Genomic DNA, 106,706 nt, shown 5'->3' on the forward strand with positions numbered 1-106,706 from the left:
CATCTTCAACAATTACCCAACCGCCTACCTGGTGGGCAACCTGGCACTGGCCGTCATCCTGCTTGACGGTGGCCTGCGTACGCGGGTGGCAAGCTTCCGCGTGGCGCTGTGGCCGGCGCTGTCGCTGGCCACGGTCGGGGTGATGATCACCACCGCCCTCACCGGCCTGATCGCCGCCTGGCTGTTCAACCTGAGCCTGATTCAGGGCTTGCTGATCGGTGCTATTGTCGGCTCCACCGACGCCGCTGCAGTGTTCTCGCTGCTCGGCGGCAAAGGCCTGAACGAGCGGGTTTCCGCTACCCTCGAGATCGAGTCGGGCAGCAACGACCCGATGGCGGTGTTCCTCACTGTCACCTTGATCGACATGATCGCCAGCGGCGAGACCGGCCTGCACTGGAGCCTGCTGGGCCACTTGCTGCGTGAGTTCGGTATCGGCACGCTGCTGGGCCTGGGCGGCGGCTGGCTGATGTTGCAACTGGTAAACCGTATCAATCTGGCCGGCGGCCTGTACCCCATTCTGGTAGTGGCCGGCGGCCTGGTAATGTTCTCGCTGACCAACGCCCTGCATGGTAGCGGCTTCCTCGCTGTTTACCTGTGCGGCCTGGTGCTGGGCAACAAGCCTATCCGCAGCCGCCACGGCATCCTGCACATGCTCGACGGCATGGCCTGGCTGGCGCAGATCGGCATGTTCCTGGTGCTGGGGTTGCTGGTCACGCCGCACGACCTGCTGCCTATCGCCCTGCCGGCACTGGGCCTGGCGCTGTGGATGATCCTGGTGGCGCGGCCACTGTCGGTGGTCGCGGCCCTGCTGCCGTTCAAGGCTTTCCATGGCCGCGAAAAGGGCTTCATTTCGTGGGTCGGCCTGCGCGGCGCGGTACCGATCATTCTGGCGGTGTTCCCGCTGATGGCGGGCCTGCCAGACGCCCAGCTGTTCTTCAACCTGGCCTTCTTCATCGTGCTGGTGTCACTGCTGGTGCAGGGCACCAGCCTGCCGTGGGTGGCCAAGCTGCTGAAAGTGACGGTTCCGCCAGACCCGGCGCCGATCTCCCGCTCCGCCCTGGAAGTGCACATCACCAGCGAGTGGGAAATGTTCGTCTACCGCCTGGGCGCCGAAAAGTGGTGCATCGGTGCCGCCCTGCGCGAACTGAAAATGCCCGAAGGCACACGGATTGCCGCGCTGTTCCGTGGCGAGCAACTGCTGCACCCGTCGGGCAGCACCGTGCTGGAAGTGGGCGACATGCTCTGCGTGATCGGCCACGAGCACAACCTGCCGGCCCTCGGCAAATTGTTCAGCCAGGCGCCACAGCGTGGCCTGGACCTGCGTTTCTTCGGCGACTTCGTGCTTGAAGGCGATGCCGAACTGGGGGCGGTGGCAGCGTTGTATGGCCTGAAGCTCGATGGCCTCGACGCAAAAATGCCGTTGGCGCAGTTCATCCGACAGAAGGTCGGAGGCGCTCCAGTAGTAGGGGACCAGGTCGAATGGCATGGCACGATCTGGACCGTGGCAACCATGGACGGGAACAAGATCCAGAAAGTAGGCGTCAGATTCCCCGAAGGAACGCGACCCGGACCAGGATTGTTCCTCTAAACTTCGTTTCAGCCGGATCCACAAGTAGTCTGCCTATGTCCCTGCGCGTGTACCTTCGCACAGCCCTGCTCGGGTTGTGCCTGTCCCTTTCTTTTGCGGCTAGCGCGGCAGAAGCCCCGACCACCGCCAGTGTCCAGAACAGCCTCGACAAGATCGCCGAGCGCAAGCTGCCCGAGGCAGACCAGAAGGCGCTGCAGCAGGTGCTTGAACAAACGTTGAGCCTGCTTGCTGCCAAGGAAGACAACGAAAAGAAACTGGCTGCACTCAAGCAGCAGCTGAGCAGCGCCCCCAAGGAGACCAGCGACAGCCAGAAGGAATTGGCCAGGCTCAAGGAAACCAAGGCACAACCGGTGGCACAGCGCTACGCCAACCTCACCGTGCCACAGCTTGAACAGATGCTCAGCGAACGCAACACGCTGCAGGGCGAGCTGCAAAAGGCGTTGTCTGAAGCCAATAGCCTGATCATCAACTCGCAAACCCGCCCCGAGCGCGCCCAGGCCGAGATCAGCAGCAGCCAGACCCGCACCCAGCAGATCAACAACATCCTCAAAACCGGCAAGGACGGTGGCAAAGCCATCAATGCCGACCAGCGCAACCAGCTCAACGCCGAGTTGGCCTCGCTCAACGCGCTGACCCTGCTGCGCCGCCAGGAACTGGCCGGCAACAGCCTGCTGCAAGACCTCGGCAATGCGCGTCACGACCTGCTGGTCGAGCGCGCTGCGCGCCTGGAGCAGGAAATCCAGGACCTGCAGACGCTGATCAACGCCAAACGCCTGGCCCAGTCCCAGGAAGCCGTCACCCAGCAGTCGATTGAGGCTCAGAAGGCCGGCGGCAGCAGCCTGCTGGCCACTGAAAGCGCGATCAACCTCAAGCTTTCCGACTACCTGCTCAAGAGCACCGACCGCCTTAACGAACTGACCCAGCAGAACCTGCGCACCAAGCAGCAACTCGACAGCCTGACCCAGGCCGACCAGGCGCTTGACGAGCAGATCAACGTGCTCAAGGGAAGCCTGCTGCTGTCGAAGATTCTCTACAAGCAGAAACAGACCCTGCCGCACCTGAAGGTCGACCGCGACCTGGCCGACCAGATCGCCGACACCCGCCTGTACCAGTTCGAAGTCAACCAGCAGCGCGAGCAGATGAGCAGCCCGGTCACCTACGTCGACAAGCTGCTGGCGGCGCAACCGCAGGAAGATGTGACCCCGCAGCTGCGCAAGGCCCTGCTGGAAGTGGCCATCACCCGCAGCGACCTGTTGGAGCGGCTGAACCGCGAGCTGTCGGCGCTGCTCAACGAATCGATCACCCTGCAGCTCAACCAGAAGCAGCTGCTGGGCACCGCGCAGAGCCTGCGCACCACCCTCGACGAACAAATGTTCTGGATCCCCAGCAACAAGCCGCTGGACTGGGACTGGCTGCAATACGTGCCGGAGCGCCTGGCCGACCAGGTCGCCAACCTGCCGTGGGGCTCCAGCCTGAAAGAGCTGGCCGATGGCCTGAGCCAGCGCCCGTTGCTGTTCCTGCCGCTGCTGTTGGTGATCGGCGCGCTGTTGTGGCGGCGCAAATACCTTTACCAACGGTTAGGCAAAGTGCACCAGGATATCGGCCACTTCCGCCGTGACAGCCAATGGCACACGCCCCAGGCAATCCTAATCAACATTCTGCTGGCGATGCCGGTCAGCCTTGGTCTGGCGCTATGCAGCTACGCCCTGCAGATCGACGCCCGCGGGCAGAATGCCAACCTGGGCGCCGCACTCTGGCAGCTGGCCCAGGCCTGGCTGGTGTTCTATACCGCCTACCGTATCCTCGCACCCGGTGGCGTGGCGGAAGTCCACTTCCGCTGGCACAAACCGCAGGTCGAGTTCCTGCGCGGCTGGGTTCGCCGCCTGGGCACCGTGGTGCTGGCACTGGTCGGCGTGGTGGCGGTGGCCGAGCACCAGCCTTCGGCATTGGCAGACGACGTGTTGGGCATCGGCGTGGTGCTGACCTGCTATGCGCTGATGGCCTGGCTGCTCAGCCGCCTGCTGCTCAGCAGCCCGGCACACCGTGACACCTCGCTGTTCCGCAGGGCGGTGGGGGTAGCGTTCACCGCCCTGCCCATCGCCCTGTTCGTCGCCGTGTGCTTCGGCTACTACTACACGGCACTGAAGCTTACCGACCGACTCATCTACACCCTGTACCTGCTGCTGTTCTGGCTGGTGATCGAGGCTGCCTTCGTGCGCGGCCTGTCGGTGGCTGCACGACGCCTGGCCTACCAGCGTGCGTTGACCAAACGTGCGGCAGCCAAGGAAGGGCTGGATGGCGAAGTCATCACCGAAGAGCCAACGCTGGATATCGAACAGGTCAACCAGCAGTCGCTGCGCCTGATCCGCCTGGCCCTGCTCGGCGGCTTCATCGCCGGCCTGTACTGGGTATGGGCCGACCTGATCTCGGTGTTCGCCTACCTCAACAATTTCGTCCTCTACGAATACACCAGCGGCACCGGCGCCGCCGCCAGCATGGTACCGATCAGCCTCGGCGACCTGCTCGGCGCGCTGGTGATCGTCGGCATCACCTTCGCCCTGGCCGGCAACTTGCCAGGCTTGCTGGAAGTACTGGTGCTGTCTCGCCTGAACCTGGCCCAGGGCAGTGCCTACGCCACCACCACGCTGTTGTCGTACACCATCGTCGGCATCGGCATCGTCAGCACCCTGTCGACCCTGGGGGTGAGCTGGGACAAGCTGCAATGGCTGGTGGCTGCGCTGTCAGTAGGGCTGGGCTTCGGCATGCAGGAAATCTTCGCCAACTTCATCTCCGGCATCATGATCCTGTTCGAGCGCCCGGTACGGATTGGCGACACCATCACCATCGGCAACCTATCGGGCACGGTAAGCAAGATCCGCATCCGTGCCACCACCATCACCGACTTCGACCGCAAGGACATCATCGTCCCCAACAAGACCTTCATCACTGGCCAACTGATCAACTGGTCGCTGACCGATACGGTCACCCGGGTGACGCTGAAGCTGGGCATCGACTATGGCTCAGACCTCGACCTGGTGCGCGACCTGCTGCTCAAGGGCGCGCATGAGAACCCACGCGTGCTCAAGGATCCGGAACCGATCGTGTACTTCCTCAACTTCGGCGAGAGCTCGCTGGACCACGAACTGCGCATGCACGTGCGCGACCTGGGCGACCGCAACCCGACGCTGGACGAGATCAACCGCTACATCAACCGCGAGTTCAAGGCCCACAACATCAAGATCTCGGTACGCCAGGTAGAGGTATTCCTGATGGACGCCAAGGGCAGCAAACAGCAATTGATTCCGATGGAACAGCCGAAATTGGATGGCACTGCTTCGGCCTGAATGGGCTCGAATGCTTTATTCTGTGCAAGATGGCTGCGAGGGCTTTGCCCTCGTTCGCGGGTAAACCCGCTCCTACATCGGGCGCTGGCCGCTGTGGGGGCGGGTTCACCCGCGAGGGGCCGCCAAGCGGCCCCATTGGCACCGATTCCAAGGAGCAGTCCCGTGAAAGCCCTCGACCAACTCACCTTCGACAACCGCTTCGCCCGCCTGGGCGATGCGTTCTCCACCCAGGTGCTGCCCGAGCCCATTGCAGACCCGCGCCTGGTGGTAGCGAGCGAGTCGGCCATGGCCTTGCTCGACCTCGACCCCGCCCAGGCCGAGCTGCCGGTGTTCGCCGAACTGTTCAGCGGCCACAAACTGTGGGAAGAGGCCGACCCTCGGGCGATGGTTTATTCCGGCCACCAGTTCGGCTCGTACAACCCACGTCTGGGCGACGGCCGTGGCTTGCTACTGGCCGAAGTGCTCAACGACGTAGGCGAACACTGGGACCTGCACCTCAAGGGCGCCGGCCAGACACCCTACTCCCGCATGGGTGACGGCCGCGCCGTGCTGCGCTCGTCGATTCGCGAGTTCCTCGCCTCCGAAGCCCTGCACGCCCTGGGTATCGCTACCAGCCGGGCACTGTGCGTGATCGGTTCCAGCACCCCGGTGTGGCGCGAAACCCGTGAAAGCGCGGCCATGCTGACGCGCCTGGCGCAGAGCCACGTGCGTTTCGGTCATTTCGAGTACTTCTACTACACCAAGCAACCCGAGCAGCAGCGCGTGTTGATCGACCACGTGCTGGAACAGCACTATCCCGAATGCCGTGACGCCGAGCAGCCTTACCTGGCCATGTTCCGCACCATCGTCGAGCGCAATGCCGAACTGATCGCCCGCTGGCAGGCGTATGGCTTCTGCCACGGCGTGATGAACACCGATAACATGTCGATCCTCGGCATCACCTTCGATTTTGGCCCCTATGCGTTCCTGGATGACTTCGACGCCAACTTCATCTGCAACCACTCCGACGATCGAGGCCGCTACAGCTACGCCAACCAAGTGCCCATCGCCCACTGGAACCTCAGCGCGCTGGCCCAGGCACTGACCACCGTGATCGAAGTTGAGCCACTGAAGGAAGCGTTGGGCCTGTTCCTGCCGCTGTACCAGGCCCATTACCTGGACCTGATGCGCCGGCGCCTGGGGCTGACCACCGCCGAAGATGATGACATGGCGCTGGTCGAGCGCCTGCTGCAGTGCATGCAACGCGGTGGCGTGGATTACAGCCTGTTCTTCCGCAAACTGGGTGAGCAGCCGGTGGCTGAGGCGCTGAAGGTGGCGCGCGATGACTTTATCGACCTGGCCGGTTTCGATGCCTGGGGCGCAGACTACCTGGCCCGCTGTAGGCGTGAACCCGGCAATGCCGAAGGCCGCCGTGAGCGGATGCATGCGGTGAACCCGCTGTACGTGCTGCGCAACTACCTGGCGCAGAAAGCCATCGAAGCGGCCGAGGCGGGTGATTACAGTGAAGTTCGACGGCTGCACCAAGTCCTGACCAGGCCGTTCGAGGAACAGCCCGGGATGCAGGCCTACGCCGAGCGACCGCCGGAGTGGGGCAAGCACCTGGAAATCAGCTGCTCTTCCTGATTAGCGCCGAATCCTGTGGGAGCGGGCTTGCCCGCGAAGCAGGCAACGTGATGGATTGCACCGGCTTCGCCGGTGTTCGCGGGCACGCCCGCTCCCACAAGGAAACCGTGAACCCAACACCGGAGATGAAATGACCGACCCACTGGTAATCCCCTGCCCCCACTGCAACGGCCTCAACCGCCTGCCCGCCGAGCGCCTGGGCGATGCGCCGAAATGCGGTCGCTGCAAACAGGACGTGCTGTTGAGCACCCCTTTCGAGCTCACCGAAGCCAGCTATGCCAGCCAGATCAAAGGCGACCTGCCGCTGCTGGTCGACATCTGGGCCGACTGGTGCGGCCCGTGCAAGTCATTCGCCCCCACCTTCGAAGAGGCCTCCCGCAAGCTTGCTGGCCGCTGCCGCCTGGCCAAGCTCGACAGCGAAGCCAACCGTAACCTCGCAGGGCAACTGGGCATACGCTCGATCCCCAGCCTGCTGCTGTTCAAGAACGGCCGCGAAATCAGCCGCCAGGCCGGGGCGTTTCCACTCCAGTCCCTGCTGGAGTGGCTGCGTAACCACGGGGTTTAAGCATTCTCCTCAAGCAGCGAATGCAACTCGACAAACTGCAGAGTCAGCTTGTGCCGCGGCTCCAGGTGAATCAGCGGCAGGCTGGCGTGGTGCGATTCGCGCATTTTCACCGAACTGCCCAAGTACACCGGCAGCACCGGTAACCCTTCGGCCAGCAGCTCGTCGAGCATCTGCTGCGGCAGGCTGGCACGTGACTGGAACTGGTTGACCACAATGCCTTCGACCACCAGGTCTTCGTTGTGGTCTTCCTTGAGGTCTTCGATCTCGGCCAGCAGGCCATACAGGGCCTGGCGCGAAAAGCTGTCGCAGTCGAAGGGGATCAGCACGCGATCGGCAGCGATCAGCGCAGAAACCGCATAGAAATTAAGCGCCGGCGGGGTATCGATGTAGATACGCTCGTAATCCTGGTCCAGCTCGTCGAGCAACTTGCGCAGCTTGTTGATCTTGTGTTTTGCCTCCAGCTTTGGCTGCAGGTCGGCCAGCTCGGCAGTGGCGGTGACCACATGCAGGTTGTCGAATGGGGTTTCGTAGATATCGACCTTGTTCTTCTTACTGAACGGCCCGCTGGAAAGGCTTTGCTTGAAGAAGTCGGCGATGCCCATGGGGATGTCCTCGCCGGTCAGGCCGGTGAGGTATTGGGTCGAGTTCGCCTGGGCATCCAGGTCGATCAACAAGGTCCGGTAGCCTTCATTGGCACTGACCGCCGCCAGGTTGCAGGCAATGCTCGACTTGCCCACGCCACCTTTCTGATTGAACACCACGCGCCGCATGATTGACCTCCGTGTATCAACGAATGCCCGAGTATGTGGCGGCAGTGGGGCAATGACCAGTGCCATTTGACCGGCATCACGCCTGACCGACCACCTGCCCTGTCAACAACTCGGCAAATGCCTTGGCCATGACCGAATGGCCGCGCTCACGCTGCACCAGCCACACCGCCGACATCGCCTCTTCATCGAGCAAGGTGCGGTACACCACACCTTCTATACGCATGCGCTGGAACGACGCCGGCAGCACCGACACCCCCAGCCCCGCCGAGACCAGGCCGATGATGGTCATCGCTTCCCCTGCCTCTTGCGCAAAATGGGGGCTGAAACCCGCATGCCGTGCCAGGCTCAGCAATTGTGCATGCAAGCCGCTGCCATAACTGCGCGGGAAGAACACGAAGGGCTCAGGGGCCAACGCCGCCATGTAGACGCCTTGCTCAGTGCCCTCAGCCAGCGGATGCGAAGCATTGATCACCGCCACCAACGGTTCTCGGAACAACTCGGTGGCCACCAACCCCTCCGGCAGCGGCATCGGCCGCATCAACCCCACCTCGATGGTCTCGTCGAATACCCCTTCGGCAACATCACGGCTGCTCATTTCCTTGAGGTTCAGGTGCACCGCCGGAAAGCGCTGACGGAAGGCATGAATGGCCTTGGGGATTTTCGAGGTGAATGGGGCCGAGGAGGTGAAACCGATTTTCATCTCGCCCAGCTCGCCCAACTGCGCACGCCGGGCTACATCCGCGGCCTTCTCCACCTGTGCCAATACCTGGCGCGCTTCCTCGAGGAACAATCGCCCGGCCTCGCTCAGTTCGACACGACGATTGGTACGGTCGAACAACCGGGCCCCCAACTCCTGCTCCAGAGCCTGGATCTGCTGACTCAAGGGCGGCTGGGAAATACCCAGCTGCTGGGCGGCGCGGCCAAAGTGCAGCTCTTCGGCCACAGCAATGAAGTAACGCAGATGACGCAATTCCATGATCTGCTCCAAACAAGTCGCCAAACATCTCAAATAGGTCGAACAATATATTGGATCTAATCGTTAGCCAGCTATATGCTTTTTTCATTGCGCCAGAGGTACCGCCCGTGAAAACTGCAGTAGCCCCCCTCCTCCTTGAGCCACAACCTGCCATCCTGACCGAAATGTGGATCGAAAAAGGCACACCCGCTTTCATGAAAACCGTGCTGGCCTTGTTCAGCGGCGGTTTCGCCACCTTCGCCTTGCTGTACTGCGTACAGCCAATGATGCCTCTGCTATCCAACGAGTTTTCCATCAACGCGGCGCAGAGCAGCCTGGTACTGTCTGTGTCCACCGCCATGCTGGCGTTCGGCCTGCTGATCACCGGCCCCATTTCTGACCGCATCGGGCGCAAACCCGTGATGGTGTTCGCGCTGGTCTGCGCCGCCCTGTCCACCTTGGCCAGCGCAGTGATGCCCAGCTGGGAGCTGGTACTGGCCACCCGCGCCTTGGTCGGCCTGTCGCTGAGCGGCCTGGCGGCAGTGGCGATGACCTACCTGAGCGAAGAGATTCACCCGCAACACATTGGCCTGGCCATGGGCCTGTACATCGGCGGCAACGCGATTGGCGGCATGAGCGGGCGGCTCATCACTGGCGTACTGATCGACTTCGTCAGCTGGCACACGGCGATGCTGACCATTGGCGGCCTGGCCCTGGTGGCCGCGCTGGTGTTCTGGAAGGTGCTGCCGGAATCACGCAATTTCCGCGCACAGACGATGAACCCACGCAGCCTGCTGGACGGTTTTGTCATGCACTTCAAAGATGCAGGCCTGCCCTGGCTGTTTCTTGAAGCCTTCTTGCTGATGGGCGCCTTCGTCACCCTGTTCAACTACATCGGCTACCGCCTGCTGGCCGAGCCCTACCACATGAACCAGGCGCTGGTCGGCTTGCTGTCGGTGGTTTACCTGTCGGGTATCTACAGTTCGGCACAGGTCGGCGCGCTGGCGGACAAACTGGGCCGGCGCAAGGTGTTCTGGGCCAGTATCGTGGTAATGGCGGGTGGCTTGCTGATGACATTGGCCAGTCCGCTGGTGATGGTGATCGTGGGCATGCTGGTGTTCACCTTCGGCTTCTTTGGTGCGCACTCGGTGGCCAGCAGCTGGATCGGCCGCCGGGCGCTGAAGGCCAAGGGGCAGGCGTCGTCGCTGTACCTGTTCTGCTACTACGCTGGCTCCAGCGTGGCCGGTACGGCGGGCGGGGTGTTCTGGCACCAGTGGGGCTGGAACGGGATTGGGCTGTTCATTGGCAGCTTGCTGGCGGTGGCATTGCTGGTGGCATTGCACCTGAGCAAGTTACCACCCAAAACGGTGTGAGGCATTCGTGGGCACGCCTGCACCCACAACCTGTGGGAGCGGGCGTGCCCATGAAGAGGCCATCAGATCAGTTGATGATCTCGACAATATCCACATCCACTTCCCGGCTCATCAGGTGCTTTTCCACCTCACCGGTCAGCTTCACCTTGGTCTTGTCGTTGAACGGCGTCGGCGGCAGGTCCTCATCGTCGATCTCGACAGTGATGGTGCCAGTGTTGTCCTTGAACTCGTACTTGTCGTCGTTGTTGATCTTCTTGGTCACGAAGCCCTGCAGCACGACGGGGGTGTCATCGGCGGCGTCGTTCGCGGCGGCAACCGTGGTTACCGACTGGGCGCCAGGGCCGGTGTAGCCAGCGGCAAATGCGCCAGCGCTGAACAAGGGGGCGAGGATGAGGGCAAGATAACGGATTTTCATGAGGATCGGGTCCTGTTTCGGTTTCGATGGGACCAGATTAACGACGATCGCTGAATTAAAACTTAATGCAAAATAAAAGCCCGGCACATGACCGGGCTTATGGTTTCCGCGTGTCACCTCACTGGTGATACTGCGCCGACAGCTCGTGCACGGCATTGATGAATACGCCGGCATGCTCCGGGTCGACTTCCGGGGTAATGCCGTGGCCAAGGTTGAACACATGACCGGTGCCATGGCCGTAGCTGGCCAGGATGCGCGCCACTTCCTTGCGAATGGCCTCGGGCTTGGCGTAAAGCACGGTCGGATCCATGTTGCCTTGCAAGGCTACTTTGTCACCCACGCGGCGGCGGGCGTCGCCAATCTCGCAGGTCCAGTCCAGGCCCAGTGCGTCGGCACCTGCGTCGGCGATGCTTTCCAGCCACAAACCACCATTCTTGGTGAACAGGATCACCGGCACCTTGCGCCCCTCGTGCTCGCGGATCAGGCCGCTGACGATCTTGCGCATGTAGGCCAGTGAGAACTCCTGGTAGGCCGCCGCCGACAGGTTGCCGCCCCAGGTGTCGAAGATCTGCACGGCCTGGGCGCCGGCCAGGATCTGGCCGTTAAGGTAGCTGGTGACCGACTGGGCCAGCTTGTCCAGCAGCAGGTGCAGGGCTTGCGGGTTGTCGTAGGCCATGGCCTTGGTCTTGCGGAAGTCCTTCGACGAGCCGCCTTCGACCATGTAGGTGGCCAGGGTCCACGGGCTGCCGGAGAAGCCGATCAACGGCACACGGCCATTGAGCTCACGGCGAATGGTGCTGACCGCGTCCATCACGTAGCCGAGGTCTTTCTGTGGGTCCGGGACTGGCAGCGCTTCGATGTCAGCGGGGGTGCTGATGACCTTCTTGAAACGCGGGCCTTCGCCGGTTTCGAAGTACAGGCCCAGGCCCATGGCATCGGGAATGGTAAGGATGTCCGAGAACAGGATCGCTGCGTCCAGCGGGTAGCGGTCCAGCGGCTGCAGGGTGACCTCGCAGGCGAACTGCGGGTTCATGCACAGGCTCATGAAGTCACCGGCCTTGGCGCGGCTGGCGCGGTACTCCGGCAGGTAGCGGCCGGCCTGGCGCATCATCCACACCGGGGTGACGTCTACGGGTTGCTTGAGCAGTGCACGCAGGAAACGATCGTTCTTCAGGGCAGTCATGTCGGCATCCGGAAAAATAGTGCGGGCATTTTCTCAGACACCAGCGCAAAAGGCACGGCCATGACCATGTGTTTTGTCTATTGGATGCCACAGATCAAGCGTTTTTGTATACAAAAGCTTCGCGGGCATGCCCGCTACCACGGGTTCTACGCTTAACCCTGTGGGAGCGGGCATGCCCGCGAACAGGCCGAAAATCAGACTTCGAGGTAGTCCAGGATACCCTCGGCGGCCGTACGCCCTTCGAAGATCGCAGTCACCACCAAGTCCGAACCGCGCACCATGTCGCCACCGGCAAACACTTTCGGGTTGCTGGTCTGGTGCTTGAACTTGCCCTTCTCCGGGGCAACCACACGGCCCTGGCTGTCCAGCTGAATGCCATGCTGCTCAAACCACGGCGCCGGGCTCGGGCGGAAGCCGAAGGCGATTACCACGGCGTCTGCCGGCAGGATCTCTTCGGAGCCCGGGATTGGCTCAGGGCTGCGGCGCCCACGGGCATCAGGCTCGCCCAGGCGAGTCTCGACCACTTTGACGCCTTCGACCTTGTCCTCACCCACAATGGCGATGGGCTGGCGGTTGTAGAGGAACTTCACACCCTCTTCCTTGGCGTTCTTCACCTCTTTGCGCGAACCCGGCATGTTGGCTTCGTCACGACGATAAGCACAGGTCACTGCCTTGGCACCCTGACGGATCGAGGTACGGTTGCAGTCCATCGCGGTGTCACCACCACCCAGCACCACCACTTTCTTGCCCTGCATGTCGACGAAGTCTTCCGGCGACTTCTCGAAGCCCAGGTTGCGGTTGACGTTGGCGATCAGGAAGTCCAGTGCGTCATGCACGCCCGGCAGGTCTTCACCCGGGAAGCCGCCCTTCATGTAGGTGTAGGTACCCATGCCCATGAACACCGCGTCGTACTCGGCGAGCAGCTGTTCCATGGTCACGTCCTTGCCCACCTCGGTGTTCAGGCGGAACTCGATGCCCATGCCGGTGAACACTTCACGGCGGTTGCTGAGCACGGTCTTTTCCAGCTTGAACTCGGGGATACCGAAAGTCAGCAGGCCACCGATCTCAGGGTTTTTGTCGAACACCACCGGGGTTACCCCGGCGCGCACCAGCACATCGGCGCAGCCCAGGCCAGCCGGGCCTGCGCCGATGATGGCGACGCGCTTGCCGGTGGGCTTGACCTTGGACATGTCCGGGCGCCAGCCCATGGCGAAGGCGGTGTCGGTGATGTACTTCTCCACCGAGCCGATGGTCACCGCGCCGAAACCGTCGTTCAGGGTGCAGGCACCCTCGCACAGGCGGTCTTGCGGGCAAACACGGCCGCATACTTCCGGCAGGGTGTTGGTCTGGTGCGACAGTTCCGCCGCGGCCAGGATGTTGCCTTCGGAGACCAGCTTCAACCAGTTGGGGATGAAGTTGTGTACCGGGCACTTCCACTCGCAATACGGGTTACCGCAGCCCAGGCAGCGGTGCGCCTGCTCCACGGACTGCTGCGGCTTGAACGGTTCGTAGATTTCCACGAACTCCTTCTTGCGCTGGCGCAGCAGCTTTTTTTTCGGGTCCTTTCGGCCCACTTCGATGAACTGGAAGTCGTTGTTCAGACGTTCAGCCATTTTTCAAAACCTCTTTACAGCAGCTGCAAGCTACACGCTGCAAGCCGCAAGACGATCACTTAAGCCGGGCAAACCTCTCACTGCCATTACGTGCAGCTTGAGGCTTGCCACTTGCAGCTGTTTTTACTGCGGGTTGGCACGGGTGCTGGACAGCAGCTGCTTCAGGTTGGCTGCCTTCGGCTTGACCAGCCAGAAGCGCCGCACGTAGTCGTCCAGGTTCTCCGAGAGCTCACGCCCCCACTCGCTGCCGGTCTCATCCACATACTCGGCAAGGACACGCGCCAGGTGGCTACGGTAGGCCTCCATCGCTTCGCCACTGATACGCTGGATTTCCACCAGCTCGTGGTTGAGCTTGTCGACGAAGCTATTGTCCATGTCGAGCACGTAGGCAAAGCCGCCAGTCATGCCAGAACCGAAGTTGTAACCGGTCTTGCCCAGAACGCAGACAAAGCCGCCGGTCATGTATTCACAGCAGTGATCGCCAGTGCCCTCGACAACAGCATGGGCGCCGGAGTTACGTACAGCGAAGCGCTCGCCCGCAGTACCTGCGGCAAACAGCTTGCCGCCAGTGGCACCGTACAGGCAGGTGTTGCCGACGATGGCGCTGTGCTGGGTTTCGAACGGGCTGCCGGCTGGCGGCACGATGGTGACCTTGCCACCGGTCATGCCTTTGCCGACGTAATCGTTGGCGTCGCCTTCCAAGTGCAGGTTCAGGCCACCAGCGTTCCACACGCCAAAGCTCTGGCCCGCAGTGCCCTTGAAGCGGAAGGTGATCGGCGCCGCGGCCATGCCCTGGTTGCCGTGCAGACGGGCGATTTCGCCCGACACACGCGCACCAATGGAGCGGTCGCAGTTGCAGATGTCGAGGCTGAACTCGCCACCCGCCTGGTCGCGGATGGCCGGCATGGCCATATCAACCATCTTCTCGGCCAACTCGCCCAGGTCGAACGGCGGGTTCTTGTCGACTTCGCAGAACTGCGGTTTGTCCGCCGGAATGTGCGAGCTGCCCAGCAGCGGCGACAGGTCCAGGTACTGCTGGCGTTCGGTGTCACCTGGCAGCACTTCGAGCAGGTCGGTACGGCCGATCAGCTCGCCAAGGCTGCGCACGCCCAGCTTGGCCAACCACTCGCGGGTTTCTTCGGCGACAAAGGTGAAGAAGTTGATCACCATGTCGACGGTGCCGATGTAGTGGTCCTTGCGCAGCTTGTCGTTCTGGGTGGCCACGCCGGTGGCGCAGTTGTTCAGGTGGCAGATGCGCAGGTACTTGCAGCCCAGGGCAATCATTGGCGCGGTACCAAAGCCGAAGCTTTCGGCGCCGAGGATGGCCGCCTTGATCACGTCCAGGCCGGTTTTCAGGCCGCCGTCGGTCTGCACCCGCACCTTGCCACGCAGGTCGTTGCCACGCAGGGTCTGGTGGGTTTCCGCAAGGCCCAGTTCCCAAGGGGCGCCGGCGTATTTGATCGAGGTCAGCGGCGAAGCACCGGTACCACCGTCGTAACCGGAGATGGTGATCAGGTCGGCATAGGCCTTGGCCACACCCGCGGCGATGGTGCCCACGCCCGCTTCGGCTACCAACTTGACCGATACCAGCGCCTGTGGGTTGACCTGCTTGAGGTCGTAGATCAGCTGCGCCAGATCTTCGATCGAGTAGATGTCATGGTGGGGCGGTGGCGAGATCAAGGTCACGCCCGGTACCGCATAACGCAGCTTGGCGATCAGGCCGTTGACCTTTCCGCCCGGCAACTGGCCGCCCTCACCCGGCTTGGCGCCCTGGGCAACCTTGATCTGCAGCACTTCGGCGTTGACCAGATACTCCGGGGTCACACCAAAACGGCCGGTGGCCACCTGCTTGATCTTCGAGCTCTTGATGGTGCCATAGCGCGACGGGTCTTCGCCGCCTTCACCAGAGTTGGAGCGTGCGCCCAGGCGGTTCATGGCCTCGGCCAGCGCTTCGTGGGCTTCCGGCGACAGTGCACCCAGCGAGATACCCGCCGAGTCGAAACGCTTGAGAATCGCCTCCAGCGGCTCGATCTGCTCCAGCGCCAGCGGCTGGTCGGCCACTTTCACCTTGAGCAAGTCACGAATCATCGACACCGGGCGCTGGTCCACCAGCGTGGTGTATTCCTTGAACTTGGCGTAGTCGCCCTGCTGCACGGCGGCTTGCAGGGTGTTGACCACGTCCGGGTTGTAGGCGTGGTATTCGCCACCGTGGACGAACTTCAGCAAGCCACCTTGCTGGATCGGCTTGCGCGCGCTCCAGGCTTCGGCCGCCAGCAGCTTCTGGTCGTTTTCCAGGTCTTCGAAGCGCGCACCCTTGATGCGGCTGGACACGCCCTTGAAGCTCAGGCCTACCACTTCCTCGGCCAGGCCAATGGCTTCGAACAGCTGTGCACCGCGGTATGAGGCGATGGTGGAGATACCCATCTTGGACAGTATCTTCAGCAGGCCCTTGGAGATACCTTTGCGGTAGTACTTGAACACTTCGTCCAGGTCGCCCAGCACTTCGCCGGTACGGATCAGGTCAGCCAGTACTTCATACGCCAGGTACGGGTAAACGGCCGAGGCACCGAAGCCCAGCAGCACGGCGAAGTGATGCGGATCACGGGCGGTAGCGGTTTCCACCAGGATGTTGCTGTCGCAACGCAGGCCCTGTTCGGTCAGGCGGTGGTGCACTGCACCAACGGCCAGCGAAGCGTGCACCGGCAGCTTGCCCGGGGCGATATAACGGTCGCTCAGCACCAGCTGGGTCTTGCCGCCACGCACAGCTTCTTCGGCCTGGTCGGCAATGTTGCGGATGGCCGCTTCCAGGCCGACGCCCTGCTCATAGTTGAGGTCGATCAGCTGGCGGTCGAAGCCTTCGCGCTCCAGGTTCATCAGCGAACGCCACTTGGCGGGCGAGATGACCGGCGAGCTGAGGATGACCCGCGAAGCGTGCTCCGGGGACTCCTGGAAGATGTTGCGCTCTGCACCCAGGCAGATTTCCAGCGACATCACGATCGCTTCGCGCAGCGGGTCGATCGGCGGGTTGGTTACCTGAGCGAACTGCTGGCGGAAGAAGTCGTACGGCGAGCGCACGCGCTGCGACAGCACGGCCATCGGCGTGTCGTCACCCATCGAGCCAACGGCTTCCTGGCCCTGCTCACCCAATGGGCGCAGTACCTGGTCACGCTCTTCGAAGGTGACCTGGAACATCTTCATGTATTGCTTGAGCTGGTCAGCGTCGTAGCTGGCCACACCCTGGTCGTCGGTCAGCGTCGCCTGGATGCGGGTGGCGTGCTGACGCAGCCAGCGCTTGTACGGGTGGCGCGACTTCAGGCGGTTGTCGATGGCGTCGGTGTCGAGGATCTGGCCGGTTTCGGTGTCCACGGCAAGGATCTGGCCCGGGCCGACACGGCCCTTGGCCAGCACTTCCTCAGGCTGATAGCCCCATACGCCGATTTCCGAGGCGATGGTGATGTAACCATTGGTGGTGGTCACCCAGCGCGCCGGGCGCAGACCGTTACGGTCGAGCAGGCACACCGCGTGGCGGCCTTCGGTCATGACGATACCGGCCGGGCCATCCCACGGCTCCATGTGCATGGAGTTGTATTCGTAGAAGGCGCGCAGGTCGGCGTCCATGGTCTCGACGTTCTGCCACGCTGGCGGTACCAGCATGCGCACGCCGCGGAACAGGTCGATGCCACCGGTGACCATCAGTTCCAGCATGTTGTCCATGCTGGACGAGTCGGAACCGACGCGGTTGACCAGCGGGCCGAGCTCTTCGAGGTCCGGGATCTGGTCATTGGCGAACTTGGTGCGACGAGCAACGGCCCAGTTGCGGTTGCCGGTGATGGTGTTGATCTCGCCGTTATGGGCGAGGAAGCGGAACGGCTGCGCCAGCGGCCATTTCGGCAGGGTGTTGGTGGAGAAGCGCTGGTGGAACACGCAGATCGCGGTTTGCAGGCGCTCGTCACCCAGGTCTGGATAAAACGCCGCGAGATCGCGCGGCATCATCAGGCCTTTGTAGATGATGGTCTTGTGCGAGAAGCTGCAGATGTAGTGGTCGGCGTCGTGGGCGTTGGCCACCGACGAACGACGACGGGCACTGAACAGCTTGATGGCGAATTCCTGGTCGCTCAGGCCTTCACCGCCAATGAACACCTGCTCGATCTGCGGCAGGCGCTCCAGGGCCAGGCGGCCGAGGACGCTGGTGTCGATCGGCACCTTGCGCCAGCCGACCAGTTTCAGGCCAGCGGCGAGGATCTCGCGGTCCATGTTGGCGCGGGCAGCTTCGGCTTTGACCGGGTCCTGGTTGAAGAACACCATGCCGACGGCGTACTGCTTGGGCAGCTCGACAGCGAAGTGCTCCTGGGCCATGGCACGCAGGAATTGATCGGGCTTCTGCATGAGCAGACCGCAACCGTCACCGGTCTTGCCGTCGGCATTGATGCCGCCGCGGTGGGTCATGCATGTCAGCGCCTGCATGGCAGTTTGCAGAAGGTGGTGGCTCGGCTCACCCGTCATATGGGCGATCAGGCCAAAACCACAGTTGTCCTTGAATTCTTCGGGATGGTACAGACCTGTTTTCATAGACACATTCTCACCAGGTTCACCTCTCAACGGAGGTAAATCTCTTTTTTAACAACCACTTACCATCCACGCCGATCAAACGCCAGCTTTTTTGCGGTGGTCATGGAAAACCATTGTTGCACAGCGACAGCGACGCCCACAAATTTTCATGTCTCGTCATTGAAAATTTATGTCGCAATTTTGAATGTTTTTGCGCCATGCGCCGTGATAGCAGCTTGGCTCGAGTCTGAAGCGTTTCAGCCATGACTGCAACTAAGGGCTTGTGGCCGGCAGTCCGGGACAGAAAAGCCTGCCGCGCTCGGGCGCAGCAGGCTAGTCGAAAGCTAGAATTCGCTTAGCTACTGGGCGGCGGGGTGATGCCGCCCGGAAGGTATCAGCGGGCCGTGGCCAGCTCTTGTTGGACGCTGCCGACGGTACGTGGCCAAGGTTTACCAGCCTGGACCTTCGCTGGCAAGTTCTTGATTGCCGCAACCGCTGCGTCGCGGTTGGCGAAACTGCCGTAAGTCACGACGTACAGAGGCTTGCCCTGTAGGTTTTTCTTGAAGTAGCGATAGTCGCCACCCTGGGCCTTGACGTAAGCCTGGGCCGACGCCTCGGAGCTGGTACCAAGGATCTGCACCACATAATTGCCCGGCTTCTGTCCGGCATACCAGCCACTGTTGCCAGCGCCAGCGGCGGCTGGTTTTTCCGCAGCTTTGGCAGCCGGCTTGGCCACGGCGACCTGGGTCGGCGCCGGTGCTGGCTTGGCCGGCGCAACCGGCTTGGCGGGCTGGGTTGCAACAGGCTTGGGCGCAGGCGCAACCGACTGCACGGGCTGGGCAGGCGCAGGCGCCGGGCCAGCCGGCACACCTTGTGGCGGAGCGATGGTGGTCACGGTAGGTGGCGGGTTGCCAGGCTGCAGCGCGGTGTCGACAGCCGGGCCTCCCTCTTCACCCTCGCCCATGCCTGCGGCTTGGGCCAGCGGCTCGCGCATCACCGGCTGCGACTGGCCAACCAGTGGCAGCGGCATTGGCTGGGACGAGCCAGAGAACTCGATGGCAGCACCCTGCTTGCCGTCGCCCAGTGGCAACTGGGCCTGGGCAGCCGGCGCTTCGGCAGGGGCCTTGTCGCCTTTCTTGGGCATCAATACCGCGGCCGCAACGGCAACCACGACCACAGCGGACAGTGCGAGCACATGTTTTTTAGGCATCTTGAACCCCATGGTTGGTCGCTTGGCCGTCGAGCGGCTGGCGATCATGGCTTCGATCAAAGTGTCACGGGCGACCTGATTGATGTTGCCAGGCCAGCCGTCGGAGTTTTCATGGATATCGGCGATCTGTTCACGGCTGAACACCTCGATGCCCCGACCAGCCCCTTCCAGGCGCTGTTCCAGGTACTCGCGGGTTTCTTCTTCACTGTAGGGCGCAAGCTCGATGATGTGAAAACGTTCTTCCTCGACATTGAGCTCATCCAGCCCGGCAATCAGCGATGGCTCACCGAACAGAAACACGTGCGGACGCCCTTCAGGAACCCCCGCCGCCAACTCCAGCAACGCTTGGAGTGCCGACTCGTCGAGTTGTTCCGCATCGTCCACCAGCAAATACACTTCCTGCCCGGTCAGTGCCAGCTGCACCACCTTCGACAGGATCGCCTGCACCTCGGGCTGGGCCACACCCAGCTCCTGCGCGACCTGCGCGAGCATACTGGAGGCGTCGCTGGCGCTGCGGGCCGACACCACCACACTTTGCACAGTCTGCTTGTTGGTGCTGGCCACCAGGGCCTGGCGAAGTAGCGACTTGCCGCTGCCCAACGGGCCGCTGACCACCAGCATCAACTGGCTATAGCGCGCCAGGTGGTGCAGTTGGCCGAGCACCGGTTTGCGCTGGGCCGGGAAGAACTTGAAGCCAGGTACGCGGGGCGCGAACGGATCATGGCTCAACTGGTAATGGTCGAGAAAGGCCTCATCGGCATGCAAACTTGTCATTGCGCTGTCACAACCTCAAAGCTGGGCCACGATCGCGCGGTAATCCGCCGACAGCGTGGCCTGAAGAATCTCTTTCGAATAGTCGTCAGTCACCACGGCCTCGCCCATTTGGCGCAGCAGCACCAAACGCAAACGACCGTCGAGCACCTTCTTGTCGACCGCCATGTGCTCCATGAAATGCGCCGGGGTCATTTCCTGTGGTGGCACCACCGGCAAACCTGCGTCCTGCAACAGGCGGATTCCACGATCGCGCTCAGCCTGGTCGATCCAGCCAAGGCGCATGGACATTTCCAGGGCCATCACTGTGCCCGCCGCGACAGCCTCGCCGTGCAGCCACACGCCATAGCCCATGTGGGTTTCGATAGCATGCCCGAAGGTATGCCCCAGGTTCAGCGTGGCCCGTACGCCCGACTCGCGCTCGTCAGCACCCACCACTGCGGCCTTGGCCGCGCAAGAGCGGCGGATGGCCTCGGTCAGGGCTGCCGAATCGAGGGCACGCAGTGCCTGCATATTGTCTTCGAGCCAGGCGAGGAACGGCTTGTCGCAAATCAGGCCGTACTTGATCACCTCGGCCAGACCTGCGGACAGCTCGCGCGCTGGCAGGGTCTTGAGGCTGGTGGTATCGATCAGCACCGCGTTGGGCTGATAGAACGCACCGACCATGTTCTTGCCCAGCGGATGATTGATGCCGGTCTTGCCACCCACGGAAGAGTCGACCTGGGACAACAGGGTAGTCGGCACCTGGATGAAGTCGACGCCGCGCTGGTAGCAGGCGGCTGCGAAACCAGCCATGTCACCAATCACGCCACCACCAAGCGCGACCACAGTAGTACGGCGATCATGCCGAGCTGTCAGCAGGCCATCGAAGATCAGCTGCAATGTTTCCCAGTTCTTGTGGGCTTCCCCATCGGGCAACACCACTGGCAGTACCGAGTAGGCTCCAAGGGCCTTGCTCAGGCGTTCGAGATACAGCGGCGCGACGGTCTCGTTGGAAACGATGGCTACCTGCCGACCCGCAATGTGCGGCGCCAGCAGCTCAGGCTGGTCCAGCAGGCCTTCGCCAATGTAGATCGGGTAGCTACGCTCGCCCAGGTCGACCTTTAGTGTCTGCATGTATCCCCACAATGTACTTGGGCGCGGCGCCATCCGGCGACCTGCGCGGTAACGTTGAGCCTCGCCTCGGCGCTGGAGGCCGAGAATAGTCCCGGGTTAACGGGGCGGCAACTGCTGCAAGCGCTCGAGAATATCGATCACCACCATGCGTGGGGGCCGCTCGTCGGTTTCAACCACCAGGTCGGCGATCTCGCGGTAGAGCGGGTCGCGGGTTTCCAGCAAGGTGCGCAAGGTCGCCTCCGGATTGGCCGTGCGCAGCAGCGGGCGATTGCGGTCGCGCGCGGTGCGACCGACTTGCTGCTCGACCGAAGCATGCAGGTAGATCACCCGGCCACCCTGATGCAGCGCCTGCCGGTTGGCTTCGCGCATCACCGCGCCACCGCCGGTGGCCAGCACCACACCGTCGAGCGCGCACAACTCGGCAATCATCGCTTGCTCGCGATCACGGAAACCCGGTTCGCCTTCCTTGTCGAATATCCACGGGATGTTTGCGCCGCATCGCAGTTCGATTTCCTTGTCGGAATCCTTGAACAGCAGGCGCAGCTCTTTGGCCAACAGGCGTCCGATGGTGCTTTTACCAGCGCCCATGGGCCCCACAAGTATCAAATTTCGCACAGAATCAACGACTCACAGCAATCGCCTGGTCACTCATGATACGCGGAGTCAGGAAGACCAGCAGCTCGGATTTTTTCTCTTGTAATGCATCGCGTCGAAACAGCCGCCCAACATACGGCAGATCGCCGAAAAATGGCACCTTGTCGACCACATTGTTTTGCGAAGTCGAGTAGACGCCACCGATCACGATCGTTTCGCCGTCAGCCACACGAACCTTGGCATTGACCTCGTTCTTGCGGATCGGCGGTACGTTGTTCAACGCATTGACGTAATCCGGCTCGTCCTTGGTCACCCTGACGGTCATGATCACCCTGTTGTCCGGAGTGATCTGTGGTGTTACTTCGAGCGACAGCGAGGCTTCGCGAAACGATACCGAGGTAGCGCCGCTTTGGCTCGTTTCCTGGTAAGGCACCTCGGTACCCTTGAGGATCCTCGCCGTTTCCTTGTCAGCCGTGACCACCTTGGGCTGCGAAATGATCTCGCCGTTGCCGCTTTTTTCCATGGCACTGAGCTCCAGGTCCAGCAGCACGTCACCGCGCAACAGACCCAGGCCGATACTGCTGCCGGCTCGTTCCAGACCGAGGTCGACGAACAGCTCCTTGCCGGGCCGCAGTTTCTCGCCGTACAGCGGCCCACCCCAGCGTACCCCCAGGCTTTTCTCATAATCGACGTTGGCCTCGACGATACGCGCCTCGATCGCTACCTGACGCACCGGCACGTCCAACTGCGCCACCAACTGGCGCATCTCGGCCAGGCGGTCAGCGGGCAGGTACACCACCAGCGTATTGGTGCGCTCATCGACACTCAGGCTACCCGTGGAGATACCGCCACCCTCCAGACTTGCCAGCAGCAACTGCGCCAAATCGGCGGCCTTGGCGTGGTGAATGGTCAGCAGCTCCCGACGCAATGGCTGCAGCTGCGCGTCCAGCACTTGGCTCACCCGGGCGTCTGCCGATTGCGCGGCAAACTCGGCCGCAGGCGCCACCAAGAGCACATTGCCCTCCTGGCGCCGGGACAGGCCCTTGCTGCGCAACACCAGGTCGAGCGCCTGATCCCACGGCACGTCCTGCAAACGCAAAGTGACGCTGCCTTGTACCGCATCACTGGCAACCAGGTTGACGCCGGCGTAGTCAGCCAGCACCTGCAGCACCGCACGCACCTCTACATCCTGGAAGTTCAGCGACAGGGGTTCACCCTGGTAAGGCGTCGCCGAAGCCAGCGGGATCGACAGCAGGGTTGCCAGCAGGTATTTCATCCACGTTTTCATTCGGGTCCGAGGCCTCCTTGCCCTGGCGCTTGGCGAGGGTGATGAACGCCGTGCGCTCGTGCCACACCCCCGCCATGAACAGCCGCTCACGCACTTCGACCTGACGTTGGTCTATATGCATCACTACCCCCTGATCACGCCCTACCCGGTCGCCCGGGCGTACGCGATAGAGCTTGCCAGCCGCCTTCAGCAGTGCCTCGCGTGCCGCCCCGCGCGCCAGGCTGCCGACCATTTCCAGCTGCGCCAACGGCACGCCGACCAGCCCGGCACTGGCCACTCGCGCAGCAGCCGGCGCAAACGGGTCCACTTCAGGTGCAGCCATTGCGGCCCTTGCCGGCAGGTCCGCCAGCATTGCAGGTGCCTTCAGGGGCGTAGCCGCGTGATAGGCATCAACCCGCAACTGCAGGCGCAACAGTCCAGGCTGGCGATCAACGGTTGCCAGGCTCATGTCACCGCTGCGCAGAATCCGTGCCTGCCCTAACCAGTCGCCCAGCCACAGCCGCAAGGCCGAGTAACGCCCTACCACTTGCACCACCAGCGGTACCTTACTGAATCCGGCCTGTTGCTCGCCCTCACCTACATCGAGTCGCTCGACAAGCAAGCCGTGTGCATGCCCCGACACTGCCAGACGCTCAAGCAGGTCGCTCATGCTCTCCCCGGCCGCCAGGTACCAGTGCGCCGCTTGCAACCGCTGTTCGGCAATCACCGTTAGAGCCTTCAGCCGCTCCAGTTCGGCCAACTGCGATGCACTGGCTACCTGCAGCTGGCTCAACTCGACATGCCTGGCATCCTCCCGCGCCTGCTGCTGCAACAGGGCGGGCAGGCGCATCGCGCAGCCCAGGCTGAACAACACAACAGCCACCAGCACTGGCGCCAGCCGTCGGAAGCGGCCTGAGCCCTCGACCACTGCCAGCCAAGCGAGCATCTGCGCGGTACTCACGACCAGAACGCCGCAACGCGAGCGGTCAGCAGAAACTCATCGCCGTCCGGCAGGCTCTTGATGCGTTTGAGTTCCAGATCGAGCAAAACGCTCGAGCGGTTCAAGTCGCGCATGAACTGAGCAACCACAGCACCGGACGCAGCCACCCCTGTCATCTGCAAGCGGCCACTATCAAGGCTCAGGTCAAGTAGCTGCACACCTTCAGGCAACGCCCCTTCAAGGTCGGCGAAGACACCGGCCAATACACCCTGATGGGCGCGCAGGCCTTCCAGGGCCACCGCACGGGCAAGTAGCGCTTCATGCTGTGCACGCACGTCGGCCAGCGACTGCAACTGCTCATCCTGTGCATCAAGGGTCGCTTGGCGCTGGGTATTGGCCAGCACCTGCTGATGCCCGCGTTGGCGGGCCAGCTGATCGACCAGCATCACGGCGCACAAAGCCAAAAGTGCACCACCCACCAGCTGGCCTCGAAAGCGACGCAGCGCCGCCTGACGCTGCCGTTCGCGCCAGGGCAGAAGGTTCAGCCGCATCATGGCCGCAAACCTCCCAAGGCCAAGGCGCAGGCCAGGAGCATCGCCCCATCAACATGCTCAAGCCCTGCCAGCCCAGGCAGGTACGTGCACCGCACATTCAGCCGGCTGCCAAGGCCCTGCAGCCAGCCCGGATTGATCGATGAGCTGCTGGCAACCCACAACCCCGCAGGCAGGCTCTGCCTGGCAAGTAAAGCCTGCAGGCGCTCTGGCCATTGCCCGTTCATATCCGGGCCAGTCGTTTGCAGTTCACAGCGCTGGTACACCCTGCCCGGCTGCCAGTCATGAAGCGTTACGCTGCGGGTTTCGACACGCAGCAGCGCTGCTCCCTCAAGGCCACCCTGTGGCAACATGCGGCACAAGGCAATGGTGTCGACCTCGACGGCTTCCAACTGCAAGCCCGCCTCCTCGACGACGGATTCGAGTGACGCCAGCGCACTCTGTCGACAGGCAGCAACCATTACCTCTGAGCAACCTGGCTGGTCATGGGAAGCCCCCATGACCTGAAAATCCAAGGCCAGGTCTTCCAGCGGAAACGGAAACAGCCGCTCTGCATCGGCAAGCAGTTGTGCCTCCAACTGCGCCCCGCTCTGCTCCACCGGCAGATGGCACAACTTGCAGATAACCTGACTGGCCGGCAGTGCCAGCGCTACCCGGCGTTGCCTGAGGCCGCTGCGCCGGTAAGCGCGCTGCAGCGCAGCCACCACCTCCCCAGGCGCCTCAGCCCAGTCATCGGCCAGCGGCGCCTGAAACAGCTCTTGTGCCGATCCCATCACACGCCAGCGTCGATTGCGCTGCTGCAGTTGCATTATCCGAACGGCGTCGGGCGTGATTTCCACCCCCACCAGTGAACCGGCATCCTTGCCGAAGCGTCCAAACATCGCGACTCCTTTGCTGTCTGTTGCAGCTGCCAAGCGCAGCCACCTGTCGCAACCCCGCGGCAACACTGAGCCGGGGCTACTCATCGAGTCGACGGGTAGCCTGGCCGGTCACCCGGAGAGGCGAAAAATGCTTATAATGCCCAGCGTTTTTTGGTCCACCGGACCTGCGTGCAATCCACTCCCAACCTGGACACCGAAAAGCCTTGATACGTCTGCTGAAGTTCTTCTGGTGGTCTTCCGTCGCAGTCATCTGCGCGCTCGTACTCGGTGTGAGCGGTGCGTTTCTGTATCTTAGTCCCAGCCTGCCCTCGGTCGAGTCCCTCAGAAGCATCCAGTTGCAGATCCCCCTCAGGGTGTACAGCAGCGATGGCAAGCTGATTGCCGAATTCGGCGAAATGCGCCGCTCGCCGATCCGCTTCGCGGAAATTCCCCCACAATTCATTCAGGCGTTGCTGTCAGCCGAGGACGACAATTTCCTCAACCACTACGGTGTCGACCCCAGCAGCCTGATGCGCGCCGCGACCCAGCTGGTGAAAACCGGGCATATCCAGACCGGCGGCAGCACCATTACCATGCAGGTGGCGAAGAACTTCTTCCTCACCAGCGAACGCAGCTTCTCACGCAAGACCAACGAAATCCTGCTGGCCCTGCAGATCGAGCGTGAGCTGACCAAGGACGAAATCCTTGAGCTGTACGTGAACAAGATCTACCTGGGCAACCGCGCCTACGGTATCGATGCAGCAGCACAGGTGTATTACGGCAAGTCCATCCGTGACGTGAGCCTGGCGCAGATGGCGATGATCGCCGGCCTGCCCAAGGCACCGTCGCGCTTCAACCCGCTGGCCAACCCGGTGCGCGCCAAAGAGCGCCGCGACTGGATCCTTGGGCGCATGTACAAGCTGGGTAAAATCGACCAGGCCAGCTACGAGGCCGCCCTGGCCGAGCCGCTCAACGCCAGCTATCACGTGCCGACGCCTGAGGTGAATGCCCCGTACATCGCCGAAATGGCCCGCGCGGAAATGGTCGGCCGCTACGGCAGCGACGCCTACACCGAAGGCTTCCGCGTCACGACCACCGTGCCTAGCGACATGCAGGAAATGGCCAACAAGGCCGTCCTCAAGGGCCTCTCCGATTACGATGAGCGCCACGGCTACCGTGGCCCTGAAGCACGCTTCCCGGGCCGCACCCAGGCAGCGTGGCTGCAGGAACTGGGCAAGCAACGCACCCTTGGCGGCCTGGAGCCAGCCATTGTCACCCAGGTGGAACACACCGGCCTCAAGGTGCTGACCCGTGACGGCCAAGAGGCGCAGGTTGCCTGGGACACCATGAAATGGGCGCGCCCGTTCATCAACAACAACGCCCAGGGCCGCTCACCGCAATCGCCGGCCGACGTGGCCCAGGTCGGTGACCTGGTGCGCCTGCAACGCCTTGACGATGGCACATTGAAGTTCAGCCAGGTGCCCGTTGCGCAGAGTGCCCTGGTCACCCTCGACCCGAACAACGGCGCCATCCGCGCCCTGGTCGGCGGTTTCTCGTTCGAACAGAGCAACTACAACCGCGCCGTGCAGGCCAAGCGCCAACCGGGCTCGAGTTTCAAACCCTTCATCTACAGCGCCGCGCTGGACAGCGGCTACACCGCTTCCAGCCTGGTCAACGATGCGCCGATCGTGTTCGTTGACGAGTCGGTGGATAAAGTGTGGCGACCGAAGAACGATACCAACACCTTCCTCGGCCCTATCCGCATGCGTGAGGCGCTGTACAAGTCACGCAACCTGGTGTCGATCCGCCTGCTGCAAGCCATGGGCGTGGACCGCACCATCGACTACATCGCCAAGTTCGGCTTCAACAAGCAGGACCTGCCGCGCAACCTGTCGCTGGCCCTGGGCACCGCCACCCTGACCCCGATGGAAATCGCCACCGGCTGGAGCACCTTTGCCAACGGCGGGTACAAGATCACCCCGTACCTGATCGAGCGCATCGAGAGCCGCAGCGGCGAGACACTGTTCACCGCCAACCCGGCCCGCGTACCGCAAGGTGCCCAAGACCAGGCGGGCCTGGCCGCACCCGAGCAGCCAATCAGCACTGCGGCCATGCCAGGCGAAGCACCTTCTGCCTTCAGCCAGGTGGCCGCGGCACCGCAAGCGCCGGCAGTGGCCGAACAGATCATCGACGGGCGTACCACCTACATCCTCACCAGCATGCTGCAGGACGTGATCAAGCGCGGCACCGGCCGCCGGGCGCTGGCCTTGGGCCGCACCGACCTGGCGGGCAAGACGGGTACGACCAACGAATCCAAGGACGCCTGGTTCTCCGGTTACAACGCCGATTACGTGACTACCGTTTGGGTCGGCTTCGACCAACCGGAAACCCTCGGCCGCCGCGAATATGGCGGGACTGCGGCACTGCCGATCTGGATGAACTTCATGGGCGCGGCGCTCAAGGACAAGCCTGCGCATGCCCCGGCAGAACCGGAGGGCATTCTCAGCTTGCGCGTCGACCCGGTCAGCGGGCGCGCTGCATCGCCGAGCACCCCGAATGCCTACTTCGAGCTGTTCAAAGCCGAAGATTCGCCGCCGTCGGTGGACGAGCTGGGCAATGGCGCGGCACCGGGCAGCCCGCTGCCAGCCGATGAAGCGACGCCGATGGATCTGTTCTAAGGCAGGGCGCCTGACTCAGGTTTTGCGTGGGCGCGTGAATCGAGCGCCGCCCGCGCGGCGCTCGATCTGATAGGCGCCACAAGTGCCCTGACGAACACCTTGCAGCCCTGACACATTCCCAAGCCCCAACAAAAAGCCCCGGCTCATGCGAGCCGGGGCTTTTTTATGTCGCTTGCGGCAATCAGCCGTTGAACACTTCATCCACGCTGGTCAGCGGGTAGTGCTTCGGATATGGCAGGGTAGCCACGCCGGATTCGATGGCAGCCTTGGCCACAGCATCGGAAACGACGGTGATCAAGCGTGCATCCAGCGGCTTCGGAATGATGTACTCACGGCCGAACTCCAGGCCTTCAACGCCATAGGCTTCGCAAACTTCCTTCGGCACTGGCAGCTTGGCCAGGTCTTTCAGGGCGATAGCGGCAGCGATCTTCATCTCTTCGTTGATACGCTTGGCGCGAACGTCCAGAGCACCACGGAAGATGAACGGGAAGCCCAGTACGTTGTTGACCTGGTTCGGGTAGTCGGAACGACCGGTCGCCATGATCACGTCGTTGCGAGTGGCGTGCGCCAGCTCTGGCGAGATTTCCGGGTCCGGGTTCGAGCAGGCGAACACGATCGGGTTGGCAGCCATCGACTTCAGGCCTTCCGGGCTCAGCAGGTTCGGGCCAGACAGGCCTACGAACACGTCGGCACCGTCAAGGGCGTCGGCCAGAGTACGCTTGTCGGTCGCGTGGGCGAACTGCGCCTTGTACTGGTTCAGGTCGTCACGGCCGGCGTGGATCACGCCACTACGGTCGATCATGAAGATGTTCTCGACCTTCGCACCCATGCTTACCAGCAGCTTCATGCAGGAAATGGCAGCAGCGCCGGCGCCCAGGCAGACGATCTTGGCTTCTTCCAGTTTCTTGCCGGCGATTTCCAGGGCGTTGATCATGCCAGCGGCAGTTACGATGGCAGTACCGTGCTGGTCATCGTGGAACACCGGGATGTCGCACTGTTCGATCAGGGTACGTTCGATTTCAAAGCACTCAGGTGCCTTGATGTCTTCAAGGTTGATGCCACCGAAGGTGATCGAAATGCGGCGAACGGTGTCGATGAACGCTTGCGGGCTTTCCGACTCGACTTCGATGTCGAACACATCGATACCGGCGAAACGCTTGAACAGAACACCCTTGCCTTCCATGACAGGCTTGGAAGCCAGTGGGCCGAGGTCACCCAGACCGAGGATGGCAGTGCCATCGGAAATCACCGCAACCAGGTTGCCTTTGCCGGTGTATTTGTAAGCCAGCTCTGGATCACGGCCAATTTCGCGCACCGGCTCTGCAACACCTGGGCTGTAGGCCAGGGCGAGGTCACGGGCGGTGGCAGTGGGCTTGGAGAGTTCAACGCTCAGTTTCCCCGGACGAGGGTGAGCGTGATATTCGAGAGCGGCGGTTTTCAGGTCTGACATGGTGGGCATTCCGCTATTTACTGTTCTGACGGACCGCCGAGGATACGCAAAGAGCCGGGGAGCCACAAGACTGGCCGGTCACTTGTGTCAAGGCCTTTAGCCTACGACTTTACGCTACAACCCACGGGGGCATACAACCAACAGTGTGTACAATCTCGTAGCGAAATGTCTACATCTTTTAACCTGAAATGCGCTCCAACATGCTTGGATCGGTCAATGGCAACACCCAACGTCGCTGCCCGGGCTTGAGGCCACCCCTGCGGGAACGATCCAGCACCCAGCCGCGCGCTTCGACCTGGCGTCCCTTGAGATTATCGAAGAAGCTGGCGGGGAAGTTGCGCTGCAGACGAGCGGGAACCTGCAGTACCAGGGTACCGCCCAGGGTAAGCCAGACCCCACCACGATTTCGCTCGATGCCTTCGATACGACCACGCACAACAGCGAAACCTGACTGCCTGACATCGCTTGCAGCCACTACGGGCGAATGCCGCCACAGGCCAACGCCAGCCTGGCGCGCTACTTGTTCGGCAAGCTGCTGGCAATCGCTGAAACGCACATTAGGGGCAATGGCCACGCGGTAGCCCAAGCCCTCGCTAAGCAATTGTGCTTCCAGATTGTCGCCATTGCGGCTGTAGATGTGCGCCAGTGTGCGACCGTACTTGTCCTTACCTTCAACACCAGGCACCAGCCCGACACGATCGTCATTGGCCTTTACCAAGGCCTGCAATCGCCGTCTGGCAGCTTCGGCATAGGGCTCACTGGTACGCCCCTTGCGGCCTATTTCCGGGGCATTGATACCGATCAGCCGCACACTGCGGCCATCGACCAGACGCAAGGTGTCGCCATCAACCACCTGTCGTACCGCTACCCATTGGGGCTTATCCGGCTGTGGGCAGAACGCCAGGACCGGGAAATGCCAGATAACGCCCACAAAAAAGGCGCCCACAAGGGACGCCTTCTTCAGCAACAATGCGAAGCCCGAAGGATTCGCCCTGCGCATGATTACTTCTTGGCACCGAACATGCCGAAGCGATCGGCGAACTTCTGTACGCGACCACCGGTGTCCAGAACTTTCTGCTTACCGGTGTAGAACGGGTGGCACAGGTTGCAAACGTCGATCGACAGGACGTTGCCCAGGGTCGAACGAGTTTCGAACTTGTTACCGCAGCTGCAGGTGACTGCAACTACTTCGTAGTTCGGGTGGATACCTTCTTTCATGGTCACTTCCTCGAGCTGCGTGCCGCCACCCAACACCAATTGTTGAATACCGCACGTAATTAGGCGGCGAATAATACCAGAGCACACCGTCAGCGCAAGATGTCGCTTGCACCGACCGTCGTCTGCTAGGCTCGCCAGTCCTTGTAACGCCCTCCGAGACTTTCCGCGTGTCCGACGTCATCCTGCGCCTTGCCCTGCCCTCTCCGCTGCGGCGCCTGTTCGACTACAAGGCGCCGGCGAGCATGGCGCGCCAGACCTTGACCCCTGGCATGCGCATCCGCGTGCCCTTTGGCCGCCGCGAAATGATCGGTGTGCTGATAGAGGTGTGCACGCAGAGCGAAGTGCCCGCCGACAAACTGAAGCCGGCCACTGCCCTGCTCGACCCGGTGTCCCCCATCCCCGCGTCGCTGTTCAAGCTGTGCCTGTGGACCGCCCAGTACTACCAGCATAGCCTGGGCGATACCCTGAGCTGGGCGCTGCCCACGCTACTGCGCCAGGGCGAAGCTGCCGAAATGCGCCAGGAACGCTTCTGGCACATAGCCCCTGGCGCCCGCCTGGAGGACCCGCGCATCGCCCGCGCGCCGCGCCAGCGCGACGCCCTCAAGACCCTGGCCCAGCACCCGCACGGCGTGGCCCACAGCCTGCTGGCCAAACTCAACCTGAACAAGGACAGCCTCGACCTGCTGCTGGCCAAGGATCTGGTGCAGATCGAGACGCGCCGCCACTTGCCGGCCCTGCGCCATGAGCACTGGCTGGCACAGCCGGAACTCCCCCTCAACGAAGAGCAACGCGATGCCTTCGACGCCGTGTGCGAGGGCTTTGGCGGTTTCGGCGCGTTCTTGCTGGCCGGCGTCACCGGCAGTGGCAAGACCGAGGTCTACCTGCAACTGATCCGCGAAACCCTGGAAGCCGGCAAGCAGGCGCTGGTGCTGATCCCGGAGATCAACCTCGGCCCGCAAACCCTGGCCCGCTTCGAGCAACGCTTCAACGCGCGCATTGCCCTGCTGCACTCTGCGGTGAACGACCGCGAACGCCTGGATGCCTGGCTGGCGGCACGGGACGGCGAGGCCGATATCATCATCGGCACCCGCTCGGCATTGTTCACGCCGATGAAAAACCCCGGCCTGATCATCATCGACGAAGAGCACGACGGCTCCTATAAACAGCAGGAAGGCCTGCGGTACCACGCCCGCGACCTGGCACTGGTACGCGCTCACCAGGAGAACATCCCGATCCTGCTCGGCTCCGCCACACCGTCGCTGGAAACCCTGCATAACGCCCTGACCGGCCGCTACCGCCTGCTGCGTATGAACCAACGCGCCGGGGGGGCCCGCCCGCCGCGCATGCTGCGCCTTGATGTGAAGAGCCTGCCACTGGACAGCGGCATCAGTGGCCCGCTGCAGCAGGCTATCCGACAGACCCTGGAAGCTGGCCAACAAGTGCTGGTGTTCCTCAACCGCCGCGGCTTTGCCCCAACCTTGCTGTGCCACGATTGCGGCTGGCTGTCCGAATGCCCACGCTGCGATGCGCGCATGACCGTGCACCAGCGCTCCGGCGTGCTGCGCTGCCACCACTGTGGCTATGACGAACGCCTGCCGCACCAGTGCCCGCAATGCAACCACGTCGACCTGCGCCCGGTCGGTGCCGGTACCGAGCGCGCCGAAGAGCGCCTGAAGGTGCTGTTCCCGGATTACCCGATCCTGCGCGTGGACCGCGACAGCACGGCGCGCAAGGACGCCATGCACAACCTGTTCAGCACCATCCAGCGCGGCCAGCCAAGCATCCTCGTCGGCACCCAGATGCTCGCCAAGGGCCACCACTTCCCGCGGGTGACCCTGGTGGCCATCCTTGATGCCGATGGTGGGCTGTTTTCCGGTGACTTCCGCGCCAGCGAGCGCATGGCACAACTTATCGTACAGGTGGCCGGGCGGGCCGGGCGGGCCGAAGAACCCGGCAAGGTCATCATCCAGACCCACCTGGCCGACCACCCACTGTTGGTCCAGCTAACCGAGCAAGGCTACTTCGCCTTCGCCGAACAGGCCCTGGACGAACGCCGAGCCGCCGGGCTGCCGCCCTACTCGCACCTGGCCTTGCTGCGTGCCGAAGCACACAAGCCGGGGCAGGCCGAAAGTTTTCTCGACGAAGCCTGTGCCGCCGCCGAGCGCCTGGTGGCCGAACAGCACCTGCCGGGCATCGAACTGCTGGGCCCGGTACCGGCGCCCATGGAGCGCCGCGCCGGACGATTCCGCGCACAATTGTTGATACAGGCCAATACCCGGGCGCCGTTGCATCGACTGATCAGCGCCTGGTTGCTAGTGTTGGAACAGTTGCCGAGCGGGCGCCAGGTGCGCTGGTCGCTGGATGTCGACCCGGTAGACCTGTATTGAGCTTCAAGCTGCGAGTGACCAGCGGCAAGCAAGCGCCGGGCGGGTGCGATGCCGCTTTTTCTTGCCGCTTGTGGCCCCCAGCTTGCCGCCCAAAGGTTGGCAACCTGCTCCCGGCAACGGATAATGCCCAGTTTTTCCACCTGCGCATCCAGGCGCTCACCGCGCTTGCGGTCGAAAAGAGATCCCCATGAAAGACACCATTCGCCAGCTGATCCAGCAAGCCCTCACCCAACTCGTCACCGACGGTGTGCTGCCTGAAGGGCTGTCGCCGGCGATCCAGGTGGAAAACGCCCGGGACAAGACCCACGGCGACTTCGCCAGCAACATCGCCATGATGCTGGCCAAGCCGGCCGGCATGAAGCCGCGCGACCTCGCCGAAAAACTGATCAACGCCCTGCCGGCCAGCGCCGACATCAGCAAGGTCGAGATTGCAGGCCCCGGCTTCCTCAACTTCTTCCAGAACACCGATGCCCTGGCCAACCGCCTGGATGCCGCTCTGGCCGACGCCCACCTGGGTGCACGCAAAGCCGGCCCGGCGCAAAAGGTGGTGATCGACATGTCGGCGCCCAACCTGGCCAAGGAAATGCACGTCGGCCACCTGCGCTCGACCATCATCGGCGACAGCGTTGCGCGCGTGCTGGAGTTCCTGGGCGACAACGTCATCCGCCAGAACCACGTCGGCGACTGGGGTACCCAGTTCGGCATGCTGATGGCCTACCTGCAGGAAAACCCGATCACCAGCGACGAGCTGTCGGACCTGGAAAACTTCTACCGCGCGGCGAAGAAACGCTTCGATGAATCGGAGGAGTTCGCCACTCGCGCCCGCGGCCTGGTGGTCAAGCTGCAAGCCGGCGACCCCGAGTGCCTGGCCCTTTGGACACGCTTCAAGGACATTTCGCTGTCGCACTGCCAGAAGACCTACGAGCTGCTCAACGTCAAGCTGACCATGGCCGACGTGATGGGCGAAAGCGCCTACAACGACGACTTGGCCAACGTGGTGTCCGACCTCAAGGCCAAGGGCCTGCTGGTCGAAGACCAGGGCGCCCAATGCGTGTTCCTCGACGAGTTCAAGAACAGCGAAGGCGACCCCCTGCCGGTGATCGTGCAGAAGGCTGACGGCGGCTATCTGTACGCCACCACCGACCTGGCTGCCGTGCGTTACCGCAGCAACGTGTTGAAGGCTGACCGCGCACTGTACTTCGTCGACCAGCGCCAGGCCCTGCACTTCAATCAGGTGTTCGAAGTAGCCCGCCGCGCTGGCTTCGTCGGCCACCCGATGCAAATGGAGCACATGGGCTTCGGCACCATGAACGGCGCCGACGGCCGCCCGTTCAAGACCCGTGACGGCGGCACCGTGAAGCTGATCGACCTGCTCACCGAGGCCAAGGAGCGCGCCTACGCGCTGGTCAAGGAAAAGAACCCGAGCCTGGCCGACGACGAACTGCGCCACATCGGCGAGGTGGTGGGCATTGGCGCGGTGAAATACGCCGACCTGTCCAAGCACCGCACCAGTGACTACAGCTTCAACTTCGAGCTGATGCTCAACTTCGAAGGCAACACCGCCCCTTACCTGCTGTACGCTTACACCCGCGTAGCCGGCGTGTTCCGCAAGCTGGGCAAAGGCTTTGACGAAGTCGAAGGCAAAATCGTGCTGCACGCAGCCCACGAGCAGGACTTGGCCGCGCGCCTGGCGCAGTTTGGCGAAATCCTCAACAACGTCGCCGAAAAAGGCACGCCGCACGTGCTGTGCAGCTACCTGTACGACTTGGCCGGCCTGTTCTCCAGCTTCTACGAAAACTGCCCGATCCTCACTGCCGAAACCCCTTCGCAGCAGCAGAGTCGGCTGCGCCTGGCCGCCCTGACCGGCCGCACCCTCAAACAAGGTCTGGAACTGCTCGGCCTGGAAACCCTGGAGCGCATGTAAGTTGGCTGCCAAGAAAAAACCTGCCCCGAAACGCGGCGCCAGCCGCCAGACGGCACCGGCCAAACAGCCGATCCCCGGCTGGGTATGGCTGGCGGTCGGCCTGACCGTAGGCGCGTTCATCGTGTTCCTGATGAAACTCGAACCCGGTGGCGATGACATCAAGCGCACCAAGCCCGAGCAGGAGAAACCGGCGAAAACGGCCGAAGCCGGCAAGCCCGCGCAAGCTACCCCGCAACAGCCGGTGAAGCCGAAGTACGACTTCTACACCCTGCTGCCGGAGTCTGAGGTGATCGTGCCGCCGGAAGCCGTACCGGAAAAAACGCCACCGGTGCCGGCCCAGCCAGTAACCCCGGTGACACCAGCAGAAGCGGCGAAAATCGACACGGCGAGGGCCCAGGCAGCACTGCTCGGCCAGACCCCGCCGCCGCCACCGCCTGTGATCAAGCCGGCGGCGACCACGCAGTACTTCCTTCAGGCCGGCTCGTTCCGCAAGCAGGCCGATGCCGACAAGGTACGGGCACAGATCATCCTGCTGGGCCAGTCCGTGAAGGTGGAGTCGGGCACGGTCAAGGATGAAACCTGGTACCGCGTACTGGTCGGGCCGTTCAGCAACCGCGAGCAGTTGACCGGGGCACAGAAGCAGCTGGCTGGGGCCGGATTCAGCAACCTGTTGCTGCAACAGCGGCAGACCCGCCAGTAACAAAGAAGGCCTTGCCGCGGCGGCGCGACAAGGCCTTTTTCATGGGGGACGGGCTTGCCCCTGAATGGGCTCTAAAACAGCCCCGGTACCGTCAGCCCCGCCCCGCATTCCTCTCGGACACCTGGCTGTTCAACGTCCAGAAGTCATACAGCACCCCCACCAGGAACAACCCGCCGGTAAAGAAGTAGATGATCGCGGTGATCCATTTGCCCTGATACAGCCGGTGCAGGCCAAACACCCCCAGGAAGGTCAGCAGAATCCAGGCGATGTTGTAGTCGATACGCCCGGACTGAAACCTCAGGTCGGCTTCACGGTCCATGGACGGGATCAGGAACAGGTCGATCAACCAACCAATGCCCAGCAAGCCGAAGGTGAAGAACCAGATGGTCCCGGTAATCGGCCTGCCGTAATAGAAACGATGGGACCCGGTGAAGCCGAAAATCCACAGCAGGTAGCCAATGGTTTTGCTGTGGGTGTTGTGAAAGGGCACCCCCTGTTGATAACTGTTCATTCATAGCCCCCGTGGGTTATCCGAAAATTTTCTAAGAAAAAATGTGACTTTCTCGTCGCTACCCGACATACGGCGCCTAGGCAATCGACCAACGGATCAATAACTGATCAAAAAGCTGTTATAAAGTTGCGCGCCCAACACATAACTATTCATAAGAGCTTCATCTATGCCGCCTTTGATCAAGACATGGCTGACCCTCTGCCTATTATTGCCCCTGGCCGCCCACGCCACCAATCGTGAGCAACGTCTTCCCAATGGTTTCACCGGCTACACGACCAACGCGTCGGTGAAACACGCACCCGCCAAGCAGACCGCGCTGCGCGCCCGCCCAAGCAATGCCGTCAGCAACCGCGGTGCGAATGTCGCCGCCATGTCGCCTAAGCAAAGCAGCGATGTGCTGAGCCGTGCGGTAAATGTGCTCGGTACCCCTTATGTTTGGGGCGGCAGCAGCCCGAAAAAAGGCTTTGACTGCAGCGGGCTGGTCAAATACGCCTTCAACGACGTCGCCGACGTCGACCTGCCGCGCACCTCCAATGCCATGGCCCAGGGCCATGGGGTGAAGGTGGCCAAGGGTGATCTGAAGCCTGGCGACCTGATCTTCTTCAACATCAAGAGCCGTCGGGTCAATCACGTCGCCATCTACCTGGGTAACGACCGCTTCATCCACGCGCCACGCCGTGGCAAGCGGGTGAGTATCGACACCTTGAGCAAGCCTTACTGGCAGAAGCACTACGTGGTGGCCAAACGGGTGCTGCCGAAAGAGCAGCAGCAGCTGAGTCTGGCCAAGCGTTAATCTGATCGGCGCTATCCGGTACCGGCCCCTTCGCGGGCACGCCCGCTCCCACAGCTACCGCGTCGCTCTCGCGGGCAGCGCCATACCTGTGGGAGCGGGCGCGCCCGCGAAAGGGCCTTTGCAGGTACTACAAGCCTTTGATCAACCCTCGCTCCCTCAGCCTCCGCAACGCCCCCTCCATCGTCAGCATCCCCTCCGCCGCCCCGCCCTGCATCACCGAAGACAACTGCGCCAAGCGCCCCTCCCGAATCAGGTTACGCACCGCCGGCGTCGCCACCAGCACTTCCCGCGCAGCCACCCGCCCACCCCCCACGCGCCTGACCAGCACCTGCGCGACCACCAGGCGCAGCGACTCGGCCAGCATCGCCCGCACCAACGGCTTTTCCTCGGCAGCAAAAACCTCCACCAACCTGTCGATGCTGCTGGTCGCCGAACGCGCATGCACGGTTGCCAGCACCAGGTGCCCGGTTTCGGCCGCGCGCAGGGCCAGGCGAATGGTTTCCAGGTCGCGCAACTCGCCGATCATGATCACGTCCGGGTCCTGGCGCAGCGCACTGCGCAGCCCCTGAGCAAAGCCGCGACTATGGCGCCCCATCTCACGCTGGTTGACCAGGCTGCGCTGGCTGGCATGGATGACCTCGACAGGGTCTTCCAGGGTAATGATGTGCAGCGCCCGCTCGCGGTTCAGCTGGTCGAGCAGCGTTGCCAGGGTACTGGACTTGCCACTGCCGGTCGGCCCGCCCACGAGGATCAAGCCATCCCGGCAATGCGCAACAGCTTGAAACACATCCGCAAGGTCCAGCTCACTCACCGTCGCAATGCGCCCCGGAATCAACCGAAAGGTAACCGCCGGGCCATTCAACTGGCGAAACAGGTTCAGCCGAAAGCGCCCAAGCGCCGGCAACTCCAGCGCAAGGTCCATTTCATCGCCTTGGGCCCACTGCCGGCGCTGGTCATCATCCAGCACGCTCGCCATGCCCTCGATCAAGGCCCCTTGGCTCAAGGGCGGCAAGCCCATACGCTGCAACTCGCCATCCAGGCGCAGCATCGGAATCTGACCCGTCGCCAGGTGCAGGTCTGAAGCCCCCGCATCCACAGCTCGGGCCAACAGGTCGGTCACATCCATGAGACTCCCCAAAGGCCTTCAAGCAGGTAGAATGCCGCAGACCCTACAGCTGCCGGCATCGATCCATGTCCACCCTAGCAGACAACCTTTCCGCGATTTCCGCCCGTATCGCCAGTGCTGCCCAGGCAGTCGGGCGTGATCCGGCCAGCGTCCAGTTGCTGGCCGTGAGCAAGACCAAGCCCGCCAGCGCTATCCGCGAGATCCATGCCGCCGGTGTGCGCGACTTCGGGGAGAATTACCTACAGGAAGCACTGACAAAGCAGCAGGCCCTCAGCGACTTGCCCTTGATCTGGCACTTCATCGGCCCCATTCAGTCGAACAAGACCAAAGCCATCGCCGAGCATTTCGACTGGGTGCATTCCGTGGACCGCCTGAAAATTGCCCAACGCCTGTCGGAACAGCGCCCTGCCGGGTTGGCGCCGCTGAACATCTGCCTGCAGGTAAACGTCAGCGGCGAAGACAGTAAATCCGGCTGCACCCCGGCCGACCTACCCGCGTTGGCCAAAGCCGTAGCCGCACTGCCCAACCTGCGCCTGCGCGGGCTGATGGCAATCCCGGAACCCACCGAAGACCGCGCCACCCAGGAGGCCGCCTTCGCCAGCCTGCGCAAGTTGCAGGAAGGCCTGGGGTTTGGCCTGGACACCCTGTCCATGGGCATGAGCCACGACCTGGAAGCGGCTATCGCCCAGGGCGCGACGTGGGTACGAATTGGCACGGCCCTGTTCGGCGCCCGCGACTACGGCAACACCTGATTCCATGCTTCACTCACTCTTTTCCACAAGGACCTGACATGAGCAAGACACGTATTGCCTTTATCGGCGCCGGCAACATGGCCGCCAGCCTGATCGGTGGTCTGCGTGCCCAGGGCCTGGACGCCTCGCAGATCCGCGCCAGCGACCCGGGCGCCGAGACCCGCAGTCGCATCCAGGCCGAGCACGGCATTGAAGCCTTCGAGGACAACGCCCAGGCCATCGATGGCGCTGACGTCATCGTGCTGGCGGTCAAGCCACAAGTCATGAAAACCGTATGTCAGGCACTGCAACCCAACCTGCAGGATGGCCAGCTGATCGTTTCAATCGCCGCCGGCATCACGTGCGCCAGCCTGCAAAGCTGGGTGGGCGCTCGCCCGGTGGTGCGCTGCATGCCCAACACCCCGGCATTGCTGCGCCAAGGCGTGAGCGGCCTGTACGCCACCGCTGAAGTGTCCGGCGAACAGCGTCAGCAGGCCGAACAACTGCTGTCGGCCGTGGGCACCGCCCTGTGGCTGGAGCAGGAACAGCAACTGGACGCCGTGACAGCTGTGTCCGGCAGTGGCCCGGCATACTTCTTCCTGCTGATCGAGGCCATGACCGCGGCAGGCGAAAAACTCGGCCTGCCACGCGAAACGGCCTCCCAACTGACCTTGCAGACGGCCCTGGGCGCCGCGCGCATGGCAGTTGCAAGCGATGTCGATGCCGCTGAACTGCGCCGCCGCGTCACTTCGCCCGCCGGCACCACGGAAGCGGCGATCAAGTCGTTCCAGGCCAGCGGCTTCGAAGCCATCGTCGAGCAGGCGCTGCAGGCTGCAGCCACGCGCTCCGCCGAGCTGGCCGAACAACTGGGCAAATAAGGAGCTTTAGATGAATGCACTGTCAGGCGCCGCGATTTTCGTGGTGCAAACCCTGGTCAGCCTTTACCTGGTCATCGTCCTGCTGCGCTTCGTGCTGCAACTGGTCAAGGCCAACTTCTACAACCCGCTGTGCCAGTTCGCCGTTCGTGCCACCCAACCGCTGCTCAAGCCGATCCGCCGGATCATCCCAAGCGTTGGCGGGCTGGATACCTCGTCGCTACTGCTGGCGGTGGTCATCCAGGCCTTGCTGATGGGCTTTGTGCTGATGGTCACCTACGGTACCTTCGGCGACGTCCTGCACCTGCTGATGTGGGCGATCATCGGCATCACCTCGCTGTTCCTGAAGATTTTCTGGGTGGCGATGATCGTCATGGTGATCGTTTCCTGGGTTGCCCCCAACAGCCACAACCCGGCGGCCGAACTGGCCTACCAGATCAGCGAGCCCGTGCTGGCGCCGTTCCGCCGCCTGGTGCCAAACCTGGGCGGCATGGACATCTCGCCGATCTTCGCCTTCCTGGCGATCCAGGTGATCCAGTCGTTTGTCATGCCTCCGCTGGCCGCCTACGCGGGCATGCCTCAAGAGCTGTGGCGAATGATCTGAGGCTCGCCAGAGCCAGCGTGCCCCCAGTCGCAAGCCTTTGCTTGCCGCTGGGGGTAGCGCTCTTTAGACTTACGCCTCCGTCAAGCGTGAGCAGGGTCGATGTCAACTGTCTTTCCCGAAGATTCCGTCGGTCTGGTAGTACCGCAAACCGCCCGGTTCGATGAACCGCTGGCACTGGCCTGTGGCCGTTCACTGGCCAGTTACGAACTGGTCTACGAGACCTATGGCACCCTGAACGCCAGCGCGAGCAACGCCGTGCTGATCTGCCATGCCCTGTCCGGCCACCACCATGCCGCTGGCTACCATGCCGCCACCGACCGCAAGCCGGGCTGGTGGGACAGCTGCATCGGCCCTGGCAAACCGATCGACACCAACCGCTTCTTCGTGGTCAGCCTGAACAACCTCGGCGGCTGCAACGGCAGCACCGGCCCCAGCAGTGTCAACCCGGCCACCGGCAAGCCATATGGCGCCGAGTTCCCGGTATTGACCGTGGAAGACTGGGTGCACAGCCAGGCACGGCTGGCCGACCGCCTGGGCATCCAGCAGTGGGCAGCTATCGTCGGCGGTAGCCTGGGGGGCATGCAGGCGCTGCAATGGACGATGACCTACCCCGAACGCGTACGCCACTGCGTCGACATCGCCTCGGCACCCAAGCTGTCGGCGCAGAACATCGCCTTCAACGAGGTGGCGCGTCAGGCCATTCTTACCGACCCCGAGTTCCATGGAGGCTCGTTCCAGGACCAGGGCGTGATCCCCAAGCGCGGCCTGATGCTGGCACGCATGGTCGGCCACATTACCTATCTGTCCGATGATTCGATGGGTGAAAAATTCGGCCGAGAGCTGAAAAGCGACAAGCTCAACTACGACTTCCACAGCGTCGAGTTCCAGGTCGAAAGCTACCTGCGCTATCAGGGCGAGGAGTTTTCCGGCCGTTTCGACGCCAACACCTACCTGCTGATGACCAAGGCACTGGACTATTTCGACCCGGCCGCCACGCACGGTGGTGATCTGGCCGCCACCCTGGCCCACGTCAAGGCAGACTACTGCATCATGTCGTTCACCACCGACTGGCGCTTCTCTCCGGCCCGTTCGCGCGAGATTGTCGACGCGCTGATGGCCGCGCGCAAGAACGTCTGCTACCTGGAGATCGATTCGCCCTACGGGCACGATGCCTTCCTGATCCCCACACCTCGCTACATGCAGGGTTTCTCGAACTACATGAACCGCATTGCCATCTGAGGACAGCATGAGAGCCGATCTGGAAATCATCCACGACTGGATCCCCGCCGGCAGCCGGGTACTCGACCTGGGCTGCGGTAGCGGCGAACTGCTGGCCTCGCTGCGTGACCGCAAACAGGTCACCGGCTACGGCCTGGAAATCGACGCCGACAATATCGCCGCCTGCGTGGCCAAGGGCGTCAACGTCATCGAACAGGACCTGGACAAAGGCCTGGGCAACTTCGCCAGCAACAGCTTCGACGTGGTGATCATGACCCAAGCCCTGCAGGCCGTGGAATACCCCGACCGCATCCTCGACGAAATGCTGCGAGTAGGCCGTCAGTGCATCATCACCTTCCCGAACTTCGGCCACTGGCGCTGCCGCTGGTACCTGGCGACCAAAGGCCGCATGCCGGTATCGGACTTCATGCCGTATACCTGGTACAACACGCCGAACATCCACTTCTGCACCTTCGCCGACTTCGAAGAACTTGTGCACGAACGCCGAGCCAAGGTACTCGACCGCCTGGCGGTCGACCACTTGCACCGCAACGGGTGGGGTGGCCGGCTATGGCCTAATCTTCTAGGTGAGATCGGCATCTACCGCGTCAGCAGTCCGGGCCTGCAAGAGCATCAGCTCGCGGTCTGACGCCCACCGGAGGAATCGCACCATGCGTCGCCTAGCCCTGTTCCTGATCAGCCTGTGCCTGGCCCTGCCAGTATTGGCTGCCGATGCCGCACGCCCCGAGCGCAAGGAGGTATTTGGCGACGTGACGGTGCACTACAGCGCATTCACCTCGAGCATGCTCCCACCCGAGGTGGCCGCGGCCACCGGCCTGGTGCGCAGCAAGAACCAGGGCGTGCTCAACATTACCGTGCTCAAGGCCGGCAAGCCCACCCCAGCACTGGTCAGCGGTAAGGTCAGAGACCTGACCGGGCGCATCAGCCCGCTGTCGTTCAAGCAGATTACCGAACCGGGCGCGGTGTACTACATCGCCCAGTTCAAGATCGAACAACCAGAAACCGTCACCTTCGACCTGACCATCGAAACCGGCGGCATCAGCAACTCTCTCCGCTTCAACCAGGAAGTGTTCCCAGGCGAATGATGAATTTCCAGCAACTCGTATTGGCCAGCCACAATGCCGGCAAACTGAAGGAACTCCAGGCCATGCTCGGCCATTCCGTGCAACTGCACTCGATTGGTGAGTTCAGCCAGGTGGAGCCGGAAGAAACCGGCCTGTCGTTCGTCGAGAACGCCATCCTCAAGGCGCGCAACGCCGCCCGCATTTCCGGCCTGCCGGCCCTGGCCGATGACTCTGGCCTGGCAGTGGACTTCCTCGGCGGCGCGCCGGGCATCTACTCGGCGCGTTATGCCGACGGCAAAGGTGACGCGGCAAACAATGCCAAGCTGCTCGAAGCCTTGAAAGACGTGCCTGAAGCTGAGCGCAGTGCACAGTTCGTCTGCGTTCTGGCGCTGGTGCGCCACGCCGACGACCCATTGCCGATCCTGTGCGAAGGCCTGTGGCACGGGCGCATCCTGTTCGAGGCCAGCGGCGAGCAGGGCTTTGGCTACGACCCGCTGTTCTGGGTACCGGAGCGCAACTGCTCCAGCGCCGATCTAGCCCCAGCAGACAAGAACCAGCTCAGCCACCGCGCCCGTGCCATGGCCCTGCTGCGCAAACGTCTGGGCCTGGCATGATCGAAATGCTGTCGCCCCCCGGCGCGGCAGGCTTTAGCAGCCTGCCGCCGCTGGCGCTGTACATCCACATTCCGTGGTGCGTACGCAAATGCCCTTATTGCGACTTCAACTCCCACGCAGCCGGGCCTGAACTACCGGAAGATGCCTACGTCACAGCCCTGCTCGACGACCTCGACCAGGAACTGGCTGCCGTACAAGGTCGCCCGATCAGCTCGATCTTCTTCGGTGGCGGTACGCCAAGCCTGTTCAGTGCCAACGCCCTTGGCCGGCTACTGCGTGGCATAGAGCAACGTATTCCGTTCGCGCCAGACATCGAGATCACCCTCGAAGCCAACCCGGGCACCTTCGAGCAGGACAAGTTCAAGGCCTACCGGCAGACCGGTATCAACCGTCTTTCGATCGGCGTGCAGAGCTTCCAGCCAGCCAAGCTGGAGGCACTGGGGCGCATCCACAATGGCGACGAAGCGGTTCGGGCCGCCGACATGGCGCGCGCGGCCGGTTTCGACAATTTCAACATGGACCTGATGCACGGCCTGCCCGACCAGTCGCTGGACGATGCGCTGGGTGACCTGCGCCAGGCCATCGATCTGGGGCCGACCCACCTGTCGTGGTATCAGCTGACCGTGGAGCCGAACACGGTGTTCTGGAACCAGCCGCCAGAGCTGCCCGAAGACGACATCCTCTGGGATATTCAGGAAGCCGGCCAAGCGCTGATGGCCGAGCACGGCTACCGCCAGTACGAGGTATCGGCCTACGCCCAGGCAGGCCGCGCCGCCCGGCACAACCTCAACTACTGGCGCTTCGGTGACTTCATCGGCATTGGCGCTGGCGCTCACGGCAAGCTCACCTTTGCCGACGGGCGCATCCTGCGTACCTGGAAGACCCGCCTGCCCAAGGATTACCTGAACCTGGCCAAGCCGTTCAAGGCCGGCGAGAAGCTGCTGCCAGTCGATGAACTGCCGTTCGAGTTCCTGATGAACGCCCTGCGCCTGACCGATGGCGTGGAAGCCGAACTGTTCACCCAACGCACCGGCTTGCCGCTGTCACAGCTGCAGGAAGCACGCCGTGCCGCCGAACAAAAGGGCCTTTTGCAGGTCGAACCGGATCGACTGGTAGCCACGCCGAGGGGCCAGTTGTTCCTCAATGACCTGCTGCAGTATTTCTTGACCTAAGGATGACCCATGGATCTGGTACTTGATCTGCTCGCGACGGTTTCCCGCTGGAGCCGCAGCAACCTGTCGGAGATTTCACTGGCCTTGGTAGGCTGCCTGCTGGTGCTGTTCGGCACTGATGTCAAAGCCTGGGCCGAGCAGCGCCTGGGCGGCCTCGCGGGCGCCCTGCGCGTGCCGTTCATGGCGCTGATGGTCATGATCGGTAGCGGTGCTGCGCTGATCTATGCCACACCGTGGGTGGTGAAGGGGCTCAGCCAGTTCAACAACTATGCGTTGGCGCCTGTGTTGCTGGTGGTGCTGGTATTGATTGGCGTGGTGGCGGATCGCCGAGGCTGACCCAATGGCCCCGGGCCCTTGTAGGAGCGGGTTCACCCGCGAAAGGGCCGGCCGTGCTGGCCAATCTCCACCCGCCGTTCACCGTTGCCGCCACTACCGTATTCGCGGGTGAACCCACTCCTACAAAGAAAAAACCGCCCTTCTCAAGGCGGTTTTTTTCGCCTGCATTCCTGCAAGCATCGGCACATCGAGAAGCCGTATCAGCCGCTCAATCGACCTTCTCGAACTTCAAGTCCCACACCCCGTGCCCCAGCCGCTCACCGCGGCGTTCGAACTTGGTGATCGGGCGCTCTTCGGGGCGCGGCACATAGGTGCCGTCTGCCGCACGGTTGCGATAGCCAGGAGCTGCGCTCATCACTTCCAGCATGTACTCGGCATACGGCTCCCAATCGGTGGCCATGTGGAACACACCACCAGGCTTGAGCTTGCGACGTACCAGCTCGGCGAACTCCAGCTGGACGATGCGGCGCTTGTGGTGACGCGCCTTGTGCCATGGGTCTGGGAAGAACAGCATCAGCCGATCAAGGCTGTTATCCGCCACGCAGCGGTTCAGCACTTCGATAGCATCGCAGTCATACACCCGCAGGTTTTTCAGCCCCTGGGTCAGCACGCCATTGAGCAGCGCGCCAACACCCGGGCGGTGCACTTCCACACCGATGAAGTCCTGCTCAGGTGCAGCAGCGGCCATTTCCAGCAGGGAATGGCCCATACCGAAGCCGATCTCCAAGGTGCGCGGGGCCGAACGGCCGAACACCTGGTCGTAGTCCACCGGGCTGTCAGCCAGTGGCAGGATGTACAGCGGGCCGCCTTGGTCCAGGCCGCGTTGCTGGCCTTCGGTCATGCGCCCGGCACGCATCACGAAGCTCTTGATGCGGCGGTGTGGGCGGGCTTCGCCGTCGGGGGTGATCGGCGTATCGTGCGATTCAGTCATCAGTTGCTCTTACTTGATCAGACCATCCAGCGGCGAGGAGGCGCTGGCATAGAGTTTCTTCGGCATACGACCGGCCAGGTAGGCCATGCGACCCGCGACAATGGCGTGTTTCATGGCCTCGGCCATCAGCACCGGCTGCTGGGCGTGGGCGATGGCCGAGTTCATCAGTACTGCCTCACAGCCCATTTCCATGGCGATGGTGGCGTCGGATGCGGTACCCACGCCAGCATCGACCAGCACCGGCACCTTGGATTCTTCCAGGATGATCTGCAGGTTGTAGGGGTTGCAGATACCCAGGCCGGTGCCAATCAGGCCAGCCAGCGGCATGACCGCGATGCAGCCGACTTCGGCCAGCTGACGGGCGATGATCGGGTCGTCGCTGGTGTAGACCATGACGTCGAAACCTTCCTTGACCAGCACTTCGGCGGCCTTGAGGGTTTCGATCACGTTGGGGAACAGGGTTTTCTGGTCGGCCAGCACTTCCAGCTTCACCAGCGTCCGGGACTCGTGCGATTTGCGCCCATCGAGCAGTTCGCGGGCCAGACGGCAAGTGCGTACCGCTTCCACCGCGTCAAAGCAGCCTGCAGTGTTCGGCAGGATGGTGTACTTGTCGGGCGACAGTACATCGAGCAGGTTCGGCTCGCCCGCGTTCTGGCCAAGGTTGGTGCGGCGCACAGCGACGGTGACGATTTCGGCACCCGAGGCCTCGGTGGCCAGGCGGGTTTCTTCCATGTCACGGTACTTGCCGGTACCGACCAGCAGGCGCGACTGGAAAGTACGCCCGGCCAGGGTGAAGGGCTTGTCGCTACGAACGTTGCTCATCGTTGTTCCTCGGGAAAAGGTTGCAGGGCTTGCTTGTGAACCGCCGGGCTGCTGTCAGCCGCCACCGATGGCGTGGACCACTTCGACCTGGTCGCCGTCATTCAGCAGCGTGCTGTCGTGCTGGCTACGCGGCACGATATCCAGGTTCAGTTCCACTGCAACACGGCGCCCGGTCAGTTCCAGGCGCGCCAGCAGGGCTGCAACGCTTTCGCCGGCAGGCAGTTCGTAAGGTTCACCGTTCAATTTAATGCGCATGCGCACGGCCACCATTGTTCTTTGGGGCCAGCATTCTAGCGCCGAACCGCCCTGCAACCCAAGGGCGGTGCGCGCCATTAGTCGTGATTGTGGACCACTCGGTCAGCCCAGCCGCCAGGCTGCCAGGCCCAGGCACAGCCAGCCGACAAGGAAGCACAAGCCACCCATCGGGGTGATGATGCCAAGCTTGCCAAGGCCACTGAGGGTCAGCAGGTACAGGCTGCCGGAGAACAGCACGATGCCCAACGCAAACAGGCCGCCAGCCCACCCGACCAGGCGCCCGGGCAGGTGCGCCGAGAGCACCGCAACGCCGAAGATCGCCAAGGCATGGACCAGCTGGTAAGTCACGCCGGTATGGAAGATTGCCAGGTAGTCAGCCGTCAGCCGGTTTTTCAGGCCATGAGCGGCGAAGGCGCCCAGGGCGACACCGGTAAAGCCAAAAAAGGCGGCAAGCATCAGGAAGCTGCGAAGCATGGGACGACTCCTTGTATCGGGTCTGTATAATGGCCCCTTCCACCCTTAGGGCCAAGCCATCGACATGCTGTCAACGCTTATCCGTCGCCTCTCCCGCGCCCTGCTCTGGTTCGTTGCCGGCAGCATCGTGCTGGTGCTGGTGTTCCGCTGGGTACCACCGCCCGGCACGGCGCTGATGGTCGAGCGCAAGGTACAGTCTTGGGTGAATGGTGAACCGATCGACCTGCAGCGCGACTGGGAGCCTTGGGAGAACATCTCCGATGAGCTCAAGGTTGCAGTCATTGCTGGCGAGGACCAGAAGTTCGCCAACCACTGGGGCTTCGACCTCCCGGCCATTCAGGCGGCGCTGGCCCACAACGAACGCGGTGGCAACATTCGCGGCGCCAGCACCCTGACCCAACAAGTGGCCAAGAACCTGTTTCTGTGGTCAGGCCGCAGCTGGTTTCGCAAGGGGCTGGAGGCCTGGTTCACCGCACTGATTGAGCTGTTCTGGTCGAAGGAGCGGATTCTCGAGGTCTATTTGAACAGCGCCGAGTGGGGCAAGGGCGTGTTTGGTGCCCAGGCGGCGGCGCGTTATCACTTTGGTGTCGACGCCAGCCGGCTCAGCCGCCAGCAGGCGGCGCAGCTGGCTGCGGTGCTGCCTAGCCCAATCAAATGGAGTGCCAGCCGGCCGAGTGCCTACGTGGCCAGCCGGGCCGGCTGGATTCGCCGGCAGATGAGCCAGTTGGGCGGGCCCAGCTACCTGATGCAGCTGGACTCATCCAGAAAGCTTTGAATGCAGGCCCGGCCCTTTCGCGGGTAAACCCGCTCCTACGGGCAACCGCATCCCCGGCCTCCTCGCGGGCAAACCCGCGCCTACGGGCAACCGCATCCCCCAGCCTCCTCGCGGGCAAACCCGCGCCTACAGGCAACCGCATCCCCTGTAGGAGCGGGTTTACCCGCGAAGAGGCCGGCGAAGCCAGCACAAACAAAAAAAGCCGCTCACCCCATAGGGCCAGCGGCTTTTCTTTACAACCCAGACTCGATCAGGCAGAAATCAGTGCCTTGACCTTGTTCATCGCATTCTTTTCCAGCTGGCGAATACGTTCAGCCGATACGCTGTACTTGTCTGCCAGTTCATGCAGGGTGGCCTTCTCTTCCGCCAGCCAACGCTGATAGAGAATGTCGCGGCTACGCTCGTCCAGACCTTGCAGCGCTTCGTGCAGGTTGCTGGTGGAGTTGTCACTCCAGTCGGCATCCTCCAACTGCACCGCTGGATCGTAACGGTGGTCTTCCAGGTAATGCGCAGGCGACTGGAAGGCGCTGTCGTCGTCAGCTTCCGCTGCCGGATCGAAGGCCATGTCCTGGCCGCTGAGGCGGCTTTCCATCTCGCGCACTTCGCGCGGCTCGACGCCAAGGCTTTCCGCCACGCGATGCACTTCGTCGTTGTTCAGCCACGCCAGGCGCTTCTTCTGGCTACGCAGGTTGAAGAACAGCTTGCGCTGAGCCTTGGTGGTAGCCACTTTGACGATGCGCCAGTTGCGCAGAATGAACTCGTGGATCTCTGCCTTGATCCAGTGCACAGCGAACGACACCAGGCGCACGCCCATTTCAGGGTTGAAGCGCTTGACGGCTTTCATCAGGCCGACATTGCCTTCCTGGATCAGGTCAGCCTGGGCCAACCCGTAGCCGGCATAACTACGGGCGATATGTACGACGAAACGCAGGTGGGCCATCACCATCTGACGAGCGGCCTCGACATCCTGCTCATAATAGAGACGCTCGCCCAGATCACGCTCCTGCTCGACCGTCAGCAGCGGGATGCTGTTGACCGTGTGCACATAGGCTTCCAGGTTTGCACCGGGTACCAGGGCATAGGCAGGTTGCAACGATGTGGTCATTCAAGAACCTCCGACTTACAAAACTCGCACCTTGTGGGCGCTGCCAACATTGACCTGGAACGACGGTACAAGTTCCGCAGTGAAGAAAATGTCAATGCTGGCACGTAAAAACTATCGCGGCGCCAGCTCGTTCAAGTGGCGGGCGACTGCAATCCATGCACCGATATACCCCAACAACACTGCTCCGATCAAGAGCGACAGACCATCGGAAGCCGGAACGCCGCCCAGGGCGAAGTCACTGCCATACAGCCCGGAAAGCCCTACCACCGCCTCGTTCAGCCAGTTCAGGCCAAACGCCAGGATGCCCCACGCCAGCAGGCCTGCGCCCAGGCCATACAGGGCGCCCATGTACAGGAACGGCCGGCGCACGTAGGCGTCGGTGCCGCCGACCAGCTTGATCACTTCGATCTCGATACGACGGTTTTCAATGTGTAGACGAATTGTGTTACCGATTACTAACAGCAGGGCAGAAATCAGCATTACGGCCAGGCCGAAGACGAAGCGGTCACCCAGCTTGAGGATGGCTGCCAGGCGCTCGACCCAGACCAGGTCCAGTTGCGCCACGTCCACCCGCGGCAGCTCCGCCAGGCGCTGACGCAAGGCGTCCAGGGCCGGCTTGTCGACCTCGGTCGGGGTTACCACCACCACACCCGGCAATGGGTTGTCTGGCAGTTCGCGCAAGGCCTCGCCCAGGCCGGACTGCTGCTGGAACTCCTCCAGGGCCTGCTCGCGGCTTACATACTGGGCGTCCGCCACGCCAGGCATGCCCTTGATCTCGTCGCGCAGCGCTTCGCCATCGCGGCTGCCGGCATCAAGCTTGAGGTACAGCGAAATCTGCGCAGCGCGCTGCCAAGAACCGCCAAGCTGCTCGACGTTCTTCAGCAACAAGGACAGGCCCATCGGCATGCTCAGCGCCACTGCCATGACCAGGCAAGTGAAGAAGCTGCCGATCGGCTGCTTGCCCAGGCGGCGCAGGCTGTCGGCCAAGCTGGCACGGTGGCTTTCCAGCCAGGCATGCAGCAGGGTGCGGAAGTCCGGGCCATCATCGTCTTCACCGCGCTTTTTCTTCGCAGGTTGCGGATCGGCCGGTTTCGGTGCGACCCGCTCGGAAACCTTCGGCGTGCGTGTAGTGTTCATTGCCCGGCCTCCCCATCGCCGATCAAGCGGCCGCGTTGCAAGGTCAGCATGCGGTGGCGCATGCGCGCGATCAGTGCCAGGTCGTGGCTGGCGATCAATACCGTCGTGCCCAGGCGGTTGATGTCCTCAAACACGCCCATGATCTCTGCAGCCAGGCGCGGGTCGAGGTTACCGGTGGGTTCGTCGGCCAGCAGCAGAGCCGGCTGGTGAACAATGGCGCGGGCGATACCCACCCGCTGTTGCTGCCCGGTGGAAAGGTCGGCCGGAAACAGCTCGCCCTTGTCGGACAGCGACACGCGCTCCAGCGCCGAGTCCACGCGCTTGGCGATCTCGACCTTGGACAGGCCGAGAATCTGCAGCGGCAAGGCAATGTTGTTGAACACGGTGCGGTCGAACAACAACTGGTGGTTCTGGAACACCACGCCGATTTGCCGGCGCAGGAACGGGATTTGCGCATTGCTGATCTGGCCAAGGTCCTGCCCGGCCAGCATCAGCTTGCCGCTGGTCGGGCGCTCCATGGCCAGCAACAGGCGCAGCAGGGTGCTCTTGCCTGCGCCGGAGTGGCCGGTGACGAACAGGAATTCGCCCCGGCGCGCCCGGAAACTCAGCTCATGCAACCCCACATGACCGTTGGGATAGCGCTTGGCAACCTGCTCGAATCGGATCATGGTCAATCTCGCTCGGCGAACAGAGCCTTGACGAACGGCTCGGCTTCGAAGGTACGCAGGTCGTCGATGCCTTCACCGACGCCGATGAAACGGATCGGGATGTTGAACTGCTTGGCCAGGGCGAAGATCACCCCGCCCTTGGCAGTGCCGTCCAGCTTGGTCAGGGCCAGGCCGGTCAGCTCGACGCTCTGGTTGAAGTACTTGGCCTGACTGATGGCGTTCTGGCCGGTGCCGGCGTCAAGCACCAGCAGCACCTCGTGCGGCGCCTCAACGTCGAGCTTGCCGATGACCCGGCGGACCTTCTTCAGCTCTTCCATCAGGTTGTCTTTGGTGTGCAGGCGGCCGGCAGTGTCGGCGATCAGCACGTCGACGCCACGGGCCTTGGCGGCCTGCACGGCATCGAAGATGACCGAAGCAGAGTCGGCACCCGTGTGCTGGGCGATCACCGGAATCTGGTTACGCTCGCCCCACACCTGCAACTGCTCGACCGCGGCGGCGCGGAAGGTATCACCGGCAGCCAGCATGACCTTCTTGCCTTCCAGTTGCAGCTTTTTCGCCAGTTTGCCAATGGTGGTGGTCTTGCCGGCGCCGTTCACGCCAACCACAAGGATCACATAGGGTTTGTTCTGGGCCTGTACCTTCAGCGGCTGCTCGACCGGGCGCAGCAGCGCAGCCAGTTCTTCCTGCAACGATTTGTACAGGGCATCGGCATCGGCCAACTGCTTGCGCGCGACCTTCTGGGTCAGGTTCTGGACAATGGCCGAGGTAGCCTCCACACCCACGTCGGCAGTCAGCAGGCGCGTCTCGATTTCATCGAGCAGGTCGTCGTCGATGACCTTCTTGCCGAGGAACAGGCTGGCCATGCCCTCGCCGATGCTGGCACTGGTCTTGGACAGGCCTTGCTTGAGGCGCGCGAAGAAGCCGGGCTTGGCCTGTTCGACGGGTGCAGCAACAGGCGCCGCCGGGGCGGGTACCGCGCGTTCCGGGATTGCGGGCGGTGCCTTCGGCTCCAGGTCCGGCACCAGGGCCACGGGCTCTTCGGCAACCGGCAGCACCAGGTTGCTGACCGGCGCTGCGGTCTCGACAGGGGCAGACTCGACAGGGGCCGCCTGCAAGGGCATGGACGCAACCGGCTCTGGCTCAGGCGCCTGCAATGGCTGGGACGCCACCGGTTCAGGGACGGGGGCCTCGACTACCGGGGGCCGGGCCGGTGCGGCGTCCGGCTGCGGCTCAGCCAGCTGTGGGGCAGCAGGGGCCTGAACGGGTTCGGGGGCCTGTGGCGCTTCGGCGGCAGATCCCTCGACCGGAGCGGCTGCAGACTGCTCGACAGCGGGGGGTTCATGCGCGGGCACGCCCGCTCCCGCAGGTGGCTGCGGCTTCTTGCGAAACCAGCTGAACAGGCCTTTCTTCTCACCAGCCTCGGCCGGCGCTTTTTTGTCGTCGTTGGAACCAAACATGGAAGACGGCTATCTCAGGGTAGCGATAGGCCAGCTATGGCCAATCGGGAATTCTCTCTACGCAGAACAGACTATCTTGAAGCCGGCTGGTTCATGCGCAATGTTTTGACTTAGTGTCCTGTGGGCCAGAACGGCGACAGGCATGGTCGCCAGGCAACCGGATCAGTATCCTAGCACCTCCTGGCCCGCCGACGCTAAACCCAGCGGGCCGCCGAACAGGTTAAACACCGTATGAACGCTCTAGCCCGCCGCGCCGCTGGCCTGTTGCTCGGCACGCTCTGCCTGCCGCTCGCGGCCTTTGCCGCCGATGTGCAACCCACCCACGAATTCATCCTCGACAATGGCCTGAAGGTCGTGGTCCGCGAAGACCATCGCGCCCCGGTGGTGGTCTCGCAGATCTGGTACAAGGTCGGCTCCAGCTACGAGACCCCGGGCCAGACCGGCTTGTCCCATGCGCTGGAACACATGATGTTCAAGGGCAGCGCCAAGGTCGGCCCCGGCGAGGCCTCGCGCATTCTGCGTGACCTCGGCGCCGATGAAAACGCCTTTACCAGCGACGACTACACCGCCTATTACCAAGTGCTGGCCCGCGACCGCCTGCCGGTAGCCCTGGAACTGGAGGCGGACCGCCTGGCCAGCCTGCGCCTGCCTGCCGACGAGTTCAGCCGCGAAATCGAGGTCATCAAGGAAGAACGCCGCCTGCGCACCGACGACCAGCCCAATGCCAAGGCATTCGAGCTGTTCCGCGCCATGGCCTACCCGGCCAGCGGCTACCACACGCCGACCATTGGCTGGATGGCCGACCTGGAGCGCATGAAAGTTGAGGAACTGCGCCACTGGTACGAGTCCTGGTACGCCCCCAACAACGCCACCCTGGTGGTGGTCGGTGATGTCACCGCCGCCGAGGTCAAGGGCCTGGCGCAGAAGTATTTCGGCAATATTCCCAAACGCGCCGTACCGCCAGCCAAGCTGCCACTGGAACTGGCCGAACCTGGTTGGCGCCAGTTGACCCTGCACGTACGAACCCAGCTGCCAAGCCTGATCTACGGCTTCAACGTGCCCGGCCTGCCCACCGCCAAGGACCCTCGGACGGTACATGCCCTGCGCCTGATCTCGGCACTGCTCGACGGCGGCTACAGCGCCCGCATGCCGGCCCGCCTGGAGCGTGGCCAGGAACTGGTGGCCGGCGCGTCGTCCAGCTACAACGCCTTCACCCGCGGCGACAGCCTGTTCCTGATCTCGGCGACGCCGAATGTGCAGAAGCAGAAAACCCTCGCCGACGTCGAGAAAGGCATCTGGCAGCTGCTTGAAGAACTCAAGAGCACGCCGCCCAGCGCCGAAGAGCTGGAACGCGTACGCGCTCAGGTCATCGCCGGCCTGGTCTACGACCGCGACTCCATCAGCAGCCAGGCCACCACCATCGGCCAGCTGGAAACCGTCGGCCTGTCCTGGAAGCTGATCGACAGCGAACTGGACGAGCTCAAGCGCGTCAACCCGCAGGACATCCAGAACGCCGCGCGCACCTACTTCACCCGCGAACGCCTGAGCGTTGCCCATGTACTGCCCGAGGAGTCCGCCCATGAGTGATCGCCGCGCACCACGCCCAACCCTGCTGGCCACGGGCATTCGTGCCCTGGCGCTGGCGGCAGTGCTGGCCGCTCCGGCCATGGCCGATAACGCTGCCAAGGCCGACAGCAGCGCAGCCCGCCCGGCCAACACCTTGCAGTCGCTGGCCGAACTGAATGGCAAGGCACCCAGCCGGCGTCAGCTGAACATCCAGCACTGGAACACCGCCGAAGGTGCCCGGGTGCTGTTCGTCGAGGCCCGCGAACTGCCCATGTTCGACCTGCGCGTCACCTTCGCTGCCGGCAGCAGCCAGGACGGCGGCACGCCAGGCCTGGCCGCTCTGACCAACGCCATGCTCAACGAGGGCGTGGCCGGCAAGGACGTCAGCGCCATCGCCGAGGGCTTCGAAGGCCTGGGCGCAGACTTTGGCAACGGTTCCTACCGCGACATGGCCGTCGCATCGCTGCGCAGTCTCAGTGCCAAGGACAAGCGCGAACCGGCCCTCAAACTGTTTACAGAGGTGGCGGGCAAGCCAACATTCCCCGAGGATGCCCTCAAGCGCATCAAGAACCAGATGCTGGCTGGCTTCGAATATGAGAAACAAAACCCCGGCAAGATCGCCGGCAAGGCCCTTTTCGGCAAGCTCTATGGCGACCACCCCTACGCCCACCCAAGCGACGGCACCGCAGAGAGCATCACGGGCATAAGCCTTGCCCAGCTGCGCGCGTTCCACGCCAAGGCCTATACCGGCGGCAATGCGGTAATCGCCCTCGTCGGCGACCTCAGCCGTGCAGAGGCCGAAGCCATCGCCGCCCAGGTGTCTGCCGGCCTGCCCAAGGGCCCTGCGCTGGCCGCACCGGCCCAACCCACAGACGCCAAGGCCGGCCTGACCCACATCGACTTCCCGTCCAAGCAGACCCACCTGATGCTGGCCGAACTGGGGATCGACCGCCAGGACCCGGACTGGCCAGCCCTGTCGCTGGGCAACCAGATCCTTGGGGGTGGCGCCTTCGGTACCCGGCTGATGAGCGAGGTGCGAGAGAAGCGTGGCCTGACCTACGGCGTTTACTCGGTATTCAGCCCGATGCAGGTACGCGGTCCGTTCATGATCAACCTGCAAACCCGTGCCGAGCTCAGCGAAGGTACGCTCAAGCTGGTGCAAGGCATTCTCGCCGACTACCTGAAGACGGGCCCTACCCAACAGGAACTGGACGATGCCAAGCGCGAGCTGGCCGGCAGCTTCCCGCTGTCCAATGCCAGTAATGCCAGCATCGTCGGCCAACTGGGCGCGATCGGCTTCTACAACTTGCCGCTGACCTGGCTAGAGGACTTCATGCAACAGTCCCAGGCCCTTACCGTCGAACAGGTCAAGGCAGCCATGAACAAACACCTGTCAGCCGATAAACTGGTGATCGTCACCGTTGGCCCGAAAGTGCCACAAAAACCGCTGCCAGCACCCACTGACAAGCCCTCCGAGCAACCGCTCGGGGTACCGGAGCACTAATGCCAAGATCCACCCCTCCCGCCCGCCCGCAAGCGGGCCAAAGCAAGGGCCAGGGCCACCTGCGCATCATCGCCGGCGAGTGGCGCAGCCGCCGCCTGGCGGTGCCGGAAGGCGAAGGCCTGCGGCCAACGCCTGACCGCGTACGGGAAACCGTATTCAACTGGCTGGCACCCTACATCGAGGGCGCCCGCGTGCTGGACGCCTTCACCGGCAGCGGTGCCTTGGTGCTCGAAGCCCTGTCCCGTGGGGCCGAGGATGCCGTGGCGCTGGACAGCAACCCTGCGGCCATCGCCAACCTGAAGAACAACCTCGAAATCCTGCGCTGTCCTCGCGGGCAAATTCTGCAAACCGACGCCCTGCGCTACCTGCAAGGCCCGGCCAAGCAGCAGTTCGATGTCGTGTTTCTCGACCCGCCGTTCCACCAGGACTTACTGGCCAACACCTGCAACATGCTGGAGCAGCATCAGTGGTTGAGCGAGCAGGCATGGGTCTACACAGAAAGCGAAGCGGCACCCTCGACCTTGCAGCTGCCAGGCAACTGGCGCCTGCACCGCGAGAAGAAGACCGGCCAGGTGCACTACGCGCTCTGGCAGCGGGGCTGATTACCCGCGGGTTGTGTGTACTTAGTTACCGCACCCCATCTGCGCCATGGTTGAAGCTGCTCCTTCATTTCCTGAAGGAGCAGTTCAACCATGGCCGAACACCCCTCCCCGCCGCTAATGGCAGGCTCGAAAGGTTCTTTTACCCTCGCCAACGGCCTGCACGTCTGCCTGCGTGAAGACCACCGTGCGCCACTGGTCAGCGTGCAGCTGTGGTACCACGTAGGCTCCAGCTACGAACCTGAAGGCCACACCGGCCTGTCCCATGCCTTGGAGCATCTACTGTTCGAGGGCAGCAGCAAGCTGGCGCCTGGCCAGTACTCAACCCTCATGACCCGCTTGGGCGGCGACCCGAATGCATTCACCTATGCGGATGCCACGGTATTTCCGCTCACCTTGCCAACCCGCCACCTGGAAATTGCCCTGGAGGCCATGGCTGATGTCATGGCCAGTGCCACCCTCGGCGATACGCCCTTTGCTCGGGAACTGGCAGTGGTCATGGCTGAGCGGCGCGAGGCAGTGGACAACAATCCTTGGGCATTGGCACTGGAGCATCACGACTTGCTGGCTTACGGCAATAGTGGCCATGGCACGCCTGTCATTGGCCACCTGTCAGATCTGGAGAGCCTCACTCCAGCCGCAGCGCGTACCTGGTACCAGACCTGGTATCACCCCAACAATGCCACCCTCGCCGTGGCCGGCGACATCAGCCTGCTACAACTGCAAACCTTGGTGACGCGCCACTTTGCGGCGATCCCCGCCCATCGCTTGCCGATGCAGCCCTTACCCACGGGGCCCTCCTCCCACGGCCGGCGTTTTCAGACGCTGCGCCTGCCAGGCTTGCACAACGGCGCGATCATAAGCTTCAAACTACCCAGCCAGCGTACCGCGCAGTCTGCCAGGCAGGCCTACGCACTGCGTCTACTTCCCGATCTGCTTGCCAACGGCTACAGCAGCATCCTCCAGCGCAGGCTGCTGCTGGACGAACCCATCCTGCAATACATGAAAGCGACCTATGAACCCTGGCAGCGCGGTGACAGCCTGCTGACCCTTTACGCGTTCTGCAGCCCACACGTAACCCCTGAGACCGCGGCCGAGCGGCTGATGCAGGAGATCGAAGCGTTTCGCCAGTCAGCGCCAGCCAAGGAACACCTGCAACGTGCCAAGGCTCGTCTGCTGGCCAGGCTGATTTTCGAACGGGACGACATTGCCGAACAGGCCCAAACCATGGGTAAACAGGCCGCCTGTGGCTTGCCGGTCATTTCGCTCGAGGAAGAACAACAGGCCATCGAGACCGTGACAGCCGAGCAGGTAGGCCTGGCTGCCTATGAATTCCTCACCGATTCCCGTGCAGCCTTCACGTTCACGCACCACAAGGAAAGCGCTCATGACTGACTCAACGACCCCGCAACAGCCTGCCGGAGCCAACAACCTTTACGGCGGGCTGCTCTCTGCCCAGGGACTTGACCTGAACCAGTTCGAAACCATCCATACACCGGTTCAAGCGTGGAAGACGACTACGGGCACGGACGTCAAATTCGTTGAAGCACGGGAACTGCCAATCGTTGACGTGATACTACGGTTCAAGGCCGGCACTACGCAGGACACTCTGTACCCTGGCCTGGCAGCCTTGACGCTCTCCATGCTCGATGAGGGTAGCCAGGCCTACACGGCTGCCCAGCAGGCTGAGCACCTGGAGCGCCTGGGCGCGGTCATGGAAAAACAAGTACGTCTGGAACATGCGACGCTGCGCCTGCGCAGCCTTAGCCCTCCTTCTTTGCTCGACCCGGCCTTGGCGCTGCTTACCGACCTCGTGGCCCACCCTGTCTTCCACCCAATGGCCCTGACCAAGATCAAGCGCCAGTTGCTGCAAAACCATGCATCGCGCGAGCGGCTACCCATTTTCAGAGCACGTAGCGAAGTCTTCCGACACCTGTTCAACGGGCATCCTTACGGCAACCCTCTGGGCAGCACCGCTCAAGGTATCGAGGCCATTACCCCTGAGGACTTGCGGTCATTCCACCAACGCGCCTACTGCGCCAGCAACCTTGAGATGGTCGTGGTAGGCGACCTTTCCCTTGCACAAGCCCAAGCCATCTCACAGCAGATCAGCCAGGCCCTGCCGCAAGGCTGGTCGGCCACCGAACTGCCGGCAGCCCCATCGGCCCCCAGCGCGACGATAGTCGTCGAACAGGCCGGTGCCAGCAGTGCGGTCCTGCTGGCACTGCCCATGAACGTACCCGCCAACGATCCGGAGTTTCTGGCCCTGACCTTGGCAAGCGCTGTTCTGGGAGAGGGCCTCGAGTCGCGCTTGATGGTGGAGTTGCGCCAACGACGCGGCCTGACCTACGGCGTGCACACGCATGTATTGCCATTGAGTGCAGGCGGCCTGTTCACCGTGGAATGGGAGGTTGCGCCCCAGCATGTGCAGGGCTCGCAGGCACTGGTAGAAACCCTGCTGCAGGCGTTCATCGACCAAGGGCCCACCCAGCTGGAGCTGCAACTGGCACGCAAACAGCTGGAAGGGCAGTTGCTGCGAGGGATCGCGCAGAACAGGCAACTGGCAACACTGCTGACGGAAGTAACCCATCAGCGGCAACCTGCCGATCATCTCGACACGTACAGCGCCCGTATTGCCGAACTTACCCCGGCAGATGTCCGAGCCGTCATGCAGCGCCGGCTGGCCCTGAGCCGCAAGGTACTTGTCAGTGTCGGACCAGGCGTTCAGCAACAGCCGCTGCCAGCCCCCGACCAATAGCGCAGGTACTGTGGCGCTGTTTCGTGGCAAGCTAGCAAGGCACATCATGAGCCACCCAGCATGCCCAGCCACAACGCCACATTCCGTCCGGCCATCGGCCTGTCCAATCCCCACCTGCAGACCCTGTGGGGGCCACTCTGGCGCAAGCTGCCTGAGCTGCAGCGCGACCGCGAGCGACTGTGGCTGGCCGACGGCGACTTCATCGATCTGGACTGGCATGGCCCGCACCAACCCCATGCGCCACTGGTACTGGTGCTGCATGGGCTGACCGGCTCGTCTCACTCGCCTTACGTGAAAGGCTTGCAGCAAGCGCTGCAAGGTCGCGGCTGGGCCAGTGTGGCAGTGAACTGGCGAGGTTGTTCAGGCGAGCCCAACCTGTTGCCGCGCAGTTACCATTCCGGCGCCAGCGAAGACCTGGCGGAAATTGTCAGCCATCTTCGCGCCCAGCGCCCGCTGGCGCCGCTGTATGCAGTGGGTTATTCGCTGGGTGGCAATGTATTGTTGAAATACTTGGGTGAGAGCGGCGTCGCCAGCCAACTGGAGGCAGCGGCTGCAGTTTCGGTGCCGTTTCGCCTGGACCACTGCGCCGACCGTATCGGCCAAGGGTTCTCCAAGGTGTATCAGGCGCATTTCATGCGCGAGATGCTGGCGTATGTTCAGCTCAAGCAGCGGCACTTCCACGACCAAGGCCAGCATGAACAGCTGGCGACACTGGAGCGCCTGGGCCAACTCACCAACTTGCGCACATTCTGGGACTTCGACGGTAAAGTCACTGCACCGCTCAATGGCTTTCGCGATGCGCACGACTACTATCGTCGCTCATCCAGCCACTTCTTCCTCGGCCAGAACCGCACGCCCACGCTGATCATCCATTCCAGCGATGACCCCTTCGTGTCCAGCCACAGCCTGCCGACGACCCGTGAACTGTCACCACAAACCCGCTTCGAACTGCATGACCGCGGTGGGCATGTGGGCTTTGTCGATGGCAGCCTGCGAAATCCGGGGTACTACCTGGAACGACGGATTCCGCAGTGGCTGGTGGACGGTAGCTAGCGCTCGAATGCGTAAAGGCTGCGCGTCCCCTGTGGGAGCGGGCATGCCCACGTACACCGGCATTGCCGGTGCCAACCACCGCGGGGGCCCGCTCCTACAGGGGCTCAACCCGGTCTGCTTACTCGCCGGTGGCCACAGCATGCTGCGGGTTGTTGATCCACTCGCTCCACGACCCCGCATACAGCTTGCCCAGCGGGTACCCCGCCAGGGCCATTGCAAACAGGTTATGGCAAGCGGTTACCCCAGACCCGCAATAAGACACCAACTGCTCCGGCGCTCGTCCACCCAGCTTTTCGGCAAAACGCTGCTTTAGCTGATCCGCCGGCAAAAAACGCCCGTCAGCCCCCAGGTTGTCGGTAAACGCCGCGCACTGGGCCCCGGGAATATGCCCTGCCACCGGGTCGATAGGCTCCACTTCACCGCGAAAACGCGGCAAGGCACGCGCATCGATCAAGGTCAGGTCTGCACTACCAAGGCGCTTGCCCAGATGGTCGGCATCGATCAGCAGCTTCGCGTCAGGTTCCCCACTGAAAGTGCCCTCACGTTTGGGCGGCGGGTCCAGGCTCAACGGCAGGTGCGCCGCGTGCCAGGCCTTCAGGCCACCGTCCAGAATCGCCACACCGCTGCGCTTGCCCAGCCAGACCAGCAGCCACCAGGCGCGGGCGGCAAAGGCGCCGGGGCCGTCGTCATACAGCACCACCTCGCTGTCATTGTCCAGGCCCCACTCTCGCAGGCGCTCGACCAGCCGCTGGGCATCGGGCAGCGGGTGGCGCCCGGTGCGCCCCTTGCTCACCGGCCCGCTGAGATCCCGGTCCAGGTCGGCAAAATGCGCCCCCTCAATATGCCCCTGGGCATAGCTGCGCTGGCCATAGTCCACATCCTCGAGGGCAAAGCGGCAGTCGAGGATCACCAACTTGGGCGAGCCCAGACGCTCGGCCAACTGCTGCGGGGTGATCAATTGCGCAAGGGGCATGACAATCTCCTGATCGATGGCACAAGAGCCCTGGGCTAGTGCTCCAGGGCCTGGTTGAACGGTACATGGAATTCCTGACACAGCGCGTCCACGGCAGGACGGGCATTGTCGGTGACGAAACCGAGCTCCAGCACCAACACCTGATAGACGCCGCGCTTGAAGGCTTCTTCACCCAAGTGCGCGGAATGTTCACGTGTGGTGCTGAGAAAACGTACCCATGATGTCAGCACGATCCAGGCATTTATGGTCAGCGATTCGATCTGCGCCGGCACCATGGCCAGGATCCCTGCCTCGACGAAGCCGCGGTAGATCGCCTGGCCCTGGCGCAGGCAGCGTTCGGAAAAACGCCGGTAACGGGCGGCCAGTTCGGCATCGCTGTCCAGCAGATGTTCCAGGTCACGGTGCAAGAAGCGGTAGTTCCACATCGCCGCCAGCAAGGCCTTGAGGTAGAAGCGCTTGTCTTCCACGGTTGCCGCGCGGCCCTGCGGCGGGCGCAGAAAGCTGTCCACCAGCGCTTCGTACTGGCTGAACAACAGGGCAATGATCGCCTGCTTGTTGGGGAAGTGGTAATACAGGTTGCCGGGCGAGATTTCCATGTGCGCGGCAATGTGGTTGGTACTGACGCTGCGTTCGCCCTGCTGGTTGAACAGCTCCAGGCTGTTCTGCACGATGCGCTCTCGGGTCTTCATGCGCGGGGCCATGCTCAGCTCCCAGTCTGCGGGCTTTCATCAAAGGTTTATCTTACGGCGTATTACAGATGGAATGCACCGTTGAGCGGCATGGAAAAATTCGCACCATGGTACAAATTAGAGTATAGGCTCTAGGCAACCCCGGCCCGGACTCGACACCACCATGAACTCGCCCAGTGCCTTGCCCCCTCTGCAATTCGACCTCGACCTCGCAACGACGTTCGCGGCCCAGCGCCAGGCCTTTGCCGGTAACCCGCTGCCACCAGCGGCGCAGCGGCGCCAGTGGCTGAAAAGCCTGCGTGAAGCCTTGCTGAGCAGCCAGGCAGGACTGATCGAAGCCATCAGCCAGGATTTTGCCGGGCGCAGCGCCGATGAGACCTTGCTGGCCGAACTGCTACCGTCGGTGCAGGGCCTGCGTCACGCCGAAAAGCACTTGCAAAGCTGGATGCGCACCCGCCGACGCCGCGTCGGCCTGGCGTTCCAGCCGGCCAGCGCACAGGTGCGCTATCAACCCTTGGGCGTGGTCGGCATCATGGTGCCGTGGAACTACCCGCTGTTCCTCGCCATCGGCCCGTTGACCTGCGCCCTGGCCGCCGGCAACCGGGTCATGCTCAAGCTTAGCGAGGCCACGCCCGCGACTGGCCTGGCCCTACAGCAACTGCTCGAGCGTGTGTTCCCCACAGACCTGGTCAGCGTTGTGCTCGGTGAGGTCGAGGTGGGCCAGGCCTTCGCCCGCCTGCCGTTCGATCACCTGCTGTTCACCGGTGCCACCAGCGTGGGCCGCCAGGTGATGCAGGCTGCCGCACACAACCTGACCCCGGTCACCCTGGAGCTGGGTGGCAAATCCCCCGCTATTGTTTCTGACGATGTGCCGCTGGACAGCGCCGCCGAACGCATCGCCTTCGGCAAGACCCTCAACGCCGGCCAAACCTGCGTCGCCCCCGACTACGTACTGGTGCCGCGCGAACGGCTGCCCGCCTTCAGCGACGCCTACCAGCGCGCCGTGCACCGACTGTACCCGCGTATTGCCGACAACCCCGACTACACCGCCATCATCAACCCGCGCCAGTTGCAGCGCTTGCAGCACCTGCTGGACGATGCCCGCGCCAAAGGCGCGCAAGTACTCGACTTGTACCCAGGCGAAGCCCCTCAGGGGCGGCGCCTGCCACCACACTTGCTGCTGGATGTGAACGACAGCATGCAGGTGATGCAGGACGAAATCTTCGGCCCGCTATTGCCGTTAGTGCCTTATGACGGCCTCGACCAGGCCTTGGCCTACATCAACCAGCGCCCACGCCCACTGGCGCTGTACTTCTTTGGCTATGACCGCCACACCCAGGAGCATGTGCTGCGTCACACCCACTCCGGCGGTGTGTGCCTGAACGACACCTTGCTGCATGTTGCCCAGGACGATCTACCCTTCGGCGGCATCGGCCCTTCAGGCATGGGCCACTACCATGGTCATGACGGCTTCCTCACCTTCAGCAAGGCCAAGGCAGTACTTGCCAAACAACGCTTCAACGCCGCACGGCTGATCTACCCGCCTTATGGCAAAGCCTTGCAGCGCTTGGTCTACAAACTGTTCATCCGCTGAGGATCGCACCATGCACCGCCGCGACCTGCTGCGTTTCAGCCTCGGCGCCAGTGCTTTTCTGGCGGGTGCCAGCCTGGTGGGGTGCAGCGTGCAAACCGCCGCGACCGGCTATCAGGTACTCCGTGACGACGACCTGCCCCTGCTGCGTGCGCTGATCCCGGTGGTCCTGGCCGGTACACAGGCCACCGATGCGCCGGTGTTGCGCAGCCTCGACAACAAGCTGGCGGCGTTGTCGCCGGAAATGCTCAAGCTCACCCGGCAATTATTCGACGTGCTCAGCCTGCCGCTGACTCGCGGCCCGCTGACCGGCGTCTGGGGCAGTTGGGGCCAAGCTTGCGCCACGCAGGTCACGGCGTTCCTGCAGCGTTGGCAGGACAGCTCGCTGAACCTGCTACGCATGGGGCACGCCTCGTTGCTGCAACTGCTGCAAATGGCCTGGTACGAACGCCCTGAATCCTGGGCAGACTGCGGTTACCCGGGCCCACCGAAAATCTGAAAAACAACAAGAGCATCGCCAATGCCTGTCCCCGACCCGTTTCGCCAAGGCCTCGAACGCGGCTGGATCACCCACGACGCCTCGCGCCTGGAGCACGACCTGTTTCTGGAGGCCGACATTGCCGTGATCGGCAGTGGTGCCGGCGGCGCCACCAGTGCGCAGATGCTCAGCGCTGCCGGTTTCAAAGTACTGCTGATCGAAGAAGGCCCCCTGAAAACCAGTAGCGATTTCCACCTGCTGGAGAGTGAAGCCTACGCAAGCCTGTACCAGGAAGGCCTGGGACGCATGAGCAAGGATGGCGCCATTACCATCCTGCAGGGCCGCGCCGTGGGTGGCACCACGCTGGTGAACTGGACCTCAAGCTTTCGTACCCCGCCGCAAACCCTGGCGCACTGGGCCTCGGTCCATGGCGTGAACGGTTTGGGCGAGGATGAACTGCGCCCCTGGTTCGAGCGCATGGAGCAGGAACTGGGCATCAGCCCTTGGGCCTTGCCGCCGAATGCCAACAACGAGGTGCTGCGCCGGGGCTGCGAACAGCTGGGTTACCGCTGGGGGGTGATCCCGCGCAATGTGCGCGGCTGCTGGAACCTGGGCTACTGCGGCATGGGCTGCCCGGTGAATGCCAAACAATCGATGCTGGTGACCCGTATACCTGCCACCCTCGAGCAAGGCGGCGAACTGCTGTACCTGGCGCGGGCCGAGCGCTTCACCCACAACGGCGAACGCATTCAGAGCCTGACATGCCAGGCCCTGGACGCCCAGGGCATACACCCTACTGGCCGGCAGGTCAGCGTGCGGGCACGTCATTACCTCCTGGCCGGTGGCGGTATCAACAGCCCGGCCCTGCTGCTGCGCTCTGCCGCGCCCGACCCGCATGGTCGCCTGGGCAAGCGAACCTTCCTGCACCTGGTCAACTTCAGTGCGGCACGCTTCAGCGAGCGTATCGACCCCTACCATGGCGCCCCGCAATCGATCTACAGCGATCACTTTCAGTGGCAAGGCGGCGTAGACGGCCCGGCTGGCTACAAGCTGGAAGTACCGCCGCTGCATCCGGCCCTGGCCAGCACCCTGCTGGGCGGGCACGGCCACGAGAGTGCCCAGCGCATGGCCGAGCTGCCCCATACCCATGTGATGCTGGCGCTGCTACGCGATGGTTTTCACCCCGAAAGCCAGGGCGGGGCCGTGGAACTGCGCGGCGATGGTTCACCCGTGCTCGATTACCCGGTCACCGACTACCTGCGGGATGGCCTGCGGCGCGCCTACCGCAGCATGGCGCACATACAGTTCGCCGCTGGCGCCACCCAGGTAACCCCAGTGCACAGCGACGCCAGCGCCGCCTCTCGCCTGGAACAGGCCCTGACCATGATCGACAAACTGCGCCTGGAGCCCTTCCGCACGCGCTTGGGCAGTGCCCATGTGATGGGCGGCTGCGCCCTCGGCGAAGATCCGCGTCAGGCGGTGTGCGACAGCCTGGGGCGCCATCACCAGCTGGAAAACCTGTCGATTCACGACGGCTCGCTGTTCCCCACCAGCATCGGCGCCAACCCGCAATTATCGGTGTATGCCATCAGCGCCAGGCTCAGCGAAGCACTGGTCAGCCGCCTGGCACACAGCGCATGACAACGAACATGGCCCCTGTCTATAGTGCCATCAGTCGGCCGCATGACTTGGCCGGGGCGCCGTCGCTGCGCTACCATCCGACTCCCCAACGCACTCCAGCCAGGATGACGCGATGAACCGAGTGTTGTACCCGGGTACTTTCGACCCCATTACCAAAGGCCATGGCGATCTGGTCGAGCGCGCTTCGCGGCTATTCGACCACGTGATCATCGCGGTGGCGGCCAGCCCCAAGAAAAACCCCTTGTTCCCCCTGGAACAACGGGTTGAGCTCGCCCGTGAGGTCACCAAGCACCTGCCCAATGTCGAAGTCATCGGCTTCTCTTCCCTGTTGGCGCATTTCGCCAAGGAACAGGGCGCCAACGTCTTCCTGCGTGGCCTGCGTGCGGTGTCCGACTTCGAGTACGAGTTCCAGCTGGCGAACATGAACCGGCAACTGGCCCCCGATGTCGAGAGCCTGTTCCTGACGCCGTCGGAGCGTTATTCGTTCATTTCCTCGACCCTGGTCCGGGAGATTGCTGCGCTGGGCGGTGATATCAGCAAGTTCGTCCACCCGGTGGTGGCCGACGCACTGACTGAACGCTTCAAGAAGTAAGCCTGACGCCTGATTGTCGCGCCCGCGTGCACTGCGGGCGCGAATGCGGCACAATTGTGCCCATTGCGTTGAACATGCCCGGGCTGTGAGCCCCGGCCGGAGTCCCCATGTCCCTGATCATCACCGACGATTGCATCAATTGCGACGTCTGCGAACCCGAGTGCCCGAACGAGGCTATCTCCCAAGGCGAAGAGATCTACGTGATCGACCCTAACCTGTGCACCCAGTGCGTAGGCCATTACGACGAGCCGCAGTGCCAGCAGGTCTGCCCGGTCGACTGCATCCCGCTGGATGAAGCGCACCCGGAAACCGAAGAACAGCTGATGGCCAAGTATCGCCGGATCACTGGCAAGGGCTGATCACTGCCCTTCGCTGCACGGTCCCTGTGGGAGCGGGCATGCCGCGAACACCGGCGTAGCCGGTGCCATTCATCGCGTCGCCTGCTTCGCAGGCTTGCCCGCCCCCACAGTTACCGCGCCAACGTTCAGGTTTTGCTTCAACAGGTTTGCAGCGAACGTTTCAGCGTTGGCAGCGCGGGCAGTACACGCTCGCCCTCTGCCCCAGCTTCACTTCGCGCAACTCAGTGCCGCATACCTTGCACGGCTGCCCGCCACGCCCGTACACAAACAGTTCCTGCTGGAAGTACCCCGGCTGCCCGTCGCCACCGATAAAGTCGCGCAGGGTGGTACCGCCCTGCTCGATGGCCGCCGCCAGCACCCGTTTGATCTCGATCGCCAGTTTCAGGTAGCGCGCCCTGGAAATCCCGCCCGCCTCCCGGCGTGGGTCGATACCGGCGGCAAACAGCGCCTCGGTGGCGTAGATGTTGCCCACCCCTACCACCACCGCGTTGTCCATGATGAACGGCTTGACCGCCATCGACCGCCCGCGGGACAGCTGGAACAGCCGTTCACCATCGAACAGGTCGGTCAGCGGCTCAGGCCCCAAGCGCAGCAGTAGCTCATGGTTCAGAGGGTCCAGGCTCCACAGCATGGCACCAAAGCGGCGTGGGTCGGTGTAGCGCAGCATCAGCCCGGACTCCAGCTCGATGTCGACATGCTCATGCTTGGCCGCCGGCAAGCCCAGCTCGACCAGCCGCAGGTTACCCGACATGCCCAAGTGGCTGATCAGCGTACCCACTTCGGCATTGATCAACAGGTACTTGGCACGTCGCTCCACGCTGACGATGCGCTGCCCTGACAGGCGCACATCGAGGTCTTCCGGAATCGGCCAGCGCAGACGCCGGTCGCGTACCACCACACGGCTGACGCGCTGGCCTTCCAGGTGTGGCGCAATACCGCGCCGGGTGGTTTCTACTTCTGGCAATTCCGGCATGTGTCAGTGTCCGCCCAACTCGCGAATGTTCTGCTTGAGGTTTTCGAAATCGTATTCCGACAAACCAATGTAATCGAGCACCAACGGGCCGACCACATTCCATTCGTGGTCCACCGCCTGGTTGCCCAGCACACGGTAGGACGCGCAGATATGCTCGGCCATCTTCAGCACCGCCAACAGGTTTTTCAGCTGGCTCTGGGTATTGCGCGAGGTATCGTCGCGGAACACGGCCAAGGCATTGTGGTGGTTGGCGATGGCCGCACTGAGGTGCTCGGGCAAGCGCCAGGATTTGGCTGTGAAGTAGCCGACCACTGAATGGTTGGTGTTGAACGTGCGGTTTTCGGTATCGACCACGCGTGTTTCTTCGTCGGCCTTGGCGTATGCCTCTTCCAGCACGTCCATGTAATTGGGGAAGCGCTTGAGCATCAACGGCACGCCACAGTCATGGAAGAGGCCAAGGGTATAGGCCTCGTCCGCCGCCTGTATGCCGGTACGCTTGGCCAGCGTCAGGCAGGTCATCGCGACGTCCTGGGCGGTATCCCAGAAGCGGTTGAGGGTAACGATGGTCTCGTCACTCATCTCGCCCTTGATCGACTGGGCGTTGATCAGGTTGATGATCGACCGGCTCCCCAGCAGGTTTACCGCACGCTGGATCGAACCGATCTTGTTGGACAACCCGAAGTGCGGAGAGTTGACCAGCTTGAGCAAGGCGCCAGAGAGGCCCGGGTCCTGGGAAATCAGCTTGGCGATGGTTTCCAGGTCTGGGTCAGGCATGTACTGCTCGAACTGCAGATCGACCATGATCTGCGGTTGAGGCGGGATGGTGATGCCTTGCAAGGCTTGCTGGATCTGTTCGGCGCTGAGTTCTTGGGACATACGTACACACTCGTTTAGGACGGGGGATTTTAACCCTCTCAGCGCCCCCGGGCACCACACCTGTAAAAGCTAAAGCACTGCAGACACGCTATAATCCCGCTCTTTTTCCCGGAGCGACGTCATGTCCCTGCCCAGCCTTCGCCTCAAAGCCAATGCCGACCGCCGCCTGCGCGCCGGCCACCTGTGGGTCTACAGCAACGAAGTCGATGTCAGCGCGACCCCTTTGCAAGGCTTCCAGGCGGGTCAGCAGGCCATTCTCGAGGCAGCCAACGGCAAGCCGCTGGGCATCGTCGCACTGAGCCCGAACAACCTGATCTGCGCCCGTCTGCTGTCACGCGACATCAAGCTGCCGCTGGACAAGTCGCTGCTGGTACACCGCCTGAATGTCGCCCTGTCGCTGCGCGAGCGCCTGTTCGACCAGCCGTGCTACCGCCTGGTCTACGGTGACTCCGACCTGCTCCCAGGCCTGGTGGTCGACCGTTTCTTCGATATCCTCGTGGTGCAGTTGGCCTCGGCCACCATGGAAGCGCACAAGGATGACGTGATCGCCGCACTGGTGCAGGTGCTCAAGCCCAGCGGCATCCTGTTCAAGAACGATTCGGCCGCGCGCGATGCCGAAGGCCTGCAGCGCTATGTCGAGACCGTCTACGGCGAAGTGCCGGACTGGGTGCCGCTGGAAGAGAACGGCGTCAAGTTCGAAGCCCCGGTGCGCGAAGGCCAGAAGACGGGCTGGTTCTACGACCACCGCATGAACCGCGCCCGCCTGGCACCGTACGTGAAGGGCAAGCGTGTACTCGACCTGTTCAGCTATATCGGTGGCTGGGGCGTACAGGCCGGTGCCTTCGGCGCCAGCGAAGTGTTCTGTGTCGATGCCTCGGGCTTTGCCCTGGACGGCGTGGAGCGTAACGCTTCACTGAACGGCATCAGCGAGAAGCTGACCTGCATCGAAGGCGACGTGTTCGAAGCCCTGCGCGAGCTCAAGGCGGCCGAAGAACGCTTCGACGTGATCATTGCCGACCCACCTGCCTTCATCAAGCGCAAAAAAGACCTGAAAAACGGCGAAGCGGCCTACCGCCGCCTGAACGAACAGGCCATGCGCATGTTGAACAAAGACGGCATCCTCGTCAGCGCCTCGTGCTCGATGCACCTGCCCGAGGACGACCTGAACAACATCCTGCTGACCAGCGCCCGCCACCTGGACCGCAACATGCAGCTGCTCGAGCGAGGCGGTCAGGGCCCGGATCACCCGGTACACCCGGCCATCGCCGAAACCCGCTACATCAAAAGCATCACCTGCCGGTTACTGCCAAACAGCTGATATCTGCCAAAAAGGGCCACCCAGCGGCCCTTTCCTGCCGCAATCCCCCCGCCAACCATCCACATCTGCATTCCCTCACCGCGCCAGCGGTGTAGAATCGGCCTATTCATCGCCAGTCATCCCCGGCGGGTTTATGAGCTCTGGTCAAGCACGCGGCGATCCCGCGCGGTCTTGGCCCCATCCGTGCCAGTGGCAACCGGCCTGCGGCGCAAAGGACAAGAGAAGCTCACTCCCCTATTTGTGACCTGATTAAGCCGCCAGGAGTGTTTCATGCCTGATTATCGTTCCAAGACTTCCACCCAAGGCCGCAACATGGCCGGCGCCCGTGCCCTGTGGCGCGCCACCGGGATGAAGGACGAAGACTTCAAGAAACCGATCATCGCCATCGCCAACTCGTTCACCCAGTTCGTTCCGGGCCATGTGCATCTGAAGGACCTGGGCCAGCTGGTCGCCCGCGAAATCGAACGCGCCGGTGGCGTGGCCAAGGAATTCAACACCATCGCGGTCGATGACGGCATCGCCATGGGCCACGACGGCATGCTGTACTCGCTGCCAAGCCGCGAAATCATTGCCGACGCGGTGGAGTACATGGTCAATGCGCACTGCGCTGACGCCATCGTCTGCATCTCCAACTGCGACAAGATCACCCCCGGCATGCTGATGGCCGCCCTGCGCCTGAACATCCCGGTGATCTTCGTTTCCGGCGGCCCGATGGAAGCCGGCAAGACCAAGCTGGCCAGCCACGGCCTGGACCTGGTCGATGCCATGGTCATCGCGGCCGACTCCACGGCCTCCGACGAAAAAGTCGCCGAATACGAGCGCAGCGCCTGCCCGACCTGCGGTTCGTGCTCCGGCATGTTCACCGCCAACTCGATGAACTGCCTGACCGAAGCCCTGGGCCTGGCCCTGCCGGGCAACGGTTCGACACTGGCCACCCACTCCGACCGCGAGCAGCTGTTCCTCACGGCCGGCCGCACCATCGTCGAGCTGTGCAAGCGCTACTACGGCGAGAATGACGAGTCGGTCCTGCCACGCAGCATCGCCAACTTCAAAGCGTTCGAAAACGCCATGATGCTGGACATCGCCATGGGCGGCTCGACCAACACCATCCTGCACCTGCTGGCCGCAGCACAAGAAGGTGAAGTGGCGTTCGACCTGCGCGACATCGACCGCCTGTCACGCAAAGTGCCGCAGCTGTGCAAAGTGGCGCCAAACATCCAGAAGTACCACATGGAAGACGTCCACCGCGCCGGCGGCATCTTCAGCATCCTCGGTTCGCTGGCCCGTGGTGGCCTGCTGCACACCGACCTGCCGACCGTGCACAGCCGCAGCATGGAAGAAGCCATCGCCAAATGGGACATCACCCAGACCGATGACGAAGCGGTGCACACCTTCTTCAAGGCCGGCCCGGCCGGTATCCCGACCCAGACCGCATTCAGCCAGTCGACCCGTTGGGAAACCCTCGACGACGACCGTGAAAACGGCTGCATCCGCAGCTTCGAACACGCCTACTCGCAAGAGGGCGGCCTGGCCGTGCTGTACGGCAACATCGCACTGGATGGCTGCGTGGTCAAAACGGCCGGCGTGGACGAATCGATCCACGTGTTCGAGGGCACCGCGAAGATCTTCGAAAGCCAGGACAGCGCCGTGCGCGGCATCCTCGCCGACGAGGTGAAAGCCGGCGACATCGTCATCATCCGCTACGAAGGCCCGAAAGGCGGCCCGGGCATGCAAGAAATGCTCTACCCGACCTCGTACCTCAAGTCCAAAGGCCTGGGCAAGGCCTGCGCCCTGCTCACCGACGGTCGCTTCTCGGGCGGTACCTCGGGCCTGTCGATCGGCCACGCCTCGCCAGAGGCCGCGGCGGGCGGTGCCATCGGCCTGGTGCGCGACGGCGACAAGGTACTGATCGACATCCCTAACCGTTCGATCAACCTGCTGGTCAGCGATGAAGAGCTGGCGGAACGCCGTGTCGAGCAGGACAAGAAGGGCTGGAAGCCAGCCGAGGTCCGTCCCCGCAAGGTAACCACCGCGCTCAAGGCCTATGCCCTGCTGGCCACCAGTGCCGACAAAGGCGCTGTGCGTAACAAGGCGATGCTGGAAGGCCTCTGAGGTGCTTTTGGCGTGAAATAAGAACCGGCGCCCTGGGCGCCGGTTTTTTTATGCCTGCACCGGCCCCTTCGCGGGCACGCCCGCTCCCACAGGGGCCGCACAGGTAGGGCAAGATTTACTGGATCTGCTCCGGCGTGACAATCACCCAGTTCTTGTCCGCCGTCACCGGCAACCCTTCCTTGGCCTGCGCTGCCGCATTTTTGGCAATCATCCCGTTGAGCTGGTCCATGTACTTGGCCTTGCGGTTTATCCACAGGTGGATACCACCTTTGCCCACATCCACCCCATGGAACTGCATGTAGCCATCGCTGGTCGGCGTGTCGCCGCCCACCAGCACCGGTTTCTTCCACTCATCGATGTAGGTAAGGATCGCCGCCTGCTTGCCCGCCATCCAGGTGGCTGGGGTCCACAGGTAAGGGGTCAGCTCCAGGCCCTCGTTAGCCTTGGCATCGTAGTGCCCGGCGCTGATCTGCTTGCGCGCAGTGGTCAGCTGTCCGCTGGTGCGGTCCTTGAGCAGCAGGCTCACGCCAATCACGTTCTGGGGCTTCACGTTATAACCATACTTGGGGTCCGAGGCGACCATGCGCACCAGCTCCTCGGAGGCCGCCGAAATCACATAGACCTCGATGCCGTTCTCCATCAGCTTGTTGTACAGCTCGGCCTGGCCCTTGAAGACCTTGGGCGGCTGAACCTCGATGGCCTTGACCTGGTCGCCTTCGTAATAGGTGCTGGGGATCGGCTTGGTCGAAGCCATCAGCTCATCCACCTGCACCTTCAGCTCCTGCAAGGTAAAGCCGGAGAACACCTGGGCTACCCACGGGTAGCAGACCATGTCATCGATTTCACACAGCCGGTAGTAATAACTGAACAGGCTTTCCTTGTGCTCGGCAGTGTCCTTGAACGGCATCAGCTTCAACGAAGGGTCGAGCTTGTCGCGGCTTAGCAGGCCCTTGTTTTCCATGAACGGAAGCAAGGCTTCTTCCAGGTCATAGCGGTAACTGGTGTTGTCCATGTCGAATACCGCGTAGTTACCCTTGTTGGCATTGGCAGCGATCATGCTGTCGAGCTGTTTGGCCGCGTCAGCAGGCCAGTGTTTGAGCTCCGTGGCGAAGCTTTCGATACTGAACAGCAGGGACAGGCCAATGGCGGCGGCTTTCACAGCGACTTTCATGTACGAATCTCCTGAAATGACTCAGAAACGCTAGTGCAACAATCCCCACTGCAAGCCCCCGATAACGACCTCCAGGCAGCCGCAAACGCCTTGTTCATTGCAATCTGCGACATCCCGTTATTCCATAAACGACTATGCAAATTCCATTTGGGTATAAATTCGTTTGTTTTCAGGCTGTTAGCATTTCCGTTCGCAATCGCTCACAGAGGCGATGCCACTTCTGCTTTTTTCTGCTGGAGCTTCAATGAATCTGCCGCTGTCACTCAACCTGCTGGCGTTCCTGGCCCTGTTGCTGGGCCTGGCACAAACCCGCCGCACCGACTGGAGCCTGGCCAAGAAGGTACTGCTTGGCCTGGTGCTGGGCGTGGTCTTCGGCCTTGTGCTGCACACGATCTATGGCGCTGGCCACCCCGTGCTCAAGGCAACCATCGCCTGGCTCGATCTGGTCGGCAACGGCTATGTCGGCCTGCTGCAGATGATCGTCATGCCGCTGATCTTCGCCTCGATCCTCAGTGCCGTGGCACGTTTGCACACTGCCTCTTCGCTGGGCCGCATCAGCGTGCTGAGCATCGGCACCCTGCTGCTGACCACGGCCATTGCCGCCCTGATCGGCATTGTGTTGACCAACCTGTTCGGCCTCAGCGCCGAGGGCCTGGTGGCCGGCGCCCAGGAAAGCGCACGCATGCAGGTTATCCACAGTGACTACGCGGGCAAGGTTGCCGACCTCAACATCCCGCAACTGCTGCTGTCGTTCATCCCCAGCAACCCGGTAGGCGACCTGGCGCGGGCCAAGCCGACCTCGATCATCAGCGTGGTGATTTTTGCCGTGTTCCTCGGCCTGGCCGCGCTCCAGTTGATCAAGGACGACGCCGAGAAGGGCGAGCGCGCCCTGTCGGCCATCGACACCCTGCAGGCCTGGGTAATGCGCCTGGTGCGGGTCGTGATGAAGCTGACCCCCTATGGCGTGCTGGCGTTGATGACCAAAGTAGTGGCCAGTTCCAACACGGAGGACATCCTCAAGCTGGGCAGCTTCGTGGTGGTGTCGTACCTGGGCCTGGGGTTGATGTTCGTGGTGCACGGCATCATCCTCGCCGCCACCGGCGTGAGCCCGCTGCGCTTCTTCCGCAAGGTGTGGCCGGTGCTGACCTTCGCCTTCACCAGCCGCTCCAGCGCCGCCAGCATTCCGCTGAACATCGAAGCACAAACCCGCCGTCTGGGCGTGCCGCAATCGATCGCCAGCTTCAGCGCATCGTTCGGCACCACCATTGGCCAGAACGGCTGCGCCGGGCTCTATCCTGCCATGCTGGCGGTGATGGTCGCGCCAGCGGTAGGCATCGACACCTTCGACCCGCTGTGGATCGCCACCCTGGTGGCCATCGTCACGCTGAGCTCTGCAGGGGTTGCCGGCGTGGGCGGCGGTGCCACCTTTGCCGCGCTGATCGTGCTGCCAGCCATGGGCTTGCCGGTGGAACTGGTGGCGTTGCTGATTTCGGTGGAGCCGCTGATCGATATGGGCCGTACGGCGTTGAACGTGAACGGTTCGATGACGGCGGGCGTTGTCACCAGCCAACTGTTGAAAGAGACTGACAAGGAAGTGCTGGCCGGTGATGAACATGCCGAGCTGAGCCACACCTGATAGATCGCCGGGGGCGCGTTGCGCCCCTTTCGCAACAAGTTCGTTCGTGTCTTGCTCAAAATCCGAACACCCTGCGGTCTCCCGTAGGAGCGGGTTTACCCGCGAAAGGGCCAGGCCTGCCGGCCAATTTCACCCGCCGTTCACCGTTGCCGCCGCTATCGTATTCGCGGGTAAACCCGCTCCTACTGGGTGGTGGATACACATCGGGGGTCGGACACAGGCCGCTGTAGGAGCGGGTTCACCCGCGAAAGGGCCGGGCCTGCTGGCCAATTTTCACCCGCCGTCCACCGTTGCCGCCGCTATCGTATTCGCGGGTAAACCCGCTCCTACTGGGTGGTGGATACACATCGGGGGTCGGACACAGGCCGCTGTAGGAGCGGGTTCACCCGCGAAGGGCTGCAGAGCAGCCCCCAACAATCTCACCCCTTATCCCAAACCTCGAAGTGATACACCGGCTTACCTTCCTCAGCCTGTGCCTCGCTAGAAGTCAGCCTCCACTGCCCTTCATCAAACGCCGGGAACCACGCATCCCCCTCTGGCGCCAACTCAACCCGCGTCAGGTACATGCGGCTGACCAGCCCCTTCTCCAGCGCCTGCCCATACAGCTGCGCCCCACCAATGAGCATCAGCTCACCGACGCCCTGCTCGCGCGCCCACTGCTCGGCCCGCACCAACGCCTCTTCAAGCGAGGCGAACACTTCGGCACCTGCAAGTTCAAGCCCCGGCTGGCGGCTGACCACGATGTTCAGCCGCCCAGGCAGCGGCCGCCCCAGCGAGTCCCAAGTCTTGCGCCCCATGATGATCGGCTTGCCCAGGGTGGTGGCCTTGAAGTACTTGAAGTCCCCCGGCAAATGCCAGGGCATGGAGTTGTCGATGCCGATCACGCGGTTCTCGGCATAAGCCGCGATCAGGCTGAGGGGGAGTGATGTATTCATGCCAGCGAGGATAGCACCGGGCGTGTGGGTTATGCTTCTGCCTTGACCTGTGCAATGGAAGACCTTGTGACTGCACCCACGCCACTGGACAAGCGCTGGCTCACCGAAGCGGTACGCCTGCGCGAAGAACATGCCGGCCCGCTGGAAGACCAGGAAGCCAACCGCTACGCCCGCCAGCTAGGTGGCGACCTGGCCACGCGCATCGAAACACGTGCGCTGTTCCTGGCCGAGCGCGATGACATGACCGGCGCCCTGCGCCATTGGAAGCAGGGCGCGCGCCTGGCGCTGCTGGCCTTGTTGCTGATGGCCGTGCTCAGCGGCGCGGGCCTGGGGCTGGCCGCCCTCGGTGACGGGCAGCGCCCGGTGAATGTGTTCTGGGCGCTGGGCAGCCTGCTCGGGCTGAACCTGCTGATGCTACTTGGCTGGGGCATGGGTTTTGCCCTGAGCGGCGAGCATGGCGCAGGGCTGGGCCGCTTGTGGCTGTGGCTAAGCGAACGCTTTGCCCGCGATGCCAAGGCCGCGCACCTGGCGCCAGCGCTGCTGGTGCTGCTGCAACGTCAACGCCTCAACCGGTGGCTGCTCGGCCTGTTGGTACACGGCCTTTGGCTGCTGGCGATGCTCACCGCGCTGGGCATGCTGCTGGTCTTGCTGGCGACCCGGCGCTATGGCTTTGTCTGGGAGACCACCTTGCTCGCCGCCGAGCCGTTCATTCACCTGACCCAAGCGCTGGGCGCCCTCCCCTCGTTGCTGGGCTTCGCCGTGCCCGACGAAGCCATGATCCGGGCCAGCGGCGACAGCCTGCCAGCCCTGGACGTGGCCCGCCAGGCCTGGGCCAGCTGGCTGCTCGGCGTGGTGCTGGTATACGGCCTGCTGCCCCGCCTGCTGCTGGCCGGGTTATGCCTGTGGCGCTGGCGCCAGGGCCGTGAACGCCTGACGCTGGACCTGGGGTTGCCCGGTTACGCGCAACTGCGCGAGGCACTGATGCCGCGCAGCGAGCGCATTGGCGTGCAGGATGCTGCCCCGCAAGCCTTGCCGCAGTTTGCCGCCGGGCAGCTGGAAAGCGGCAGCAGCGGTGCCCTGCTGGTGGGCCTGGAGCTGGACGACCAGCGCCCCTGGCCACCTGCCTTACCGAAAAGCGTGACCGATGCCGGCGTGCTCGACAGCCGCGAATCACGCAACCGGCTGTTGGAACAGCTCAGCCGCTTCCCACCGGCACGCCTGGCCATCGCCTGCGACCCACGTCGCTCGCCGGACCGCGGCAGTTTGGCGCTGCTCGCCGAACTGGCGCGCAATGCCGGCGCAACCCGTATCTGGCTGCTGCAGGCTGCACCAGGCCAGCCCCTCGATGCCGAGCGCCTGGGCGATTGGCACGAGGCCCTTGACCGCCTTGGCCTGCAACATGCCGACACCTCACCGCTGACCTGGCTGGAGCATGGCCATGACTGAGCCACTGAAACTGGCCGTGGTCGGCCATACCAATGTTGGCAAAACCTCGCTACTGCGCACCCTGACCCGCGACGTCGGTTTTGGCGAAGTGTCCCACCGCCCCAGCACTACCCGCCATGTGGAAGGTGCGCGGCTGTCTGTGGACGGTGAACCCCTGCTGGAGCTGTACGACACGCCCGGCCTGGAAGATGCCATCGCCCTGCTCGACTACCTTGAACGTCTGGAACGCCCGGGCGAGCGCCTGGATGGCCCGGCCCGGCTGGAGCGTTTTCTGCAGGGCAGCGAAGCGCGCCAACGTTTCGAGCAGGAGGCCAAGGTATTGCGCCAACTGCTGGCCAGCAATGCCGGGCTGTATGTGATTGATGCGCGCGAGCCGGTGCTGGCCAAGTACCGCGACGAACTGGAAGTACTGGCCAACTGCGGCAAGCCGTTGCTGCCGGTGCTCAACTTCGTCGCCAGCAGCCAGCACCGCGAACCGGAATGGCGTGAAGCCCTTGCCCGGCTTGGGCTTCACGCATTGGTGCGGTTCGACAGCGTGGCCCCGCCGGAAGATGGCGAGCGCCGTTTGTACGAAAGCCTGGCGCTGCTGCTGGAAAACGCCCGCCCGGCGCTGCAACGGCTGATCGACGACCAGCAGGCGCAGCGCTTGGCACGCCGGCACAGCGGCAAGCGCCTGATTGCCGAACTGCTGCTCGATTGCGCTGCATGCCGGCGCAGTGTCGAGGCCGAACCGGCGGCAGAAGCCCGGGCCATCGCGGCGCTGCGTCAGGACATTCGCCAACGTGAACAACGCTGCGTCGAAGCCTTGCTCAAGCTGTATGCCTTCCGCCGCGAGGATGCCCATGCCAGCGACCTGCCATTGCTGGACGGCCGCTGGGGCGATGATTTGTTCAATCCAGAGACGTTGAAACTGCTGGGCGTGCGCCTGGGCAGCGGTGTGGCGGCGGGTGCTGCGGCCGGTGCCGGGGTCGATTTGCTGGTTGGTGGCCTTACCCTCGGCGCAGCGGCGCTGGCCGGGGCGATTGCCGGTGGCGCGCTGCAGACGGCGCGCAACTATGGGTCACGGTTGATGGGCAAGCTCAAGGGCAAGCGCGAGCTGACCGTGGACGACACTGTATTGCGTTTGCTGGCCTTGCGTCAGCAGCAGTTGATGGTGGCGCTGGATAACCGCGGGCATGCAGCGCAGGACAGCATCAGGCTGGGTGAGCTGGATGAAAAGGCCTGGCGCGAGGGCAAGTTGCCGGAGGCGCTGGTCAAGGCGCGGGCGCACCCGCAATGGTCCACCCTGAATCCCGGGGCGAAGCTGAATCAGGCTGAGCGGCAGGAACAGCTGGAGGCGCTGGTTTCACAGATTTGAGCCAGCAGGCCCGGCCCTTTCGCGGGTGAACCCGCTCCTACGGCGGCCTGTGTAGTGTGCCCACCCCCAATCTGCGTAGGAGCGGGTTTACCCGCGAATACGGTGGCGGCGGCAACGGTGAACGGCGGGTGGAGACTGGCCAGCAGGGCCGGCCTCTTCGCGGGTGAACCCGCTCCTACACGGCGGCCTGTGTCCAACCCCCGATGTGTGCCCACCACCAATCTGTGTAGGAGCGGGTTTACCCGCGAAGAGGCCGGCCCTCAATAGTGAAGCGTTACTGCTGGGCCACCTTCTCCGACTTGCCGTCATAGCGCTTGCGCCATTCGGCCAGAATCTGGTCACGGTTTTTAGAAGCCCAGACAAAGTCGTTCTTGATCAACCGCTGCTCATAATCCGCCGGCAGCTCGGTCTGCGGCTTGGCGATGCCCGGCGCGGCCAGTACGGCGAAGTTTTCCTTGTAAAGTTCCATGGCCGCCGGGCTGGCTGAGAAATCGGCCAGGCGCTTGGCCGCATCGGCCTTGGGCGAGCCTTTGATCACTGCGGTTGCCTCGATCTCCCAGCCCAAACCCTCCTTTGGCAACACGATGTCCAACGGCGCGCCTTGGCGCTTGAGCTGAACGGCCGGGTATTCGAACGAAATTCCGATCGGGAACTCGCCCGCCGCCGCCAACTTGCACGGTTTGGAGCCGGAATGGACGTACTGGCCGATGTTCTGGTGCAGCGCATCCATGTAGGCCCAGCCCTGCGGCTCGCCAAAGGTTTGCAACCAGGCACTGACATCCAGGAAGCCGGTGCCGGACGAGGCCGGGTTGGGCATGACAATCTTGCCTTTGTACTCAGGCTTGGTCAGGTCCTGCCAGCTCACCGGTTTGCTCAGGCCCTGTTTCTCGGCCTCGATGGTGTTGAAGCAAATGGTGGCGGCCCACACGTCCATGCCGACCCAGGCTGGCGGGTTGGCGGCGTCACGATAATTGCCGGAAATCTTGCCCAGGTCCTTGGGCGCATAAGCTTCGAGCATGCCGTTCTGATCGAGTATGGCCAGGCTCGATGCCGCCAGCCCCCACACAGCGTCGGCTTGCGGGCGCTCTTTCTCCGCCAACAGCTTGGCAGTGATGATGCCGGTGGAATCACGCACCCACTTGATCTCGATATCCGGGTTGGCTTTCTCGAAGGCCTGTTTGTAGGTTTTCAGCTGCTCGGCTTCCAGAGCGGTGTAGACCGTCAGCTGGGTAGCAGCGGCCGAAGCCTGCAGGCTGAACACGGCGGAAACGGCAGCGGCAAGGGCAAGGTGCTTGTGCATGGGTAGGTTCCTATCAGGTCAGACGGTCGCGGCGCGTTGGCGCCAGGCTTGGGAGCGGCGCAGCAGGCCGCGCGAGGCTGCAGCCAGCAACAGTGAAGCGCCGGCACTGGTCAGCAGGATCAAGGTGGACATGGCGGCGGCACCGCCAACGTTGCCGGCGTCGTCCATGTTCAGCACGGCAACGGCAGCCAGGAGGGTGTCGGGGCTGTACAGGAAAATCGCTGCCGACACGGTGGTCATTGCCGATACGAACAGGTAGCGGATGATGTCCAGCAGTGCCGGCAGGCAAATCGGCACGGTCACGCGCAGGAAGTGCCTGTACAGCGGCGCTTTCAGCGACATCGCGGCAGCCTCGAACTCGCCGTCGAGCTGGCGCAGGGCGGTGGTCGCGGTCATCTGCGCGGTGGTCAGGTAATGGGCAATGGTGCACACCACCAGCAACCCCATGCCGCCGTACAGCACATGCAGCGGGTTACCGTTCAGGTTGAAGAAGAATACGTAGCCCAGGCCCAGCACCAGGCCCGGCACGGCCATGGGGATGAAGCTGAGCAGGCGCAGCGCATGGTTGAGCAGGCGTTGGCCCTGGGTCTTCTCCATCAGGAAGGCACCGGTGAAGATCACGATGCTGCCGATCAGTGCGGTGCCAATGGCCATGGTCACGCTATTGCGGTAGGCCAGCCAGCCGCCACCGGCAGTGTCTTCGAACAGGTAGTGGCGCAGCGACAACGACAGGTTGTAGGGCCAGAAAGTGACCAGCGAGGAGTACACCGCCATACCGATCACCACCAGCAACGCCGCGCACACCAGCAGCACAATGGTCAGGAAGCAGGCATCACGACCGCGTGATGGCTTGGGTTCGAACACCTGCGCACGGCCACCCATGGTGTCGCCCTGGCGTCTACGCAGCCAGGCGTCGACGGTAAAGCTGAACAGGGCCGGCAACAGCAGCACCATGCCGATCAGCGCACCACGGCCGAACTGTTGCTGGCCCACCACCGCCTTGTAGGCTTCCAGCGCCAGCACTTGATAGTCGCCCCCCACCACGACCGGTACACCGAAGTCTGTGATAGTCAGCGTGAATACCAGGCAGAACGCCGCGAATACTGCCTGGCGCGAGGCTGGCCAGGTGATGCTGGTGAACGCCCGCCACGAGCCTGCCCCCATGCTGGAGGCCGCATCGAACAGGCGAGCATCGGCCAGTGACAGTGCCGACAGCAGAATCATCAGCGCATGCGGGAAGGTGTAGATGGCCTCGCCCAGCACGATGCCCCAGAAGCCGTAGATATTGTCGCTGAGCAACCCACGCAGCAGGCCCTGATTGCCAAACAGGTAGACCAGGGCGATCGCCGGCAGCATCGACGGTGCCAGCAATGGCAGCAGCGAAATCCCCCGCCACAGGCCCTTGGCCGGGATCAACGTGCGTTGCAGGGCAAAGGCGAACAAATAGGCCAGCGGTACCACAATGGCCGCGACAGTGAAGGCCACCGACAGGCTGTTGCCAAGCAACCAATGGAAGCTGGCGCTGGTGAACAATTCACGGGCCGCCAGCAAGCCACCGCCCTGGCCCGCTTCACCGCTGAAACCACGCCAGAAGATCGCCAGCAACGGCATCAGCACGGCCAGCACCAACAGAATCAGCAGCAGGCTCTTGCCGCCGATGACGAACAGCCGGTCACCCAGGGCGATGCCAGCACGCGGCGCGACGTTGGCCTGGCTCAACGGCAGGGACATTGGCGCGGCCATCTCAGGCAAACACCTGCAGGCTCTGCGGCGGCAACGCCACCCAGATGTCCTGCGAACCCAGGCGCGGCATGGCCTCGGGTGCCAGTTCGGCCAGCAGGGCATGGCCTGGCAGGGCCTTGAGTTCAAAGCTCATGCGGCAGCGGTTACCGAGGAAGGTGATTTCGCGGACCATGGCCGGGAACAGGTTTTCTTCGTGCACCACCGGGTTGACCGTGATCGCCTCCGGGCGGCAGAACAGCCGGCCACTGCTGGCCTGGGCTGAACCCGGCGCCAGGCGCATGTTCATGTCCCCGACCAGGGCATGGCTGTCGCTGCGGCGTTGGAACGGCAGCCAGTTGCCCTGGCCGACGAACTCGGCCACGAACGGCGTGGCCGGGTGGTCATAGATTTCCTGCGGGGTGGCGTACTGCTCGACCTGGCCGTTGTTCATCACCGCAATGCGGTCGGCCATCAACATGGCCTCGTCCTGGTTGTGGGTAACCATCAACGTGGTGATGCCCAGTTGGCGCTGCAGCTGACGCAGTTCGGTGCACAAGTGCTCGCGCACCCGGGCGTCCAGCGCCGACATCGGCTCATCGAGCAGCAGCAGCGATGGCGACGGTGCCAGCGCGCGGGCCAAGGCCACACGTTGCTGCTGGCCACCGGAGAGCTGGCCTGGGTACTTCTTCTCGCTGCCAGACAGGCCAACCAGTTCGAGCATTTCGGCCACCCGCTGACGGGCCTGCTCGCGACCACTGCCCGTCAGGCCATAGGCGATATTGGCTTCGACGGTAAGGTTGGGAAACAGCGCATAGGACTGGAACAGGATGCCGTAGTCCCGCGCCTGGGGTGACAGCTTGGAGATATCGCGTTCGCCGATGTACAGCGTACCGCGGTCCTGGCGCTCCAGGCCGGCAATGCAGCGCAGCAGCGTGGTCTTGCCACAACCGGACGGGCCGAGCAGGCACACCAGTTCGCCCGCGGCGATGTCCAGCGAGACATCGTTGAGCGCCGTAAAGGCACCGAAGCGCTTGTGGATGTTGCACACTTTTATCTGTGCGCCGGGGGTGGTGTGGTTCATGGCATGGCCTCATCGAAGAGATGGGGCCATGCTAGGCAGGCTGTGCGAAGGTTCTGTGGCTTTAAGGCAAAAGCCGGTGATAGTGGTATAGGCAGATTTAGTAGTGGCCTGTGCCGGCCTCTTCGCGGGTAAACCCGCTTCTACAACGGCATGCATGTTCGCGGAAAATGCAGGCACGCGGGTACGCTGAAATGTAGGAGCGGGTTTACCCGCGAAGAAGCCAGCAAAAATCTAGAACTGCGAACCGGCCACTTCCTGCGCCACCCCCAGGAATGCCGCTGGCAACCGGGCCTGGCGCCGTTCCTTCAGGCAATACAGGTACTCGTGCATCACCGGCGCATTCTCCAGCGCCAGCACCCGGAGTTCGGGGTTGTGCGGCACCTCATGGCGGGCAATCACGCTGATGCCGATATTGCGCAGCACCGCTTCGCGAATCGACTCGCGGCTGCCGATTTCCATCAGGGCGCCGGCCTTGACCCCGGCCTCCTGCATCATCTGCTCGGTCAGCTTGCGTGTGGTCGAGCCCTTCTCGCGCATCAGCAGGCAATGCCCCGACACCACCTCGATCGACACCGTCTGGCGTTGGGCCAGAGGGTGGTTGCGGTGCACCGCCACCACCAAAGGGTCAGTGCCCAGTATCCGCCGCACCAACCGCGCGTCCTCCACCCATTGCGACGACGCGGCAATATCCACCCGGTAATCCTCGAGCATTTCCAGCACCTGCTGCGAGTTGCCGATCTCCACCGCCACTTCAACCTGCGGTAAGCGTTCGCGATAGATCTTGACCAGGTCGAGAATGTAGTAAGGCGCAGTGGCCGCAATGCGCAGGCTGCCCTGGGCCTGACCACTGTTGCGCAGCTCGAACTCGATGTCGGCTTCCTGCTGCAGCAGCGCCTTGACCATCGGCAGCAGGCGTAAGCCCTCCTCGCTCAACACCAGGCGCCGCCCGCCGCGGTAGAACAACTCCACGGCGTACTGGCCTTCCAGGCTGCGGATCTGCGTGGTCACCGTGGGCTGGCTGAGGCCAAGCTTCTTCGCCGCCTGGGTGATGCTGCCCAGACGGGCCACCATGTAGAAGGCCTTCAGCTCGGAACTCAGCATGCACGTCCTCTATTTGCGCAAAAGGCGCAAGCCGTTGAACACCACCAGCAAGCTCACGCCCATATCAGCGAACACCGCCATCCACATCGTGGCCATGCCGGCAAAGGTGATCGCCAGAAATATCGCCTTGATGCCCAACGCCAGAACGATGTTCTGCATGAGGATCGCCGCACTTTGGCGCGACAGCCTGACGAAGGCCGGGATTTTGCGCAAGTCATCGTCCATCAGCGCCACATCAGCCGTCTCGATGGCGGTGTCGGTGCCGGCAGCAGCCATGGCAAAACCGATTTCGGCGCGGGCCAGCGCCGGGGCGTCGTTGATGCCGTCACCGACCATGCCTACCCGATGGCCTTGGGCGTACAACGCCTCAATGGTTTTCAGCTTGTCGGCCGGCAACAGGTTGCCCTCGGCGCGGTCGATCCCCACCACGGCGGCAATGGCCTGCGCAGTATGCGGATTGTCACCGGTCAGCATGACAGTCTTGATACCCAGTTGATGCAATTCGGCGATCGCCTGACGGCTGCTGTCCTTGACCGTGTCGGCCACGGCGAACAGTGCCAGAGGGCCGGATCGGTCGAGCAGCAGGACCACGGTCTTGCCCTGGCGCTCCAGCGCATCAAGCTGGGCCTCCAGCGCTGGCGAACACAGCCCCAGTTCCTCGACCAGGCGGTGGTTGCCCAAGTGGTAGACCTCACCGGCGATGACACCACGCACGCCACGCCCGGCCAGGGCGGCGAAGTCACTGACCTCGCTCAAGGCCAGGCCTTGCTGCTTGCCGAACTCGGCAATGGCGCGGGACACCGGGTGGTCCGAACGCTCGCCCAGGCTGGCCGCCAAGGCTTGCGCACGGTCTTCGAACAGCGGCGCCAGCACCTTGGCGTCAGTCTGCACCGGCTTGCCATGGGTAATGGTGCCGGTCTTGTCCAGGGCCAGGAAATCCAGGTGGCGGCCACCCTCCAGGTACACGCCACCCTTGATCAGGATGCCTTTGCGCGCAGCGGCGGCCAGGCCACTGACGATGGTCACCGGGGTCGAGATCACCAGCGCGCAGGGGCAGGCCACCACCAGCAGCACCAAGGCGCGGTAAACCCAGTCGAACCAGGCGCCAGCCATGAACAGCGGGGGCAACAGCGCCACGGCCAGGGCAATGGCGAATACCACCGGGGTGTAGATACGCGAGAAACGGTCGACGAAGCGTTGGGTAGGCGCCCGCGCGCCCTGCGCTTCCTCCACAGCCTTGATGATCCGCGCCAGGGTCGACTGCCCGGCAGCGGCGGTGACGCGAAACTCCAGCGCCCCCGCCTGGTTGATGGTGCCAGCGAACAGCTTGTCGCCCACCCCCTTCTCCACAGGCAGGCTTTCGCCGGTAATCGGCGCCTGATCGACGCTGGATTGCCCGCTGGTCACTTCACCGTCCAGGCCGATGCGCTCACCGGGGCGCACCCGAACCAGTGCGCCGATGGCCACCTCACGCACTTCCAGCTCGCGCCACTGGCCATCGGCCTGCTGCACCGTAGCCACGTCCGGGGTCAGCTGCATCAACCCGCCGATGGCATTGCGCGCACGGTCCAGCGAGCGCGCTTCGATCAGTTCGGCAACGGTGAAGAGCACCATGACCATCGCCGCCTCCGGCCACTGGCCGATCAATACGGCCCCCGTCACGGCGATACTCATCAGCGCATTGATGTTGAGGTTACGGTTTTTCAGGGCAATCCAGCCCTTCTTGTAGGTACCCAGGCCGCAACCGAGGATCGCGGCAAGCGCCAGTCCCGCTACCACCCACTCAGGGGCCAGTGCAGCAAAGTGCACGATTTCGGCGGCGATCGCGGCGACGCCCGACAATGCCAGTGGCCACCAGCGGGCCTTGGCCGGTTGGGGCACGCTGGCGCTGCCGTCGTCCTGGGCGGCAATCGGCTCGGCCTTCATGCCCAGGCTGTCGATAGCCCGCTCGATATCGGCGGTGCCGTCCAAGGTGTGGCGCACGCCAAGCACGCGGTTGATCAGGTTGAATTCCAGCTGTTCGATACCGGCCAGCTTGCTCAGTTTGTCCTGAATCAGGTTCTGCTCGGTGGGGCAGTCCATGGCATCGATGCGGAAACGACTGAGTTGTGCCTGGGCACTGGCCGTTTCGCTCAGTTGCACCAGCGGCGGCGCGGCTTTGGCGCCGCAGCAGCTGTGGCCGTGGGCAGCATGGCCATGGTCGTCATCACCATGAGCGTGATCGTGCGGATGCTTGTGTTCGTGGCTGACAGGCTGGTTCATGGGGTCATCCTTAAATTGAGCCTGTTGCCAAGTGAACACCCTGTAGCCACTATAGGGTCAAGCCACTTGCTGGAGATTTCGTGATGAAGATCGGAGAACTGGCCAAAGCCACCGACTGCGCGGTGGAAACCATCCGCTACTACGAGCGTGAAAACCTGCTGCCAGAGCCGGCGCGCAGCGAGGGCAACTACCGGTTGTACACCCAGGCCCATGTGGAGCGGCTGACCTTCATCCGCAACTGCCGCACGCTGGACATGACCCTGGACGAAATTCGCAGCCTGCTACGCCTGCGCGACAGCCCCGACGACGCGTGCGGCAGCGTCAATGCGCTGATCGACGAGCATATCGAGCATGTTCAGGCGCGGATCGATGGCTTGGTGGCATTGCAAGAGCAGCTGGTGGAGCTGCGGCGGCGCTGCAACACGCAGGGGAGTGAATGCGCGATCTTGCAGCAACTGGAGACAAACGGGGCGGTATCGGTGCCGGATACCGAACATTCGCATGTGGGGCGGAGTCACGGGCATTGAGCCAAAAGCTTCGCGGGTGAACCCGCTCCCCCAGGGACCGCGCACGACTTAGGCCTGTGCAGTACCCTGTGGGAGCGGGTTCACCCGCGAAGAGGCCAGTTCAAACAATGGAGATCTATCAGACCGCCATCGGCGCTGTCATCGGCGCATGGTGCTCATAGCCTTCCAGCCAGAAATCACTCGGTTCGATCTTCTCCAGCCACTCCGGCTCGTACTTACCAGTCTCGGCAAACGACGGCACACGGTCGCTGATGACCAGCTTCGGCGCTTCCAGCGGCTCGCGCTTGAGCTGCTCGTTGAGCATGTCCAGGTGGTTTTCATACACATGGGCATCGCCGATGAAGTAGGTGAACCAGCGCGGTGTATAGCCGGTCAGGCGGCCGAACAGCGACAGCAGCGCCGCGCCTTCGGTGAGGTTGAACGGCGTGCCCAGCCCCAGGTCGTTGGAGCGGATGTAGAGGGTCAGGGAAATTTCCCTGGTCTCGACATTCGGGTGGAACTGGTACAGCAAGTGACACGGTGGCAGTGCCATTTCGTCCAGTTGCGCGCAGTTCCAGCCGTGGAACAGGATGCGGCGGCTACCCGGGTCGTTGGCGATGGTGTCCAGGCACTGGCGCACCTGGTCGATCGCCTTGTACAGGATGACGAACGCGACGCCGTCCTCTTCGTCCTGGGCAATACGGCGGAAACCGGCTTGCTCGGCCATTTCGATGGCCGCCGGGTTGCTCAGCGGGATGCGCTTGTAGCCCGGCCACTGGCGCCATTGCACGCCATAGATCTCGCCCAGGTCGTCATGGCCCTGACGGAACGGGTTGGCCAGCCACTGGGCGTTTTCGTTGGCGTTCTGGTCCCAGACCTTGCAGCCCAGCTCGCGGAACTCACCGGCGTTCTTCACGCCACGCAGGAAACCGACCATTTCACCGATCGCCGACTTGAACGCCAGCTTGCGCGTGGTAATGGCCGGAAAGCCCTTCTGCAGGTCGAAACGCAGCATCGCGCCCGGCAGGCTGATGGTGCGGATGCCGGTGCGGTTTCCCTGCAACGTGCCGTTATCAATGACGTCGCGGACCAGGTCCAGATACTGTTTCATGGCTTACCTGTAGCAAAAACGGCAGGGGGATCGCCCCTGCCGTGGGATTAATCAGGCGGGTTTCGCCGTGGGCTTGCGATTATAAGCCCACCAGATCAGACCGAGGCCAGCCAGGATCATCGGCACACAGAGAATCTGACCCATGGTCAGCCAGCCCCAGGCGATGTAACCCAGTTGAGCATCCGGCACCCGCACGAATTCGACGATGAAACGGAAGATACCGTAGAACAGCGCGAACATGCCTGACACCGCCATGGTCGGCCGCGGCTTGCGCGAGAACAGCCACAGGATGACGAACAACGCCACGCCCTCAAGGGCGAACTGGTAAAGCTGCGACGGGTGGCGCGGCAACTGGGCCGGGTCGCTGAACGGCGGGAAGATCATCGCCCATGGCACGTCGGTGGGTTTGCCCCACAGTTCGGCGTTGATGAAGTTGCCGATACGCCCGGCACCCAGGCCAATCGGCACCAGCGGGGCGACGAAGTCCATCAGCTCGAAGAACGACTTGTTGTTGCGCTTGCCGAACCACAAGGCCGCCAGCATCACGCCGATGAAGCCGCCGTGGAACGACATACCGCCTTTCCATACCTCGAAGATCAGCGTCGGGTTGGCCAGGTAGGCGTGCAGGTCGTAGAACAGCACATAGCCCAGGCGCCCGCCGACAATCACCCCCATCGACAGCCAGAACACCAGGTCGGACAGCTTCTCGCGGCTCCAGGTGGGGTCGAAGCGGTTCAGCCGGCGTGAGGCCAGCAGCCAGGCACCGCCGATGCCGATCAGGTACATCAGGCCGTACCAATGGATTTTCAGCGGCCCGATGGCCAAGGCCACGGGGTCTATCTGCGGGTAAGGCAGCATGGAACTTCCTCTCGATTCAAATCAAAAAGCTGAGGCCAACACAGAACAACAGGGCTGCGAACAGGCGTTTCAACAAACGGGGCGACAGCTTGTGCGCCAGGCGCGCGCCGAAGCGGGCGAAGAACATGCTGGTCACGGCAATGCCGACCAGCGCCGGCAGGTACACGTAACCCAGGCTGTGGGGCGGCAGGTGCTCCTCGTGCCAACCCAGCAGCATGAAGCTCAGGGCACTGGCCACAGCAATCGGCAGGCCACAGGCCGATGACGTGGCCACTGCCTGCTGCATGGGCAGGCTACGCCAGGTGAGGAACGGCACCGTCAGCGAACCACCGCCAATGCCGAAAATGGCCGAAGCCCAGCCAATCACCCCACCTGCACCGATCAGCCCAGGTTTGCCGGGAACGCCACGGCTGGCCTTGGGTTTGAGGTCAAGGGCCATCTGCGCGGCGATGACCAAGGCGAACACACCGATGATCTTTTGCAGCAGTGGGCCCTGGATCAGCGAAGCGGTCTTGGCACCGACACCGGCCCCCAGGAGGATGCCGATGGTCATCCAGATGAAGATCGGCCATTGCACCGCCCGCTTGCGGTGGTGCTCCCGCACGGCGTTGATCGAGGTGAAGACGATGGTGGCCAGTGACGTGCCAACGGCCAGGTGAGTCAGCACCGAAGCGTCGAAACCCTGCAGGGTAAAGCTGAACACCAGCACCGGCACGATGATGATGCCGCCGCCCACGCCGAACAGCCCGGCCAGCACACCGGCACAGGCGCCCAACAACAGATAGAGCACGAATTCCATTCGGCATCCCCTAGAAATCAATCCGGCATGGTAACGGAAGCCGGGCTCGGGGCTCTAGTGAACTCTGTGTCAGGATGGATCCGCATCGTTCCTGTGGGTACAGTGACAAAAAAACACAGAGGCCCAACCTATGTGCCTGATCGTATTTGCCTGGCGGCCGGGGCACGCCCTGCCGCTGATCGTGGCGGCCAACCGCGACGAATTCTATGCCCGCCCCACTCAGCCCCTGGCGGCCTGGGAGGATGCACCTGGGGTGCATGCCGGGCGCGACCTGGAGGCAGGCGGTACCTGGCTGGGCGTAGGCCCACAGGGGCGCTTTGCCGCGCTGACCAACATCCGCGACCCGGGCCAGGCGCAGGGGCCCCGCTCGCGGGGTGAGCTGGTGGCGGCGTTTCTGCAGGGCGAGCTAGGGGTTGAGGCTTACCTGGACCAGGTGACCAGCCGTAGCGGGCAGTACTCGGGGTTCAACCTGCTGGTGGGTGATGGGCAGCAACTGGGTTATCTGCATGCCCGTGAGGCCACGCCGCGCCTGCTGAAGGCTGGGGTTTACGGGCTTTCGAACGCCGGGCTGGATACACCGTGGCCGAAGCTGGTGAAGGCACGTGACGGGCTGGAAAACCTGCTGGACACGCCGGAGCCGCACAGGCTGCTGGCTTTGCTCGCGGATAACGAGCCCGCGGCTGATGGTGACCTACCCGAAACAGGCGTGGGGTTGGCAACCGAGAAGTTGCTATCGAGCGTCTTCATCGCCAGCCAGAATTACGGGACACGGGCGAGCACAGTGCTCATTGTGGATGATCAGGGGCAAAGACGGCTGGTTGAGCGCAGTTTCGGGCCTTTTGGCGGGCATTTGGGGGAAATTGAGTTGTTGGCCTGAACATTCGATGTTGTCTGTTCGGGCCTCTTCGCGGGTAAACCCGCTCCTACCACGGATTTGGACACACATCTGGGGTTGGACGCAGGCCGTTGTAGGAGCGGGTTTACCCGCGAAGAGGCCGGACCTGCTGGCCAATCTCCACCACCCGTTCACCGTTGCCGCCGCCATCGTATTCGCGGGTAAACCCGCTCCTACAATAATCGGGTGACACACATCGAGGGTTTAGGCGCAGGCCGGTTGTAGGAGCGGGTTCACCCCCAAAGAGGCCGGGACAGGCCGCATCACCCTCACAAGGTTTTATTAGCCCCAGGCCCAATCATCCGCGCCAACCCAAGGTTCTTCAGGGCCAGCTGCAGCGAGCTGTGGATAACCTGCGGGTTGTCATGGCTCAAGGCCTCGGCCAGCAGTTCCTTGGCCTTGCCCATATTGATCTGGCGCAGCATCCACTTGACCTTCGGCAGGTTGGTGGCGTTCATCGACAGGCTGTCGAAGCCCATGGCCATCAACAGGACCGCTGCCGCCGGGTCACCGGCCATCTCGCCGCAGATGCTCACCGGCTTGCCTTCGCCATGGGCGTCGCGCACCACCGTGTTCAGCGCCTGCAGTACCGCCGGGTGCAGGTAATCGTACAGGTCGGCGACCCGCGGGTTGTTGCGGTCCACCGCCAACAGGTACTGGGTCAGGTCGTTGGAGCCTACCGACAGGAAGTCCACCTGCCGCGCCAGCTCCTTGGTCTGGTACACCGCCGCCGGGATTTCCACCATCACACCCACGGGCGGCATCGGTACATCGGTACCTTCGTCACGCACTTCACCCCAGGCACGGTGGATCAGGTGCAGCGCCTCTTCCAGCTCGTGAATGCCGGAAATCATCGGCAGCAGGATGCGCAGGTTGTTCAGGCCCTCGCTGGCCTTGAGCATGGCGCGGGTCTGCACCAGGAAGATTTCCGGGTGGTCGAGGGTGACGCGGATGCCGCGCCAGCCGAGGAACGGGTTTTCTTCCTTGATGGGGAAGTACGACAGAGCCTTGTCGCCACCGATGTCGAGGGTACGCATGGTCACCGGCAGCGGGTGGAAGGCCGCCAGCTGCTCACGGTAGATGGCCAGCTGCTCTTTCTCACTGGGGAAGCGCTGGTTGATCATGAACGGCACTTCAGTGCGGTACAGGCCTACCCCTTCGGCGCCGCGCTGCTGGGCACGGGCCACGTCAGCGAGCAGGCCAGTGTTGACCCACAGGGGCATGCGGTGGCCGTCGGGGGTGACGCACGGAAGTTCACGCAGTGCATCCAGCCCTTGGGCCAGCTGGCGTTCCTCCTCGACCACTTCGCTGTACTGCTTGCGCAGCACTTCGCTGGGGTTGGTGAACACCTCGCCCTTGTAGCCATCGACGATCAGTTCAATACCGTCGACTTTGGAGTATGGCAGGTCGACCAGGCCCATCACCGTGGGGATGCCCATGGCACGCGCGAGGATGGCGACGTGGGAGTTGCCCGAGCCGAGTACCGAGACCAGGCCGACCAGCTTGCCTTCCGGCACTTCACCGAGCATGGCCGGTGTCAGTTCCTCACTGACCAGGATGGTGTTGTCGGCATACACCAACGACTGCGAGCGCGCTTCCTGCAGGTAGGCCAAAAGGCGGCGCCCCAGGTCCTTGACGTCGGAGGCACGCTCACGCAGGTAGTCGTCGTCCATCAGCTCGAAGCGGTTGACGTGCTCACCAACCACCTGGCGCAGGGCGCCCTGGGCCCACTGGCCGGTCTTGATGACCTCGGTCACCTCACCGCCCAGGGCTGCGTCTTCCAGCATCATCAGATAGACGTCGAACAGCGCACGCTCTTCCGGGCGCAGCTGGGTGGCCAGTTTGGCCGACAGCTTGCGCATGTCGTCGCGCACACCTTCCAGGGCGTTCTGGAACAGCTTGAGTTCGGCGTCGATGTCATCGACGGTCTTGTCCGGGACCACTTCCAGGTCGGCCGGCGGCAACATCACCACCGCACGCCCCACCGCGGCACCAGGCGAACCCGGCACACCCACGAAGCGCGCTTCCTGAATACCTTTGCCCTGACGGCCCAGGCCACGGATCGAGCCGGTAGCCTCGGCGTGGGCGATAACCCCGGCAAGCTGGGCGCTCATGGTGACCAGGAAGGCTTCCTCGCCCTCATCGAACTGACGGCGCTCCTTTTGCTGGATGACCAGTACCCCGACCACACGGCGGTGGTGGATGATCGGCGCACCCAGGAAGGAGGCGAATTTCTCTTCGCCGGTTTCGGCAAAGTAGCGGTAACGCGGGTGGTCGGCGGCGTTTTCCAGGTTCAGCGGCTCTTCCCGGGTACCGACCAGGCCAACCAGGCCTTCGTTGGGGGCCATGCTGACCTTGCCGATGGAGCGCTTGTTCAGGCCTTCGGTCGCCATCAGCACGAAGCGGTTGGTTTCCGGGTCGAGCAGGTAGACCGAGCAGACCTGGCTGCCCATGGCTTCCTTGACGCGCAAGACAATGATCCCCAACGCCGACTTGAGATCTTTGGCGGAGTTTACTTCCTGGACGATCTTGCGCAGCGTATTGAGCATGGCTCGGGGTCGAACTCCGTCGTCAGTCGCGCGTCAACAGACGCGGTGCTAGCTCTTTCAGGGCGCGCCGGTACACCTCGCGCTTGAATGTCACAACCTGGCCCAGCGGATACCAATAGCTCACCCAGCGCCAACCGTCGAATTCCGGCTTGCCGGTCAGGTCCATCCGCACCCGTTGTTCGTTGCTCAACAGGCGCAGCAGGAACCACTTCTGCTTCTGGCCGATGCACAGCGGCTGGCTGTGGGTACGTACCAATCGCTGGGGTAAACGATAACGCAACCAGCCACGGGTGCAGGCAAGAATTTCTACATCGTCGCGTTCAAGGCCAACTTCTTCGTTCAGCTCGCGGTACAGGGCGTCTTCCGGCGTCTCGTCAGGGTTGATACCACCCTGGGGGAATTGCCAGGCATCCTGGTTGATCCGTCGAGCCCATAGCACCTGCCCGGCATCATTCGTGAGAATGATCCCGACATTGGGGCGAAAACCATCCGGGTCGATCACGGCAGCAACCTCGCAAACGCATGTCAACGCATTGTTCCACAAAGCTTGCGAGCGCAGCAACGCGCCCGCCAAGCTTATGTGCAGCTGCGTGAAAACTCCGTATTCTGCGGGCCTACCCTGTGGCTGATGCGAGTGACCGCGATGCGCCTGGCTTTATTCGACCTGGACAATACCCTCCTCGGTGGCGACAGCGACCATGCCTGGGGTGACTATCTTTGCGAGCGCGGCATTCTCGACCCGGTCGCCTACAAGCAACGCAACGACAGCTTCTACCAGGATTACCTCAATGGCACCCTGGACCTTCAGGCCTACCTGGCCTTTTCCATGGAAATCCTGGCGGCAACACCCATGCCCCAACTCGACGAATGGCACCGCGATTTCATGCGCGACTGCATCGAGCCCATCGTCCTGCCCAAGGCCCTGGCCTTGCTGCAGCAGCACCGCGAGGCGGGCGACCAGCTGGTGATCATCACCGCTACCAACCGCTTCGTCACCGCACCAATCGCCCGGCGCCTGGGGGTGCGGGTGTTGCTGGCAACCGAATGCGAGGTGCGCGACGGCCGCTACACCGGGCGTAGTACCGATATACCGTGTTTCCGTGAAGGCAAAGTGACGCGGCTGGAACGCTGGATGCTGGAGAACGGCTTTGATCTTGAGGACAGCTACTTCTATAGCGACTCGATGAATGACCTGCCGTTGTTGCAGCGGGTGACGCATGCAGTGGCTGTGGACCCGGCCCCGGACCTGCGGGCCGAGGCGGATAAGCGTGGATGGCCGGTGATCTCGCTGCGGGATTGAGGTTTTCCGTGCCGGTCTTTTCGCGGGCACGCCCGCTCCCACAGGAATCACCACAGGCCTTGAGGGCTGCGCTGTACCTGTAGGAGCGGGTTCACCCGCGAATAGGCCGGCACAATCAGCACAAGGCTGTCAGACCGGCTTGGCCCCCATCAGCCCGGCAATGGACAGGAAGCAAACCCCACTGAATACCGCCAGCGCCAGGGTAAACCGCAACCCCACCACCTCGGCCTTGCGCAGCCGGTTCAGCCGCACCAGCAGCCACCACACGGCAAACGCGCCAAATGTATAGATGACACTGGATGCCAACACCCAGGTCTGCCCCAGTGGCCAGCCCACCAGGTGTACCAGCCACCAGCCGGTGAACGGCATGCTCACCAGGCACAGGCCCATCACCAACCAGACGAACACCAACGGCCGGCGCAGCAGCTTGGCGTAGGCTTCGGCATCGCCCTGGCGGCGGGCGCGCCAGGTCCAGATCGCCAGGCCCAGGGCGCCCAGAAGCAGCAGCGCGGTGGCGATGATGTGCAGGGTCTTGAGCGTGGTCAGGTGTTCCATGTCTCGGTCGTCCTTAAACGGGCATTTTGCGGTCGCTTCTTCGCGGGCTTACCCGCTCCTGCCAAGGTATCTCAGGCCTTGAGGCCTGCGCGTTACCTGTGGGAGCGGGCAAGCCCGCGAACGGGCCATCAGCCCTAGCTTAGCCGCTCAGCCCAGGAACAGTTTGTAGGCCGGGTTTTCGGTCTCGTCCCAGTACGGGTAACCGATCTTGGCCAGCGCTGCCGGCACCAGGTGACGTTCGTCCTCCGGCACCTGCAGCCCCGCCACCACGCGCCCATCAGCCGCGCCATGGTTGCGGTAGTGGAACATCGAGATGTTCCAGCGCCCGCCCAGCTTGTTGAGGAAGTTGAACAGCGCCCCCGGCCGCTCGGGGAATTCGAAGCGCAGCACCATTTCATCGCTGGCACCGGCCGAGTGGCCGCCGACCATATGACGAATATGCAGCTTGGCCAGTTCATTGTCGGTCAGATCGGTAACCGGGAAGCCCTGCTCGGTCAGTTGCTGCACCAGCGCTGCGCGGGGGTCGTTTTCCGGGTGGGTCTGCACCCCAACGAAGATATGCGCTTCGTCAGAGGTGTGCTTGCGGTAGTTGAACTCGGTGATCTGACGCTTGCCGATAGCCTCGCAGAAGGCCTTGAAGCTACCCGGGCGCTCAGGGATGGTCACGGCGATGATCGCCTCGCGCTTCTCACCCAGCTCGGCACGTTCGGCCACATGGCGCAGGCGATCGAAATTGACGTTGGCACCGGAGTCGATGGCCACCAGGGTCTGGCCGCTGACGCCGTATAGCTCGACGTACTTCTTGATGCCCGCCACACCCAGCGCGCCAGCAGGCTCGGTGATCGAGCGGGTATCGTCGTAGATATCCTTGATTGCTGCGCAGATTTCATCGGTACTGACAGTGACGACTTCGTCCACATGGTGGCGGCAGATATCAAAGGTGTGCTGGCCAATCTGCGCCACCGCCACGCCATCGGCGAACAGCCCGACCTGCGGCAGCACCACACGCTCACCGGCAGCCATGGCCGCCTGCAGGCAGTTGGAATCGTCCGGCTCGACACCGATTACCTTGATTTCCGGGCGCAGGTACTTCACGTAGGCAGCAATGCCGGCGATCAGGCCGCCACCGCCCACCGGCACGAAGATCGCATCCAGCCGGCCAGGGTGTTGGCGCAGGATTTCCATGGCGACGGTGCCCTGCCCGGCGATGGTGTGCGGATCGTCGTAAGGGTGAACGTAGACGAAGCCCTTTTCATCGACCAGTTTCAGCGAATAGGCCAGTGCCTCAGGGAACGAGTCGCCATGCAGCACCACCTTGCCACCGCGCGAGCGCACGCCTTCGACCTTGATCTCCGGAGTAGTCTTGGGCATCACGATGGTGGCCTTGATGCCCATTTCGCGCGCGGCCAGGGCCAGGCCTTGGGCGTGGTTGCCGGCCGAGGCGGTGACCACGCCACGGGCCAGTTCTTCCGGGCTCAGCTGGGCCAGTTTGTTATAGGCGCCGCGGATCTTGAACGAGAATACTGGCTGCAGGTCTTCGCGCTTGAGCAGAATCTGGTTGCCCAGGCGCTTGCTCAGCTGCCCGGCACTCTGCAACGGGGTTTCGACGGCAACGTCATAGACGCGCGAGGTGAGGATCTTCTTGACGTACTGTTCGAGCATCGGGAAAGCATCACTGGGCCGCGGGACGAGGGCTGGGAGTCTACCCCAGCGCTACGTCGGGCGACCACAGCAAAGCCGTGCGAGCCGTTATACTAGGCAACTTTGAAACCGCCCTGCCCCTTCCGGAGCCCGCATGACCCAGGACCAACTCAAACAGGCCGTCGCCCAGGCCGCTGTCGACTTCATTCTGCCCAAGCTGGATGAAAAGAGCGTCGTAGGCGTCGGTACCGGTTCGACCGCCAACTTCTTCATCGATGCCCTGGCTCAGCACAAGACCGCGTTCGACGGCGCAGTCGCCAGCTCCGAAGCCACTGCCCAGCGCCTGAAGGGCCATGGCATCCCGGTCTACGAACTGAACAGCGTCAGCGAGCTTGAGTTTTACGTGGACGGTGCTGACGAGAGCGACGCACACCTGCACCTGATCAAGGGCGGCGGCGCAGCCCTGACCCGCGAAAAGATCGTCGCGGCCGTGGCCAAGACCTTCATCTGCATCGCCGACGGCAGCAAGCTGGTGCCGGTACTGGGGGCCTTCCCGCTGCCGGTCGAAGTAATCCCCATGGCCCGCAGCCACGTGGCACGTCAGCTGGTGAAGCTGGGTGGTGACCCGGTGTACCGTGAAGGCGTGGTCACCGACAACGGCAACGTGATCCTGGATGTGTACAACCTGCAGATCACCAACCCGGTGGAGCTGGAAGCACAGATCAACGCCATCGTCGGCGTGGTGACCAACGGCCTGTTCGCGGCGCGGCCGGCGGATCTGCTGCTGCTGGGTACCGCTGAAGGCGTGAAGAGCCTGAAGGCCGAGTAAAACCCTTCGCGGGTAAACCCGCTCCTACAAGGTACCCCACCGGCCTGGAACCGTGGCGATCTCTGTAGGAGCGGGTTTACCCGCGAACAGGCCCTGATAGGCGATCAATCAGTCGGCTGCTTGAACACATAGAACAGGTTGGGCTCACTGACCAGGTAAATGGTCCCCGCTTCGTCCATCGCAATCCCCTCGGCCTGCGGCACCGTCGCCTGCAACCCCTGGAAGCCCTTGCGCAACGACAAGGTACTCAGCGGCTGGCCCTGTACATCCAGCTCCAGCACCAACCGCGACTCGTCCGACAATGCCAGCAAATGCCCGCTGCGTTCATCGAACTGCAAACTCGACAAATCCCGCACAAACAACCGTGAATCGCGCTTGCGGTCCTGCACCACATGCACGGCGTAGGGCTTTTCCGGATTGTCATGCGGGAAGCCATGCACCTCATAGATCAGCATCGGGTCACGCTCCTTCGCCACGAACAGGCGCTTGCCCGCCGAATCGTAGGCCAGGCCCTCGAAGCCTTTGTTGCCATTGAGGCCAATACCCAATGTCAGCTGTTCGGCATCACCGGCATCGAGAAACATCGTGTCGTCTTCCAGCCGTACGCGAATCAGCCGTTGCTGACGCTCGTCGGTGATCACATAGCTGTTTGGCCCAACGTACTCCACAGCCTCCGGGTCGCCGAAGCCAGTCAGCGGCACACGCCGCAGGATACGGCCATCCAGCGACAGCTCGATCAGCTCCGAACGGGCATTGGTGACCGTGAAGAGGGTTTTGCGGTCGGGGTCGTAGGTCAGCGCCGAAATGTCATCATCCAGCCCTTCGATCGGCTGCGCCTCCAGCACCACCCGGTAGCGATCCAGGCCAATGCTTCGCTCCACAGGCTGCCACCAGGTCTTGAGATTGAACCAGCCACGCTCGAACAGGCGAAACTCCTGCCCGGCCCAGCCAAGCAGGAGCAGACCAAGGGCAGCCAGAACAAGAAACAGGCGAACAAAACGACGCATAGGGACAGACTCGACACAGGGGTGGCGAATCTAATCATGAATGGCTGAAGCAAAGCTTAATGCAAGCGTCAGGCAATTCTGATGATGTTGTCAGTTCTTTTTGAATCGATAGAAAAGCGCCGGCTCGCTGACCATGTACAAGGTGCCCTTGTCGTCCATGGCCACCCCTTCAGCCCGCGGAATGGTGCCTTCAAGCCCGTTGAAGCCGCCCAGCAGCGTCATGAAGCTGACTTGCTGGCCCTGCTCGTCCAGCTCCAGCAGCATGTTGGAGTCGGCCGAAAGCACCAGCAGGTGGCCAGTACGCGGGTCGACACCCAGCGCAGACAGGTTGCGCAAGTCGAGCTCATCGCTAGGCAACGGCTGCTTCTCACCCTTGAGCGGGCTGCGGCCATCGGTGTTCCAGGTGTACAGCTTGGGCGGGCGCTCCTCACCAATGATCAGGCGCTGGCGCAGCGGGTCCCAGGCGACGGCCTCGAAGCCCTTGTTGCTCTTGGCCGAAGGGCCCAGGTCGTGGCTCGGGAAGTCGTCGTGATTCAGTGCAGTGGTCTGCGCGTCCACCTTGACCACGGTCAGGTCATGCAGGCGCTCGTCGGTGATGGCCAGGTTGCCGTCTTCCAGCACCGCGATGCCTTCGGGGTTGTTCCAGCCGTTGAGCGGGATCTTGCGCAGTACATCGCCCTCCAGGCTCAGCTCGACCAGGAACGGGTTCTTGCCCATGACCGCGAACAGGGTGCGGGTCTGCGGGTTGAAGGCCACGTCCGAGGCTTCGTCATCGTCCATGCCCGGCAGCGGTTTGGCGTCGATGTCCACCTGGTAATCCGGCAGCCACACGCTATCGCTGCGCTCGGCGGTGCTTTCGAAGCTTTCTTTTACCCACAGTGCACCGCGGTCATCCCAGTGCATGGCCACGGCCACGCCATAGCCGATCACCGCCGCCACGGCCAGGCCGAAGGGCCAGCGCAGGTAGAAGCGACGCTTGGGAGTTGCCGGGGCGCTGGAGGAGGATGGCATGCGGTGATCCTGGGGAAATAGGCGTAGGTGCGCGCATTATCCGGATTGGGTGTGAAAAATCGGTAAACAGTGCCGGCCCATTCGCGGGCATGCCCGCTCCCAAGGTGCTGCAATCCCTGTAGGAGCGGGTTTACCCGCGAAGAACGCGACGCGTTCCCTGTAGGAGCGGGTTTACCCGCGAAAAAGGCGACGCGGTTTCGAGTTAAAGCACCCGGCTTTCGAAGCGGCTCACACCCGGCAGTTCCAGCACCAGCTCGTCACCGACATTGAACGGCCCAACACCCGCCGGGGTACCGGTGAGGATTACATCCCCCGCTTGTAGCGAGAAATGCGCTGCCATGTACTGGATCATCGGCACGATCGGGTTCAGCATCATCGCGCTGTTACCCTCCTGGCGCACTTCGCCGTTCACGGTCAGGCGCACCGGGATGTCTGTCACGTCCTCAAAGCTGGCGGCCGAGACGAACGGTGGCAGCACGCAAGCGCCGTCAAAGCACTTGGCCAGCTCCCAGGGCAGGCCCTTTTCCTTCAGTTTGGCCTGCACGTCGCGCAGGGTCAGGTCCAGCGCCGGTGCGTAACCGGAAATGGCGTCCAGCACCTCTTCCTCGCTCGGGTGGGTCGACAGCGGCTTGCCCAGCAGCACGGCAATTTCAACCTCATAGTGCACCGACCCACGCTCGGCCGGGATCTTGAAGCCACCTTCGGCCGGCACCACGCAGCTGCCTGGCTTGATGAACAGCAGCGGCTCGGTGGGGATCGGGTTGTCCAGTTCCTTGGCATGCTCGGCATAGTTACGGCCGATGCACACCACCTTGCCCAGGGGGAAGTGAATGCGCGTGCCGTCTACGTACTGGTGCTGGTAACTCATGGCCGACTCCTTCTGGATACTGCTTTTTATTCAGGTGCGAAGATCTTACCCGGATTCATGATGCCGTTAGGGTCGAACACGGCCTTTATTGCCTTCATGCAGGCGATTTCTTCGGGGGAGCGGCTGTAGCCCAGGTAGTCACGCTTGGTCATGCCCACGCCATGCTCGGCAGAAATCGACCCGTTGTAACGCTCGACGATCTCGAACACCCACTTGTTGACCTTGGCACACGAAGCGAAGAAGTCGTCCTTGCTCATATGCTCAGGCTTGAGGATGTTCAAGTGCAGGTTGCCATCACCAATATGGCCGTACCACACCACTTCATAGTCCGGGTAATGCGCTGAGACGATGGCGTCGATATCGCGCAGGAACGCAGGCACTTTCGAGACGGTGACGGAAATGTCGTTCTTGTACGGTGTCCAGTGCGAGATGGTTTCCGACAGGTACTCGCGCAGCTTCCACAGGTTTTTCAGCTGGCTTTCGCTCTGGCTCATCACCCCGTCCAGCACCCAACCCTGCTCGACGCAGTGCTCGAAGGTAGCCAATGCTTCATTGGCAACCTCTTCAGTGCTGGCCTCGAACTCCAGCAGCGCATAGAACGGGCAATCCGTCGCGAAGGGCGCAGGCACATCGCCGCGGGCGAGGATCTTGGCCAACCCCTTGTCGGAGAAGAATTCAAAAGCGGTCAGGTCCAGCTTGCCCTGGAAGGCGTGCAGCACCGGCATGATAGCGTCGAAGTCCGGTGTGCCCAGCACCATGGCGGTGAGGTTGCGCGGTGCGCGGTCCAGGCGCATGGTGGCCTCGACCACGAAGCCCAGCGTACCCTCGGCACCAATGAACAGCTGGCGCAGGTCGTAGCCGGTGGCGTTCTTGATCAGGTCCTTGTTCAGTTCCAGCAACTCGCCCTTGCCGGTGACCACTTTCAGCCCGGCCACCCAGTTGCGGGTCATACCGTAACGAATCACCTTGATCCCGCCGGCATTGGTGCCGATATTGCCGCCAATCTGGCTGGAACCGCTGGAAGCGAAGTCCACCGGGTAATAGAGACCTTGCTCTTCGGCGTAGGTTTGCAACTGGCGGGTGACGACCCCTGGCTGGCAAACCACAGTACGGTCGAAAGCATTGAAGCCAAGGATCTGGTTCATGTAGTCGAAGGCGACGACAACCTCGCCATTGGCCGCCACGGCGCCGGCAGAAAGCCCGGTGCGCCCGCCAGAGGGCACCAGCGCCACCTTGTGCGCATTGGCCCAGTGCACAATGGCTTGCACCTGTTCTATCGTTTTGGGGAAGACGATGGCGCTGGGCGCTGGCGGATAATGCTTGGTCCAGTCCTTGCCATACGCTTCGAGGGAAACCGGGTCAGTCAGGACCTTGCCAGGGTCGACAAGGGTCATCAGTTCTTCAATAACAGCGGGGTGGGTCATCGCTGGAACTCTCGACTTATTCATGGTCACCCTGAGCACTCTTCACCTGTCGGGATAAGCTCAGATTGTGTCGCGTATGCTAGCATAGCCCTCCCGCTGTTCATGCTAAGGCTGCCCTCGCGCCTGGCATCACCCCTCGCCAATTTATCTCCGGGATACAGGTTTACGCAGATGAGCAAGACTTCTCTCGACAAGAGCAAGATCCGGTTCCTTCTTCTTGAAGGTGTGCACCAGAACGCGGTCGATACTCTCAAGGCCGCCGGCTACACCAACATCGAATACCTCACTGGTTCGTTGCCGGAAGCCGAGCTGAAGGAAAAGATCGCTGATGCCCACTTCATCGGCATCCGGTCGCGTACCCAGCTCACTGAAGAGATCTTCGACTGCGCCAAGAAACTGGTCGCTGTTGGCTGCTTCTGCATCGGCACCAACCAGGTTGACCTGGAAGCTGCCCGCGCGCGCGGTATCGCCGTGTTCAACGCACCGTACTCCAACACCCGTTCGGTGGCCGAGCTGGTGCTGGCCGAAGCCATCCTGCTGCTGCGCGGCATCCCTGAGAAGAACGCCTCCTGCCACCGTGGTGGCTGGATCAAGAGCGCGGCCAACTCGTTCGAAATCCGCGGCAAGAAACTGGGCATCGTCGGCTACGGCTCGATTGGTACCCAGCTTTCGGTACTGGCTGAGAACATGGGCATGCAGGTGTACTTCTTCGACCCGCTGACCAAGCTGCCACTGGGCAACGCCGTGCAGGTCACCAGCCTGAACGAGCTGCTGGGCCTGGCTGACATCGTCTCGCTGCACGTGCCTGAACTGCCCTCCACCCAGTGGATGATCGGCGAGAAGGAAATCCGCTCGATGAAGAAGGGCGCGATCCTGATCAACGCCGCCCGTGGCACCGTGGTCGAACTGGACCACTTGGCCGCTGCCATCAAGGACAAGCACCTGATCGGCGCCGCCATCGACGTGTTCCCGGTCGAGCCACGCTCCAACGACGAAGAGTTCGAAAGCCCGCTGCGCGGCCTCGACAACGTGATCCTGACGCCGCACATTGGTGGTTCCACCGCCGAAGCCCAGGCCAACATCGGTCTGGAAGTGGCCGAGAAGCTGGTCAAGTACAGCGACAACGGTACCTCGGTGTCCTCGGTCAACTTCCCGGAAGTGGCCCTGCCGGCTCACCCAGGCAAGCACCGCCTGCTGCACATCCACGAAAACATCCCGGGCGTGCTCAGCGAGATCAACAAGGTCTTCGCCGAGAACGGTATCAACATCTCCGGTCAGTTCCTGCAGACCAACGAGAAAGTCGGTTACGTGGTAATCGACGTTGACGCCGAGTACTCGGACCTTGCGCAAGAGAAACTGCAACAGGTCAAGGGCACCATCCGTTCCCGCGTCCTGTTCTAAGTCTCGGTGCAGCATGAAAAAGGGAGGCCCTGAAGGCCTCCCTTTTTTTATTTCACTTCAACCGTGATCTTCTTCGACTCGACGCTAGGCTTGAACGGCACATGATACTGGTCACCCAGAATCAGTTGCAGGGTGTGCTTGCCCGGGGTCAGGGTAATGCTGGTTTCGGTCTGTGCCTTGCCAAAGTGCAGCACTTGCGGCCCCTTCGGCAGTGCGACGCCGGCCTCTGGCATCAGGCTGGTCGGCAGTGGCATGTCAGCCACCGGCTCTTTGTCGACATCCACCAGCAGATGGTGGTGCCCGGTGTGCGGGGTTTGGTCACCCGCAGGCTTGAGGCCCATACCCTCGATACCGAACTTGACGGTGAAGGTTTTGTCGACCGTGGCACCATCGGCGGGGGAAACGATGAAGACCTTCGCCTCCTTGGGCGGCTCCTGGCTCTTCAGGGCGTCTGCGGCACTGGCGAACACCGACGCTCCCATCAGCAGACCGGCAACGGCAGCACGCGAAAATAGGCTGTTCATTCACTTCTCCTGTGATTCACTTATTGACCGCAGCCTGTCATCCAAACGCGGCGGTAGTTCACCTTAGTTGAAATATGCGCCAAGGTGTTCACATTGCCTGGCAGAAATATTTCAGTCAGGGTTAAACAATGCCGAGGCTTGAAGGTCATAGGCTGCGCTCGATCACGGCGAGGAAGAAAGCCGTGGCGATCGATTTCAAACTGCTAAAAGAAAAGGGGCATACATGCGTTCGACCATAGGGGTACTGCTGGCAGTACTGATCAGTCCATTGGCTCAGGCAGAGCTGATCGACGAAATCGCCGACCGGGGCGAACTGCGCATTGCCGTACAGGCCGAGAACTCGCCATACGCCTTCAAACAAGACGACCACCTGACAGGTTTCGACATCGAATTTGGCCAGGCCCTGGCCAAGGAACTGGACTTGCGCGCCGAGTTCGTCGAAGCCCCGTCTGCCGAAGTGCTGGCGGGTGTCGAGAGTGGCAAGTACGACATCGCGTTCGCCCCGTCGAGTGAATCGCTCACAGGCGACGGCCCGCTCGATGTAAGCCTGCCGATTGGCGAGAAGAAGCTGGTGATCCCGTTTCAGAAGGACAACCCGGCTTTTGAAAGCGCCGTAAACAATGCGTTGCAGCGCTTGAAAGACAGTGGCCGGACTGCCGAGCTTGAGCAGAAGTGGTTCAAGGGTGTGCAGGAGACTGCAGGCGGGCAGTGAGGTCTTCTTTGCAACCTGTACCCGCTAATACAGTGGCGGCGGCAACGGTGATCGGCGGGGGAGATTGGCCAGCAGGGCCGGCCTCTTCGCGGGTGAACCCGCTCCTACACGACGGGCTGTGTCCACCCCCCGATGGGTGTCCACCACCGCGGTAGGAACGGGTTCACCCGCAAAAGGGCCGGCGCAGGTTCAAGCAGATCTATCAGCCAAAGCCCGCTGCGCCTGGTCCAGCTCCAGCTCGCTGAACACCTGCACGCCCGCCCGCCGCAGCAGCGCCGTGGTTACCCCTTCCCCCGCCACTTTCACCCCCCTGAAGGTGCCATCATAGGTCAACCGGTTGCCACACGAAGGGCTACCAGACTTCAGCACCGCTACGCGAATGCCATGCCGCCGTACCAGCTCCAGCGCCAACTGCGCACCCGCCAGAAACGCGGCACTGACATCTTCACCCGTCACCGTCAGCACCTGCGTGTCGCCATCGAGCACTGCGCTGCCCTGCCCTCCCAGGATCTCTGCTGGTGGCCGCGGTGTCGGCAAGCCACCGGCTACCTCCGGGCACAACGGCACCACGCGCCCTTCGGCCTGCCACTGCTGCAACAAATCGGGATGACCGCTTGCCCGGCCGTCATAGCGTACTGGCTGCCCCAACAGGCAGGCGCTCACCAGCACCTTGGGCCTCTCAGAACGGGTCATTGCCACGCCGCCTGAACCAGCCGGTCAATGACAGCCGCTCACGCCCGGCCGGCAGGACTTCGTGAGGCACTTCGCCCGACAGGAATACCACCAGGCAACCGGCCACTGGCTCGACATCGTGCTCGACACCGTCGGCCAGGAACATACGCAACTGGCCACCGTCATGCGATTGCCAGCCTTCATTGAGGTAAAGCACCGCCGAGACCATGCGACGGTCATCGTCGCGGAAGCGGTCCAGGTGCCGGCGATAGAACGCCCCCGGTGGGTACAGGGCAAAGTGGCATTCAAAGTCTTCCAGGCCCAGGAAAAGGCCTTGGTTGATTGCCAGGCGCAGCTGATCCATCGCCGCCAGGTACAGGTCGCAGGCCTCGGCCTGCCCCGGGTCGATCCACTGGATCTGGTCACCGCGAATGGCTTCGCGCACCTCCTGGGTAGCACCCCGCCCAACCCCTGCGGGGTTCAGTTCGCCTTCGGCATCACGGCGACGGCACTCGGCCGCCAGCGCGCGCACCAGGTCGGCAGGCAGAAAGTGCGCCTGCTGGGACCAGCCATGGGTGGCCAGATCGTCGACGACGGCCGCAAGCATCGGGTGTTCAGGGGATATGTGCATGGCGCGCATCATATCCATTCGCCCTGTCGCCGCACAGCGCCACTTGGCCGAGAAACACGCGGGTATCTCGACAAACCGGCGCCGGGCCAAGGACAATAGCCACCTGCCGACAGGAGTCCTGAATGCGCCGTCTGTTTTCCCTGATTCTGCTGATGATCTGCACCATGCCTGTCTGGGCAGACAACCTGGATCAACTGTACAAGGCCGCCGGCTGGCCCGACCAGCGCGCCCACTTCAACGATGCCCTGACCGCTGCCCAGGAGCGCTACCGCAACAGTTTGCCACCCGCCGTCTACCAGGCGCTGGTCAACAACAGCAACCAGCGCTTCCAGGCCCAGGCGGTGGACCGTCGCGCCCAGGCAAAGCTGCGCGCCACCCTGGCCAACCCGGCACCGGCCCTGGCCTTCTTCCAGTCACCGCTAGGGCGCAAAGTGGTGGCGGCCGAGCTCAAGGCCACCCGAAAGGACGAACTGGCCAAGAACGCCAAAGGCCTGCCCAAGATCCAGGCCAGCGACGATCGTCTGCTGGTCATCGGCCACCTGGCCCAAGCCCTGCCTGCGCGTGAAGCCGGCGCCGAAGTGAGCCTTGCCATCGCCGGTGTAGCCGCCGACAGCCTCAGCTCGATGATCCCCGGCCTGTTCGGCGGCGGCCAGGCCCAGAGCCTGCTGGATGGCCAGCGCCAGCGGTTGATGGGGCAGATTGGCGAAGACCTGAACAACACCCTGCTGTACGTCTACCGCGACCTGTCCGATGCCGAGCTGGAAGCATTCGCCACCTTTGCCGAGTCGCCAGAGGGCAAGGCTTACTACCAGGCGGCCCTGGCCGCTGTACGCGCCGCCCTGGCGGTTGGTCAAAGCACCAACGACCTGAAGTGATCAGCCCAGGCGCTGGTCGATGAAGTCGAAGTAGCGCTGGCGGATGCCCGGCAACTCGTTGGCCAGGTGGTGACGGGCCTCGGGCAGCATCAGGATCTGTGGCTCGGCAAACTTGGCCTTGAGCACTTCGAGGTTGTAGGGCCAGTCCACCGTGCCATCTGCCTCCCCCTGCACGATCAATGGCCGACGCGCACTGCGCGGCGCGGCCTCGATGCGTTTGACCCAGGCGATCAGTGCGCCCACCCAGGCCGTTGGCAGGCGACGCGGTTGCAGCGGGTCGGCCTCCAGGAACGGCAGGAAGGCCGGGTCGTTGGTGTTCTCACTGAAGCGCCGTTCGATGCCATTGACGAAGTGGCGCAGCACGCAATAACTGAACTTCGACCAGCGCCAGGAACATGGCCGCACCAGCGGGGCCAGCAGGATGACCTGGCCATCGACGGGGCTGCGTGCGCCCTGGTGCAGCAGATGGTCCACGGCAATCGCCCCCCCCGTGCTCTGCCCACAAAGGTGCCACGGGTGCGGCAGTTGCAGCGTGTGCGCCTGTTCGAACAAGGCCTCCAGCACCTGCTGGTACACCGCGAAGTCAGTGATGCTGGCCCGCTCGCCGCTGGACAGGCCGTGGCCGGGCAGGTCGCAACTGATCACCGCAAAACCTTGCTTGAGTGCCCACGCAATCACATGCTGGTAGAGGCCCATGTGGTCGTAATAGCCGTGCAGCAGGAACAACGTCGCGCTGGGCTGCTCGGGTAGCCAGGCCTGCCCGACCAGGTCGAACCCCGCCGCCTGGAAGCCGCCCAGCCAGCTGTGTGCCGGCAGGTCCAGGCCATAGAAGCGCTGGTAGTCCTGCGCTTGTGCCGACAGTGGCTGGCGAGTGGTGAACGGCGCCAGGCTGGTGCGCAGGCAGTCGGGGTGAAAGGCAGGGGGCATCGGGTACATCCACATTGATGCAAGTATTGATCTGGAATCTTCAGCTCTGGCCGGCGCCATGGCAAGCTTGCTCACCTCCAACAACCAGCACCGAACTAATTGTGGGAGCGGCCTTGTGTCGCGAAAGGGCCGCGCAGCGGCCCCAGCGATCTATGCATGATGCCGAGATCCTGGGGCCGCTGCGCG

General features: G+C 62.9%; 94 protein-coding genes and 1 pseudogene (1 of these 95 cut by a window edge). 43 read left to right on the forward strand and 52 right to left on the reverse strand.

Going from position 1 to position 106,706, the window contains the following annotated elements:
- From I8746_RS01505 to trxC, 4 genes are all read left to right on the forward strand, one after another.
- Nucleotides 1-1,588, forward strand: partial view of a potassium/proton antiporter gene (locus tag I8746_RS01505; protein WP_010955613.1) — the 3' portion only. Its footprint begins 155 nt before the window's first position; only the last 1,588 of its 1,743 coding nucleotides appear in the window; the start codon falls outside the window, past its left edge; the stop codon is at nucleotides 1,586-1,588.
- 35 nt (nucleotides 1,589-1,623) lie between these two features.
- Entirely contained in the window at nucleotides 1,624-4,932 is a 3,309-nt protein-coding gene (gene mscK, locus I8746_RS01510) for a mechanosensitive channel MscK (RefSeq protein ID WP_012053942.1), read from the forward strand.
- Nucleotides 4,933-5,094: 162 nt separating this feature from the next.
- Nucleotides 5,095-6,555 carry a protein adenylyltransferase SelO gene (selO, locus tag I8746_RS01515; protein WP_012053943.1) on the forward strand — a complete coding sequence of 487 codons (1,461 nt, stop codon included), beginning with the start codon at nucleotides 5,095-5,097 and terminating at the stop codon, nucleotides 6,553-6,555.
- A gap of 130 nt (nucleotides 6,556-6,685) precedes the next feature.
- The gene (gene trxC, locus I8746_RS01520; protein ID WP_012053944.1) at nucleotides 6,686-7,120 is read left to right on the forward strand and encodes a thioredoxin TrxC; all 435 of its coding nucleotides are present in this window, start codon (nucleotides 6,686-6,688) and stop codon (nucleotides 7,118-7,120) included.
- Here the strand turns inward: trxC and I8746_RS01525 are convergent.
- Entirely contained in the window at nucleotides 7,117-7,890 is a 774-nt protein-coding gene (locus I8746_RS01525; RefSeq protein ID WP_012053945.1) for a ParA family protein, read from the reverse strand. The genes trxC and I8746_RS01525 overlap by 4 nt on opposite strands.
- A gap of 76 nt (nucleotides 7,891-7,966) precedes the next feature.
- Nucleotides 7,967-8,866, reverse strand: a complete 900-nt coding sequence (locus tag I8746_RS01530) for a LysR family transcriptional regulator (RefSeq protein ID WP_012053946.1) — start codon at nucleotides 8,864-8,866, stop codon at nucleotides 7,967-7,969.
- Nucleotides 8,867-9,030: 164 nt separating this feature from the next.
- On the opposite strand from I8746_RS01530, the gene I8746_RS01535 reads away from it, so the two are divergent.
- The gene (locus tag I8746_RS01535; RefSeq protein ID WP_227743112.1) at nucleotides 9,031-10,218 is read left to right on the forward strand and encodes an MFS transporter; all 1,188 of its coding nucleotides are present in this window, start codon (nucleotides 9,031-9,033) and stop codon (nucleotides 10,216-10,218) included.
- A gap of 67 nt (nucleotides 10,219-10,285) precedes the next feature.
- Here the strand turns inward: I8746_RS01535 and I8746_RS01540 are convergent, their stop codons facing one another.
- The 11 genes from I8746_RS01540 to pilM form a co-directional block, all read right to left on the reverse strand.
- Nucleotides 10,286-10,633: a YgiW/YdeI family stress tolerance OB fold protein gene (locus I8746_RS01540; protein ID WP_003249161.1), complete on the reverse strand. Its 348-nt coding sequence runs from the start codon at nucleotides 10,631-10,633 to the stop codon at nucleotides 10,286-10,288.
- 118 nt (nucleotides 10,634-10,751) lie between these two features.
- Nucleotides 10,752-11,816, reverse strand: coding sequence for a uroporphyrinogen decarboxylase (gene hemE, locus I8746_RS01545; protein WP_003249158.1), 1,065 nt, complete (start codon nucleotides 11,814-11,816; stop codon nucleotides 10,752-10,754).
- A 194-nt stretch (nucleotides 11,817-12,010) separates the two neighbouring features.
- Nucleotides 12,011-13,429, reverse strand: a complete 1,419-nt coding sequence (locus tag I8746_RS01550; RefSeq protein WP_003249156.1) for an FAD-dependent oxidoreductase — start codon at nucleotides 13,427-13,429, stop codon at nucleotides 12,011-12,013.
- A 123-nt stretch (nucleotides 13,430-13,552) separates the two neighbouring features.
- Nucleotides 13,553-17,998: a glutamate synthase large subunit gene (gene gltB / locus I8746_RS01555; protein WP_020191280.1), complete on the reverse strand. Its 4,446-nt coding sequence runs from the start codon at nucleotides 17,996-17,998 to the stop codon at nucleotides 13,553-13,555.
- 373 nt (nucleotides 17,999-18,371) lie between these two features.
- Nucleotides 18,372-19,961 carry an SPOR domain-containing protein gene (locus I8746_RS01560; protein WP_019439128.1) on the reverse strand — a complete coding sequence of 530 codons (1,590 nt, stop codon included), beginning with the start codon at nucleotides 19,959-19,961 and terminating at the stop codon, nucleotides 18,372-18,374.
- Between the two features lie 15 nt (nucleotides 19,962-19,976).
- Complete coding sequence (gene aroB, locus I8746_RS01565; protein WP_003249149.1) at nucleotides 19,977-21,074, reverse strand: 3-dehydroquinate synthase; 1,098 nt, start codon at nucleotides 21,072-21,074, stop codon at nucleotides 19,977-19,979.
- A gap of 96 nt (nucleotides 21,075-21,170) precedes the next feature.
- Nucleotides 21,171-21,689, reverse strand: coding sequence for a shikimate kinase AroK (gene aroK / locus I8746_RS01570; protein ID WP_010955625.1), 519 nt, complete (start codon nucleotides 21,687-21,689; stop codon nucleotides 21,171-21,173).
- A 4-nt stretch (nucleotides 21,690-21,693) separates the two neighbouring features.
- Nucleotides 21,694-22,956: a type IV pilus secretin PilQ gene (locus I8746_RS01575; RefSeq protein ID WP_017148006.1), complete on the reverse strand. Its 1,263-nt coding sequence runs from the start codon at nucleotides 22,954-22,956 to the stop codon at nucleotides 21,694-21,696.
- Nucleotides 22,880-23,881 (reverse strand): pilus assembly protein PilP, encoded by a 1,002-nt coding sequence (locus tag I8746_RS01580; protein ID WP_012053950.1) that lies wholly within the window; start codon nucleotides 23,879-23,881, stop codon nucleotides 22,880-22,882. The genes I8746_RS01575 and I8746_RS01580 overlap by 77 nt, the downstream gene beginning before the upstream one ends.
- Before the next feature lie 11 nt (nucleotides 23,882-23,892).
- Nucleotides 23,893-24,429 carry a PilN domain-containing protein gene (locus I8746_RS01585; RefSeq protein WP_004575490.1) on the reverse strand — a complete coding sequence of 179 codons (537 nt, stop codon included), beginning with the start codon at nucleotides 24,427-24,429 and terminating at the stop codon, nucleotides 23,893-23,895.
- Entirely contained in the window at nucleotides 24,426-25,307 is an 882-nt protein-coding gene (gene pilM / locus I8746_RS01590; RefSeq protein WP_017148007.1) for a type IV pilus biogenesis protein PilM, read from the reverse strand. Before pilM ends, I8746_RS01585 begins: the two co-directional genes overlap by 4 nt.
- Nucleotides 25,308-25,513: 206 nt before the next feature.
- On the opposite strand from pilM, the gene I8746_RS01595 reads away from it, so the two are divergent.
- Complete coding sequence (locus tag I8746_RS01595; RefSeq protein WP_370588339.1) at nucleotides 25,514-27,964, forward strand: penicillin-binding protein 1A; 2,451 nt, start codon at nucleotides 25,514-25,516, stop codon at nucleotides 27,962-27,964.
- A 181-nt stretch (nucleotides 27,965-28,145) separates the two neighbouring features.
- On the opposite strand, the gene I8746_RS01600 is transcribed toward I8746_RS01595, so the two are convergent.
- From I8746_RS01600 to rpmE, 3 genes are all read right to left on the reverse strand, one after another.
- Nucleotides 28,146-29,414 (reverse strand): malic enzyme-like NAD(P)-binding protein, encoded by a 1,269-nt coding sequence (locus tag I8746_RS01600; RefSeq protein ID WP_029611797.1) that lies wholly within the window; start codon nucleotides 29,412-29,414, stop codon nucleotides 28,146-28,148.
- A gap of 178 nt (nucleotides 29,415-29,592) precedes the next feature.
- Nucleotides 29,593-30,414 (reverse strand): thermonuclease family protein, encoded by an 822-nt coding sequence (locus I8746_RS01605; protein WP_012053955.1) that lies wholly within the window; start codon nucleotides 30,412-30,414, stop codon nucleotides 29,593-29,595.
- Between the two features lie 2 nt (nucleotides 30,415-30,416).
- Nucleotides 30,417-30,632 carry a 50S ribosomal protein L31 gene (gene rpmE, locus I8746_RS01610; protein ID WP_003249127.1) on the reverse strand — a complete coding sequence of 72 codons (216 nt, stop codon included), beginning with the start codon at nucleotides 30,630-30,632 and terminating at the stop codon, nucleotides 30,417-30,419.
- A gap of 167 nt (nucleotides 30,633-30,799) precedes the next feature.
- On the opposite strand from rpmE, the gene I8746_RS01615 reads away from it, so the two are divergent.
- From I8746_RS01615 to I8746_RS01625, 3 genes are all read left to right on the forward strand, one after another.
- Nucleotides 30,800-33,019: a primosomal protein N' gene (locus I8746_RS01615; RefSeq protein ID WP_088512576.1), complete on the forward strand. Its 2,220-nt coding sequence runs from the start codon at nucleotides 30,800-30,802 to the stop codon at nucleotides 33,017-33,019.
- A 187-nt stretch (nucleotides 33,020-33,206) separates the two neighbouring features.
- Nucleotides 33,207-34,943 (forward strand): arginine--tRNA ligase, encoded by a 1,737-nt coding sequence (argS, locus tag I8746_RS01620; RefSeq protein WP_221099931.1) that lies wholly within the window; start codon nucleotides 33,207-33,209, stop codon nucleotides 34,941-34,943.
- A gap of 1 nt (nucleotide 34,944) precedes the next feature.
- On the forward strand, nucleotides 34,945-35,643 hold the full coding sequence (locus I8746_RS01625) for an SPOR domain-containing protein (protein WP_003249122.1): 699 nt from the start codon (nucleotides 34,945-34,947) through the stop codon (nucleotides 35,641-35,643).
- Between the two features lie 91 nt (nucleotides 35,644-35,734).
- Here I8746_RS01625 and I8746_RS01630 read toward each other — a convergent pair whose 3' ends face one another.
- Nucleotides 35,735-36,154 carry a TM2 domain-containing protein gene (locus tag I8746_RS01630; protein ID WP_221099933.1) on the reverse strand — a complete coding sequence of 140 codons (420 nt, stop codon included), beginning with the start codon at nucleotides 36,152-36,154 and terminating at the stop codon, nucleotides 35,735-35,737.
- Between the two features lie 166 nt (nucleotides 36,155-36,320).
- On the opposite strand from I8746_RS01630, the gene I8746_RS01635 reads away from it, so the two are divergent.
- A complete protein-coding gene (locus tag I8746_RS01635) occupies nucleotides 36,321-36,947 on the forward strand; it encodes a C40 family peptidase (protein WP_003249118.1) in 627 nt (208 codons plus the stop codon).
- 127 nt (nucleotides 36,948-37,074) lie between these two features.
- Here I8746_RS01635 and I8746_RS01640 read toward each other — a convergent pair whose 3' ends face one another.
- Entirely contained in the window at nucleotides 37,075-38,073 is a 999-nt protein-coding gene (locus I8746_RS01640) for a type IV pilus twitching motility protein PilT (protein WP_014754737.1), read from the reverse strand.
- Nucleotides 38,074-38,138: 65 nt separating this feature from the next.
- Between I8746_RS01640 and I8746_RS01645 the strand changes: the two genes are divergently transcribed.
- The 9 genes from I8746_RS01645 to I8746_RS01685 all read left to right on the forward strand — a co-directional run bounded on the left by I8746_RS01645 (nucleotide 38,139) and on the right by I8746_RS01685 (nucleotide 44,708).
- Nucleotides 38,139-38,825 carry a YggS family pyridoxal phosphate-dependent enzyme gene (locus I8746_RS01645; protein WP_004575484.1) on the forward strand — a complete coding sequence of 229 codons (687 nt, stop codon included), beginning with the start codon at nucleotides 38,139-38,141 and terminating at the stop codon, nucleotides 38,823-38,825.
- 38 nt (nucleotides 38,826-38,863) lie between these two features.
- Nucleotides 38,864-39,682 (forward strand): pyrroline-5-carboxylate reductase, encoded by an 819-nt coding sequence (gene proC, locus I8746_RS01650; RefSeq protein ID WP_004575483.1) that lies wholly within the window; start codon nucleotides 38,864-38,866, stop codon nucleotides 39,680-39,682.
- Between the two features lie 10 nt (nucleotides 39,683-39,692).
- Nucleotides 39,693-40,283, forward strand: coding sequence for a YggT family protein (locus I8746_RS01655; RefSeq protein WP_012053960.1), 591 nt, complete (start codon nucleotides 39,693-39,695; stop codon nucleotides 40,281-40,283).
- 99 nt (nucleotides 40,284-40,382) lie between these two features.
- Nucleotides 40,383-41,522, forward strand: coding sequence for a homoserine O-acetyltransferase (locus tag I8746_RS01660; RefSeq protein WP_003249108.1), 1,140 nt, complete (start codon nucleotides 40,383-40,385; stop codon nucleotides 41,520-41,522).
- 7 nt (nucleotides 41,523-41,529) lie between these two features.
- A complete protein-coding gene (metW, locus tag I8746_RS01665) occupies nucleotides 41,530-42,150 on the forward strand; it encodes a methionine biosynthesis protein MetW (protein ID WP_003249106.1) in 621 nt (206 codons plus the stop codon).
- A gap of 22 nt (nucleotides 42,151-42,172) precedes the next feature.
- Nucleotides 42,173-42,607: a DUF4426 domain-containing protein gene (locus tag I8746_RS01670; protein WP_047603637.1), complete on the forward strand. Its 435-nt coding sequence runs from the start codon at nucleotides 42,173-42,175 to the stop codon at nucleotides 42,605-42,607.
- The gene (rdgB, locus tag I8746_RS01675; protein WP_003249101.1) at nucleotides 42,604-43,200 is read left to right on the forward strand and encodes an RdgB/HAM1 family non-canonical purine NTP pyrophosphatase; all 597 of its coding nucleotides are present in this window, start codon (nucleotides 42,604-42,606) and stop codon (nucleotides 43,198-43,200) included. Before I8746_RS01670 ends, rdgB begins: the two co-directional genes overlap by 4 nt.
- On the forward strand, nucleotides 43,197-44,372 hold the full coding sequence (gene hemW, locus I8746_RS01680) for a radical SAM family heme chaperone HemW (RefSeq protein WP_003249098.1): 1,176 nt from the start codon (nucleotides 43,197-43,199) through the stop codon (nucleotides 44,370-44,372). Before rdgB ends, hemW begins: the two co-directional genes overlap by 4 nt.
- Before the next feature lie 9 nt (nucleotides 44,373-44,381).
- Nucleotides 44,382-44,708 (forward strand): DUF3392 domain-containing protein, encoded by a 327-nt coding sequence (locus I8746_RS01685; RefSeq protein ID WP_003249095.1) that lies wholly within the window; start codon nucleotides 44,382-44,384, stop codon nucleotides 44,706-44,708.
- 208 nt (nucleotides 44,709-44,916) lie between these two features.
- Here the strand turns inward: I8746_RS01685 and trmB are convergent, their stop codons facing one another.
- From trmB to I8746_RS01705, 4 genes are all read right to left on the reverse strand, one after another.
- Nucleotides 44,917-45,639 carry a tRNA (guanosine(46)-N7)-methyltransferase TrmB gene (trmB, locus tag I8746_RS01690; RefSeq protein ID WP_004575478.1) on the reverse strand — a complete coding sequence of 241 codons (723 nt, stop codon included), beginning with the start codon at nucleotides 45,637-45,639 and terminating at the stop codon, nucleotides 44,917-44,919.
- A gap of 9 nt (nucleotides 45,640-45,648) precedes the next feature.
- Entirely contained in the window at nucleotides 45,649-46,461 is an 813-nt protein-coding gene (locus I8746_RS01695; RefSeq protein WP_003249091.1) for a thiazole synthase, read from the reverse strand.
- A 54-nt stretch (nucleotides 46,462-46,515) separates the two neighbouring features.
- Entirely contained in the window at nucleotides 46,516-46,716 is a 201-nt protein-coding gene (thiS, locus tag I8746_RS01700) for a sulfur carrier protein ThiS (protein ID WP_003249090.1), read from the reverse strand.
- 102 nt (nucleotides 46,717-46,818) lie between these two features.
- Nucleotides 46,819-47,190, reverse strand: a complete 372-nt coding sequence (locus I8746_RS01705; RefSeq protein ID WP_003249087.1) for a DUF423 domain-containing protein — start codon at nucleotides 47,188-47,190, stop codon at nucleotides 46,819-46,821.
- A 29-nt stretch (nucleotides 47,191-47,219) separates the two neighbouring features.
- Between I8746_RS01705 and mtgA the strand changes: the two are divergent.
- Nucleotides 47,220-47,965, forward strand: a pseudogene (gene mtgA, locus I8746_RS01710) (monofunctional biosynthetic peptidoglycan transglycosylase).
- Between the two features lie 250 nt (nucleotides 47,966-48,215).
- Here mtgA and rpoH read toward each other — a convergent pair.
- The 4 genes from rpoH to ftsY form a co-directional block, all read right to left on the reverse strand.
- The gene (rpoH, locus tag I8746_RS01715; RefSeq protein ID WP_012053964.1) at nucleotides 48,216-49,070 is read right to left on the reverse strand and encodes an RNA polymerase sigma factor RpoH; all 855 of its coding nucleotides are present in this window, start codon (nucleotides 49,068-49,070) and stop codon (nucleotides 48,216-48,218) included.
- A 111-nt stretch (nucleotides 49,071-49,181) separates the two neighbouring features.
- Nucleotides 49,182-50,207 carry a permease-like cell division protein FtsX gene (gene ftsX, locus I8746_RS01720; protein WP_003249081.1) on the reverse strand — a complete coding sequence of 342 codons (1,026 nt, stop codon included), beginning with the start codon at nucleotides 50,205-50,207 and terminating at the stop codon, nucleotides 49,182-49,184.
- Entirely contained in the window at nucleotides 50,204-50,875 is a 672-nt protein-coding gene (ftsE, locus tag I8746_RS01725) for a cell division ATP-binding protein FtsE (RefSeq protein WP_003249079.1), read from the reverse strand. The genes ftsX and ftsE overlap by 4 nt, the downstream gene beginning before the upstream one ends.
- A 2-nt stretch (nucleotides 50,876-50,877) precedes the next feature.
- A complete protein-coding gene (gene ftsY, locus I8746_RS01730) occupies nucleotides 50,878-52,332 on the reverse strand; it encodes a signal recognition particle-docking protein FtsY (protein ID WP_088512580.1) in 1,455 nt (484 codons plus the stop codon).
- A 231-nt stretch (nucleotides 52,333-52,563) separates the two neighbouring features.
- Between ftsY and I8746_RS01735 the strand changes: the two genes are divergently transcribed.
- From I8746_RS01735 to I8746_RS01760, 6 genes are all read left to right on the forward strand, one after another.
- Nucleotides 52,564-53,919 carry a pitrilysin family protein gene (locus I8746_RS01735; RefSeq protein ID WP_012053966.1) on the forward strand — a complete coding sequence of 452 codons (1,356 nt, stop codon included), beginning with the start codon at nucleotides 52,564-52,566 and terminating at the stop codon, nucleotides 53,917-53,919.
- Nucleotides 53,912-55,402: a pitrilysin family protein gene (locus I8746_RS01740; protein WP_012053967.1), complete on the forward strand. Its 1,491-nt coding sequence runs from the start codon at nucleotides 53,912-53,914 to the stop codon at nucleotides 55,400-55,402. The genes I8746_RS01735 and I8746_RS01740 overlap by 8 nt, the downstream gene beginning before the upstream one ends.
- On the forward strand, nucleotides 55,402-56,004 hold the full coding sequence (gene rsmD / locus I8746_RS01745; protein WP_003249075.1) for a 16S rRNA (guanine(966)-N(2))-methyltransferase RsmD: 603 nt from the start codon (nucleotides 55,402-55,404) through the stop codon (nucleotides 56,002-56,004). The genes I8746_RS01740 and rsmD overlap by 1 nt, the downstream gene beginning before the upstream one ends.
- Nucleotides 56,005-56,094: 90 nt before the next feature.
- Entirely contained in the window at nucleotides 56,095-57,396 is a 1,302-nt protein-coding gene (locus tag I8746_RS01750) for a pitrilysin family protein (protein ID WP_041167264.1), read from the forward strand.
- Nucleotides 57,389-58,759 carry a pitrilysin family protein gene (locus tag I8746_RS01755; protein ID WP_014754742.1) on the forward strand — a complete coding sequence of 457 codons (1,371 nt, stop codon included), beginning with the start codon at nucleotides 57,389-57,391 and terminating at the stop codon, nucleotides 58,757-58,759. Before I8746_RS01750 ends, I8746_RS01755 begins: the two co-directional genes overlap by 8 nt.
- A 60-nt stretch (nucleotides 58,760-58,819) precedes the next feature.
- Nucleotides 58,820-59,812: a hydrolase gene (locus I8746_RS01760; RefSeq protein ID WP_014754743.1), complete on the forward strand. Its 993-nt coding sequence runs from the start codon at nucleotides 58,820-58,822 to the stop codon at nucleotides 59,810-59,812.
- A 118-nt stretch (nucleotides 59,813-59,930) separates the two neighbouring features.
- On the opposite strand, the gene I8746_RS01765 is transcribed toward I8746_RS01760, so the two are convergent.
- Both I8746_RS01765 and I8746_RS01770 read right to left on the reverse strand, forming a co-directional pair.
- Complete coding sequence (locus tag I8746_RS01765; protein WP_012053971.1) at nucleotides 59,931-60,785, reverse strand: sulfurtransferase; 855 nt, start codon at nucleotides 60,783-60,785, stop codon at nucleotides 59,931-59,933.
- 35 nt (nucleotides 60,786-60,820) lie between these two features.
- A complete protein-coding gene (locus I8746_RS01770; RefSeq protein WP_003249070.1) occupies nucleotides 60,821-61,486 on the reverse strand; it encodes a TetR/AcrR family transcriptional regulator in 666 nt (221 codons plus the stop codon).
- A 151-nt stretch (nucleotides 61,487-61,637) separates the two neighbouring features.
- On the opposite strand from I8746_RS01770, the gene I8746_RS01775 reads away from it, so the two are divergent.
- From I8746_RS01775 to I8746_RS01795, 5 genes are all read left to right on the forward strand, one after another.
- Nucleotides 61,638-63,068 carry a coniferyl aldehyde dehydrogenase gene (locus tag I8746_RS01775; RefSeq protein WP_014754745.1) on the forward strand — a complete coding sequence of 477 codons (1,431 nt, stop codon included), beginning with the start codon at nucleotides 61,638-61,640 and terminating at the stop codon, nucleotides 63,066-63,068.
- 10 nt (nucleotides 63,069-63,078) lie between these two features.
- The gene (locus tag I8746_RS01780; protein ID WP_012053973.1) at nucleotides 63,079-63,564 is read left to right on the forward strand and encodes a hypothetical protein; all 486 of its coding nucleotides are present in this window, start codon (nucleotides 63,079-63,081) and stop codon (nucleotides 63,562-63,564) included.
- A gap of 21 nt (nucleotides 63,565-63,585) precedes the next feature.
- Nucleotides 63,586-65,184 carry a GMC family oxidoreductase gene (locus tag I8746_RS01785; RefSeq protein WP_012053974.1) on the forward strand — a complete coding sequence of 533 codons (1,599 nt, stop codon included), beginning with the start codon at nucleotides 63,586-63,588 and terminating at the stop codon, nucleotides 65,182-65,184.
- 112 nt (nucleotides 65,185-65,296) lie between these two features.
- Nucleotides 65,297-65,776, forward strand: a complete 480-nt coding sequence (gene coaD, locus I8746_RS01790) for a pantetheine-phosphate adenylyltransferase (protein ID WP_003249065.1) — start codon at nucleotides 65,297-65,299, stop codon at nucleotides 65,774-65,776.
- A 107-nt stretch (nucleotides 65,777-65,883) separates the two neighbouring features.
- Complete coding sequence (locus I8746_RS01795) at nucleotides 65,884-66,135, forward strand: YfhL family 4Fe-4S dicluster ferredoxin (protein ID WP_003249063.1); 252 nt, start codon at nucleotides 65,884-65,886, stop codon at nucleotides 66,133-66,135.
- 160 nt (nucleotides 66,136-66,295) lie between these two features.
- Here the strand turns inward: I8746_RS01795 and mutM are convergent, their stop codons facing one another.
- A complete protein-coding gene (gene mutM / locus I8746_RS01800; protein WP_010955661.1) occupies nucleotides 66,296-67,108 on the reverse strand; it encodes a bifunctional DNA-formamidopyrimidine glycosylase/DNA-(apurinic or apyrimidinic site) lyase in 813 nt (270 codons plus the stop codon).
- Nucleotides 67,109-67,111: 3 nt separating this feature from the next.
- Complete coding sequence (locus tag I8746_RS01805) at nucleotides 67,112-67,930, reverse strand: HDOD domain-containing protein (protein ID WP_173881454.1); 819 nt, start codon at nucleotides 67,928-67,930, stop codon at nucleotides 67,112-67,114.
- A gap of 175 nt (nucleotides 67,931-68,105) precedes the next feature.
- Between I8746_RS01805 and I8746_RS01810 the strand changes: the two genes are divergently transcribed.
- The gene (locus I8746_RS01810) at nucleotides 68,106-69,302 is read left to right on the forward strand and encodes a class I SAM-dependent rRNA methyltransferase (RefSeq protein ID WP_221099935.1); all 1,197 of its coding nucleotides are present in this window, start codon (nucleotides 68,106-68,108) and stop codon (nucleotides 69,300-69,302) included.
- A 270-nt stretch (nucleotides 69,303-69,572) separates the two neighbouring features.
- Nucleotides 69,573-71,414: a dihydroxy-acid dehydratase gene (gene ilvD, locus I8746_RS01815; RefSeq protein ID WP_003249056.1), complete on the forward strand. Its 1,842-nt coding sequence runs from the start codon at nucleotides 69,573-69,575 to the stop codon at nucleotides 71,412-71,414.
- A gap of 115 nt (nucleotides 71,415-71,529) precedes the next feature.
- On the opposite strand, the gene I8746_RS01820 is transcribed toward ilvD, so the two are convergent.
- Nucleotides 71,530-72,585 carry a phosphorylcholine phosphatase gene (locus I8746_RS01820; protein WP_012053976.1) on the reverse strand — a complete coding sequence of 352 codons (1,056 nt, stop codon included), beginning with the start codon at nucleotides 72,583-72,585 and terminating at the stop codon, nucleotides 71,530-71,532.
- Between the two features lie 244 nt (nucleotides 72,586-72,829).
- Here I8746_RS01820 and I8746_RS01825 point away from each other — a divergent pair, with 244 nt between their 5' ends.
- Nucleotides 72,830-74,221 carry an L-cystine transporter gene (locus I8746_RS01825; protein WP_003249050.1) on the forward strand — a complete coding sequence of 464 codons (1,392 nt, stop codon included), beginning with the start codon at nucleotides 72,830-72,832 and terminating at the stop codon, nucleotides 74,219-74,221.
- Nucleotides 74,222-74,640: 419 nt separating this feature from the next.
- On the opposite strand, the gene I8746_RS01830 is transcribed toward I8746_RS01825, so the two are convergent.
- Entirely contained in the window at nucleotides 74,641-75,156 is a 516-nt protein-coding gene (locus I8746_RS01830; RefSeq protein WP_003249048.1) for a dihydrofolate reductase, read from the reverse strand.
- A 54-nt stretch (nucleotides 75,157-75,210) separates the two neighbouring features.
- On the opposite strand from I8746_RS01830, the gene I8746_RS01835 reads away from it, so the two are divergent.
- The gene (locus tag I8746_RS01835; protein WP_012053977.1) at nucleotides 75,211-76,602 is read left to right on the forward strand and encodes a DUF2868 domain-containing protein; all 1,392 of its coding nucleotides are present in this window, start codon (nucleotides 75,211-75,213) and stop codon (nucleotides 76,600-76,602) included.
- Nucleotides 76,595-77,959 carry a GTPase/DUF3482 domain-containing protein gene (locus tag I8746_RS01840; RefSeq protein WP_012053978.1) on the forward strand — a complete coding sequence of 455 codons (1,365 nt, stop codon included), beginning with the start codon at nucleotides 76,595-76,597 and terminating at the stop codon, nucleotides 77,957-77,959. Before I8746_RS01835 ends, I8746_RS01840 begins: the two co-directional genes overlap by 8 nt.
- Nucleotides 77,960-78,233: 274 nt before the next feature.
- On the opposite strand, the gene I8746_RS01845 is transcribed toward I8746_RS01840, so the two are convergent.
- The 5 genes from I8746_RS01845 to I8746_RS01865 form a co-directional block, all read right to left on the reverse strand.
- Nucleotides 78,234-79,259 (reverse strand): putative 2-aminoethylphosphonate ABC transporter substrate-binding protein, encoded by a 1,026-nt coding sequence (locus I8746_RS01845; RefSeq protein WP_012053979.1) that lies wholly within the window; start codon nucleotides 79,257-79,259, stop codon nucleotides 78,234-78,236.
- Nucleotides 79,260-79,277: 18 nt separating this feature from the next.
- Nucleotides 79,278-81,002, reverse strand: a complete 1,725-nt coding sequence (locus I8746_RS01850; RefSeq protein ID WP_012053980.1) for a putative 2-aminoethylphosphonate ABC transporter permease subunit — start codon at nucleotides 81,000-81,002, stop codon at nucleotides 79,278-79,280.
- A gap of 1 nt (nucleotide 81,003) precedes the next feature.
- A complete protein-coding gene (locus I8746_RS01855) occupies nucleotides 81,004-82,062 on the reverse strand; it encodes a putative 2-aminoethylphosphonate ABC transporter ATP-binding protein (RefSeq protein ID WP_003249040.1) in 1,059 nt (352 codons plus the stop codon).
- A gap of 231 nt (nucleotides 82,063-82,293) precedes the next feature.
- Nucleotides 82,294-83,163, reverse strand: coding sequence for a LysR family transcriptional regulator (locus I8746_RS01860; RefSeq protein WP_003249038.1), 870 nt, complete (start codon nucleotides 83,161-83,163; stop codon nucleotides 82,294-82,296).
- Between the two features lie 9 nt (nucleotides 83,164-83,172).
- Complete coding sequence (locus I8746_RS01865; RefSeq protein WP_012053981.1) at nucleotides 83,173-85,425, reverse strand: heavy metal translocating P-type ATPase; 2,253 nt, start codon at nucleotides 85,423-85,425, stop codon at nucleotides 83,173-83,175.
- Between the two features lie 83 nt (nucleotides 85,426-85,508).
- On the opposite strand from I8746_RS01865, the gene cadR reads away from it, so the two are divergent.
- Nucleotides 85,509-85,952, forward strand: a complete 444-nt coding sequence (gene cadR, locus I8746_RS01870; protein ID WP_003249034.1) for a cadmium resistance transcriptional regulator CadR — start codon at nucleotides 85,509-85,511, stop codon at nucleotides 85,950-85,952.
- Between the two features lie 118 nt (nucleotides 85,953-86,070).
- Here the strand turns inward: cadR and I8746_RS01875 are convergent, their stop codons facing one another.
- Genes I8746_RS01875 through I8746_RS01885 form a run of 3 tightly spaced genes read right to left on the reverse strand, consistent with a single transcriptional unit; the run spans nucleotide 86,071 to nucleotide 88,699 of the window.
- Nucleotides 86,071-87,042: a thymidylate synthase gene (locus I8746_RS01875; RefSeq protein WP_003249029.1), complete on the reverse strand. Its 972-nt coding sequence runs from the start codon at nucleotides 87,040-87,042 to the stop codon at nucleotides 86,071-86,073.
- Nucleotides 87,043-87,093: 51 nt separating this feature from the next.
- Nucleotides 87,094-87,900: a prolipoprotein diacylglyceryl transferase gene (lgt, locus tag I8746_RS01880; RefSeq protein ID WP_003249027.1), complete on the reverse strand. Its 807-nt coding sequence runs from the start codon at nucleotides 87,898-87,900 to the stop codon at nucleotides 87,094-87,096.
- Between the two features lie 16 nt (nucleotides 87,901-87,916).
- Nucleotides 87,917-88,699: a sulfite exporter TauE/SafE family protein gene (locus I8746_RS01885; RefSeq protein WP_003249024.1), complete on the reverse strand. Its 783-nt coding sequence runs from the start codon at nucleotides 88,697-88,699 to the stop codon at nucleotides 87,917-87,919.
- Nucleotides 88,700-88,829: 130 nt separating this feature from the next.
- Between I8746_RS01885 and I8746_RS01890 the strand changes: the two genes are divergently transcribed.
- Complete coding sequence (locus I8746_RS01890) at nucleotides 88,830-89,576, forward strand: NRDE family protein (protein WP_012054015.1); 747 nt, start codon at nucleotides 88,830-88,832, stop codon at nucleotides 89,574-89,576.
- A gap of 287 nt (nucleotides 89,577-89,863) precedes the next feature.
- On the opposite strand, the gene ptsP is transcribed toward I8746_RS01890, so the two are convergent.
- Nucleotides 89,864-92,143 (reverse strand): phosphoenolpyruvate--protein phosphotransferase, encoded by a 2,280-nt coding sequence (ptsP, locus tag I8746_RS01895; RefSeq protein ID WP_003249020.1) that lies wholly within the window; start codon nucleotides 92,141-92,143, stop codon nucleotides 89,864-89,866.
- A 22-nt stretch (nucleotides 92,144-92,165) separates the two neighbouring features.
- The gene (locus I8746_RS01900) at nucleotides 92,166-92,645 is read right to left on the reverse strand and encodes an RNA pyrophosphohydrolase (protein ID WP_012054016.1); all 480 of its coding nucleotides are present in this window, start codon (nucleotides 92,643-92,645) and stop codon (nucleotides 92,166-92,168) included.
- A 141-nt stretch (nucleotides 92,646-92,786) separates the two neighbouring features.
- On the opposite strand from I8746_RS01900, the gene I8746_RS01905 reads away from it, so the two are divergent.
- Entirely contained in the window at nucleotides 92,787-93,443 is a 657-nt protein-coding gene (locus I8746_RS01905; protein WP_012054017.1) for an HAD family phosphatase, read from the forward strand.
- A gap of 129 nt (nucleotides 93,444-93,572) precedes the next feature.
- Here I8746_RS01905 and I8746_RS01910 read toward each other — a convergent pair whose 3' ends face one another.
- Nucleotides 93,573-93,998, reverse strand: coding sequence for a DUF2269 domain-containing protein (locus I8746_RS01910; protein ID WP_012054018.1), 426 nt, complete (start codon nucleotides 93,996-93,998; stop codon nucleotides 93,573-93,575).
- A 147-nt stretch (nucleotides 93,999-94,145) separates the two neighbouring features.
- Entirely contained in the window at nucleotides 94,146-95,660 is a 1,515-nt protein-coding gene (ilvA, locus tag I8746_RS01915; protein WP_012054019.1) for a threonine ammonia-lyase, biosynthetic, read from the reverse strand.
- Between the two features lie 133 nt (nucleotides 95,661-95,793).
- Here ilvA and rpiA point away from each other — a divergent pair, with 133 nt between their 5' ends.
- Nucleotides 95,794-96,468 carry a ribose-5-phosphate isomerase RpiA gene (rpiA, locus tag I8746_RS01920; protein WP_003249004.1) on the forward strand — a complete coding sequence of 225 codons (675 nt, stop codon included), beginning with the start codon at nucleotides 95,794-95,796 and terminating at the stop codon, nucleotides 96,466-96,468.
- A gap of 104 nt (nucleotides 96,469-96,572) precedes the next feature.
- Here the strand turns inward: rpiA and I8746_RS01925 are convergent, their stop codons facing one another.
- The 4 genes from I8746_RS01925 to I8746_RS01940 all read right to left on the reverse strand — a co-directional run bounded on the left by I8746_RS01925 (nucleotide 96,573) and on the right by I8746_RS01940 (nucleotide 100,778).
- Nucleotides 96,573-97,475 carry an SdiA-regulated domain-containing protein gene (locus I8746_RS01925; protein WP_014754759.1) on the reverse strand — a complete coding sequence of 301 codons (903 nt, stop codon included), beginning with the start codon at nucleotides 97,473-97,475 and terminating at the stop codon, nucleotides 96,573-96,575.
- A 90-nt stretch (nucleotides 97,476-97,565) separates the two neighbouring features.
- A complete protein-coding gene (locus tag I8746_RS01930; protein WP_221099937.1) occupies nucleotides 97,566-98,486 on the reverse strand; it encodes an SdiA-regulated domain-containing protein in 921 nt (306 codons plus the stop codon).
- 202 nt (nucleotides 98,487-98,688) lie between these two features.
- Nucleotides 98,689-99,354, reverse strand: a complete 666-nt coding sequence (locus I8746_RS01935; RefSeq protein WP_012054022.1) for a fumarylacetoacetate hydrolase family protein — start codon at nucleotides 99,352-99,354, stop codon at nucleotides 98,689-98,691.
- Between the two features lie 26 nt (nucleotides 99,355-99,380).
- On the reverse strand, nucleotides 99,381-100,778 hold the full coding sequence (locus tag I8746_RS01940; RefSeq protein WP_014754761.1) for an FAD-binding oxidoreductase: 1,398 nt from the start codon (nucleotides 100,776-100,778) through the stop codon (nucleotides 99,381-99,383).
- A 171-nt stretch (nucleotides 100,779-100,949) separates the two neighbouring features.
- Between I8746_RS01940 and serA the strand changes: the two genes are divergently transcribed.
- A complete protein-coding gene (gene serA, locus I8746_RS01945) occupies nucleotides 100,950-102,179 on the forward strand; it encodes a phosphoglycerate dehydrogenase (protein WP_003248995.1) in 1,230 nt (409 codons plus the stop codon).
- Nucleotides 102,180-102,226: 47 nt separating this feature from the next.
- On the opposite strand, the gene I8746_RS01950 is transcribed toward serA, so the two are convergent.
- Nucleotides 102,227-102,703, reverse strand: coding sequence for a DUF4399 domain-containing protein (locus I8746_RS01950; RefSeq protein WP_010955687.1), 477 nt, complete (start codon nucleotides 102,701-102,703; stop codon nucleotides 102,227-102,229).
- A 223-nt stretch (nucleotides 102,704-102,926) separates the two neighbouring features.
- Here I8746_RS01950 and I8746_RS01955 point away from each other — a divergent pair, with 223 nt between their 5' ends.
- On the forward strand, nucleotides 102,927-103,415 hold the full coding sequence (locus I8746_RS01955; protein WP_014754763.1) for a transporter substrate-binding domain-containing protein: 489 nt from the start codon (nucleotides 102,927-102,929) through the stop codon (nucleotides 103,413-103,415).
- A gap of 189 nt (nucleotides 103,416-103,604) precedes the next feature.
- On the opposite strand, the gene I8746_RS01960 is transcribed toward I8746_RS01955, so the two are convergent.
- Both I8746_RS01960 and I8746_RS01965 read right to left on the reverse strand, forming a co-directional pair.
- Nucleotides 103,605-104,108, reverse strand: coding sequence for a DUF523 domain-containing protein (locus I8746_RS01960; protein WP_017148014.1), 504 nt, complete (start codon nucleotides 104,106-104,108; stop codon nucleotides 103,605-103,607).
- On the reverse strand, nucleotides 104,095-104,727 hold the full coding sequence (locus I8746_RS01965; protein WP_029611798.1) for a 2OG-Fe(II) oxygenase: 633 nt from the start codon (nucleotides 104,725-104,727) through the stop codon (nucleotides 104,095-104,097). The genes I8746_RS01960 and I8746_RS01965 overlap by 14 nt, the downstream gene beginning before the upstream one ends.
- 113 nt (nucleotides 104,728-104,840) lie before the next feature.
- Between I8746_RS01965 and I8746_RS01970 the strand changes: the two genes are divergently transcribed.
- The gene (locus I8746_RS01970; protein ID WP_012054028.1) at nucleotides 104,841-105,593 is read left to right on the forward strand and encodes a DUF2059 domain-containing protein; all 753 of its coding nucleotides are present in this window, start codon (nucleotides 104,841-104,843) and stop codon (nucleotides 105,591-105,593) included.
- Here the strand turns inward: I8746_RS01970 and I8746_RS01975 are convergent, their stop codons facing one another.
- On the reverse strand, nucleotides 105,594-106,520 hold the full coding sequence (locus I8746_RS01975; protein ID WP_017148016.1) for an alpha/beta hydrolase: 927 nt from the start codon (nucleotides 106,518-106,520) through the stop codon (nucleotides 105,594-105,596).
- Between the last annotated feature and the right edge of the window lie 186 nt (nucleotides 106,521-106,706).

Source organism: Pseudomonas sp. USTB-Z (assembly GCF_019691255.1).
Lineage (GTDB): Bacteria > Pseudomonadota > Gammaproteobacteria > Pseudomonadales > Pseudomonadaceae > Aquipseudomonas > Aquipseudomonas alloputida.

What these genes read in the sequence shown, in the direction of transcription:
- mscK (WP_012053942.1), top strand. Translation starts at nt 1,624, where the DNA reads ATGTCCCTGCGCGTGTACCTTCGCACAGCCCTGCTCGGGTTGTGCCTG.
- trxC (WP_012053944.1), top strand. Translation starts at nt 6,686, where the DNA reads ATGACCGACCCACTGGTAATCCCCTGCCCCCACTGCAACGGCCTCAAC.
- I8746_RS01525 (WP_012053945.1), bottom strand. Translation starts at nt 7,890, where the DNA reads ATGCGGCGCGTGGTGTTCAATCAGAAAGGTGGCGTGGGCAAGTCGAGC.
- I8746_RS01530 (WP_012053946.1), bottom strand. Translation starts at nt 8,866, where the DNA reads ATGGAATTGCGTCATCTGCGTTACTTCATTGCTGTGGCCGAAGAGCTG.
- I8746_RS01535 (WP_227743112.1), top strand. Translation starts at nt 9,031, where the DNA reads ATGTGGATCGAAAAAGGCACACCCGCTTTCATGAAAACCGTGCTGGCC.
- I8746_RS01540 (WP_003249161.1), bottom strand. Translation starts at nt 10,633, where the DNA reads ATGAAAATCCGTTATCTTGCCCTCATCCTCGCCCCCTTGTTCAGCGCT.
- hemE (WP_003249158.1), bottom strand. Translation starts at nt 11,816, where the DNA reads ATGACTGCCCTGAAGAACGATCGTTTCCTGCGTGCACTGCTCAAGCAA.
- I8746_RS01550 (WP_003249156.1), bottom strand. Translation starts at nt 13,429, where the DNA reads ATGGCTGAACGTCTGAACAACGACTTCCAGTTCATCGAAGTGGGCCGA.
- gltB (WP_020191280.1), bottom strand. Translation starts at nt 17,998, where the DNA reads ATGAAAACAGGTCTGTACCATCCCGAAGAATTCAAGGACAACTGTGGT.
- I8746_RS01560 (WP_019439128.1), bottom strand. Translation starts at nt 19,961, where the DNA reads ATGACAAGTTTGCATGCCGATGAGGCCTTTCTCGACCATTACCAGTTG.
- aroB (WP_003249149.1), bottom strand. Translation starts at nt 21,074, where the DNA reads ATGCAGACACTAAAGGTCGACCTGGGCGAGCGTAGCTACCCGATCTAC.
- I8746_RS01575 (WP_017148006.1), bottom strand. Translation starts at nt 22,956, where the DNA reads ATGAAAACGTGGATGAAATACCTGCTGGCAACCCTGCTGTCGATCCCG.
- I8746_RS01580 (WP_012053950.1), bottom strand. Translation starts at nt 23,881, where the DNA reads ATGCTCGCTTGGCTGGCAGTGGTCGAGGGCTCAGGCCGCTTCCGACGG.
- I8746_RS01585 (WP_004575490.1), bottom strand. Translation starts at nt 24,429, where the DNA reads ATGATGCGGCTGAACCTTCTGCCCTGGCGCGAACGGCAGCGTCAGGCG.
- pilM (WP_017148007.1), bottom strand. Translation starts at nt 25,307, where the DNA reads ATGTTTGGACGCTTCGGCAAGGATGCCGGTTCACTGGTGGGGGTGGAA.
- I8746_RS01600 (WP_029611797.1), bottom strand. Translation starts at nt 29,414, where the DNA reads ATGTCAGACCTGAAAACCGCCGCTCTCGAATATCACGCTCACCCTCGT.
- I8746_RS01605 (WP_012053955.1), bottom strand. Translation starts at nt 30,414, where the DNA reads ATGCGCAGGGCGAATCCTTCGGGCTTCGCATTGTTGCTGAAGAAGGCG.
- rpmE (WP_003249127.1), bottom strand. Translation starts at nt 30,632, where the DNA reads ATGAAAGAAGGTATCCACCCGAACTACGAAGTAGTTGCAGTCACCTGC.
- argS (WP_221099931.1), top strand. Translation starts at nt 33,207, where the DNA reads ATGAAAGACACCATTCGCCAGCTGATCCAGCAAGCCCTCACCCAACTC.
- I8746_RS01630 (WP_221099933.1), bottom strand. Translation starts at nt 36,154, where the DNA reads ATGAACAGTTATCAACAGGGGGTGCCCTTTCACAACACCCACAGCAAA.
- I8746_RS01635 (WP_003249118.1), top strand. Translation starts at nt 36,321, where the DNA reads ATGCCGCCTTTGATCAAGACATGGCTGACCCTCTGCCTATTATTGCCC.
- I8746_RS01640 (WP_014754737.1), bottom strand. Translation starts at nt 38,073, where the DNA reads ATGGATGTGACCGACCTGTTGGCCCGAGCTGTGGATGCGGGGGCTTCA.
- I8746_RS01645 (WP_004575484.1), top strand. Translation starts at nt 38,139, where the DNA reads ATGTCCACCCTAGCAGACAACCTTTCCGCGATTTCCGCCCGTATCGCC.
- proC (WP_004575483.1), top strand. Translation starts at nt 38,864, where the DNA reads ATGAGCAAGACACGTATTGCCTTTATCGGCGCCGGCAACATGGCCGCC.
- I8746_RS01655 (WP_012053960.1), top strand. Translation starts at nt 39,693, where the DNA reads ATGAATGCACTGTCAGGCGCCGCGATTTTCGTGGTGCAAACCCTGGTC.
- I8746_RS01660 (WP_003249108.1), top strand. Translation starts at nt 40,383, where the DNA reads ATGTCAACTGTCTTTCCCGAAGATTCCGTCGGTCTGGTAGTACCGCAA.
- metW (WP_003249106.1), top strand. Translation starts at nt 41,530, where the DNA reads ATGAGAGCCGATCTGGAAATCATCCACGACTGGATCCCCGCCGGCAGC.
- I8746_RS01670 (WP_047603637.1), top strand. Translation starts at nt 42,173, where the DNA reads ATGCGTCGCCTAGCCCTGTTCCTGATCAGCCTGTGCCTGGCCCTGCCA.
- rdgB (WP_003249101.1), top strand. Translation starts at nt 42,604, where the DNA reads ATGATGAATTTCCAGCAACTCGTATTGGCCAGCCACAATGCCGGCAAA.
- hemW (WP_003249098.1), top strand. Translation starts at nt 43,197, where the DNA reads ATGATCGAAATGCTGTCGCCCCCCGGCGCGGCAGGCTTTAGCAGCCTG.
- I8746_RS01685 (WP_003249095.1), top strand. Translation starts at nt 44,382, where the DNA reads ATGGATCTGGTACTTGATCTGCTCGCGACGGTTTCCCGCTGGAGCCGC.
- trmB (WP_004575478.1), bottom strand. Translation starts at nt 45,639, where the DNA reads ATGACTGAATCGCACGATACGCCGATCACCCCCGACGGCGAAGCCCGC.
- I8746_RS01695 (WP_003249091.1), bottom strand. Translation starts at nt 46,461, where the DNA reads ATGAGCAACGTTCGTAGCGACAAGCCCTTCACCCTGGCCGGGCGTACT.
- thiS (WP_003249090.1), bottom strand. Translation starts at nt 46,716, where the DNA reads ATGCGCATTAAATTGAACGGTGAACCTTACGAACTGCCTGCCGGCGAA.
- I8746_RS01705 (WP_003249087.1), bottom strand. Translation starts at nt 47,190, where the DNA reads ATGCTTCGCAGCTTCCTGATGCTTGCCGCCTTTTTTGGCTTTACCGGT.
- rpoH (WP_012053964.1), bottom strand. Translation starts at nt 49,070, where the DNA reads ATGACCACATCGTTGCAACCTGCCTATGCCCTGGTACCCGGTGCAAAC.
- ftsX (WP_003249081.1), bottom strand. Translation starts at nt 50,207, where the DNA reads ATGAACACTACACGCACGCCGAAGGTTTCCGAGCGGGTCGCACCGAAA.
- ftsE (WP_003249079.1), bottom strand. Translation starts at nt 50,875, where the DNA reads ATGATCCGATTCGAGCAGGTTGCCAAGCGCTATCCCAACGGTCATGTG.
- ftsY (WP_088512580.1), bottom strand. Translation starts at nt 52,332, where the DNA reads ATGTTTGGTTCCAACGACGACAAAAAAGCGCCGGCCGAGGCTGGTGAG.
- I8746_RS01735 (WP_012053966.1), top strand. Translation starts at nt 52,564, where the DNA reads ATGAACGCTCTAGCCCGCCGCGCCGCTGGCCTGTTGCTCGGCACGCTC.
- I8746_RS01740 (WP_012053967.1), top strand. Translation starts at nt 53,912, where the DNA reads ATGAGTGATCGCCGCGCACCACGCCCAACCCTGCTGGCCACGGGCATT.
- rsmD (WP_003249075.1), top strand. Translation starts at nt 55,402, where the DNA reads ATGCCAAGATCCACCCCTCCCGCCCGCCCGCAAGCGGGCCAAAGCAAG.
- I8746_RS01750 (WP_041167264.1), top strand. Translation starts at nt 56,095, where the DNA reads ATGGCCGAACACCCCTCCCCGCCGCTAATGGCAGGCTCGAAAGGTTCT.
- I8746_RS01755 (WP_014754742.1), top strand. Translation starts at nt 57,389, where the DNA reads ATGACTGACTCAACGACCCCGCAACAGCCTGCCGGAGCCAACAACCTT.
- I8746_RS01760 (WP_014754743.1), top strand. Translation starts at nt 58,820, where the DNA reads ATGCCCAGCCACAACGCCACATTCCGTCCGGCCATCGGCCTGTCCAAT.
- I8746_RS01765 (WP_012053971.1), bottom strand. Translation starts at nt 60,785, where the DNA reads ATGCCCCTTGCGCAATTGATCACCCCGCAGCAGTTGGCCGAGCGTCTG.
- I8746_RS01770 (WP_003249070.1), bottom strand. Translation starts at nt 61,486, where the DNA reads ATGGCCCCGCGCATGAAGACCCGAGAGCGCATCGTGCAGAACAGCCTG.
- I8746_RS01775 (WP_014754745.1), top strand. Translation starts at nt 61,638, where the DNA reads ATGAACTCGCCCAGTGCCTTGCCCCCTCTGCAATTCGACCTCGACCTC.
- I8746_RS01780 (WP_012053973.1), top strand. Translation starts at nt 63,079, where the DNA reads ATGCACCGCCGCGACCTGCTGCGTTTCAGCCTCGGCGCCAGTGCTTTT.
- I8746_RS01785 (WP_012053974.1), top strand. Translation starts at nt 63,586, where the DNA reads ATGCCTGTCCCCGACCCGTTTCGCCAAGGCCTCGAACGCGGCTGGATC.
- coaD (WP_003249065.1), top strand. Translation starts at nt 65,297, where the DNA reads ATGAACCGAGTGTTGTACCCGGGTACTTTCGACCCCATTACCAAAGGC.
- I8746_RS01795 (WP_003249063.1), top strand. Translation starts at nt 65,884, where the DNA reads ATGTCCCTGATCATCACCGACGATTGCATCAATTGCGACGTCTGCGAA.
- mutM (WP_010955661.1), bottom strand. Translation starts at nt 67,108, where the DNA reads ATGCCGGAATTGCCAGAAGTAGAAACCACCCGGCGCGGTATTGCGCCA.
- I8746_RS01810 (WP_221099935.1), top strand. Translation starts at nt 68,106, where the DNA reads ATGTCCCTGCCCAGCCTTCGCCTCAAAGCCAATGCCGACCGCCGCCTG.
- ilvD (WP_003249056.1), top strand. Translation starts at nt 69,573, where the DNA reads ATGCCTGATTATCGTTCCAAGACTTCCACCCAAGGCCGCAACATGGCC.
- I8746_RS01820 (WP_012053976.1), bottom strand. Translation starts at nt 72,585, where the DNA reads ATGAAAGTCGCTGTGAAAGCCGCCGCCATTGGCCTGTCCCTGCTGTTC.
- I8746_RS01825 (WP_003249050.1), top strand. Translation starts at nt 72,830, where the DNA reads ATGAATCTGCCGCTGTCACTCAACCTGCTGGCGTTCCTGGCCCTGTTG.
- I8746_RS01830 (WP_003249048.1), bottom strand. Translation starts at nt 75,156, where the DNA reads ATGAATACATCACTCCCCCTCAGCCTGATCGCGGCTTATGCCGAGAAC.
- I8746_RS01835 (WP_012053977.1), top strand. Translation starts at nt 75,211, where the DNA reads ATGGAAGACCTTGTGACTGCACCCACGCCACTGGACAAGCGCTGGCTC.
- I8746_RS01840 (WP_012053978.1), top strand. Translation starts at nt 76,595, where the DNA reads ATGACTGAGCCACTGAAACTGGCCGTGGTCGGCCATACCAATGTTGGC.
- I8746_RS01845 (WP_012053979.1), bottom strand. Translation starts at nt 79,259, where the DNA reads ATGCACAAGCACCTTGCCCTTGCCGCTGCCGTTTCCGCCGTGTTCAGC.
- I8746_RS01850 (WP_012053980.1), bottom strand. Translation starts at nt 81,002, where the DNA reads ATGGCCGCGCCAATGTCCCTGCCGTTGAGCCAGGCCAACGTCGCGCCG.
- I8746_RS01855 (WP_003249040.1), bottom strand. Translation starts at nt 82,062, where the DNA reads ATGAACCACACCACCCCCGGCGCACAGATAAAAGTGTGCAACATCCAC.
- I8746_RS01860 (WP_003249038.1), bottom strand. Translation starts at nt 83,163, where the DNA reads ATGCTGAGTTCCGAGCTGAAGGCCTTCTACATGGTGGCCCGTCTGGGC.
- I8746_RS01865 (WP_012053981.1), bottom strand. Translation starts at nt 85,425, where the DNA reads ATGAACCAGCCTGTCAGCCACGAACACAAGCATCCGCACGATCACGCT.
- cadR (WP_003249034.1), top strand. Translation starts at nt 85,509, where the DNA reads ATGAAGATCGGAGAACTGGCCAAAGCCACCGACTGCGCGGTGGAAACC.
- I8746_RS01875 (WP_003249029.1), bottom strand. Translation starts at nt 87,042, where the DNA reads ATGAAACAGTATCTGGACCTGGTCCGCGACGTCATTGATAACGGCACG.
- lgt (WP_003249027.1), bottom strand. Translation starts at nt 87,900, where the DNA reads ATGCTGCCTTACCCGCAGATAGACCCCGTGGCCTTGGCCATCGGGCCG.
- I8746_RS01885 (WP_003249024.1), bottom strand. Translation starts at nt 88,699, where the DNA reads ATGGAATTCGTGCTCTATCTGTTGTTGGGCGCCTGTGCCGGTGTGCTG.
- I8746_RS01890 (WP_012054015.1), top strand. Translation starts at nt 88,830, where the DNA reads ATGTGCCTGATCGTATTTGCCTGGCGGCCGGGGCACGCCCTGCCGCTG.
- ptsP (WP_003249020.1), bottom strand. Translation starts at nt 92,143, where the DNA reads ATGCTCAATACGCTGCGCAAGATCGTCCAGGAAGTAAACTCCGCCAAA.
- I8746_RS01905 (WP_012054017.1), top strand. Translation starts at nt 92,787, where the DNA reads ATGCGCCTGGCTTTATTCGACCTGGACAATACCCTCCTCGGTGGCGAC.
- I8746_RS01910 (WP_012054018.1), bottom strand. Translation starts at nt 93,998, where the DNA reads ATGGAACACCTGACCACGCTCAAGACCCTGCACATCATCGCCACCGCG.
- ilvA (WP_012054019.1), bottom strand. Translation starts at nt 95,660, where the DNA reads ATGCTCGAACAGTACGTCAAGAAGATCCTCACCTCGCGCGTCTATGAC.
- rpiA (WP_003249004.1), top strand. Translation starts at nt 95,794, where the DNA reads ATGACCCAGGACCAACTCAAACAGGCCGTCGCCCAGGCCGCTGTCGAC.
- I8746_RS01925 (WP_014754759.1), bottom strand. Translation starts at nt 97,475, where the DNA reads ATGCGTCGTTTTGTTCGCCTGTTTCTTGTTCTGGCTGCCCTTGGTCTG.
- I8746_RS01930 (WP_221099937.1), bottom strand. Translation starts at nt 98,486, where the DNA reads ATGCCATCCTCCTCCAGCGCCCCGGCAACTCCCAAGCGTCGCTTCTAC.
- I8746_RS01935 (WP_012054022.1), bottom strand. Translation starts at nt 99,354, where the DNA reads ATGAGTTACCAGCACCAGTACGTAGACGGCACGCGCATTCACTTCCCC.
- I8746_RS01940 (WP_014754761.1), bottom strand. Translation starts at nt 100,778, where the DNA reads ATGACCCACCCCGCTGTTATTGAAGAACTGATGACCCTTGTCGACCCT.
- serA (WP_003248995.1), top strand. Translation starts at nt 100,950, where the DNA reads ATGAGCAAGACTTCTCTCGACAAGAGCAAGATCCGGTTCCTTCTTCTT.
- I8746_RS01950 (WP_010955687.1), bottom strand. Translation starts at nt 102,703, where the DNA reads ATGAACAGCCTATTTTCGCGTGCTGCCGTTGCCGGTCTGCTGATGGGA.
- I8746_RS01955 (WP_014754763.1), top strand. Translation starts at nt 102,927, where the DNA reads ATGCGTTCGACCATAGGGGTACTGCTGGCAGTACTGATCAGTCCATTG.
- I8746_RS01960 (WP_017148014.1), bottom strand. Translation starts at nt 104,108, where the DNA reads ATGACCCGTTCTGAGAGGCCCAAGGTGCTGGTGAGCGCCTGCCTGTTG.
- I8746_RS01965 (WP_029611798.1), bottom strand. Translation starts at nt 104,727, where the DNA reads ATGCGCGCCATGCACATATCCCCTGAACACCCGATGCTTGCGGCCGTC.
- I8746_RS01970 (WP_012054028.1), top strand. Translation starts at nt 104,841, where the DNA reads ATGCGCCGTCTGTTTTCCCTGATTCTGCTGATGATCTGCACCATGCCT.
- I8746_RS01975 (WP_017148016.1), bottom strand. Translation starts at nt 106,520, where the DNA reads ATGCCCCCTGCCTTTCACCCCGACTGCCTGCGCACCAGCCTGGCGCCG.